Annotated in this window: 104 protein-coding genes, 3 tRNA genes and 3 pseudogenes (2 of these 110 only partly in view); 49 read left to right on the top strand and 61 right to left on the bottom strand. The window is 69.1% G+C overall.

The genetic code is table 11. The annotated features are described in order from the left end of the window. Nucleotides 1-728: the 5' portion of an OFA family MFS transporter gene (locus tag LY40_RS10755; protein WP_183783953.1), read on the bottom strand. It extends 640 nt beyond the left edge of the window; the window shows 728 of its 1,368 coding nt (coding positions 1-728); its start codon is at nt 726-728; the stop codon falls past the left edge of the window. 108 nt (nt 729-836) lie between these two features. Between LY40_RS10755 and fdhD the strand changes: the two genes are divergently transcribed. Together fdhD and LY40_RS10745 are read left to right on the top strand one after the other, a co-directional pair. After that, nucleotides 837-1,664: a formate dehydrogenase accessory sulfurtransferase FdhD gene (fdhD, locus tag LY40_RS10750; protein ID WP_258936691.1), complete on the top strand. Its 828-nt coding sequence runs from the start codon at nt 837-839 to the stop codon at nt 1,662-1,664. Then, nucleotides 1,651-2,517: an alpha/beta hydrolase gene (locus tag LY40_RS10745; protein ID WP_258936690.1), complete on the top strand. Its 867-nt coding sequence runs from the start codon at nt 1,651-1,653 to the stop codon at nt 2,515-2,517. Before fdhD ends, LY40_RS10745 begins: the two co-directional genes overlap by 14 nt. A gap of 4 nt (nt 2,518-2,521) precedes the next feature. Here LY40_RS10745 and LY40_RS10740 read toward each other — a convergent pair whose 3' ends face one another. The 7 genes from LY40_RS10740 to LY40_RS10710 all read right to left on the bottom strand — a co-directional run bounded on the left by LY40_RS10740 (nt 2,522) and on the right by LY40_RS10710 (nt 8,972). Further along, on the bottom strand, nt 2,522-3,454 hold the full coding sequence (locus tag LY40_RS10740; RefSeq protein ID WP_258936689.1) for an anti-sigma factor RsbA family regulatory protein: 933 nt from the start codon (nt 3,452-3,454) through the stop codon (nt 2,522-2,524). Nucleotides 3,455-3,574: 120 nt separating this feature from the next. Continuing rightward, the gene (locus LY40_RS10735; RefSeq protein ID WP_183783949.1) at nt 3,575-3,880 is read right to left on the bottom strand and encodes a hypothetical protein; all 306 of its coding nucleotides are present in this window, start codon (nt 3,878-3,880) and stop codon (nt 3,575-3,577) included. Between the two features lie 80 nt (nt 3,881-3,960). Next, nucleotides 3,961-5,256 carry an ATP-dependent Clp protease ATP-binding subunit ClpX gene (clpX, locus tag LY40_RS10730; protein ID WP_183783947.1) on the bottom strand — a complete coding sequence of 432 codons (1,296 nt, stop codon included), beginning with the start codon at nt 5,254-5,256 and terminating at the stop codon, nt 3,961-3,963. Nucleotides 5,257-5,499: 243 nt separating this feature from the next. Further along, nucleotides 5,500-6,129 (bottom strand): ATP-dependent Clp protease proteolytic subunit, encoded by a 630-nt coding sequence (locus LY40_RS10725; protein ID WP_183783945.1) that lies wholly within the window; start codon nt 6,127-6,129, stop codon nt 5,500-5,502. A gap of 25 nt (nt 6,130-6,154) precedes the next feature. Next, nucleotides 6,155-6,766 carry a ClpP family protease gene (locus LY40_RS10720; RefSeq protein WP_183783943.1) on the bottom strand — a complete coding sequence of 204 codons (612 nt, stop codon included), beginning with the start codon at nt 6,764-6,766 and terminating at the stop codon, nt 6,155-6,157. Nucleotides 6,767-6,874: 108 nt separating this feature from the next. Further along, a complete protein-coding gene (tig, locus tag LY40_RS10715; RefSeq protein ID WP_183783941.1) occupies nt 6,875-8,290 on the bottom strand; it encodes a trigger factor in 1,416 nt (471 codons plus the stop codon). Between the two features lie 223 nt (nt 8,291-8,513). Next, the gene (locus tag LY40_RS10710; protein ID WP_183783939.1) at nt 8,514-8,972 is read right to left on the bottom strand and encodes a DUF3040 domain-containing protein; all 459 of its coding nucleotides are present in this window, start codon (nt 8,970-8,972) and stop codon (nt 8,514-8,516) included. A 314-nt stretch (nt 8,973-9,286) separates the two neighbouring features. On the opposite strand from LY40_RS10710, the gene LY40_RS10705 reads away from it, so the two are divergent. The 8 genes from LY40_RS10705 to LY40_RS10670 all read left to right on the top strand — a co-directional run bounded on the left by LY40_RS10705 (nt 9,287) and on the right by LY40_RS10670 (nt 17,380). Then, the gene (locus LY40_RS10705) at nt 9,287-10,369 is read left to right on the top strand and encodes a sensor histidine kinase (protein WP_183783937.1); all 1,083 of its coding nucleotides are present in this window, start codon (nt 9,287-9,289) and stop codon (nt 10,367-10,369) included. Beyond that, nucleotides 10,366-11,181, top strand: a complete 816-nt coding sequence (locus LY40_RS10700; protein ID WP_258936688.1) for a LytR/AlgR family response regulator transcription factor — start codon at nt 10,366-10,368, stop codon at nt 11,179-11,181. The genes LY40_RS10705 and LY40_RS10700 overlap by 4 nt, the downstream gene beginning before the upstream one ends. Continuing rightward, on the top strand, nt 11,178-11,615 hold the full coding sequence (locus tag LY40_RS10695; RefSeq protein ID WP_258936687.1) for a hypothetical protein: 438 nt from the start codon (nt 11,178-11,180) through the stop codon (nt 11,613-11,615). The genes LY40_RS10700 and LY40_RS10695 overlap by 4 nt, the downstream gene beginning before the upstream one ends. Further along, nucleotides 11,612-13,396 (top strand): sodium/solute symporter, encoded by a 1,785-nt coding sequence (locus tag LY40_RS10690; protein ID WP_183783933.1) that lies wholly within the window; start codon nt 11,612-11,614, stop codon nt 13,394-13,396. Before LY40_RS10695 ends, LY40_RS10690 begins: the two co-directional genes overlap by 4 nt. Before the next feature lie 94 nt (nt 13,397-13,490). Further along, entirely contained in the window at nt 13,491-13,832 is a 342-nt protein-coding gene (locus LY40_RS10685; RefSeq protein WP_183783931.1) for a DUF485 domain-containing protein, read from the top strand. Then, the gene (locus LY40_RS10680; RefSeq protein WP_258936686.1) at nt 13,829-15,439 is read left to right on the top strand and encodes a monocarboxylic acid transporter; all 1,611 of its coding nucleotides are present in this window, start codon (nt 13,829-13,831) and stop codon (nt 15,437-15,439) included. Before LY40_RS10685 ends, LY40_RS10680 begins: the two co-directional genes overlap by 4 nt. 84 nt (nt 15,440-15,523) lie before the next feature. Continuing rightward, a complete protein-coding gene (locus tag LY40_RS10675; RefSeq protein WP_258936685.1) occupies nt 15,524-16,741 on the top strand; it encodes a cysteine desulfurase-like protein in 1,218 nt (405 codons plus the stop codon). Nucleotides 16,742-16,933: 192 nt separating this feature from the next. After that, complete coding sequence (locus LY40_RS10670; RefSeq protein WP_183783925.1) at nt 16,934-17,380, top strand: lamin tail domain-containing protein; 447 nt, start codon at nt 16,934-16,936, stop codon at nt 17,378-17,380. Between the two features lie 148 nt (nt 17,381-17,528). Here LY40_RS10670 and LY40_RS10665 read toward each other — a convergent pair. After that, a tRNA-Pro gene (locus LY40_RS10665) sits at nt 17,529-17,602 on the bottom strand. 75 nt (nt 17,603-17,677) lie between these two features. Between LY40_RS10665 and LY40_RS10660 the strand changes: the two genes are divergently transcribed. Further along, a tRNA-Gly gene (locus LY40_RS10660) sits at nt 17,678-17,748 on the top strand. A gap of 146 nt (nt 17,749-17,894) precedes the next feature. Here LY40_RS10660 and LY40_RS10655 read toward each other — a convergent pair. The 3 genes from LY40_RS10655 to LY40_RS10645 form a co-directional block, all read right to left on the bottom strand. Then, nucleotides 17,895-18,146 carry a hypothetical protein gene (locus tag LY40_RS10655; protein ID WP_258936684.1) on the bottom strand — a complete coding sequence of 84 codons (252 nt, stop codon included), beginning with the start codon at nt 18,144-18,146 and terminating at the stop codon, nt 17,895-17,897. Between the two features lie 128 nt (nt 18,147-18,274). Further along, nucleotides 18,275-19,588 (bottom strand): cytochrome P450, encoded by a 1,314-nt coding sequence (locus LY40_RS10650; RefSeq protein WP_258936683.1) that lies wholly within the window; start codon nt 19,586-19,588, stop codon nt 18,275-18,277. A gap of 57 nt (nt 19,589-19,645) precedes the next feature. Next, complete coding sequence (locus tag LY40_RS10645) at nt 19,646-20,251, bottom strand: TetR/AcrR family transcriptional regulator (RefSeq protein WP_258936682.1); 606 nt, start codon at nt 20,249-20,251, stop codon at nt 19,646-19,648. Between the two features lie 339 nt (nt 20,252-20,590). On the opposite strand from LY40_RS10645, the gene LY40_RS10640 reads away from it, so the two are divergent. The 3 genes from LY40_RS10640 to LY40_RS10630 all read left to right on the top strand — a co-directional run bounded on the left by LY40_RS10640 (nt 20,591) and on the right by LY40_RS10630 (nt 22,712). Further along, nucleotides 20,591-21,001, top strand: coding sequence for a hypothetical protein (locus LY40_RS10640; protein WP_258936681.1), 411 nt, complete (start codon nt 20,591-20,593; stop codon nt 20,999-21,001). Continuing rightward, a complete protein-coding gene (locus LY40_RS10635; RefSeq protein WP_258936680.1) occupies nt 20,998-21,942 on the top strand; it encodes an NAD-dependent epimerase/dehydratase family protein in 945 nt (314 codons plus the stop codon). Before LY40_RS10640 ends, LY40_RS10635 begins: the two co-directional genes overlap by 4 nt. Nucleotides 21,943-22,010: 68 nt before the next feature. Beyond that, nucleotides 22,011-22,712 (top strand): hypothetical protein, encoded by a 702-nt coding sequence (locus tag LY40_RS10630; RefSeq protein WP_258936679.1) that lies wholly within the window; start codon nt 22,011-22,013, stop codon nt 22,710-22,712. Nucleotides 22,713-22,748: 36 nt separating this feature from the next. Here LY40_RS10630 and LY40_RS10625 read toward each other — a convergent pair whose 3' ends face one another. Continuing rightward, the gene (locus tag LY40_RS10625) at nt 22,749-23,915 is read right to left on the bottom strand and encodes an aminotransferase class V-fold PLP-dependent enzyme (RefSeq protein ID WP_258936678.1); all 1,167 of its coding nucleotides are present in this window, start codon (nt 23,913-23,915) and stop codon (nt 22,749-22,751) included. Nucleotides 23,916-24,064: 149 nt separating this feature from the next. Between LY40_RS10625 and LY40_RS10620 the strand changes: the two genes are divergently transcribed. After that, nucleotides 24,065-24,580, top strand: coding sequence for an Lrp/AsnC family transcriptional regulator (locus LY40_RS10620; RefSeq protein ID WP_258936677.1), 516 nt, complete (start codon nt 24,065-24,067; stop codon nt 24,578-24,580). Nucleotides 24,581-24,649: 69 nt separating this feature from the next. Here the strand turns inward: LY40_RS10620 and LY40_RS10615 are convergent, their stop codons facing one another. From LY40_RS10615 to LY40_RS10600, 4 genes and pseudogenes are all read right to left on the bottom strand, one after another. Continuing rightward, nucleotides 24,650-25,117, bottom strand: coding sequence for a GNAT family N-acetyltransferase (locus LY40_RS10615; RefSeq protein WP_258936676.1), 468 nt, complete (start codon nt 25,115-25,117; stop codon nt 24,650-24,652). A 13-nt stretch (nt 25,118-25,130) separates the two neighbouring features. Then, a pseudogene (locus LY40_RS10610) lies at nt 25,131-25,795 on the bottom strand (methyltransferase domain-containing protein). Between the two features lie 166 nt (nt 25,796-25,961). After that, entirely contained in the window at nt 25,962-26,420 is a 459-nt protein-coding gene (locus tag LY40_RS10605; RefSeq protein ID WP_258936675.1) for a nuclear transport factor 2 family protein, read from the bottom strand. 13 nt (nt 26,421-26,433) lie between these two features. Further along, the gene (locus LY40_RS10600; RefSeq protein WP_183783921.1) at nt 26,434-27,303 is read right to left on the bottom strand and encodes a TIGR03619 family F420-dependent LLM class oxidoreductase; all 870 of its coding nucleotides are present in this window, start codon (nt 27,301-27,303) and stop codon (nt 26,434-26,436) included. Between the two features lie 231 nt (nt 27,304-27,534). Here LY40_RS10600 and LY40_RS10595 point away from each other — a divergent pair, with 231 nt between their 5' ends. After that, nucleotides 27,535-28,311, top strand: a complete 777-nt coding sequence (locus tag LY40_RS10595) for a C40 family peptidase (RefSeq protein WP_258936674.1) — start codon at nt 27,535-27,537, stop codon at nt 28,309-28,311. Nucleotides 28,312-28,431: 120 nt separating this feature from the next. Then, on the top strand, nt 28,432-29,226 hold the full coding sequence (locus tag LY40_RS10590; RefSeq protein ID WP_183783919.1) for a hypothetical protein: 795 nt from the start codon (nt 28,432-28,434) through the stop codon (nt 29,224-29,226). Nucleotides 29,227-29,244: 18 nt separating this feature from the next. Here LY40_RS10590 and LY40_RS10585 read toward each other — a convergent pair whose 3' ends face one another. Next, a complete protein-coding gene (locus tag LY40_RS10585; RefSeq protein WP_258936673.1) occupies nt 29,245-30,054 on the bottom strand; it encodes an Fpg/Nei family DNA glycosylase in 810 nt (269 codons plus the stop codon). Then, a complete protein-coding gene (locus LY40_RS10580) occupies nt 30,054-30,527 on the bottom strand; it encodes a ribose-5-phosphate isomerase (protein ID WP_183783915.1) in 474 nt (157 codons plus the stop codon). Before LY40_RS10580 ends, LY40_RS10585 begins: the two co-directional genes overlap by 1 nt. A gap of 59 nt (nt 30,528-30,586) precedes the next feature. Here LY40_RS10580 and LY40_RS10575 point away from each other — a divergent pair, with 59 nt between their 5' ends. Both LY40_RS10575 and LY40_RS10570 read left to right on the top strand, forming a co-directional pair. Next, the gene (locus tag LY40_RS10575; RefSeq protein ID WP_258936672.1) at nt 30,587-31,327 is read left to right on the top strand and encodes a 2-phosphosulfolactate phosphatase; all 741 of its coding nucleotides are present in this window, start codon (nt 30,587-30,589) and stop codon (nt 31,325-31,327) included. Next, the gene (locus tag LY40_RS10570; protein WP_183783913.1) at nt 31,320-32,117 is read left to right on the top strand and encodes an MBL fold metallo-hydrolase; all 798 of its coding nucleotides are present in this window, start codon (nt 31,320-31,322) and stop codon (nt 32,115-32,117) included. Before LY40_RS10575 ends, LY40_RS10570 begins: the two co-directional genes overlap by 8 nt. A 168-nt stretch (nt 32,118-32,285) precedes the next feature. On the opposite strand, the gene LY40_RS10565 is transcribed toward LY40_RS10570, so the two are convergent. Continuing rightward, on the bottom strand, nt 32,286-33,371 hold the full coding sequence (locus LY40_RS10565) for a fatty acid desaturase family protein (RefSeq protein ID WP_258936671.1): 1,086 nt from the start codon (nt 33,369-33,371) through the stop codon (nt 32,286-32,288). Between the two features lie 169 nt (nt 33,372-33,540). Beyond that, nucleotides 33,541-34,152 (bottom strand): mycothiol-dependent nitroreductase Rv2466c family protein, encoded by a 612-nt coding sequence (locus tag LY40_RS10560; RefSeq protein ID WP_258936670.1) that lies wholly within the window; start codon nt 34,150-34,152, stop codon nt 33,541-33,543. Nucleotides 34,153-34,442: 290 nt separating this feature from the next. Between LY40_RS10560 and pepN the strand changes: the two genes are divergently transcribed. After that, on the top strand, nt 34,443-37,004 hold the full coding sequence (gene pepN / locus LY40_RS10555) for an aminopeptidase N (RefSeq protein ID WP_258936766.1): 2,562 nt from the start codon (nt 34,443-34,445) through the stop codon (nt 37,002-37,004). Nucleotides 37,005-37,170: 166 nt separating this feature from the next. On the opposite strand, the gene LY40_RS10550 is transcribed toward pepN, so the two are convergent. Together LY40_RS10550 and ctaJ are read right to left on the bottom strand one after the other, a co-directional pair. Beyond that, complete coding sequence (locus LY40_RS10550; RefSeq protein WP_183783905.1) at nt 37,171-37,671, bottom strand: DUF5130 family protein; 501 nt, start codon at nt 37,669-37,671, stop codon at nt 37,171-37,173. Further along, a complete protein-coding gene (ctaJ, locus tag LY40_RS10545) occupies nt 37,658-37,879 on the bottom strand; it encodes an aa3-type cytochrome oxidase subunit CtaJ (RefSeq protein ID WP_258936669.1) in 222 nt (73 codons plus the stop codon). The genes LY40_RS10550 and ctaJ overlap by 14 nt, the downstream gene beginning before the upstream one ends. 510 nt (nt 37,880-38,389) lie before the next feature. Between ctaJ and LY40_RS26505 the strand changes: the two genes are divergently transcribed. Further along, the gene (locus LY40_RS26505) at nt 38,390-38,647 is read left to right on the top strand and encodes a hypothetical protein (RefSeq protein WP_258936668.1); all 258 of its coding nucleotides are present in this window, start codon (nt 38,390-38,392) and stop codon (nt 38,645-38,647) included. A gap of 494 nt (nt 38,648-39,141) precedes the next feature. Here LY40_RS26505 and LY40_RS10535 read toward each other — a convergent pair whose 3' ends face one another. Continuing rightward, nucleotides 39,142-39,876: an HNH endonuclease gene (locus tag LY40_RS10535; RefSeq protein WP_258936667.1), complete on the bottom strand. Its 735-nt coding sequence runs from the start codon at nt 39,874-39,876 to the stop codon at nt 39,142-39,144. A gap of 202 nt (nt 39,877-40,078) precedes the next feature. On the opposite strand from LY40_RS10535, the gene LY40_RS10530 reads away from it, so the two are divergent. Both LY40_RS10530 and LY40_RS10525 read left to right on the top strand, forming a co-directional pair. Further along, entirely contained in the window at nt 40,079-41,062 is a 984-nt protein-coding gene (locus LY40_RS10530) for a mechanosensitive ion channel family protein (RefSeq protein WP_258936666.1), read from the top strand. A gap of 59 nt (nt 41,063-41,121) precedes the next feature. Continuing rightward, nucleotides 41,122-41,526, top strand: a complete 405-nt coding sequence (locus LY40_RS10525; RefSeq protein ID WP_258936665.1) for a globin — start codon at nt 41,122-41,124, stop codon at nt 41,524-41,526. A 99-nt stretch (nt 41,527-41,625) separates the two neighbouring features. On the opposite strand, the gene LY40_RS10520 is transcribed toward LY40_RS10525, so the two are convergent. From LY40_RS10520 to LY40_RS10500, 5 genes are all read right to left on the bottom strand, one after another. Continuing rightward, the gene (locus tag LY40_RS10520) at nt 41,626-42,372 is read right to left on the bottom strand and encodes a Clp protease N-terminal domain-containing protein (protein WP_183783898.1); all 747 of its coding nucleotides are present in this window, start codon (nt 42,370-42,372) and stop codon (nt 41,626-41,628) included. Nucleotides 42,373-42,441: 69 nt separating this feature from the next. Continuing rightward, entirely contained in the window at nt 42,442-42,762 is a 321-nt protein-coding gene (locus tag LY40_RS10515; protein ID WP_183783896.1) for a hypothetical protein, read from the bottom strand. A gap of 79 nt (nt 42,763-42,841) precedes the next feature. Continuing rightward, entirely contained in the window at nt 42,842-43,480 is a 639-nt protein-coding gene (locus tag LY40_RS10510; RefSeq protein ID WP_258936664.1) for a DUF8010 domain-containing protein, read from the bottom strand. After that, on the bottom strand, nt 43,473-43,910 hold the full coding sequence (locus LY40_RS10505) for an acyl-CoA thioesterase (RefSeq protein ID WP_183783891.1): 438 nt from the start codon (nt 43,908-43,910) through the stop codon (nt 43,473-43,475). The genes LY40_RS10510 and LY40_RS10505 overlap by 8 nt, the downstream gene beginning before the upstream one ends. After that, entirely contained in the window at nt 43,907-48,844 is a 4,938-nt protein-coding gene (locus LY40_RS10500) for an NAD-glutamate dehydrogenase (RefSeq protein ID WP_183783889.1), read from the bottom strand. Before LY40_RS10500 ends, LY40_RS10505 begins: the two co-directional genes overlap by 4 nt. A gap of 1,743 nt (nt 48,845-50,587) precedes the next feature. On the opposite strand from LY40_RS10500, the pseudogene LY40_RS26500 reads away from it, so the two are divergent. Both LY40_RS26500 and LY40_RS26655 read left to right on the top strand, forming a co-directional pair. Beyond that, nucleotides 50,588-51,016 (top strand): annotated as a pseudogene (locus LY40_RS26500) (hypothetical protein); the annotation flags it as partial. 84 nt (nt 51,017-51,100) lie between these two features. Further along, nucleotides 51,101-51,559: pseudogene (locus LY40_RS26655) on the top strand (hypothetical protein); the annotation flags it as partial. Between the two features lie 1,530 nt (nt 51,560-53,089). On the opposite strand, the gene ettA reads toward LY40_RS26655, so the two are convergent. The 3 genes from ettA to LY40_RS10480 form a co-directional block, all read right to left on the bottom strand. Then, a complete protein-coding gene (ettA, locus tag LY40_RS10490) occupies nt 53,090-54,766 on the bottom strand; it encodes an energy-dependent translational throttle protein EttA (protein ID WP_183783885.1) in 1,677 nt (558 codons plus the stop codon). 95 nt (nt 54,767-54,861) lie between these two features. Further along, nucleotides 54,862-55,302 carry a single-stranded DNA-binding protein gene (gene ssb, locus LY40_RS10485; RefSeq protein ID WP_183783883.1) on the bottom strand — a complete coding sequence of 147 codons (441 nt, stop codon included), beginning with the start codon at nt 55,300-55,302 and terminating at the stop codon, nt 54,862-54,864. Nucleotides 55,303-55,456: 154 nt separating this feature from the next. Beyond that, entirely contained in the window at nt 55,457-57,418 is a 1,962-nt protein-coding gene (locus LY40_RS10480; RefSeq protein WP_258936764.1) for a bifunctional copper resistance protein CopD/cytochrome c oxidase assembly protein, read from the bottom strand. 336 nt (nt 57,419-57,754) lie between these two features. Here LY40_RS10480 and LY40_RS10475 point away from each other — a divergent pair, with 336 nt between their 5' ends. Together LY40_RS10475 and LY40_RS10470 are read left to right on the top strand one after the other, a co-directional pair. Next, nucleotides 57,755-58,231, top strand: coding sequence for a peptidase inhibitor family I36 protein (locus LY40_RS10475; RefSeq protein ID WP_258936663.1), 477 nt, complete (start codon nt 57,755-57,757; stop codon nt 58,229-58,231). A gap of 400 nt (nt 58,232-58,631) precedes the next feature. After that, nucleotides 58,632-58,705 (top strand) — tRNA-Arg (locus LY40_RS10470). A gap of 418 nt (nt 58,706-59,123) precedes the next feature. Here the strand turns inward: LY40_RS10470 and LY40_RS10465 are convergent. Together LY40_RS10465 and LY40_RS10460 are read right to left on the bottom strand one after the other, a co-directional pair. Next, nucleotides 59,124-59,627 (bottom strand): DUF1707 SHOCT-like domain-containing protein, encoded by a 504-nt coding sequence (locus tag LY40_RS10465; RefSeq protein WP_258936662.1) that lies wholly within the window; start codon nt 59,625-59,627, stop codon nt 59,124-59,126. Nucleotides 59,628-59,857: 230 nt separating this feature from the next. Beyond that, entirely contained in the window at nt 59,858-60,187 is a 330-nt protein-coding gene (locus LY40_RS10460) for a hypothetical protein (RefSeq protein WP_258936661.1), read from the bottom strand. A gap of 607 nt (nt 60,188-60,794) precedes the next feature. On the opposite strand from LY40_RS10460, the gene LY40_RS10455 reads away from it, so the two are divergent. Next, complete coding sequence (locus LY40_RS10455; RefSeq protein ID WP_258936660.1) at nt 60,795-61,349, top strand: glycerol-3-phosphate responsive antiterminator; 555 nt, start codon at nt 60,795-60,797, stop codon at nt 61,347-61,349. Nucleotides 61,350-61,352: 3 nt separating this feature from the next. Here LY40_RS10455 and LY40_RS10450 read toward each other — a convergent pair whose 3' ends face one another. From LY40_RS10450 to LY40_RS10430, 5 genes are all read right to left on the bottom strand, one after another. Further along, nucleotides 61,353-62,717, bottom strand: a complete 1,365-nt coding sequence (locus LY40_RS10450; RefSeq protein WP_183783876.1) for an FGGY-family carbohydrate kinase — start codon at nt 62,715-62,717, stop codon at nt 61,353-61,355. Continuing rightward, nucleotides 62,717-64,108, bottom strand: coding sequence for an FAD-binding oxidoreductase (locus LY40_RS10445; protein ID WP_258936659.1), 1,392 nt, complete (start codon nt 64,106-64,108; stop codon nt 62,717-62,719). The genes LY40_RS10450 and LY40_RS10445 overlap by 1 nt, the downstream gene beginning before the upstream one ends. An 83-nt stretch (nt 64,109-64,191) precedes the next feature. Beyond that, complete coding sequence (locus LY40_RS10440) at nt 64,192-64,983, bottom strand: SDR family oxidoreductase (RefSeq protein ID WP_258936658.1); 792 nt, start codon at nt 64,981-64,983, stop codon at nt 64,192-64,194. Between the two features lie 11 nt (nt 64,984-64,994). Then, nucleotides 64,995-66,407, bottom strand: coding sequence for an MFS transporter (locus LY40_RS10435; RefSeq protein ID WP_258936657.1), 1,413 nt, complete (start codon nt 66,405-66,407; stop codon nt 64,995-64,997). 436 nt (nt 66,408-66,843) lie between these two features. After that, on the bottom strand, nt 66,844-68,445 hold the full coding sequence (locus tag LY40_RS10430; RefSeq protein WP_183783870.1) for a BCCT family transporter: 1,602 nt from the start codon (nt 68,443-68,445) through the stop codon (nt 66,844-66,846). A 235-nt stretch (nt 68,446-68,680) separates the two neighbouring features. Between LY40_RS10430 and LY40_RS10425 the strand changes: the two genes are divergently transcribed. Genes LY40_RS10425 through LY40_RS26380 form a run of 8 tightly spaced genes read left to right on the top strand, consistent with a single transcriptional unit; the run spans nt 68,681 to nt 75,605 of the window. Beyond that, entirely contained in the window at nt 68,681-69,382 is a 702-nt protein-coding gene (locus tag LY40_RS10425; protein WP_183658693.1) for a GntR family transcriptional regulator, read from the top strand. Nucleotide 69,383: 1 nt separating this feature from the next. Beyond that, on the top strand, nt 69,384-70,517 hold the full coding sequence (locus LY40_RS10420; protein ID WP_258936656.1) for an LLM class flavin-dependent oxidoreductase: 1,134 nt from the start codon (nt 69,384-69,386) through the stop codon (nt 70,515-70,517). Beyond that, on the top strand, nt 70,514-71,137 hold the full coding sequence (locus tag LY40_RS10415) for an amino acid synthesis family protein (RefSeq protein ID WP_183783866.1): 624 nt from the start codon (nt 70,514-70,516) through the stop codon (nt 71,135-71,137). The genes LY40_RS10420 and LY40_RS10415 overlap by 4 nt, the downstream gene beginning before the upstream one ends. Continuing rightward, nucleotides 71,134-71,688 (top strand): amino acid synthesis family protein, encoded by a 555-nt coding sequence (locus LY40_RS10410; RefSeq protein ID WP_183783864.1) that lies wholly within the window; start codon nt 71,134-71,136, stop codon nt 71,686-71,688. Before LY40_RS10415 ends, LY40_RS10410 begins: the two co-directional genes overlap by 4 nt. 2 nt (nt 71,689-71,690) lie before the next feature. Further along, nucleotides 71,691-72,458 carry an alpha/beta fold hydrolase gene (locus LY40_RS10405; protein WP_258936655.1) on the top strand — a complete coding sequence of 256 codons (768 nt, stop codon included), beginning with the start codon at nt 71,691-71,693 and terminating at the stop codon, nt 72,456-72,458. Beyond that, nucleotides 72,455-73,981, top strand: coding sequence for an aldehyde dehydrogenase (locus LY40_RS10400; RefSeq protein WP_258936654.1), 1,527 nt, complete (start codon nt 72,455-72,457; stop codon nt 73,979-73,981). The genes LY40_RS10405 and LY40_RS10400 overlap by 4 nt, the downstream gene beginning before the upstream one ends. Nucleotides 73,982-73,992: 11 nt before the next feature. Continuing rightward, nucleotides 73,993-74,517 (top strand): flavin reductase family protein, encoded by a 525-nt coding sequence (locus LY40_RS10395; RefSeq protein ID WP_258936653.1) that lies wholly within the window; start codon nt 73,993-73,995, stop codon nt 74,515-74,517. Next, nucleotides 74,514-75,605 (top strand): 3,4-dihydroxy-2-butanone-4-phosphate synthase, encoded by a 1,092-nt coding sequence (locus LY40_RS26380; protein ID WP_183783856.1) that lies wholly within the window; start codon nt 74,514-74,516, stop codon nt 75,603-75,605. The genes LY40_RS10395 and LY40_RS26380 overlap by 4 nt, the downstream gene beginning before the upstream one ends. Nucleotides 75,606-75,785: 180 nt before the next feature. Here LY40_RS26380 and LY40_RS10385 read toward each other — a convergent pair whose 3' ends face one another. The 6 genes from LY40_RS10385 to LY40_RS10365 form a co-directional block, all read right to left on the bottom strand. Then, complete coding sequence (locus LY40_RS10385) at nt 75,786-76,367, bottom strand: peroxidase-related enzyme (RefSeq protein WP_258936652.1); 582 nt, start codon at nt 76,365-76,367, stop codon at nt 75,786-75,788. A gap of 406 nt (nt 76,368-76,773) precedes the next feature. Then, nucleotides 76,774-78,807 carry a CocE/NonD family hydrolase gene (locus LY40_RS10380; RefSeq protein ID WP_258936651.1) on the bottom strand — a complete coding sequence of 678 codons (2,034 nt, stop codon included), beginning with the start codon at nt 78,805-78,807 and terminating at the stop codon, nt 76,774-76,776. An 87-nt stretch (nt 78,808-78,894) separates the two neighbouring features. After that, the gene (locus tag LY40_RS10375; RefSeq protein ID WP_308216703.1) at nt 78,895-79,800 is read right to left on the bottom strand and encodes an ATP-grasp domain-containing protein; all 906 of its coding nucleotides are present in this window, start codon (nt 79,798-79,800) and stop codon (nt 78,895-78,897) included. Continuing rightward, on the bottom strand, nt 79,769-80,161 hold the full coding sequence (locus tag LY40_RS26110) for an ATP-grasp domain-containing protein (protein WP_307876693.1): 393 nt from the start codon (nt 80,159-80,161) through the stop codon (nt 79,769-79,771). Before LY40_RS26110 ends, LY40_RS10375 begins: the two co-directional genes overlap by 32 nt. Before the next feature lie 140 nt (nt 80,162-80,301). Next, a complete protein-coding gene (locus LY40_RS10370; RefSeq protein ID WP_372497754.1) occupies nt 80,302-81,450 on the bottom strand; it encodes a M20 family metallopeptidase in 1,149 nt (382 codons plus the stop codon). A gap of 17 nt (nt 81,451-81,467) precedes the next feature. Beyond that, on the bottom strand, nt 81,468-83,024 hold the full coding sequence (locus LY40_RS10365) for an AbgT family transporter (RefSeq protein WP_258936650.1): 1,557 nt from the start codon (nt 83,022-83,024) through the stop codon (nt 81,468-81,470). Between the two features lie 128 nt (nt 83,025-83,152). Here LY40_RS10365 and LY40_RS10360 point away from each other — a divergent pair, with 128 nt between their 5' ends. Next, nucleotides 83,153-84,154 carry an Lrp/AsnC family transcriptional regulator gene (locus tag LY40_RS10360; protein WP_258936649.1) on the top strand — a complete coding sequence of 334 codons (1,002 nt, stop codon included), beginning with the start codon at nt 83,153-83,155 and terminating at the stop codon, nt 84,152-84,154. An 84-nt stretch (nt 84,155-84,238) separates the two neighbouring features. On the opposite strand, the gene LY40_RS10355 is transcribed toward LY40_RS10360, so the two are convergent. Next, nucleotides 84,239-85,612 (bottom strand): sugar porter family MFS transporter, encoded by a 1,374-nt coding sequence (locus LY40_RS10355; RefSeq protein ID WP_258936648.1) that lies wholly within the window; start codon nt 85,610-85,612, stop codon nt 84,239-84,241. 237 nt (nt 85,613-85,849) lie between these two features. Next, nucleotides 85,850-86,611, bottom strand: coding sequence for a DeoR/GlpR family DNA-binding transcription regulator (locus LY40_RS10350; protein ID WP_258936647.1), 762 nt, complete (start codon nt 86,609-86,611; stop codon nt 85,850-85,852). Between the two features lie 763 nt (nt 86,612-87,374). On the opposite strand from LY40_RS10350, the gene LY40_RS10345 reads away from it, so the two are divergent. After that, a complete protein-coding gene (locus LY40_RS10345; RefSeq protein WP_183783844.1) occupies nt 87,375-88,964 on the top strand; it encodes a glycoside hydrolase family 32 protein in 1,590 nt (529 codons plus the stop codon). A gap of 145 nt (nt 88,965-89,109) precedes the next feature. Here LY40_RS10345 and LY40_RS10340 read toward each other — a convergent pair whose 3' ends face one another. The 7 genes from LY40_RS10340 to LY40_RS10310 all read right to left on the bottom strand — a co-directional run bounded on the left by LY40_RS10340 (nt 89,110) and on the right by LY40_RS10310 (nt 96,859). Next, the gene (locus LY40_RS10340; RefSeq protein ID WP_258936646.1) at nt 89,110-89,841 is read right to left on the bottom strand and encodes a cation:proton antiporter domain-containing protein; all 732 of its coding nucleotides are present in this window, start codon (nt 89,839-89,841) and stop codon (nt 89,110-89,112) included. A gap of 50 nt (nt 89,842-89,891) precedes the next feature. Continuing rightward, nucleotides 89,892-90,878 carry a sugar kinase gene (locus tag LY40_RS10335; protein ID WP_258936645.1) on the bottom strand — a complete coding sequence of 329 codons (987 nt, stop codon included), beginning with the start codon at nt 90,876-90,878 and terminating at the stop codon, nt 89,892-89,894. Beyond that, nucleotides 90,875-91,522, bottom strand: a complete 648-nt coding sequence (locus LY40_RS10330) for a bifunctional 4-hydroxy-2-oxoglutarate aldolase/2-dehydro-3-deoxy-phosphogluconate aldolase (RefSeq protein ID WP_183783838.1) — start codon at nt 91,520-91,522, stop codon at nt 90,875-90,877. Before LY40_RS10330 ends, LY40_RS10335 begins: the two co-directional genes overlap by 4 nt. 20 nt (nt 91,523-91,542) lie before the next feature. Next, nucleotides 91,543-92,787, bottom strand: coding sequence for a D-mannonate dehydratase ManD (gene manD / locus LY40_RS10325; RefSeq protein WP_183783836.1), 1,245 nt, complete (start codon nt 92,785-92,787; stop codon nt 91,543-91,545). A gap of 87 nt (nt 92,788-92,874) precedes the next feature. Then, entirely contained in the window at nt 92,875-94,275 is a 1,401-nt protein-coding gene (locus LY40_RS10320; RefSeq protein WP_183783835.1) for an MFS transporter, read from the bottom strand. 48 nt (nt 94,276-94,323) lie between these two features. Next, the gene (locus LY40_RS10315) at nt 94,324-95,328 is read right to left on the bottom strand and encodes an L-idonate 5-dehydrogenase (RefSeq protein WP_183783833.1); all 1,005 of its coding nucleotides are present in this window, start codon (nt 95,326-95,328) and stop codon (nt 94,324-94,326) included. A 52-nt stretch (nt 95,329-95,380) separates the two neighbouring features. Beyond that, nucleotides 95,381-96,859: a mannitol dehydrogenase family protein gene (locus LY40_RS10310; protein WP_258936644.1), complete on the bottom strand. Its 1,479-nt coding sequence runs from the start codon at nt 96,857-96,859 to the stop codon at nt 95,381-95,383. A 149-nt stretch (nt 96,860-97,008) separates the two neighbouring features. Between LY40_RS10310 and LY40_RS10305 the strand changes: the two genes are divergently transcribed. From LY40_RS10305 to LY40_RS10280, 6 genes are all read left to right on the top strand, one after another. After that, on the top strand, nt 97,009-97,800 hold the full coding sequence (locus LY40_RS10305; protein WP_183783829.1) for an IclR family transcriptional regulator: 792 nt from the start codon (nt 97,009-97,011) through the stop codon (nt 97,798-97,800). A 141-nt stretch (nt 97,801-97,941) separates the two neighbouring features. Next, on the top strand, nt 97,942-98,730 hold the full coding sequence (locus LY40_RS10300) for a DeoR/GlpR family DNA-binding transcription regulator (RefSeq protein WP_183783827.1): 789 nt from the start codon (nt 97,942-97,944) through the stop codon (nt 98,728-98,730). A 236-nt stretch (nt 98,731-98,966) separates the two neighbouring features. Then, nucleotides 98,967-99,866: a PfkB family carbohydrate kinase gene (locus LY40_RS10295; RefSeq protein ID WP_258936643.1), complete on the top strand. Its 900-nt coding sequence runs from the start codon at nt 98,967-98,969 to the stop codon at nt 99,864-99,866. Further along, complete coding sequence (locus LY40_RS10290; RefSeq protein WP_308216702.1) at nt 99,863-100,783, top strand: hypothetical protein; 921 nt, start codon at nt 99,863-99,865, stop codon at nt 100,781-100,783. Before LY40_RS10295 ends, LY40_RS10290 begins: the two co-directional genes overlap by 4 nt. An 8-nt stretch (nt 100,784-100,791) precedes the next feature. After that, nucleotides 100,792-101,802, top strand: a complete 1,011-nt coding sequence (locus LY40_RS10285) for a zinc-dependent alcohol dehydrogenase (protein WP_258936642.1) — start codon at nt 100,792-100,794, stop codon at nt 101,800-101,802. A 10-nt stretch (nt 101,803-101,812) separates the two neighbouring features. Further along, a complete protein-coding gene (locus tag LY40_RS10280; RefSeq protein WP_183783822.1) occupies nt 101,813-103,174 on the top strand; it encodes an MFS transporter in 1,362 nt (453 codons plus the stop codon). Nucleotides 103,175-103,238: 64 nt separating this feature from the next. On the opposite strand, the gene LY40_RS10275 is transcribed toward LY40_RS10280, so the two are convergent. From LY40_RS10275 to LY40_RS10260, 4 genes are read right to left on the bottom strand one after another with little or no spacing between them, the layout of a single operon-like run. After that, nucleotides 103,239-104,009: an SDR family NAD(P)-dependent oxidoreductase gene (locus LY40_RS10275; RefSeq protein ID WP_258936641.1), complete on the bottom strand. Its 771-nt coding sequence runs from the start codon at nt 104,007-104,009 to the stop codon at nt 103,239-103,241. 8 nt (nt 104,010-104,017) lie between these two features. Then, the gene (locus LY40_RS10270; RefSeq protein WP_183783820.1) at nt 104,018-105,412 is read right to left on the bottom strand and encodes a TRAP transporter large permease; all 1,395 of its coding nucleotides are present in this window, start codon (nt 105,410-105,412) and stop codon (nt 104,018-104,020) included. Then, complete coding sequence (locus LY40_RS10265) at nt 105,409-105,921, bottom strand: TRAP transporter small permease (RefSeq protein ID WP_183783818.1); 513 nt, start codon at nt 105,919-105,921, stop codon at nt 105,409-105,411. The genes LY40_RS10270 and LY40_RS10265 overlap by 4 nt, the downstream gene beginning before the upstream one ends. A 3-nt stretch (nt 105,922-105,924) precedes the next feature. Further along, on the bottom strand, nt 105,925-106,932 hold the full coding sequence (locus tag LY40_RS10260; protein WP_258936640.1) for a DctP family TRAP transporter solute-binding subunit: 1,008 nt from the start codon (nt 106,930-106,932) through the stop codon (nt 105,925-105,927). Nucleotides 106,933-107,060: 128 nt separating this feature from the next. On the opposite strand from LY40_RS10260, the gene LY40_RS10255 reads away from it, so the two are divergent. From LY40_RS10255 to LY40_RS10235, 5 genes are read left to right on the top strand one after another with little or no spacing between them, the layout of a single operon-like run. Next, complete coding sequence (locus tag LY40_RS10255; RefSeq protein WP_258936639.1) at nt 107,061-107,990, top strand: IclR family transcriptional regulator; 930 nt, start codon at nt 107,061-107,063, stop codon at nt 107,988-107,990. Beyond that, complete coding sequence (locus LY40_RS10250) at nt 107,987-109,159, top strand: acetyl-CoA acetyltransferase (RefSeq protein ID WP_183783812.1); 1,173 nt, start codon at nt 107,987-107,989, stop codon at nt 109,157-109,159. Before LY40_RS10255 ends, LY40_RS10250 begins: the two co-directional genes overlap by 4 nt. Beyond that, nucleotides 109,156-110,709 (top strand): acyl-CoA synthetase, encoded by a 1,554-nt coding sequence (locus LY40_RS10245; RefSeq protein ID WP_258936638.1) that lies wholly within the window; start codon nt 109,156-109,158, stop codon nt 110,707-110,709. Before LY40_RS10250 ends, LY40_RS10245 begins: the two co-directional genes overlap by 4 nt. Then, entirely contained in the window at nt 110,706-111,617 is a 912-nt protein-coding gene (locus tag LY40_RS10240) for a PCC domain-containing protein (RefSeq protein WP_258936637.1), read from the top strand. The genes LY40_RS10245 and LY40_RS10240 overlap by 4 nt, the downstream gene beginning before the upstream one ends. After that, nucleotides 111,614-112,420 carry an SDR family NAD(P)-dependent oxidoreductase gene (locus LY40_RS10235; RefSeq protein WP_183783806.1) on the top strand — a complete coding sequence of 269 codons (807 nt, stop codon included), beginning with the start codon at nt 111,614-111,616 and terminating at the stop codon, nt 112,418-112,420. The genes LY40_RS10240 and LY40_RS10235 overlap by 4 nt, the downstream gene beginning before the upstream one ends. Nucleotides 112,421-112,436: 16 nt before the next feature. On the opposite strand, the gene LY40_RS10230 is transcribed toward LY40_RS10235, so the two are convergent. The 3 genes from LY40_RS10230 to LY40_RS10220 form a co-directional block, all read right to left on the bottom strand. Beyond that, on the bottom strand, nt 112,437-113,969 hold the full coding sequence (locus tag LY40_RS10230; RefSeq protein ID WP_183783805.1) for an amidase: 1,533 nt from the start codon (nt 113,967-113,969) through the stop codon (nt 112,437-112,439). Nucleotides 113,970-114,212: 243 nt separating this feature from the next. Beyond that, a complete protein-coding gene (locus LY40_RS10225; RefSeq protein WP_372497753.1) occupies nt 114,213-114,947 on the bottom strand; it encodes a hypothetical protein in 735 nt (244 codons plus the stop codon). Next, a protein-coding gene (locus LY40_RS10220; protein WP_258936636.1) for a carbamoyltransferase family protein crosses the window boundary here: on the bottom strand, nt 114,944-115,343 show its 3' end. 1,418 nt of this gene lie beyond the right edge of the window; only the last 400 of its 1,818 coding nucleotides appear in the window; its start codon lies off the right edge, out of view; its stop codon occupies nt 114,944-114,946. The genes LY40_RS10225 and LY40_RS10220 overlap by 4 nt, the downstream gene beginning before the upstream one ends.

The raw sequence follows: 115,343 nt of genomic DNA, 5'->3' as shown, positions 1-115,343 counted from the left end.
AGCCAGAGCAGCCAGAACTGCGGCGTGCGCAGCGCGTTGTTGGCCGACACCGCGATCGTGCGGCCACCGGCCTGCTCCACCGGGGTCCCCGGTGGGGTCCAGTCCGGTGCCGGTACCCGCACCAGAACGACCCCGAGACCCATGAATCCGAAATAGACGACGCCGTGCACCAGCATCGTGGTCGCGATACCGCCGCTGCCCGTGCCGAACCATTCCAGCATCTGGGCCGACCACGGCGACGCGATCAGTGCGCCCCCGCCGAAGCCCATGATCGCGATGCCGGTCGCCATGCCCGGCCGGTCCGGGAACCACTTGATCAGAGTCGACACCGGCGAGATGTACCCGATACCCAGGCCGACACCACCGACGACGCCGTACCCCAGCACGACCAGCCAGAACTGCTCCGTGGCCACGCCGAGCGCCGAGATCAAAAAACCCGAGGAGAAGCACGTCATCGAGACGAACATCGCCCAGCGCGGCCCGTTGCGCTCGACGAGCGTGCCGCCGAACGCCGCCGACAGCCCCAGCATCACGATGGCCAGCTGGAACGGCAGCGCGCTCTGCGTGCCGCTCAGCCCCAGGGACCCCTCGAGCGGCGGCTTGAACACGCTCCACGCGTAGACTTGCCCGATCGCCAGATGCACCGCCAGGGCCGCGGGCGGGACGAGCCAGCGGCTCCAGTCCGGCGGTGCGACGGTCCGCGAACGGTCGAGAAAGCTGAGGGCCACTCGCTCACTCTCCTACTCTGGAGTCACGGTGCTCGCGTCACCGTAGGCCACCCGGCCGCGACGCGGCACCCCCGAACCACCGAAACCACGTCTGGAGTGGACGCACCGATGGGCCGAGTGACGGTACGCAGGCCGGTACGCATGCTCACCTCGAACGGCGAGCGCACGCGCCCGGACGCGCTCGCTGCCGAGGAACCCCTTGAACTGCGCGTGGCGGGCGCTCCCCTCGCCGTCACCATGCGCACGCCCGGCAACGACGTCGAACTGGCACACGGGTTCCTGCTGTCCGAAGGCGTCATCGGCGACCGTGAGGACGTCCTGACCGCCCGGTACTGCGCGGGAACCGACGACGACGGCCGCAACACCTACAACGTCCTCGACGTCGCGCTCTCCCCCGGTGTCCCCGGGCCCGACCCCGGTGTGGAGCGCAACTTCTACACGACGTCGTCGTGCGGGGTGTGCGGCAAGGCAGCGCTCGACGCCGTGCGACTCAGTACGCGGTTCTCCCCCGCCGAGGCCGATTTCCCCGTCACGCCGGAGATGCTGTCGGCACTGCCCGACGCGCTGCGGGAGCGGCAGAAGGTCTTCGCCAGCACCGGCGGGCTGCACGCCGCGGCGCTGTTCACCGCCGACGGGACGCTGCTTGACGTGCGGGAGGACGTCGGCAGGCACAACGCCGTCGACAAGGTCCTCGGCAAGGCGCTGCTCGACGGATCCATTCCCGCCGCCGACCGGGGCCTGCTCGTGTCCGGGCGTGCCTCGTTCGAGTTGGTGCAGAAGGCCGCGATGGCGGGTATCCCCCTGTTGGCCGCCGTCTCCGCTCCGTCCTCGCTGGCCGTGGAGCTGGCCGCCGAACAGGGCATGACACTCGTCGGCTTCCTGCGGGGATCCAGCATGAACGTCTACACCGGGGGCGATCGCGTTGCCGAGACCTGACCGCCGCTCGGTGGTGCTCGGCGGCACCGCGGTCCTGGCCACGGCAGGGCTCGCGGCGCTCACGGGGTCATCGACGGCCCGCCGGTCGGCGACCGCGACCGCCCCCGACATCCGCTCCGAAGTGGTGTTCTCCCGAGCCCGCGGGCAGCCGGTCAACCTCGTGCTCATGCTGCCGGGCCGGCTCCCTGACCGCGGGCTGCCGATGGTGGCGGTGCTGCATGCCCGGGGTGGCACGGCGCGCGCGGCCACCCCGAACGGGATGGTGCGGTACCTCGCGCAAGCCGTCGCGGTGGGCGACGTGCCCCCGTTCGGCCTGGCGGCGGTCGACGGCGGCCCGTACGCCTACTGGCACGAGTCCACCCCTGGCGACGACCCCATGACGATGCTGCTCGACGAGCTGCCCGTCTGGCTCGCCGCTCGCGGCCTCGGCGGCCCGTCCGGACGGCCGTTCGCGGCGGCCGGGACGTCGATGGGCGGGTTCGGCGCACTCGTGTACACCCGCAGGCGCCGCGAACGCGGTGACCCGCTCGCCGCGACCGGTGTGATCGCCCCGGCGCTGCTGACCGAGTGGGACGAGATGAGCGAACGCGAGGCGTTCCGCGACCGCCGGGCATGGGCGGCACTCGATCCGCTGCGGCACCCCGACTCGCTCGGTGACACACCGCTCGGTGTGTGGTGCGGCACGTCGGATCCGTTCGTGGCCGGGACCCGCCGGTTCGTGCGGCGTGTGCACCCCGAGGTCGCGCACTTCAGCGACGGCGGCCACACCGGGAACTTCTACACCTCGGCCGTGCCCGGGCTCGTCTCGTTCCTCGGCAGATACGCTCCCGGGCAGGCCGAGCCCCGCGTCTGAGGCGCTACCGGTCGAACCACACGCGCGTGGCGGTGTGGCCCGCGCCGCGGTAGGTCCGCACGAGATCGGCGAGCCGGTTCACCAGCAACAGCCCCCGCCCGCCGAGCTGCTCGGCAGGCACGGGGAGCCGGCCGGCGAACGGGTCGGTGTGGCTGCCCGCGTCGTCGACCTGGCACACGACCGCTCCGGTCGGGGCGTCCTGCCACACACCCAGCGTTCCCGAGCCGCCCCCGTGCTGCACGCTGTTCGCGGCGAGCTCGCCGATGACGAGCGCGATGTCGGGCAGCCGGTCGCGATCCACGCCGTGGCATTCCGCGTGCGCGACGGCGAAGCGCCGTGCTTCGGCGAGCGTGTGCACGTCGAATCGGAGCGCCGACACCGACGACGGCACAGGCAGCGGCCGATTGCAGTCATCGATCACGGCGTTCGGATCGTAGGCGTCACTCGCGTGCCTGCCCGTCTCATCGACCAGATCCGGATGGGTCGCCAGGACGTCGTCGAGCACCGTTCGCCCCAGCCGGGACGCGTCATAGGGACAGAGGATGACCGCCGGCGTGCCCGCGAAGGCCTCGTTGATCAGCGCCTCGTGTTCGACCGCGGCGGTGTACTCGGCCGCGGAACGCTCCGGCCAGATCGGTTCGCCCACGATCCGCACCCTTCCATGGTGACTGTCGGCGAATGAGTGGAGCACCCCACTGAGGACCGCCGCCGGATTGCGACCGGCTTCAGCCATGTCGATGAACACGACGTCGGCGGCGGTGTCACCGAGGGCCTGCTCCACCGTCGCCAGCTTGTCGGTGGGCAACGCGAGTGCGACCGGCTCCTCGTTGTGAATGCCATTCGCGACGAACGCCGTGATCGCCTTCACGTAGGCGTTCTCGTCGCGGTAGAGCAAAGCCTCGTGTGAGAACTCGCCGGTGGCGAGCTCGCCCATCATGGTCACAGCGTGGCGTCCTCTTCGCGTCGGCACACCCTACCGGGAGAGGTTAGCCACGACACGGATTCGCGAAACCTCCGCGTGGACGCATCGTCGCCCGGAGTTCACATCGCCCGGGGTTCACCAGACCCGGTTGATCATGCCGAGCAGCCAGAACCCGAGCGCCACCCCACCAGCCACGACCGTCGTCCACGCGACCGCGTGGCGGTCGTCCGCGGCGGTCCGCGCCCGCCACGCCGCGGCCGACGCCCCCGCGAACGACAGCAGCGGCAACAACGGCAGCAGCGACAGGCGCGTGATCGTCGCGATCACGCACACCACCATGAAAACGACCAGAAAGCCGGCGATCGCCACCTGCACCCGCGGCTGCCGCAGGCGCAGGGCCGCGACCAGACGTGCCGCCACGTCATCGGATTCGTTCACCATGTCCCCAGCTGTCCGCTGCAGCGTCGGCAACCCCCGAGTGGGCGAGCGGTGCGACGTCTTCATCAGCGGCGCCCGCCCGGTCAGGCGGACTTCTCCCCGCGCTCACCGTTACGCCGCCGGGACGGCTGCCGCGACACGATCGTCGGGTTCACGTTCTCGCGCACCGTCTGCTCGGTGATGACGACCTTCGCCACGTCCTCGCGGCTCGGGATGTCGTACATGACCGGCTGGAGCACCTCTTCCATGATCGCTCGCAGGCCCCGGGCGCCGGTTCCGCGCAGCAGTGCCTGGTCCGCGATCGCCTCGAGCGCCGTGTCGGTGAACTCGAGCTCCACGTTGTCCAGCTCGAACAGCTTCGTGTACTGCTTCGTGAGCGCGTTCCGCGGCTCGGTGAGGATCTGCACGAGCGCGGCCTTGTCCAGGTTCGTCACGCTGGCCATGACCGGAACGCGGCCAATGAACTCGGGGATCAACCCGAACTTGATCAGGTCCTCAGGCATCGTCTCGCTGAAGACGTCGCTCTGCTCGATCTCCTGCTTCGTGCGGATCTCCGCGCCGAATCCGAGCCCGCGCTTACCGACGCGTTCGTTGACGATCGCCTCGAGCCCCTGGAACGCACCGGCCACGATGAACAGCACGTTCGTCGTGTCGATCTGGATGAACTCCTGGTGCGGGTGCTTGCGGCCGCCCTGCGGCGGGACCGCCGCGGTCGTGCCCTCGAGGATCTTCAGCAGCGCCTGCTGCACGCCCTCCCCCGAGACGTCGCGGGTGATCGACGGATTCTCGGACTTGCGGGCGATCTTGTCGACCTCGTCGATGTAGATGATGCCCGTCTCGGCACGCTTGACGTCGTAGTCGGCGGCCTGGATCAGCTTGAGGAGGATGTTCTCGACGTCCTCGCCGACGTAGCCGGCCTCGGTGAGCGCCGTGGCGTCGGCGATCGCGAACGGCACGTTGAGCATTTTCGCGAGCGTCTGCGCGAGATAGGTCTTGCCGCAGCCCGTCGGGCCGAGCATGAGGATGTTCGACTTGGCGAGCTCGACCGGCTCGTCCTTCGAATCCTTGGGACCCGCCGAACCCTGCGACTGGATGCGCTTGTAGTGGTTGTACACCGCGACGGCCAGCGCGCGTTTCGCCTCGTCCTGGCCGATGATGTACTGCTCGAGGAAGTCGTGGATCTCCGCGGGCTTCGGCAGTTCGTCGAGCTTGACGTCGCCGGCCTCGGCCAGTTCCTCCTCGATGATCTCGTTGCAGAGATCGATGCACTCATCGCAGATGTAGACGCCTGGTCCGGCGATGAGCTTCTTCACCTGTTTTTGGCTCTTCCCACAGAACGAGCACTTGAGCAGGTCTCCGCCCTCGCCGATGCGTGCCATGGCCGCTGACCTCGTCCCCTCCGGTGCGTCAGGCGCACCTGACTCGTTCTCGGTGCCGCCTGGTGGACACAGTGAACAGGCGCCACGCGCTGTCTCTTGACGGTACCCGCCGGGCGGGACCGATGGGAGTCCGCCGGATCGTCCCCACTCACGTGAGGAACGCTCGACGGCCTTCCCGACACCATAGCCCGCCGGGCGGGAACCTGTCGGGTGACGACACGCTCCCGCCCGGCGGCGGGTCGATCAGTTCGAGCCGGTGCCCTTGCGGTACGGCAGCACCTCGTCGATGATCCCGTACTCCTTGGCCTCCGCGGCCGTCAGGATCTTGTCACGTTCGACGTCCCGGCGGACCTCTTCTTCGCTCTTGTCCGTGTGCTGGGCCAGCGTCGTCTCCATGAGCCGGCGGATCCGCTGGATCTCGGCGGCCTGGATCTCCAGGTCGGACACCTGGCCGTAGGTGCCCTCGGTGGCGGGCTGGTGGATCAGCACCCGGGCGTTCGGCAGTGCGTACCGCTTGCCCTTCGTGCCCGCCGCCAGCAGCACGGCCGCGGCCGAAGCAGCCTGGCCGAGGCACACCGTGGCGATGTCGGGGCGTACGAACTGCATCGTGTCGTAGATCGCCATCAACGCGGTGAACGAGCCACCCGGCGAGTTGATGTAGATCATGATGTCCCGGTCCGGGTCCTCGTGCTCGAGGTGGAGCAGCTGGGCCATCACGTCGTTGGCCGACGCGTCGTCCACCTGCACACCCAGCATGATCTGGCGCTCTTCGTAGAGCTTGTTGTACGGGTTCGACTCCTTGATCCCGTAGCTGGTGCGCTCCACGTAGGAGGGCATCACGTACCGGGACTGAGGAAGCTGGAAGTTGCTCATCGATGGTCTCCTTCTCGGGTCCCGGTCAGTTCGAGTTCGAGCCCGGCGCGGGGTTCTCACGCGTCAGCACCTGGTCGACGAAGCCGTAGTCCAGGGCTTCCTGTGCGGTGAACCAGCGGTCGCGGTCACCGTCGGCCAGGACCTGGTCGACCGTCTGGCCCGTCTGGTCGGCCGTGATGCGCGCCAGCTCCTGCTTCCACTTGCCGAAGACCTCGGCCTGGATGGCGATGTCCGACGCCGTACCGCCGACACCGGCCGACGGCTGGTGCATGAGGATGCGCGCGTGCTCCAGCGCGTAGCGCTTGCCGGGCGTACCCGACGACAGGAGGAACTGGCCCATCGAGGCGGCCATGCCCATCGCGTACGTCGCCACGTTCGGCTCGATGAGCTGCATCGTGTCGTAGATGGCGAAACCGGCCGTGACCGAGCCACCCGGCGAGTTGATGTAGAAGCGGATGTCGGACTGCGAGTCCTCCGCCGACAGCAGCAACAGCTGCGCCGTGATGCGGTTGGCGACCTCGTCATTGACCTCGGAGCCCAGCACCACGATGCGTTCCTGGAGCAGCCGCTCGTACACCGAGTCGGTCAGGTTCAGTCCCGCGGTGCTGGTGCGCCCCTCGGGCATGTGCTGCGTCACGTCTGCCTGCCTTTTTTCGAAGTCTCAGATCTTGCAACCGACCCTAACGAACTCGGGCGGCGCAGAAGTCCTGACACCGCCCGAGTTCGCTCAGAGCATGAAGAGAAATCACTTGTCCGAGGACGTGTCCTGCTCCCCGGCCTCGGTGTCCTCCTGCGCCTCGTCCGCACCGGTCGCCGCGTCGTCGGCCTCGGCCTCCGACTCGTCCTCACCGAACAGCTCGGCCAGGTCGAGCGCCTCACCCGACTCGTCGGTCACCGTGGCGCCGCGCACGACGACCGCCAGCGCCTTGCCACGGCGGACGTCGGCGAAGATCGCGCCCAGCTGGCCCGACTGCTGGGCGCGCTGGATGTACTCGTCCGGGCTGACGCCGAAACGCTGGGCCTGGTAGATGATCCGCTCGGTCAGCTCCTGGTCGCCGACCTGGACGTCCTTCTCGTCGGCAAGCGTGTCCAGCAGCAGCTGCGTGCGAACCGACTTCTCGGCCTCGGTGCGAACCTCGTTCTCCCACGCCTCCGGGTCGCCGCCCTGGGCTTCGAGGGCCTTCTTGTAGGCCTCCTCGTCGTGGTCGTACGGGTGGATCGCCTCGTGCTTGGCGTTGTCGATCTCGCCCTGCAGCACCTTCTCCGGCACGGGCACGTCGACGCGCTCGAGCAGCTGCTCGAGCACCTTGTCGCGCGCCTCGACGCCCTGCTGCATGCGCTTCGAACGTCCGAGACGCTCGCGCAGGTCGGCCTTCAGCTCGTCGATCGTGTCGAACTCGCTGGCCAGCTGGGCGAACTCGTCGTCGGCCTCCGGCAGCTCCCGCACCTTGACGCTGCCGAGCGTGACCGTGACCTCGGCCTCCTTGCCCGCGTACTCACCGGCGAGGAGATTCGTGGTGAACGTGGCCGACTCGCCCTCGGACAGGCCGACCAACGCGTCGTCGATGCCGTCGATGAGCTGCCCGGAGCCGATCTCGTACGACAGGCCGGACGTCGAGGCCTCGGAGACCTCCTGGCCGTCGACGGTCGCGGACAGGTCGATCGAGGTGAAGTCGCCGTGGGCGGCGGGCCGGTCGACACCGGCCAGCGTGCCGAACCGCGCGCGGAGATTGTCGAGCTCCTCGCCGACCTCCTCGTCGGTGACCTCCACGTCGGACACGGTCACCGACAGGTCGTCCAGGTCCGGGATCGTGATCTCGGGACGGACGTCGACCTCGGCCGTGAACTCGAGGACGTCGCGGTCCTCGAGTTTCGTGATCTCGAACTCGGGCTGGCCGAGCGTGCGGACGTCACCGGTCTGCACGGCCTCCATGTACTTCGCCGGAATGGCCTCGTTGACGACCTCGTCGAGCACGGGGGCACGGCCGATCCTGCTCTCGAGGACGGGCGCCGGTGCCTTGCCGGGGCGGAAGCCGGGGATCCGGACCTGCTGAGCGATCTTGCTGTAGGCGCGGTCGAAGTTCGGTTTGAGCTCGTCGAACGGCACCTCGACATTGATCTTCACGCGCGTCGGGCTCAGCTGCTCGACGGTGCTCTTCAACGTTTTCTCCTAGCCGGGACAGTGGTATCGGTCGGTATTTCGGACTCATGTCGCACGCGCAGGTCCACGCCGCGTGGGCGCGCAGGCGTGCGTATGGTTCACGGGCTCGCCCACGGGCACCGCAGGTGACGATGGGGAACCGATGTCCGAGTCTAAGTCAGCGGACCTCCGGAGGCGGGGCCGCCCCTCACGGACCGTACGCGGGCCGGCGCGCGACGGGTCGTCAGTCGGTGGAGCCGGAGCCGGCATCCGGGCCGTCACCGGTGCCGCCGGCGCCGCCCTTGCGCTTGCCGAACCCGAATCCGTGGCCGAATCCGTGGCCGTTGCCGTGGCCCTCGGCGGAACGTTTGCCGGACGCGCCGCCCTGCACGGAGCCGTCATCCTGTCCGTCACGGCCACCGGTGTCCAGTTTGCGCAGCCACACCCGCCAGATGACCGCGGTCGGCACCCCGGCGGCGATGATGACTCCGAGCGCCACCACGACGGGCGCGCCTGCGCCCGCACCGAGCGCGATCACGACGCCGCCGACGATGAAGAGGGCGACCAGGCCCGCGCCGATCCACAGCATCCGTGAGGTGCCGGGCCGCAGAGTGGCCAGGCGCTGGGCCAGACGTGGGTCGTCCTCGCCCAGGCGGCGTTCGATCTCGGCGAGCTGTCGCCGTTCCTCGTCACGCAGGCCCATACGGCATCACCACCTTCGATTATGGATCAGCGCGACCGTTACGGACAGTCCCAACCGGTATCGATTTCGATCCGGTCCGATACGGGTGTCCGCTCCGCCGCCGGTACTCACATGGGTCGCGGCCATTCGCTGGTCGCGGCCGCGCCTGCGGGTGCCGCTCCGCCTGGGGCACCCGGTCGGCCCGCCAGGTGCACGGGCCTTCACGCTGGGTACGCCGGGCGGCTAGATTCACGCTAGATTCACACCGTCGGTGACCCGCAACGGTGAACCGCCCAGGACGTAGGACGCAGTCGTCGGCGCTACCGGGAGTTCGCATGTCCGTGCCAGCGCAGCACGAGCCCGTGGGCGGGCTCGCGTGGCCGCGCAGGCTGCGCGACCCGGCGGCGATCCTGCGGACGGCCCGGCACATCGCCGACGACCTGGTCGACGGGCTCAGCGGGCCGCGTGTCCGATCCGCGGCCCGCGGCATCCGGCGGCTCCTCGCATCCGACGGCGTGGCTCTGTCGGACCTGTCCGGTGAGCTCACCGTCGCGGGGGCGCTCCCCCGGGACGTGGACGTCGCGGCGCTCGTCGACGACGTCCTGCACAGCGAACACCGCCGCCGCCGGGCCGAGGTCGTCGCCGAGCCGCTCGTCGTCCACGACGAGCTGGCCGGTGTGCTGGTCGTCGCGGGTACGACGCGGGTGTCGGCCTTGCGCGAGGTGAGCGGCGTCCTGGTCGCCGCCCTGGAGCGCGGCAGGCTGGAGGCGTCCGCGGAAGAGGCGGCCGAGGCCGAGCTACGGGCGTTGCGGGCAGAGATCTCGCCGCACTTCGTCTACAACGCGCTCACCGTCGTCGCCGGGCTGGTGCGCCCCGATCCGGCCCGCTCCCGCGAACTGCTGCTCGATTTCGCCGACTACATCCGCTACAGCCTCGCCGGCCACGGTGAGTACACGACCGTGGCGGACGAGTTCCACGCGATCGAGACGTATCTGGCGTTGCAGCGCGCAGTCCTCGGCGACCGGCTGAAGGTGCAGGTCCGGGTCGCACCGGAGGTACTGGCCGTCGCGATCCCGTACCTCGTGTTGCAACCGCTGGTCGAGAACGCCGTACGCCACGGCATCGAACGCCGCACCGGGGGTGGGGCCGTCCAGGTGTTGGGCGAGGCGGAAGGATCGGACTGCGTCATCACCGTCGAGGACGACGGCGCCGGCATGGACCCTCGCGACGCCGAACGTCTGCTGGCGGCGGGCGGCGCCGACACACGGGATACCGGAGGCATGGGACTGGCCAACGTGGACCGGAGACTGCGCAACGTGTACGGGCCGTGGTTCGGGCTCGTGGTGGAAACGGCCGAGGGCGAGGGCACCCGCGTCGTGGTGCGGGTGCCCCGGTTCCAACCGGGGGTCGTGCCGTGACGGTGCAGGAGACCCCGCAGCCGCTGCACACCTCGGCGCCCGGGCTCCGGGTGCTGGCGGTCGACGACGTACCCGCCGCACTGGACGACCTCTGCAGCCTGCTGCGGGAGGCACCCGAGGTCGCGTCGGTGACCGCAGCGGCCGATCCGCTCGACGCCCTGCGCTCCATCCGGGGCGGCGAGTACGACGCGGTGTTCCTGGACATCGCGATGCCCGGGCTCGACGGGATCGAGCTGGGCGAACTGCTGAGCAAGCTCGCGACGCCACCCGTGATCGTCTTCGTGACGGCCTACGACGAGCACGCGATCGCCGCGTTCGGCATCGGCGCGGTCGACTACCTGCTCAAGCCGGTGCGCGCGGAACGGCTCGCGGATGCGCTCGGCCGGGTCGCCCGGATGGCGGGCGCCGATGAGCAGCCGGCACGGCAGGCGGCGGACGCGCCGGTGCCCGACGCCATGGCCGCGCTGCCCGTCGAGGTCGCGGGCAGGACGCGGTACGTGCAGCGCAGCGAGGTGCGCTTCGCCGAGGCGCACGGTGACTACGTCCGACTGCACGCGCCGTCGGGCGTGCACCTGGTGCGCATGCCGATCTCGCGGTTGGAGGAGTACTGGGAGGGCGCCGGGTTCGTCCGGACGCACCGAGGGTTCCTCGTGGCGCTGTCGGCGGTGCGGGAGCTGCGGAGCGATTCGGTCGGCGGCGTACTGGCCCATACCGACCTGGGCGACGTTCCGGTCAGCAGGCGGCATGCCCGGCAGCTCAGGGAGCGGTTGCTCAAAGCCGCGCAGCAGGGCGAGTTCGAACGGCCGACATGACCGGTCGCCGTGTCGCCGTCACCAGTCCGCAGACCCGGCTCGCGCACGCCCGCAGGCGCTATCGCGGGCCGTGGCGGCCGACGACGCTCGATCCGGCCGAGATGCCGCGTGCGATCGCGCTGTACCGCGCCGGCCGCCGCCGTGCGATCGCTGCACTGGCGGCGCTCGGGGCGCTGATCTTCGGATTGCCGTTCGCACTGTCACTGTGGCCCGCGCTGGACGACATGCGCGTGGCGGGCGTGCCGGTGTCGTGGGCCGCGATCGTGCTGGTGCCGTTCCCGGCGATGGTCGCGATGGCGTTCTGGCAGTTGCGCCGCGCCGAGCGGGCGGAGCGCGACCTGCTCGACCCGGAGGCGCCCGCCGGCTCCGACGACGGCGGCCACGGTGACCCGAGCGCCGGCCCCGGACAACCGGCGCGCGAGGGCGCCTCGTGATCGTCGCCCTCGCGGTCGCGCCGGTCGTGCTGGTGACGATGCTGATCGGCCTGCGCGGTGTCGCAGCGATGCGCACCACCTCGGACTTCCTCGTCGCCTCCCGCCGCGTGTCGCCGTTGTTGAACTCCGCGGCGGTGTCCGGCGAGTACCTGTCGGCGGCCTCGTTCCTCGGTGTCGCGGGGCTGGTCGTCAAGGACGGCATCGGCTCCCTCTGGTATCCGGTCGGCTTCACGGCCGGATACATCGCGATGCTCGCCCTCGTGGCCGCCCCCATGCGCCGGTCGGGAGCGCTCACCGTGCCGGACTTCGCCGAGGCGCGGCTCGGCTCGGCCACGCTGCGCAGGCTCGCAGCGGTGGTCGTCCTCGTGATCGGTGTGCTGTACCTGGTGCCGCAGTTCCGCACGGCCGGACTCGTCCTCAGCGTCGTGACCGAGACGCCCTACTGGGTGGGCGTGGTCCTGGCGGGCGGGGTCGTCAGCGCCACCCTCGCGCTCGGCGGAATGCGGGCGGCGACGTACGTCCAGGCGTTCCAGTTCGTGTTCAAGCTGATGATGTTCATCGTGCCCGCGATGTGGCTGCTCATCCAGGCGGGACCGGACGTGCGCACCGAGGCGACACAACCGACCGAGTTCACGCACTTCCGCGACGACACGACGGTCTCCTTCCGCGTCGGCGCGACGCTCGACGTCCCGACCGGTGTCGAGGTCGTCGGCCGCGACGGCGGTCTGCGCGAACTGGAGCCGGGCCCGTGGGAGGTGCCGCCCGGAACGACCGTCACCTTCGCCGACGGCACCCCGGTACCCGAGGTCCGCGGTGAAGCCGTGCCCGGGGCCGACGGCTGGGAGCGGCCCCTGCTCGATTTCGACGACGAGGGGTATCCGCTACTGGGCACGTGGGCCGTGCTGATCGCGACGATGCTCGGCACGATGGGGCTGCCGCACGTGATCATGCGGTTCCACACCAGTCCCGACGGCCGCGCCGCACGCCGCACGGCCGCGTTCACCGTCGCCCTGCTGAGCGTGTTCTACCTGTTCCCCGGCATCTACGGCGTGCTCGGCCGGGTACTCGTGCCCCATCTGTACCTCACCGGTGCCACGGACAGTGCCGTCGTCGCATTGCCCGCACAGGTCGACGACGGCACGGCGGGAACGGTGTTCACCGGACTGCTCACCGCCGGCGCGTTCGCGGCGTTCCTCGCCACGTCGCTGGGACTGCTGCTCGTGGTGTCCGGGGCCATCTCCCACGACCTGGTCCCCGGCGGGCTGAGACAGCTGCGTCTGGCGGTCGTCGGCGCGGCGGCGGTGATCGTGCTGCTCGCCCTGCCCGCAGCCGCTTTCGACGCCGGAACACTGGTCACCTGGGGATTCACGGTCGCGGCTTCGACGTTCTGCCCGCTGCTGGTGCTGGGCATCTGGTGGCGCCGGCTCACGGCCGTAGGCGCGATCACCGGCGTCGCCGCAGGTCTGGTGTCCACGATCGGCTCGTTCCTGGTCAACGTCGGCGGGCCGGATCTGGACGGTTGGGTGGCGATCCTGGTCGCCCAGCCGGCACCGTGGACCGTCCCGCTCGCGTTCCTCACCATGATCGTCGTGTCGCGGCTGGGCCGGCCTGCCCCGTGGGCGACAGCCGCGATGCTGCGACTGCACCTGCACGAACACCGTCTCTCGCCGTTCGTGTCCCGCACTCAGAGCGACGGTGCCGCGCGTGACTTGGGCCACTCGTCGTGGCCCGCACGCCGCTCGTCGGCCGTTCGTCGCATCACACGCCGGTTGGGCCGCTGACCGGTTCACCCGGATCCGGCCCGCGCTTACGGTGTCGCGCACAGCACACTCCCCGTGCCTTTTCCGAGGCGTGCACCGTGACAAGGAGGTCACCGTGAATTCCACCGAGCCTCAGCCACCTGAGGCGGAAACGTGGGCGCGAGTCCACGCGAGCGAGGATTTCCAGCGGCTGCGCAGAAGGCTGCGGAACTTCGTGTTCCCCATGACCGCGCTGTTTCTGGTCTGGTACCTGACCTACGTACTGCTGGCCGACTACGCGCACGGCTTCATGTCGATCAAGGTCGTGGGCAACATCAACCTGGGCCTGATCCTCGGTCTGCTGCAGTTCGTGTCGACGTTCGTGATCACCGGGCTCTACGTGCGCTACGCGAACCGCAAGCTGGACCCGATCGCCGAGAGCATCCGGGCCGAGGTCGAAGGTGGTGACAAGCAGTGAGCACACTCGCTCAGGGCAGCGTCGAGGGCGGCAACCCGCTGGTCAACATCGGCATCTTCGCCCTCTTCGTGATCGTCACGCTGGTGATCGTCTTCCGCGCCTCCCGGAACACGAAGACCGCGTCCGACTACTACGCGGCGGGCCGGTCGTTCTCCGGACCGCAGAACGGCACCGCGATCGCCGGTGACTACCTGTCGGCGGCGTCGTTCCTCGGCATCGCCGGCGCCATCGCCGTCTACGGCTACGACGGCTTCCTGTATTCGATCGGCTTCCTCGTCGCCTGGCTGGTGGCGCTGTTGCTCGTCGCGGAGCTGCTGCGCAACACGGGCAAGTTCACGATGGGCGACGTACTGGCGTTCCGGATGCGGCAGCGTCCGGTGCGTGCGGCGGCCGCCACGTCGACGCTGGCCGTGTCGTTCTTCTACCTGCTCGCGCAGATGGCCGGTGCGGGCGGCCTGGTGTCGCTGCTGCTCGGCGTGGAGGGCGACGTCGGACAGGGCGTCGTCATCGCCGTCGTCGGCATCGTGATGATCATCTACGTGCTGGTCGGCGGTATGAAGGGCACGACCTGGGTGCAGATCATCAAGGCGGGCCTGCTGATCGCCGGTACGGCCGTGATGACCGTGTGGGTGCTCGGCAAGTACGGCCTGAACCTGTCGGAGCTGCTCGGCTCGGCGTCTCAGGCCGCAGGCGGCGGCGACGCGCTGCTGAACCCGGGTGAGCAGTACGGCGAGAGCGGCACGACGCAGCTCGACTTCCTGTCACTCGGTATCGCGCTGGTCCTCGGTACGGCGGGCCTGCCGCACGTGCTGATGCGCTTCTACACGGTGCCGACATCGAAGGAGGCGCGGCGCAGCGTGGTGTGGGCGATCTCGTGGATCGGCCTGTTCTACCTGTTCACGCTGGTGCTCGGCTACGGCGCCGCGGCGCTGGTCGGCACCGACACGATCACCAACGCACCGGGCGGCGAGAACGCGGCGGCTCCGCTGCTGGCACTCGAACTCGGCGGACCGGTACTGCTCGGCTTCATCGCCGCCGTGGCGTTCGCGACGATCCTCGCGGTCGTCGCCGGTCTGACGATCACCGCCTCGGCGTCGTTCGCACACGACGTCTACGCCAACGTGATCAAGAAGGGCAAGGTCGACAGCAAGACCACCGAGGTGAAGGTCGCCCGGATCACCGCGTGCGTGATCGGCGCCGTCGCGATCATCGGCGGCATCCTCGCGAAGGACCAGAACGTGGCGTTCCTGGTGGCGCTCGCGTTCGCCGTCGCGGCGTCGGCGAACCTGCCGACGATCCTGTACTCGCTGTTCTGGAAGCGGTTCAACACCCGCGGCGCGCTGTGGTCGATCTACGGCGGTCTGACGACCACACTCGTGCTGATCGTGTTCTCCCCCGCCGTGTCGGGCAGCGAGGACGCGATGATCCCGGGTGCGGACTTCGCGTGGTTCCCGCTGTCGAACCCGGGCATCGTCTCGATCCCGTTGTCGTTCCTGCTCGGCATCATCGGCACGCTCACGTCGAAGGAACACCTCGAGGAGAAGCACAAGGAGATGGAGGTCCGCTCGCTGACGGGCGCAGGCGCCGAGAAGGCGAGCGCGCACTAACGAGCAGTCCCGCACCGCATGAAGGGCCGCCCGGCGCGTGTTGCGCCGGGCGGCCCCTCGCGTGGACTGGTCCATACTCGGGGCATGGCCGGTTTCGACGTCACCCAGTTCCGTTCCCAGTTCCCCGCGCTCGCCGATGGCGCCGCGCACTTCGACGGGCCCGGCGGTTCCCAAGTGCCGCGGCCGGTCGCCTCGGCCGTGGCGGACACGCTCTGCTCTGCCGTGGCGAACCGCGGCGCGAACACGGCCGCCGAGCGGCGGGCCGACGCGATCGTGCTCGACGCGCGCCGCGCCGCGGCCGACCTCGTGGGCGCCGCGCCCGGCGGAATCGTGTTCGGGCGCAGCATGACGCAACTGACCTACGACCTCGCGCGCACGCTCGCGAAAGGATGGGGCCCCGGCGACGAGGTGGTCGTGACCACGCTCGACCATGACGCGAACATCCGGCCATGGGTGCAAGCGGCAGAGGCCCGCGGGGCGACCGTCCGATGGGCCGAGTTCGAGGCCGTCACCGGCGAGCTCGACGTCGCCGCGGTGACCGAGCTGCTGTCCGAGCGCACGCGGGTGGTCGCCGTGACCGCGGCGTCGAACCTGCTCGGCACGCGACCGGACATCTCCGCGATCACCGCCGCCGCCCGCGAGGCGGGTGCGCTGTCCTATGTGGATGGCGTGCATCTCACGCCGCATGCGCTGATCGACGTCGAGGCGCTCGGCGCGGACTTCTACGCGTGCTCGCCGTACAAGTTCTTCGGGCCGCACCTCGGGTTCGTCGCCGCGCGGCCGGAGCTGTTGGAGACGCTGACGCCGGACAAGCTCGCTCCCTCCACCGACGCCGTGCCGGAGCGATTCGAGCTCGGCACTCTGCCGTACGAGCTCCTGGCCGGCACGACGGCCGCGGTCGACTTCCTCGCCGGCATCGGGGCGGGCGGGCCCACGGTGTCGCGACGGGACGCGCTCGCGGCCGCGTTCGACGCCGTGGCGCGGCACGAGGACGCCCTCATGGCGAACCTGGAGGACGGCCTGGCTGCGACCGGCCGCGTCACGCTGCACGGCTCGCGGATGCGGCGGCGCACGCCGACGGTGCTGTTCTCGGTGGACGGCCTCGCCCCGGCGGACGTCTACGCCCGACTGGCCGAGCGCGGGGTGAACGCACCGGCGGGCACGTTCTACGCGCTGGAATGCTCCCGCCGCCTCGGCCTCGGCGACACGGGCGCCGTCCGCGCCGGGATCGCTCCGTACACCACCGAATCCGAGGTGCAGCAGCTCGTGACCGCGGTCGAGGACATCGCGACGGCGGACTGACCCGCCGGTGGCCGAGGAGCACCATCGCCGGCGCCACTCGGGGGTGTCTCGGTGAGCCACGGAGCACGGTCGACGACCGGCGCGTACTCCCGAACATCGGGGCCTGTAACGGCAGCGCCTCGTGGTCCGACGTCAAGGCACATCCATCGGCCGCTCGCGGTGCAGCCGGGCCGCGTTCCCGGAAGGTTCGCCATGCGAAGATCCCTCGCCACAGTCCTGCTCACCGTCGGCATGCTGACACTCGGCCTCGTCACCGCGCTTCCCGCGGAAGCCGCGGCGCGGATGCAGATCGCCGCCGTCCAATACGACTCCCCCGGCACGGACCGAGGCAGTAACAGCAGCCTCAACGCCGAGTGGGTCAAACTGCGGAACACGTCCCGGGTGCCCATCAACATCACTCGTTTCCGAGTGCACGACCGCCAAGGACACACGTACCGCTTCCCGCAGACGACCGTGATGCCCGGCAAGGAGATCACGGTGCACACCGGCCGAGGGAAGAACAATCCGTGGCACCGCTACTGGGGCCGCACGTCGTACGTCTGGAACAACACCGGCGACGGCGCCACGCTGCGCGACGCCCACGGCCGATGGCTCGACGGGTGCGGCTGGGGCAACGGCCGCGGCTGGGTCAGGTGCTGAGCTCGGTCCGCGACATACCTCGTGTCGACGACGGGCGGTGGCGCGGTCGCGCGCTGCATGCGACCGGACCGGGCGGCCCAGCCCCCAGTAACGACGAAGTCGCCTCTGACCCGCAGCGTTCCTGCAGGTCAGAGGCGACCTCCGACGGTCGGGGTGACAGGATTTGAACCTGCGACCCTTCGCTCCCAAAGCGAATGCGCTACCAAGCTGCGCCACACCCCGGCCACCACGCGGGGTGGTGTGAATACACCATAGCGCTACCGGTAGACTGCCCACGCAGCCGGTCACCGGCGGCATGCGGGCGTAGCTCAATGGTAGAGCCCCAGTCTTCCAAACTGGTGGTGCGGGTTCGATTCCCGTCGCCCGCTCAGAGCACGAAACCCCAGGCCAGGGCCCTGGCCTGGGGTTTCGTGTGTTCCGGCCGTGCGTATGTCCCGCCGGAACGAGCGCCCACTCCCGATCATGAGCGGCGCGCCGTTCGCCCTGCATGCCACGGCCGAGCAACTGGCCGTCATCAACGTCGCCCCTGGACGACCTTGTCGAGCCGCTCAGTGACGGCCCGGTCCCGCCCGATCGTCGCGGGCCGGTAGATCAACGCTGCAGGTATCGACCCGTGGCGCATGCGGTGCATACGTTCGGGTGTGCTCGTCGGGTAGTCCGGTCGAGCGGAGCATCCGACCTGCGCCAGCTGTGCTTCGTCGTCGGCGCGGTTGATCGCTTCGCGCATCCGGACGTTCTCGCCGTCGCCGCATCCGTCGTTGTCCATGGGCGCTTATGTCACGGGCGAGTGGGCAGGCTGGGCAGGAACGTTGCGAACGCCGGCCCGATGAGCGCAGATGGTTGCCGCACGGCCGCGGCCTGCGCAGCGTTTACCCGAAGCCCGATCAGCCGTACCTACTCGCGGATGTCGACGAGCAGACCGTGTTTCGGCCGCATGGCCGCGAAGCTGGTCGGTCGGATGTTTTGTTCGGGGAGGTGGAGGACCCTCCGGGCAAGAAGCCGGGCAAGCATCACGGTGAGCTCGGTCGTGGCCAGCGTCGCGCCGATGCACCGGTGGGGGCCTGCGGAGAACGGCAGGTACTCGTGCGGGGCCGGTTTCCGGTGGTCGGGTTCGGTCGCTATCCACCGTTCCGGTCGGAAACGCAGGGGCTCGGACCACAGTTCGGGAAGTCGGTGCGTCACGTACGGGCTGTAGAGCAGCATGCTTCCGGCCCGAACCTCCCGCCCCGCGAACTCGAACCCGTTCGCGACCTTGCGCGCGGAGACCACCGCCGGTGGGTACAGCCGCAACGTCTCGCGGACGACACCGTCCAGATAGGTGAGCCGTGCCAGATCCTGACGACCGGGCCGTCGGTCGCCGAGCACCTCACTCACCTCGGCGGCGGCGCAGTCCCACACCCCGGGCGTGGTGAGCATGGCGTAGACCGCCCAGGCCGCCGCCGCGCTAGTGGTCTCGAAGCCCGCAGCGATGAGCGTCACCACCTGATCGCGGACCTCCTCGTCACTCAGGCCGTCGCCGGTCTCGTCGCGACCGTGCACGAGCGAGGCCAGAACGTGGTCGTCGTCATCGATCGAGCCGCTGCGCGCTCGCGCGATCTCGCCGGCGATCCGGTCGTCGACCCGGGCACGGGCCCTCATCGCGCGCCGCCACTGCGGTGTGCGCAACCGACACTGCCAGGTCACGGCCTGCGGCAGATGGTCGACCAGGTCGAGCAGCACCTGTAGCTGCGTCCCGAAGAACACCGACTCCGCGGCCAGGCGTCTGCCGAACAACGACTCGATCGTGCTGCGCCGGATCGCAGAGCGGAACTGTTGGTAGAGATCGACGCGCTGCCCCGGCCGCCACTCATCGACGGTGGCGTCGGCGTTGTCGGCCATGATGTCCAGATAGTTCTCGATCTGCCGGTGGTGCAGCGCTGGTTGGACCAGCCGCCGTCGGCGCCGGTGCGCAGTGCCGTCGCTGACGATCAGCGACGTCGACCCGTCCACAGGGATCAAGCCCTCGAAGGCCTCGCGCCAACGAAACAACTCGGAGTACGCGAAGACGAACCGGTTGGCCTCGGGACCGAGCAGATACACGTAGCGGCCGATACCCGTCACCGGCCCTCGCCGTCGATACGCGGACAGCAGGACCTCACCAGGCAGGTACGACAACGTGTGGCCACGCCACTGCGGGACAGCACGCGCAGCATGGGAGCTCTCGGGCATGAAATCCATACACCCCCATCGACGACAACGGCAACGTACTACACCTGTAGCGATTCTTCAGGTCCGGGGAACGGCACCGTCCACCGCGGCCTGAACGGCCCGCCTCAGCCTGGCCGGGTGGTCACCGCCGAGAAACGGACGAGCGAGGGCGTCGTAGAGCACGCCGTCGAGCCCAGCGAGCAGCAACCGGGCCGTTTCTTCGGGTACGGGAACGCCGGAGGCGCCCATCGCCGCGCTCGCGCGATCAAGGAAGCGCCGGTTGGCCGCGTGGAGCGCGTCGGCCAGCTCCGGGCGCCGGGCCGCGTCCAAGTACAGCTCCAGCCGAGCGCGGGTACGTGAGCGCGCTGGCCCGAGCCAGTAGGTGAGCAGCTCAGCCAGCAGTTCGACCAGCCGCTCCCGATGTTCGATCGAACGGCTGTCCCAGCCGGTGGTCGGCAGCTGCTCGAGCACCGCTTCATCGAGTTCCACGAGCCGGTCGAGCACTCCACCGAGAAGTGCGAGCCGCGTCCGGAAGCAACTGCTGGTGCTTCCGGCGGGCAAACCCGCTTCCATATCCACCGCCCGATGGGTCAGCCCTCGCAAACCGTCCGTGGCGATGATCTCGATTGCTGCGTCCGTGACGCGCCGCTGTCTGGGAGTGCGGCCCCCTCCGACCATCTGCATGACGATCAACCTGCTGTGCCGGTGCGCAGGTGCGCAAGCCGGCACGCTTCCGGCCACCGGCGGTGGTCACTCCTGAGCAGCCGCGCTGTCGCTGATCGCAGCCAGGTGTCGCATACCAGACCCTCGGCACGAAAACGCTGCCGCACACGTCGGCTACCGCGCGGACAACCGGTTCTGTACTCGTCGACAACCGTCGGCCGGTCTACCCGACCTGGACCCACGCGCACAGGAGAAGGAGCACCACACCGATGTGACACATGTGACCGGCCACACAAGCTTGTCACACGCGTCGCTGCCGCCCCGTCGTAAGGACGCATCCGAGCGGGAGGGTGATGGACAGTGCGCAGTTCCTGGGTCGTCCGCGCGACCGTGGTCGTGACGGCGTCATCGATGTTGGCCTTCGGCATATGGGCACGTTGGGACCCCGTCGGGTTCGCCGATTTCGCCAGCTGGCCGCACCACGTGCACTTCCTGCACGATGCAGGGGTGTTCCAGATCGGCATCGGATTGACGATGCTGGCGGCGCTGTTCTGGCGGGACACGATCGCCGTCGTGCTGGCCGGATTCGTGGTGACCAACACCTTCCACGCCGTCAACCACGTGCTGGATCTGCATCGCGGAGGCAACGCCGCCGACCCCTGGCTGCTGTTGGCACTGTCCGCCGTGGGCGCGGTCGGATTCGTGCTGCGCGTCCGCCAACTCGGCCGGCGAGGTCGGATGCAGGAGACGACGGGAGGGGGCCGACAGTGAGGATTCTCCTTGCCGGTGCCACCGGCGCCATCGGCCGCCGCTTGGTACCCCAGCTACTCGCCGCGGGCCACAGCGTGCTCGGACTCACCCGTTGCGCGCACGGCGCCACACAGCTCGGAGCAGCCGGCGCCGACGCGGTACGCGCCGATGTACTCGACGGCGAAGGACTGCTGGCAGCGTTGGCGGGATGCCACGCCGACGCCGTGATCCATCAGGCCACAGCAATCGAGGGGGTACCGCTGCGGCACCGTGACCTTCACGCCACCGACAGGCTGCGCGATCGCGGCACGACGAACCTGCTGCGCGCCGCCGAGCTGGTCGGTGCCCACCGATTCCTCACCCAGTCGTTCTTCCTCGGCTACGGCTACCGCGACCACGGCGACGATCTGATCACTGAGGACAGCCCGTTCGCCGAAGCGACCGGGCACCGAGCATTCGACCAGCACATGGACTCGATGCGCTCGAACGAGCATCAGGCACTCAACACCGCCGGCATCGACGGCATTGCACTGCGCTACGGCATGTTCTACGGGCCGGAACCAGCCACTTGGCGGATGGCAACCCTCGTCGCTCGGCGAAGGCTGCCGGTACCCCTCCCCTCGGGCACCACCTCCCTGATCCACATCGACGACGCTGCATCGGCGACAGTCGCCGCGCTCGAACGCGGGCACGCCGGAGAGGCATACAACGTCGTCGACGATCGACCGGTGGACTTCGCCCACTACGTCGCCGCAATCGCCGACCACGTCCACGCGCCCGCGCCACCGCAGATCCCGGGGTGGCTGCTCATGCCAGTGCCCTACATGCGCGCGCTCATGGTCGCCACGCGAATCGGCCTGTCGAACGCCAAGGCCAAGCGCGAACTCGGCTGGACACCCCACTACCCGTCGTACCGGGAAGGACTAGGTGCGCTGCACTTCGACGACAGGGATCGGCGATGACCGCTCCGACAGCCGGTCAGGCGGGCCATGCGACCGACGCCGGTGACACGAGGCAGGGAGGATCACCCATGACGAACACACACAACGTCGTACTTGCACACAGCCCGTTTCTGGGGCCGGCGAGCCTGAAGCCGCTGGCCGACCAATTGAACGCCCGCGGCGTCACGGCACTCGTACCCGACCTACGCCGCGCGGTGACCGATCCACCAGTGCATCAACGGTTGGTCTCCGAGTTCGCCAGTGCCGTGCCCAGCGCACCCACGACAACCTCACTGGTGCTGGTCGGACACAGCGGCGCCGGACCACTGCTGCCGGCTTTCGCCGAGTCGGCCGATCATCCGGTGGCCGCACTGACCTATCTGGACGCTGAACTACCCACGCCTGGGCACAGCTGGGAGGAAACCGCACCCGCCGCGCTGGTCGATGAGCTGCGGTCACAGGTGCGGGACTCACGGTTGCCTCCGTGGCACCGATGGTTCGACGCCGACCTATTGGCCGGCCTGGTACCCGACGACGCACTACGCACAACCCTGATCGACGAGGAACCCGAGGTGGCGGCCGCGTTCCTGGCCGAGCCACGACCGGAAGCGGACTGGGCCGGGCCAGCCGACTACATCCAGCTCAGCCGACCCTACGCAACAGCCTCCGCACGAGCCGCGCAACGCGGCTGGCCGGTCCACCGGGTCGATACCCACCACCTGGCCCCCATGACCGAGCCGGCCACGATCGCCGACACGCTGCTCGACTCGATCGCCGCGGTGGCCCCGTAGGAACCGCCGTGCGCTGCGGTCATGGCACGGCTACCCTCATCGCACGATTCTCGCGAGAGCGTCGAGCAGCTGATCGATATCGGCGTCGGTGACGTGCAGGTGGGGCGCCAGCCGCAACGATCGGCCCCGGACCGAGGCGTAACAGTCGGCTGCGGCCAGCGCGGGCAAGACGTCAGCCAGGATCGTGTCGGGTAGCGCTACGCCGAGCATGTGCCCACCGCGCTGATCGGTCGACGACGGGTCCAGACCCAGTTTGCTGACCCGTGTGGCGATCTGGCCTGTGATCGCGGACAACGCTGCCACGACTTCGTCGATTCCCCATGCGTGGAGCTGCTCGAGGGCGGCGACAGCCATCGGCAGTAACTCGAACTTGGTCCGCTCGCCGACATCGAACCGGCGCGCCCCGGGCTGATACTCGTCACGGTAGTCGACCAGGCGCGCGAAATCCTCCGCACCATCGCGCAGGATCCAGTTGTGCTCGATCGGCCGGCCCGAGCGGTGCTCTTCCGCAACGTAGAGATACCCAACTCCGAACGGCCCGAGCAACCATTTGTAACCCACACTGACGACATAGTCGGGCCGGATGGCGGCGACATCGAACGGTAGCGCGCCGATCGACTGGCTACCGTCGATGACCAGGCAAGCGCCGACCTCGCGTGCCCGTGCGCCGACCGCGACCACATCCACCAGCGCACCATCAGTCCAATGCACCTGCGGAACCGAGACCACGGCGACTCGCTCGTCGAGACCGTCCAACACAGCCTCAGTCCAGCTCTGTCCAGGAGCTCGGTGCACGGTGAGCATCTCGGCGCCCGCCGCACGCGTTGCGGCCTGCCATGTGTACACGCCCGACGGGTAGTCCTCAGCCAGCACCAGCACGCGCTGTCCGGCTCGGAGGGCGATATTGTTCGCAGCCACCGCAAACCCGTAGCTGGTGGCGGGGATCAACGCGACGCCGTCCGCACAACTGCCGATCAAAGCGGCGAACAACGATCGGAGCCGTTCCACGTCCGCGAACCAATCCTGCGCCGTGATCGTCCACGGTCGCGCGCGGCGCTGCAGAGCCTCCTCGCCCGCGACACGCACCGAGTGCAGCAGCGGAGAGAGGTTCGCGGTGTTGAAGTAAGCCACCTCGCATGGCATCTCGAACGCTGCTCGCTGCCCTGACAGGCCCATGCCCGTTGATGCGCGCACGGTGTCCACGGGCGTATTAACGGGCGTTGCCACATCGCCCTCGCCAGGCTCCCGTGGGGCGCGGTTTGCCGTTCGGGCCACTGGGGATCCGTTCATGATTCCAGACTGCATCATTTCCACCGACCGGGCTTTACCAATCAGAGCGATCGGAGCCATAAATGTTTACGGATCCGAAGTCGGGAGCAGCGATCGAGAACATTTCGGCAAACAGCGTTGTCGACGATGTCGATCGCAGGCTCCTCGTCGCCCTCAACGAGGACCCGCGGCAATCGAAGTCTGCGCTGGCTCGTCGAGCTGGGTTATCCACCCCTACGGTCTCCAGCCGGATCGCCCGACTCGAACGCCTCGGAGTGATCCGCGGATACCGTCTTGATCTCGATCCTGCCGCTTTGGGCTACCTGATCTCCGCGTGGGTTCGGGTACGGCCTGGACCCGGGCAGCTTGCCAAGGTCGTCGAACTCGCCGAGCGCACTCCCGAGATCAGCGAGTGCCATCGCGTCACCGGCGACGACTGCTTCCTGCTCCACGTGCACGCACCGTCGCTGAGCAGCTTGGAGCACATACTCGACCGTTTCCTACTGCACGGCCAAACAACCAGCACGATCAGCGTCTCCAGCCCTATCCTCCCGCGTAATCCTCCCGTCCTTGAGTCAACCAAGGCACACGCACAATGAGCACCTCGCCTGAGCTTGTGCCCGAGCATCAAGGCACGATCCCGCGAGCGGCGTGGCCGGCCCGACCCGTCAGAGCGTCCTCGTCATGAAGACACTGTTCGGATCGGGCCGGTAGTCGGCGAACGGCTCGCAGTAGGAGAACCCGAACTTCTCGTACAGTCTCCGCGCCGGGAGGAAGAATTCGTCCGAACCGGTTTCCAGGCTCAGCCGCGTCAGCCCCATGCGCCGCGCCTCGGCCAGGATGTGCTCCAGCAGTCCGGACGCGATGCCACCGCGTGCGTGGTCGGGCGAGGTGCGCATCGACTTGAGCTCGCCGTGTTCGAGGTCGAGACGCTTGATCGCGCCGCAGCCGACGACGGACTCGCCGCTGCGCACCGACCAGAACGTCACGTCCGGCTTGCGCAGGTCCTCGAGATCGAGGGCGTGCTTGCTCTCGGGCGGCGACGTGGCCCGCAGCTGCCGCAGGTGCTCGGCCAGGAACTCCGCGATCCGCGGACCGGACAGATCGTCGACCACGATCTCCATGCGCGCCTCCATCCACTCACCCTCATCAACCGCGCGTCACGAGCCGGAAGCCGACATCCAGTTCGTCGCGGCCCAGCAGGTCGCGGTGCCGTTCATGCCAACGACCGGAGGCAAGATCCTCTCGTAACCGCTCGATGCCCCGCGACACCGCCGCCTCGTCGGTCTGGGCCAGAGCGGAACAGTTCCGCCGGACCCGGGCATCGAGATAGGCCTCAGGGCGCCGCCAGTGCGCCGGAAAGACCCCGTCGGCGAAGTCCCACGGGACGGGCGACGCTGTCACATCGTCGGCGCCGAGCTCGTCGGCGATGTCGGTTGCGGACGGACGCGAGGCCTCCAGTCGTGCGATCTCGGGGATGTATTCGCGCGTCAGCCAGAACTCGGCGTGCAGGCGGGTCTCATAGGCCACGATCACCTGACGGTGGGAAGTGCGCCGCAGTTCCGCGAGGCCACGGCGCCAGTCGCGCCAGTGATGCACCGTGAGCACGGCCAACGTAACGTCGGCAGCCCGGTCGCGCAGCGGCAGCTGCTCTGCCACAGCCTGCACGGCGGGGACCGCGCCGGCCCGTTGCGCGAGCATGCGACGTGACGGTTCCACCGCCAGCACGGTCGACCGGTCGGGCTCGTACGAGCCCGACCGGCACCGACATCGACGACGGCGCCGTCGTCCACGGCCCGGGAGATGCGCGACATCCACCGGCGATCGGTGCGCCGGCCACGGGCGTAATCGGTACCGATGCGGTCGTACACGTGCGGCGACACGAGACCTCCGAATGCCCGGCACCGGCCGCTCACGACCGGGGTGTATCCGGAAGGAGATCACTCCCGCGGCGGGCCGTCCAGCCCATGTCGGCGCGGGTCACAGGGACGTGTCGTCATCCACCTGCCGTGCCGTGGCCGCCGCACGGTCGGTCTCCCAGAACGCTCTGACCGACAGGAGCCGCCCGTCGGAGCCGGCCCGGTAGACGATCACGCAGTCGGTGTCGACACGGTAGCCGCCGTCGAAGAACGTGGTGATCGTGGCAACGTTCGCCACCTCGTCGCCTCCTGCGTGCGAATCGCGGACGACGAACTCGAACCGCTGCACGTGCGCGATCGTCAGGTCCCAGAACGCCGAGATGCCCTCCGCGCCGTGGTGGCCCTTGCCCTCCTCGTCGAACGGCGACGGCCCGACCGGATCCTCGATCACCGCCGCCGGGTCGAACAGGCTCAGCCAGCGCTGCTTGTTCCCCGCCGCGACGGCCTCCATGGACCGCAACGCCGCGACGCGCGCGGGCGGCTGTTCGGAGTCGACATCCCAGCACACCGTGACACCCATACGCCGGACCTCCTCAGAACCGCTCGATGATCTCGTCGGCGAACTTCTTGATCGAGTCCTTCTTCTGCTCGACCGGGGCGTCGAACCCGAGACCGTCGAACACCCAGGGCACGGTGATCACGTCGGTGACGCCGACGTCGGCCTGCTCGCGGTAGCCGTCGAGGCCGAACCGGTCGATGCACACCGCCTGGAACTCGAAGGGCTCGTCGGCGCGGCCGTACTCGGCGCGCAGCGTGTTCAGCCGGGCGATCGTGTCGCGCAGGTCGTCGAGTTTCATCATCGCCGACGACCAGCCGTCACCGACGCGGGCGGCGCGGCGTAGCGCCGGTTCGCTGTGCCCGCCGATGTAGAACGGCACGTGCCGCTTCGGCGCGGGACTCATGCACAGCTTGTCGAAGTCGAAGAACTCGCCGTGGTACTCCACCATCCCGCCACCGAGGATCAGCCGGAGCACGTCGATGGCCTCGTCGACCCGCTTGCCGCGCCGCCGGTACGGCACCCCGCACCATTCGAACTCCTCCGGAGCCCAACCCACACCGAGCCCCAATCCGAACCGGTCGCCCGTGAGGTTCGCGACCGAACCCACCTGACGGGCCAAGAGCACCGGATTCCGCGAACCGAGTTTCAGCACGGATGTGTAGAACGTGATCCTGTCCGTGGCCGCACCCATCGACGCCGCGGCGATCAGCGGGTCGACCCACGGCGTGTTCTCGTCCCAGAACCGACTTCCGTCCGGAGTGTACGGATAGTCCGCGGATACCTGCTCAGAATAGAAAAGCGAGTCGGGAAGGGCGATCGAGGAGAACCCGCACTCCTCCGCCGTGACGGCCAGTTCGGTCAGTTGATCCAGCGGGGTCAGGGCCACCGACAGTGTGAACCTCATGCCGCAAAACAGTAACGTGTTCTAGTTCGCTGCGCCAGAGTCGACGGCGATCCGGGGCCATACGCAGCTTCACCGGTGTGGGTGCTCTCGACTCGCGACCACCGCGGAACCCGTGTTTACGGTCGTCCCGGCCGGTGGTTCACCCCATCGGCCCAGCACGGTGCCGATGCCACGACGGCCTCGGCGAGGTCGGGGGACCATGACGTGTGACGTTCCTGTTGGAGGATCGGCGTGTCCACACCGTGGAAGCGCACAACGGTCATCGGACTGGTCGGTGGCACGGCTCTCGTCGCCTTCGCGGGCAACGCGGCAGCCGTCGTACCGAGCGAGCAGTCCCTGCACGACGTACCGAACACCGTGGAGAAGGGCACACGGGTGACGCTGTCGGGCACCCTGACCGGGCTGCGGGACCGCCCGGTCAGCGGTGAGCAGGTCGCCCTCGAACGCCGGGCCGCCGACGGCCGGTGGCAGGCCGTCGACACCACAACCACGGGCGACGACGGCAACGCCACGTTCCACCGCACCCCGGACCGCACCGCCGAGTGGCGGCTCACCTACGACGGCAGCACGTTCCTCGACCCGGCTGCCTCCTCACCCCAGCGGGTCGAGGTGCGCCTGCCTCCTCCGCCACCACCGGCACCGGAGCGGCCCACGAAACCGATCGGCAGACAGCTCGTGGACGTCGCGGCGGCCCAGGCCGGCAAACCGTACGCGTACGGTGCCGCGGGACCACAGCGGTTCGACTGTTCCGGGTTCGCCCAGTTCGTCCACGGGCAGGTCGGGATCCGGCTGCCTCGCACGTCGAGTGAGCAGCACCGGGCCGTGCGAGCCGTCGCCAACCACGCGAAGGTGCCGGGTGACCTGGTGTTCTTCCACGAGGGAGGCTCCGTCTACCACGTCGGCATCTACGCGGGCGGCAACCACGTCTGGGCCGCACCCGAGAGCGGTGACGTCATCCGCAAGCAGCGGATCTGGACGGACGCGTACTACACGGGCCGCGCCTGGTGATCACGTGGGAACTATCGAGGCGCCGCGGGCGTTGTCCGGTTCGAAGGAGTCTGTCCGGTCAGCCGGCAGCCTCCCCGCAACGCGTACGCCCCTGGAGCACCTCATGGAGCGGAGTACCTCATGGAGCTCGTCCTCGTCGTCCTCGTACTGATCATCGTCGGTGGCGGGTACTACCTGATCCAGTCGAACCAGCAGGCGAAACGCAGCCGGCTGGAGGATGCGAAAGCCGAGGCACGCCGCTGGCTGGAACGACTCGGCGGCCAGGTGCTCAACCTGACCGGCACCGACACGGCCTCACAGCAGGCGATCGCCGACGCGTCGGAGCGCTACAACGCGGCAGGCTCGCAGATGGAACAGGCCCAGACCGAAGAGCAGGCGAAACTCGTCAAGGAGACCGCGCTCGAAGGGCTCTACTACGTCCGCGCCGCGCGGGAGGCGATGGGCCTCGACCCGGGACCCGCACTGCCGGAGGACCGCGAGCGGCAGGCCGCGGGCAAGGTCACCGAGCACCGCTCGGTCGACGTCGAGGGCAAGCACTACGAGGCCTCGCCGCAGCCGAGCTCCGACACCCCGCACTACTACCCCGGCGGCCGTGTCGCAGGCAGGCCGGTGCCGCAGGGCTGGTACAGCGAGCCGTGGTGGAAACCCGCACTGGTCGCCGGCGCGTGGGGCCTGGGCTCGATGATGCTGTTCAGCACCATGTTCGCCGGCATGGCGGGTGTCCCCAGCGGCGAGGCCTGGGCCGACGGCTACAGCGCGGGCCAGGAGGACGCCATGAGCGAGGGCGGCGACGGCGGTGGCGGCGATGCCGGTGACGGCGGCGGCGACATGGGCGGAGACGCCGGCGGTGACATGGGCGGCGACTTCGGTGGCGGCGACATGGGTGACATGGGCGGGTTCGACTTCGGGTTCTGACCGCCCCGGTCCGTCACGTCACGCGGGCTGGCAGGACGGACACCAGTAGAGGTGTCTGCCCGCCAGTTCGGTGTGGGCGACCGGCGCGGCGCAGACCAGGCAGGGCTGCCCTGCCCGCCGGTAGACGTACACCTCGCCACCGTGCCGGTCCTGCCGCGGCGCGCGGCCCGTGATCTCGGGCAGGTGTTCGTCGGCGACCGTGTCGATCCGCCCGCTGCGCACCCCCGCGCGCATGAGCGTGACGAGGTCGTCCCACATCGCCTTCCACGCCGTCTCGTCGAGGTCGCGGCCGGCGAGCATCGGGGTGACGCCGTGGCGGAACAGCACCTCGGCGCGGTAGACGTTCCCGACCCCGGACAGCACCTTCTGGTCCATCAGCAGCGCCGCGATCGAGGTCCGCGACCGCGTGATGCGTTGCCAGGCGAGCTCCGGCCGGGCATCGCGGCGCAGCGGGTCGGGGCCGAGCCGCGCGACGATGGCGTCGGCCTCGGGCTCGGTGAGCAGTTCACACCGGGTCGGGCCACGCAGGTCAGTCCAATGTGTCCGGCCGGACAGTCGCATCCGCACCTGGCCGACGGGGTCCGCCTCGGGGAGCGCAGCCTCGGCGAACGCGCCGTACAGCCCGAGGTGGACGTGGACGACGCCGAGCGGACCGTAGTCGTGGAACAGGTGCTTGCCGTGTGCATCGGCCCGCACGAAGGTCGCACCGTCGAGCAGCGCGGCCTCGGCGGCGAACCTGCCCTGGGGGCTGCTCACCCGCACCGGCGCACCCGCGTAGCGCCGCTGATGCAGCCGGGCGAGCCGGTGCAGGGTGTGCCCTTCGGGCATCAGGCCTCCGGCAGAGCGGGGGCGTCGCCGGTCTGTTCGAAGTCGGTCAGCTGCTGCACCCGGCGCGTGTGCCGCGGGTCGTCGTCCACCCGCGTGTCCAGGAACGCCTCGACGATCCCGGTGGCCTCCTCGACGCTGTGCATCCGCGCGCCGACGCCGATGACCTGGGCGTGGTTGTGCTGCCGCGTGAGCTGGGCGGTCTCCACGCTCCAGCCCAGGCCGGCCCGGCAGCCCGGCACCTTGTTGGCGGCGATCTGCTCGCCGTTGCCGGACCCGCCGATGACGACACCGAGGCTGCCCTCGTCGGCGACGACGCGCCGCGCGGTCTCGATGCAGAACGGCGGGTAGTCGTCGGCGGCGTCGTAGACGTGCGGGCCGACGTCGGTGACGTCGTGGCCCTGCTTCTCCAGATGGGCGACGAGGTGATTCTTCAGCTCGAAGCCGGCATGGTCGGATCCCAGATAGACACGCACAGCGGCAGTGTGCCATCCCCGCTGCATATGGCCTCGGGCCACCCGGCAGGGTGTGAGCCATGACGGATGCGATGCCGGCGAACTCGACTCCGACGACACCCGGGACGAACCCCGCGACCACGCAGACCCCGGCGCTGCTGGCCCAGGACGGCCACGACGTGCGGCTCGACTGGGGCGCGTCCGGGCTGGCCGCACTGGGCGGCCGGTGCGCGGTACTGGTGATCGTGGACGTCCTGTCGTTCTCCACGCGGGTGGACCTGTTGCTCGCGGAGGGCACCGCGGTGCAGCCGGTGCGATGGACGGACACCGTTACCGAGGCGCCCGCCGTCGGGGCAGAGCCGGTGCAGTCGCCGAACGGGGCGACACTGACGGCCGACGCCGCCACGACGGGTGCGCACGTGCTCACGGCCTGTCTGCGCAACGCCGACGCAGTGGCGAAGCACGCCGCGGACCTGGCGGCGGGCGAACCGATCGGCGTGCTGGCCGCGGGAGAACGGTGGGGCGTGGCGGCCGGCGCGGCGCCGGGATCCGACGGACCGTTGCGGCCGTGCGTCGAGGACCAGCTCGGCGCAGGGGCCGTCGTCGCGGGCCTGCAGTCCTACGGCGACGTCTCCCCCGAGGCGGTCGTGGCGGCGCAGGCGTTCGCCGTGGCCGACGTGCCCGCGGCGGTGAGCGGCTCGGCCTCGGGCCGCGAACTGACCGCACACGGCGACGGCGAGATCGTCGAACGGGCCGTCGAGGTCGGCATGTCCGCGGGTGTGCCGATACTGGGCACCGACGGGGTGCTGACCGGTGCCTGACTGGTCCGAGCAGGAACCGGGCGTGTACTCGCGCCGCTACGCCGAACTGGACCTGACCGTCGGGCTCGTCGTCGGGTCCGAGCGGTGCCTGGTGATCGACACCCGCGGCTCCCGCGGGCAGGGCGAGGAGCTGGCGGCGGCGGTCCGCGAGGTGACGTCGGCGCCACCGGTGATCGTGCTGACGCACGCGCACTTCGACCATTCCTTCGGTGCCGCAGCGTTCGGCGACCGTCCGATATGGGCACACACCGGATGCCGGGGCGCACTGGCGGAACACGCCGAGACCGACCGTCGGGAATGGATGGATCGATACCGGGCCGAGGGCAGGCACGCGCTGGCTGACGACCTCGCGGCGACGCCGATCGCCGCACCGACGCGGACCTTCGACCGCGCAGCGCGGCTCGACCTCGGCGGCCGCACGGTCGAGCTCGTCCACCCGGGTCCCGGACACACCGACCACGACGTGATCGCCGTCGCCGGTGACGTCGTGTTCGCCGGCGATCTCGTCGAGCACGCACCGGGCGGATCGTTCACCGAGGAGTCCTTCGGGCCCGACACGCACCTCGCGGCGTGGCCCGCCGCCCTGGACCAGGTACTCGGACACCGGCCGCGGGTGGTCGTTCCCGGCCACGGCGAGCCCGTCGACGCCGCGTTCGTCGCACGGGCGCGGGCGGACCTGCACGCGCTGGCGGATCTGCGAACCGGAGTCCGCGCGGGCACGCTCACCGTCACCGCGGCCGTCGACGCCGCTCCCCTGCCGCCGGAGGTCTGCCGGGCCGCGCTGTCGTGAACCGCGCTCAGCGGGATCGGCGGCCACGTCCCACTGTGGCGCTGGCAGCGGTCCGGTCCCGCCGGGGCGCTGAGTGCTGTCTCGCCATGGCGCTGTGCTGTCCGGCCGCGACGCTGTGGTCTCCGGTCGCGACGCTGTGGTCTCCGGTCGCGACGGTGTGGCCTCCCGTCACGACCCTCGGCCGGTCTCACCATGGCGAAGCGGCTCGCCGACGCGGTGCAGATGGCCGAGCGCTTCGGCCCACGAGCTCAGCAGCCCCGTCTCGTGGTACGGCACACCGATCTCCGCGCAGTACCGCCGCACGATCGGCTGCGCCTTCCGCAGGTGCGGCATCGGCAGATGCGGGAACAGGTGGTGCTCGATCTGGTAGTTCAACCCGCCCATCAGGGTGTCGACCACCGGACCACCGCGGACGTTACGGGTCGTCAGTACCTGCTTGCGGAGGAAGTCGAGCTTCTCGCCCGCCTGCAGCGTCGGCATTCCCTTGTGTCCCGGCGCGAACACCGATCCCATGTAGACACCCCAGAGCGCCTGATGAACCAGCAGGAACGCGAGCGCCTTCCCCGGCGAGAGGACGAGCAGCAGCGCGCCGAGGTATCCGGCGATGTGGGCGGCGAGCAGCGCCGCCTCCACACCCCGACTCTTGATGCGCGGGTTCGCGTTCCGGCCGATCACCGCCCGCACGCTGGAAAAGTGCAGGTTGAAACCCTCCAGAGTGAGCAGGGGGAAGAACCACAGCGCCTGCCTGCGCCCGATGAGACGTGGCAGCCCCCTGCTGGCGAGCGCCTGCTGCCGGGACCACACCAGGATGTCCGGGATCACGTCCGGATCGTGTTCCTCGTGGTTCGGGTTGGCGTGATGCCGGGTGTGCTTGTCCATCCACCAGCCGTAGCTCATCCCGATACCGAGGTTGCCCGCGATGAGTCCCGCGATCTTGCCGGCCCGCCGGGTGCGCAGCACCTGCCGGTGTGCCAGATCGTGCGACACCAGTGCGACCTGTGCGAACACGACCGCGAAGAACGCGGCGACGAACAGCTGCCACCAGGTGTCGCCGAACCAGAGGAACGCGGCGATACCGGCGCCGTACAGAGCGGCGACGATGCCGATGCGAGCGGCGTAGTAACCGGGGCGGCGGGCGAACAGGCCTGCATCGGCGATGCGGCGGGACAGCACGGCGAAGTCGCTGCCCTGCCTGGTCTCGGACGGTTCGGATACGTCGGCTGCGGCGGCCGTGTCGGCCGGGGTGGGCGTCATGCCCTCAACCCTGTCCCGCACCACCCTCGCGCGGACATCCCGCGCGCCCCCGGATCCCGCTGGTGCAGCCCCCACCGGAAAAGAAGGCGCGGGTGGGAAGCGACGCGAGGGGAAGATTCGGGACGTGGAGTGCCCACAAGGTGCCCTCGGGGGCACTCCACGCCAGGTGTCAGTCGAAGTTCAGCTCACCGGTGCGGGTGCGCTTGAGTTCGTAGAAGTCCGGGTAGCTCGCCATCGCGACGGCGCCGTCGAACAGCTTCACCGCGTCCTCGCCACGCGGAATGGAGGAGAGCACCGGGCCGAAGAACGCGACGCCGTCCACGTGCAGCGTCGGCGTGCCGACATCCATGCCCACCGGGTCCATGCCCTCGTGATGACTCTTGCGCAACGCCTCGTCGTAGTCGGTCGACGTGGCCGCGTCCAGCAGCTCGGCCGGTGCCGACACCTCGGCGAGCGCCTCCTTCAGCACCAGGTCGATGTCCTTGTTGTCCTGGTTGTGGTAACGCGTGCCGAAGGCCGAGTAGTAGTCGCGCAGCACCTGTTCACCCTGCTGCTGGGCGAGTGCGACGGCAACGCGCACCGGGCCCCACGCCTTCTTCATCAGCTCGACGTACTCGTCGCCCAGCTCGCGCCCGGAGTTCAGCAGGGCCAGGCTCATCACGCGGAAGTTGAGGTCGATGTCCCGGTGCTTCTCGACCTCGAGAATCCAGCGCGAGGTGATCCACGCGAACGGGCAGATCGGGTCGAAGTAGAAGTCGACGCGGGTGCGGGACTCGGTCATGAACGTTGCTCCTCGCTCGGCCTGGTCGGATCTATCCCGGCCAACACCGCCGGCACGGATGTTGTTCCCCGGCCGGCGGATCGTTCCCACGGCCTGACCGAACCGTTCCGTACGGGCAGGTACGCGCGGCACAGGAGGCGGCCGCCGAGGCGCCGGTCCGCCGCGTCTCCCCGTGCGGGGACACCGCCCTGGGCGCCGAGTGAGGCGATTCCCCGTGCGGGCGGAGCAGTGGCCATGATTGGATCGGCGAACGTCCTGTTGTCCGCCCACGATCGATGACCGAGGTGTCCGTGCCCGCCCCCAACCTGACTCGGGACGCTGCCCAGCAGCGCGCCGACCTGCTCGACGTCCAGTCCTACGACATCCTTCTCGACCTCACCGACGGCCAGGGCCGCCCCGGCGAGAAGACGTTCGACTCCAGGACCACGATCACCTTCGCCGCCGCCACTCCCGGGGCGGAGTCCTGGGTGGACATCGTCGCCGAGGGTGTGCGTTCCGCGACGCTCAACGGCACGCCGCTCCCGGTCGACGGGTACGTCGAGGACGACGGCCTCGCCCTTCCGGACCTCGCGGAGACGAACGAGCTCACGATCGAGGCCGACTGCCGGTACATGAACACCGGTGAAGGGCTGCACCGCTTCGTCGACCCGGTGGACGAGTCGGTGTACCTGTACTCACAGTTCGAGACGGCCGACGCCAAGCGCATGTTCGCGTGCTTCGACCAGCCGGACCTCAAGGCGACGTACCGGCTCACCGTGATCGCCCCGAAGGGCTGGAAGGTCGTCTCCAACGCGCGCGTCGAATCCGAGTCGGAGACACCCGAGGGTGCGGTGCGGCTCGTGTTCGCCGAGTCCGAGCGCATCTCGACGTACCTGGTGGCGCTCGTGGCAGGCCCGTACGCCGAGTGGCGCGACGAGTACCGCGACGAGAACGGCACCATTCCGCTCGGCATCTACTGCCGCGCCTCGCTGGCCGAGTACATGGACGCCGACCGACTCTTCAGCGAGACGAAACAGGGCTTCGGCTTCTACCACCGCAACTTCGGTGTGGCCTACCCGTTCTCGAAGTACGACCAGCTGTTCGTGCCGGAGTTCAACGCGGGTGCGATGGAGAACGCGGGCGCGGTGACGTTCCGGGAGGACTACGTCTTCCGTAGCCGCGTCACCCGCTATTCCTACGAGCGTCGCGCCGAGACGCTGCTGCACGAGATGGCGCACATGTGGTTCGGCGATCTCGTCACCATGCGCTGGTGGGACGACCTGTGGCTGAACGAGTCGTTCGCGACGTTCGCCAGTGTCCTCGCACAGGCCGAAGCGACCGAGTACACCGGCGCGTGGACGAGCTTCGCCAACATCGAGAAGTCGTGGGCCTACCGGCAGGACCAGCTTCCCTCCACGCACCCGATCGCCGCCGACATGGTCGACCTGCAGGCGGTCGAGGTGAACTTCGACGGCATCACCTACGCCAAGGGCGCGAGCGTGCTCAAGCAGCTCGTCGCCTACGTCGGGCAGGACAACTTCTTGTCGGGGTTGAAGGTGTACTTCGACCGTCACGCGTGGGGCAACGCGACGCTGGCCGACCTGCTCGCCGCCCTCGAGGAGGCGTCCGGCCGCGACCTGTCGTGGTGGAGCGCCCAGTGGCTCGAGACAACGGGGCTGAACTCGCTCCGCCCGGCGTTCGAAACCGGCGCCGACGGCAGGTTCACCTCCTTCGCCGTCCTGCAGGGCGGAGCCAAACCGGGTGCAGGAGAGTTGCGGACCCACCGCGCCGCCGTCGGCATCTACGACGACGTCGACGGCAAGCTGGTGCGCACCAAGCGCGTCGAACTCGACATCGACGGCGACCGCACGGAGGTGCCCGACCTGGTGGGCGCCGACCGCGGCAAGCTCGTGCTGGTCAACGACGACGACCTCACCTACTGCACGATGCGGCTGGACAACGAGTCGCTGGTGACGCTGATCGACCGGATCGGCGAGATCACCGACCCGCTCCCCCGAACGCTGTGCTGGTCGGCCGCGTGGGAGATGACGCGGGAGGCCGAGCTCAAGGCCCGCGACTTCGTCACGCTCGTGCAGCGCGGTATCGGCGCGGAGACCGAGGTCGGCGTCGTCCAGCGACTGCTGATGCAGGCCCAGACGGCGCTGAACTCCTACGCCGAACCCACGTGGGCGCAGCAGGAGGGCTGGCCCGCGTTCACCGCACGGCTGCTCGAACTGGCACGCACCGCCGAGGCGGGGTCAGATCATCAGCTGGCGTTCGTCAACGCGCTGACCGCGGCCGTGCTCGACGAACAGACCCTGTCGGTACTGGCGGGCTGGTTCGACGGCTCGGCGACCCTGGAAGGCCTGGTCGTCGACACCGACCTGCGGTGGCGGCTGTTGCACGCGCTGGTCGCCCACGGCCGGGCGGACGAAGCGGAGATCGCGGCCGAACACGAGCGGGACGACACCGCGACGGGCCGCCGCCACGCCGAGCGTGCCCGTGCGCTGCGGCCGACGGCCGAGGCCAAGGCGGAGGCCTGGGAGCGCGCGGTCCACGACGACGAGCTGCCCAACGCGGTCAACGAGGCCATCATCACCGGCTTCTCCCACCCGGGACAGAAGCATCTGCTCGAGGGCTACGTCGACACGTATTTCGCCACGATCGACGACGTGTGGACGCGCCGTTCCAGTGAGGCCGCTCAGCCGACGGTGGTGGGCCTGTATCCGTCGTGGTCGGTCACGCGCGAGTGCATCGCCGCGGCCGACGCGTGGCTGGAGGGCGAGCACTCGCCCGCGCTGCGCAGGCTCGTCTCCGAGGGCCGCGCCGGGGTCGTGCGCGCGCTCGCGGCCCGGGAGTTCGACGAGAGCTGAGGCCGGCCCGACACCACGACGCCCCGACACCACGACGCGTCGGGCAACAGGACGCGGATCCTCCCAGCACAACGCCCCGGCACCGAACTGATCGGTGCCGGGGCGTTGGGTTTGGCTGTGCTGAGTGGTCAACACCGCGCGCGGTGTCGCCCTCCGGCGTCGGCCGTCAGTGGGTGGGGCGGCTACCCGCCTGGTCGGCCATCATGCGCAGGCCGCTGACGAAGCCGCCGGTCAGATCGCCTTCCTTGAACGAGGCGACCATGCTCATGACGGCCAGCTTCACGGCACGATCGGGCACGCGCTGCGTCGTGTTCGCGCCCGTGACGATCTCGACGACCCGTTCACCCGGCGACACGGCGATCAGCACGGCGTCGTCGCCCCGCGTGCCGAGCCGGTCGTGCAGCTGCTCGGCGGCCGCGCGCGAGTCCTCGGCGCCCAGTGAGCCGAGGTAGATGCTGAAGTCGATACCCGTGTCACGCGTCGCCAGCGCGAGCGCCTCGTCGATACGGCTCAGCTGTTGTGTCGTGAATGGGCCGTTCGGAGCAGCGGGTACGTACTCCTGGGCGCGCGAGATACGCCCGCTTTCCGTAACAGCGGCGCCGTACGGCAACTCGGCCGGGTCGACCGCGGCGGCGTCACGGTCGTGGACCAGTTCACCAGTTCCCACGGGCACCTCCTCGGTCCGTCGAGGGTTTGCCGGACGTACCGGCGCTGACCGGGTTGGCACTCCACCATGTCGCAGGGTGGTCCCATTCCTGCCCCGGGCGATACCGTGGCCGCCCTGCGAACTTCGAACGCAGGGTGACCAGGGCGAATACGCCGCAGATGGCGAGCGGGATCACCACGAAGACCAGGGTCGTCTCGAGGATGCTCACGAGCGCAGGGTATCCGACCGGCCCGCAGGTGCGACCACCTGGAGCCTCCGCCACGCCGCACTGACCTGTGCCGCTCGCCGCATCTCAACCACCGTCCGCCGCTTGCCGGAGACGTAATGGCACGTTGAGCCGAAGCGCCACTGGCAGACGGTTGCAACTCGACGTACACCCGGACTCACCGGGCGCATCGTGCTTGTCAGGGGTCAGGGACCCTCGTACGTTTTTCACACGTACGGGTTCTTGCGCCCCGACGTTCCCAACCCCACTGACTTCCGCCTGTCACAGGAGGCCCACATGCTTCACGTCCTGAGCCCCGCCGCGACGAGCGACAACGCGACGTCGTCCGACGCCGCCCGCCCCGCAGAGCTCGGAACGCGAGTCACGCGCGGTACCCGCGTCACCTGTGGCACCCGAGTGACGGCAGGCACGCGCGTCACGCGCGGTACACGAGTGACCCGCGGCACGCGCGTCACGATGGGCACGCGTGTGACTCGGGGTACTCGGGTCACGATGGACACCGACGCCACCATGGGCACCCGCGTCACCCGTGGCACCCGGGTCACCTCCGGCACCCGCGTCACCATGGGCACGCGCGTCACCCGCGGTACCCGGGTCACGATGGACACCGACGCCACCATGGGCACCCGCGTCACCCGTGGCACCCGGGTCACCTCCGGCACCCGCGTCACCATGGGCACGCGCGTCACCCGTGGCACCCGGGTGACGATGGACACCGACGCCACCATGGGCACCCGCGTCACCGTCTGATCGGTACGACCCGGAACACCGCCTCGGCGTTCCGTTTCCGGCGACGCTCCCGACGAAAGTTCCATCGGCTACCGACACCCGTGACCGTCCACGCCTCCGCGAGCGGCGTTCTCCTGGGCGACGTCTCAAGAGCGCCGTTCCGCGGGCGCTGTTTCCTCGGGGCTGTTCCGCAGGTAAGGACGTCACGTGCGGCCGGAAGGCTGGCATGCCTGCGCGGCGAGTTCGGTTCCGCCGGCGTGCGTTGTCCGGCGGGCACGACTCGGCAGTGAAGGTCGTCCCGGTGCCCACGGGTGCCCGAGGCCGGACGCCCGACAACACTCGGCCGGAGCATCACGGCTGCATGTCGCGCTCGGACACCGTCGTCCGCAGCGCTCCGCCGTGGTGGACCGGCCGCGAGAGTCGACCGACCTCGGAACGAGGGCCGGTGAGGTGCTGCCACGCGCGCCGTTGCAGACCGCGCCATTGCGGATGCGGACGCGTGGTGGCGGAACGCGCTAGGCTGCGGGCGCTCCGAGGTACTGCCGCCACAGCGGGTCGGTTTCCTTCGCGTGTGCGAGCAGCCGCCAGTGCGGCCCGTGCGGCGCGCGGGGAATGGTCCGCATGGTCCAGCCGAGTTCCGAGAGCAGCTTGTCGGCCTTGCGATGGTTGCACTTGGCGCAGCAGGCGACGCAGTTCTCCCACGAGTGTTCGCCGCCCCGGCTTCGCGGCTGGACGTGGTCGATCGTCTCGGCACGGCCGCCGCAGTAGGCGCAACGGAAGCGGTCTCGGTGCATCAGACCGGCACGCGTGAGCGGCACCTGCGCGCGATAGGGAACGCACACGTAGTTCGACAACCGGATCACCGACGGCACGTCCACGGTCATCGTCGCGGCATGCAGCGTGAGCCCCGACGGATCCTCGTGCACGACTTCGGCCTTGCCGCAGACGAGCAGGACGATCGCCCTGCGCAACGGCAGTGCCGTCAGCGGTTCGAACGTCGCGTTCAGCAGCAGGACCCGGCGCTTTCCCCAGCCGGGGCCTGACGAACCGGAGCCAGCCTCACGGGAGCGCCACGCCCCGGGCGTTCGGGGAACCCTGCCCGCGCGCGGCGGGCCGGTGGGATGCGGCCCCGTCGGAGCCGTTCCACCGCGGTTCACGCCGGATGCCGGCGCGCACAGCATGACCTCCGACGCCGTCCCGGCCGGCTGCCGGGGGTGAGCGCCGTGAGGGCTCGGTTGTCGGTCTGGCACGCGACCACCTCCACCGGTGCTGCCCTAGTCGACCACACATCGCCCCTGAAACGCACGTGTGTTAATGCACGTGTCCGCCCCGAGTACCGTGGCTGTGGAATTCGACGTGGTCAACATGCCTCACCTGCGCCCGGGCAGGATCAGTGAAGTGGGCGGCGTCACACATTCCCTCGATCATGCAACGGAAGGAAAAACACGCCCCGTGGACCAGTTGCTCAGCGAACCCCCGTCCTGCATTCAGGAGGCGGGCACCTGGTGCCAGCAGATCTGGCAACTCACCGGCAACGAATGGCTGGCCGGTTCGGCGAACTGGCTGATCGCCAAGCCGCTGACCATCCTGCTCATCGCCATCATCGCGTTCTTCGTGCGCCTGGTCATCCGCAGGCTCATCGAGCGAATGACCCGCACTCCCGAGGACGGCGCCAAGGACAAGGTCCCGGCGCTGCTGAAGCCGCTGAAGGAGAAGGCCCCCGACCTCATCGGCCCCGGCATCCTCGAACGCCGCAGGCAGCGGGCCAGGACCATCGGCTCGGTGCTGAAGTCGATCACGACGGTCGTCGTCTACACGATCGCCTTCGTGCTCATCCTCGGCGAGCTGGGCATCAACCTCGCCCCGATCATCGCCTCCGCGGGCATCGTCGGTGTGGCCGTCGGTTTCGGCGCACAGAACCTCGTCCGGGACTTCTTGTCCGGCATCTTCATGATGATGGAGGACCAGTACGGCGTGGGCGATGTCGTGGATGTCGGCGAGGCTGTCGGCACCGTCGAGGCCGTGGGGCTGCGCATCACGACGTTGCGCGACCTGAACGGGACCGTCTGGTACGTCCGCAACGGCGAGGTGCTCCGGGTCGGCAACTTCAGCCAGGGCTTCGCCGTCGGTGTCGTCGACATCCCGGTGGCCTACGACGCCGATCTGGACCGTGCCACATCGCTGCTCAAGGAGGTCCTGGCCACGTCGGCCGAACGTGAAGACCTCGCGCCCGACATCTTGGAGACCCCGACGGTGCTGGGCGTCGAGAGCGTGACCCCCGAGGCAGTACTCCTGCGTCTGACCGTGAAGGTGCGTCCCGGCAAGCAGTGGGCAATCCAGCGTGCGCTGCGCGCCGACGCGATGGCCGCGTTCGAGCGCGCAGGCTTCCAGCCGCCGTTGCGGCGGCTGTTCCAGAACGGCAACAACAACGCGTGACGTCACCGGGACAATGAAGACCAGCCCGACCATCGTTCGAGATATCCGAGGTGCCCGAAGTGTCTGAGGCCAGCGGCGGAACCGCCGACCCGCGCACGTTCTACGACGCGGTGGGCGGTGAGGAGACGTTCCGGAAACTCGTGGCGCGGTTCTACGCCGAGGTCGCCGACGACGAGGTGTTGCGACCGCTGTATCCCGAGGAGGACCTCGGCCCGGCCGAGGACCGGCTGCGACTGTTCCTCATGCAGTACTGGGGCGGTCCGCAGACCTATTCCGAGCAGCGCGGCCACCCGCGGCTGCGGATGCGGCACGCGCCGTACAAGATCGGCCCGATCGAACGGGACGCGTGGCTGCGGGCGATGCGCATCGCCGTCGACGAGACCGGTATTCCCGAGCCGTACCGGACGAAGCTGTGGGACTACCTCGAGATGGCGGCCCAGTCGATGATGAACAGCTGGGTCTGACGGTCGGCCGACGACTACGGGGAGGGCGCTGTGATCACGCGATCACAGCGCCCTCCCCGTAGCGGCCGTCCTCGGGCGGCCGAGTCACGCGCGGCCGAGTCACGCGCCGTCCCGCTGGCCGACGAGCACGGCCAGCGCGGCATGGACGAATGCTTCGACATCGGCTTTGGCGACGCCGGCAGTGGTCAGGACGCCGTCGTCGCCCTCGTGTTCGAGCAGTGCCAGCAGCACGTGCTCGGTTCCGATGTAGTTGTGCCCGAGGCGCAGCGCTTCCCGGTAGGTCAGCTCGAGCGCCTTCTTCGCCTCCGCCGAGAACGGCGGCAGGTCCGGAGCGTCATCGGATTCGCCGTCCTCTGGCAGCGCGGCGATGGCGGCCGCCCGCAAGGACCGGTCGGTCACCCCCTGATCGGCGATCGCCTTCGCGGCCAGCGCCTCCGGTTCGGTGAGCAGGCCGAGCACGAGATGGACGGGTGTGATCACGGAGTGGCGGTGCTCGCGGGCAACGTCACCGGCCGCCATGACGGCGTTCCTGGCACGCGGGGTGAATCGCGAGAAGCCTTCGTTGGGGTCGAGCACCTCGTCCCCCTTCGCGACGAATCGCTTCTGGGCGGCCTGTTTGCTGACACCCATGCTCTGGCCGATGTCGGTCCACGAGGCGCCTGCGCGACGGGCCTGGTCGACGAAGTGCCCGATCAGATGGTCGGCGATCTCGCCGAGGTGCTGTCCGGCGAGGACGGCGTCGGAGAGCTGGTCGAGCACGTCGGTGCGTGCGGTTTTGATGGCGTCGATCAGGTCGTCGAGCCTGACCGGGTGCGCGATGACGCGCGGTTGCGGTGTTTCGGTCATGCGTCAACCATAGGTTGACCTTCTCCAAGTCGTCAACACTGGGTTGACGGCAGTGTGGCGTGGGCGTGATCAGCCTTCGCCCATACCCATGTCTTCCATCCCGCCATGACCGCCGGCCTCGTCGGCGTACTCGTCGTAGGCCTGGGCGCTCACCCAGCCCGCCGCGCCGCCGGCAGCCAGATACGGCGCCGCGCCGCCGACAGCGCCGGCGACCCGTTGGAATCGGGTCCGCTCGTTGGCGTCGGGAATCGGTGACCCGGCTTGCTCGGCGGGCGGCCGTTCGGTCCGCCACGGTGTCTCCTCGGGACGGACGTCCGCCAGGAACTCGGCGGTCGGATCGGCAGGTTCGTCGGCCCGATCGTCGTCGGCGCGTCGCGACTCCTCGCTCATCGGCCAACTATGACACCCGCGACGGACCGCGGCCACTGATTCGCTGCGATCGCCGCAGGTCACCCGCAGCTGTGCGGTTTCAGAACAGCAGCGGCAGCAGCGCGTGCCTGCGGCGGACGACCGCGCCGTACCGGCCGTCGAGCCGCAGCCACGCGTCGGTGGCCGTGACCCGCACGACGTCATCGGCGACGGAGGAGTCGACGAACCCCATGCCGGACATCGCGAACAGGCACCGCATCGGCACCTCGAGCTCGGTGTTGTCGTCGCCGGACACGGTGAGCACGGTCTGATCCATGAGCGACGCGGGAGGCGTGCCCTGCGGTCCGACGTTCTCCCTGGCCACGGCGACCCCACGATCGGCGAGGTCGGCGACGATGGCCGCAGGCAGCGTGTCGACCTGTCGCCACCCCGCACCCGACGGTAGTTCGGAACGCCACAGCAGATCGCGCGACGGACCCGGGTCCATCCGCTCGCCCGGCGCGACGGTCAGTGCCGCGAGCAGCTCCGAGCCCGACACGGTCACGTCGCCCGGCTCGATCTCGCCCTCCACGGCACGCGTCACGAGCACCTCGAACGGGGTACTCGCCCATGCTTCCAGCACGCCGGGCCTGCGCATGCGCAGCCGCACGACCGCCTGCCCGTCGAGGCGGACCGCCCTGGCTATGAACGCACCCAGCGACTCGCGGTCGGCCGGGTCGGGGATTCGCAGCTCAGGCACGGTCCGCCTCCGGGATGTGGTCCGTCAGGAAGGCACGCTCCTGCGCGGCGAGCCTGCGGGGACGCGCGGCTCCGACGTCGTACGGCGCAAGCAGCGTCCACGCCGTCACGGCCACCGGGTCCGATTCGGACGGTCCGTTGTGGACACGATAGGCGAGTGTGAACGACGCCTGCTGCAATCGGGTCATGGTGATACCCACCCGCAGTTGTTTGCCGTCGACGATCACCGGCTCCTTGTAGTCGACCCCGAGCTTCACCACGACCGTACCCTTCGCGAACTCGCCGAGACCCTGAGCGGTCGCGTCGTCGAACAGCAGCGGCACCCGCGCCTCCTCCAGCAACGTCACCATGCGCGCATGGTTGACGTGGCCGAACGCGTCCATATCGGACCAGCGCGGCCGGACATGCGTGACGTACTCGCCGACACTCATCCGACCGTGCTCCGGATCTGCCGCGCGGCGACCGACAGCGTCGCGAGGTCGATCCGCCCGGACCGCGAGATCTCGTCGAGCGTCACCCGGGAACGGGCCAGCCGGGAAGCATTCGCCTGCTCCCACTTGGCGATCTTTTCGTCGACCGAGTCGCCCGGATCGCTGTGCCGCAGGGCGTCACGCGTGATGGCCCGCAGCGAACCGTACAGGTCGTCCCGCAACGCGAGCCTGGCCAGCGCGTGCCACCGGTTGTCACGCTCGAGCTGGTTCACCGACGCGAGCATGTGATCGAAACCCAGGTGGTCCGACAGCGCGAGATACAGTTCGGCGATGTCCACCGGGGTGCCCTCGCCGTCCGGCTCGGCCACCTCGGCGACCTCCGTGATGTCCAGCAGCGCATACCCGAGCAACAGCTCACTGACGCGCTCCGCGAGCTCCGTGGGCACGCCCGCCGCGGTCAGCCTGCCAACCTCGGCACGCACCTTCTCGGCCTCACGCCCGCGCACCAGCTTGCCCAGCCGGCCGGTCAGCGCCCGCACCGGCTCACCGAACCGGTTGATCTCGGCACCGACGGCCAGCGGCTGCGGACGGTTCGTCAGGAACCACCGGGACGCCCGGTCGAGGAGCCTGCGGGTCTCCAGCACCATCTCGTCGGCGATGTCGGTCGCCACAACGGTGTCCAGCTCCGCGATCGCCTGCCACACCTCGGAAAGGCCGTAGACGTTCGTGACGACCGAGTACGCCCGCACCGCATCGGTCGCCGTGGCGTTGAGCTCCTCGGAGAGGCGGAACGCGTACGTCAGGCCTGCACCGTCGACCACCTCGTTGACCAGCCAGGTCGTCGTGATCTGGCGCAGCAGCGGGTGCTTGGCCACCGACGCGCCGAATCGGTTGCGCAGCGGTGTCGGGAAGTACTCGGCGGCGCGACGGCTGAACACCTCGGCGTCGGGCAGTTCGCTGGCGAGGATCTCGTCCTTCAGGTCCAGCTTGACGTGCGCCAGCACAGTCGCCAGTTCGGGCGACGTCAATCCCTGACCGGCGTGCTCGAGCTCGCTGAACCCGGAGTCGACGGGCAGCGCCTCGAGGTGCCGGTCCAGCGCACCCTTGGCCTCGAGCGCGCCGACGAGCCTGCGGTGCACCGACACCATCGCGTCCGTGTGATGACGCGCGACGCCCAGCACCGCGTTCTGCGTGTAGTTGTCCCGCAGCACCAGCTCACCGACCTCGTCGGTCATCACCTCGAGCAGCTGGTTGCGCTCGGAGACCTCCAGCTCTGCCGTCTCGACGAGCTTGTCGAGCAGGATCTTGATGTTGACCTCGTGGTCGGAGCAGTCGACCCCCGCCGAGTTGTCGAGCGCGTCGGTGTTGACCTTGCCGCCGTGCCGGGCGAACTCGATCCGCCCGCGCTGGGTGAGACCGAGGTTGCCGCCTTCGCCGATGACCTTCGCACGCACCTGGCTGCCGTTGACGCGCACGGCGTCGTTGGCCTTGTCGCCCGCGTCGGCGTGCCGTTCGCCGGTGGCCTTCACGTAGGTGCCGATACCGCCGTTCCACAGCAGGTCGACCGGCGCCTGCAGGATCGCGTGGACCAGCTCGGCCGGCGACATGCTGTCGACCCCGTCGATGCCGAGCGCCTCGGCCACCTGCGGCGTGATCGGGATGGTCTTCGCGCTACGCGGGTAGATCCCGCCGCCCTCGCTGATGAGCGAGCGGTCGTAGTCGTCCCACGTCGAACGCGGCAACTCGAACAGCCGTGTGCGCTCGGCGAACGCACTCGCCGCGTCGGGGTTCGGGTCGAGGAAGATGTGCAGGTGGTTGAACGCGGCCACGAGACGGATGTGCTCCGACAGCAGCATGCCGTTGCCGAACACGTCGCCGCCCATGTCGCCGATGCCGACGACCGTGAAGTCCTGGCTCTGCGTGTCGACGCCGAGCTCGCGGAAATGCCGCTTGACGCTCTCCCACGCACCCTTCGCGGTGATGCCCATGTCCTTGTGGTCGTAGCCGACCGATCCGCCGGAGGCGAACGCATCACCCAGCCAGAAGCCGTAACTCTTGGCGACCTCGTTGGCGAGGTCGGAGAACGTCGCGGTGCCCTTGTCCGCGGCGACGACCAGGTAGTTGTCGTCACCGTCGTAGCGGACGACGTCGCGGGCGGGCACCGTGACACCGTCGACGAGGTTGTCGGTGAGATCCAGCAGGCCGGAAATGAACATGCGGTAGCAGGCGACGCCCTCGGCGTGCTGCGCCTCGCGGTCGATGCCCGGGTCGCCCGTGGCCGCCGGCGGACGCTTGACGACGAACCCGCCCTTGGCTCCGACCGGCACGATGACCGCGTTCTTGACCGCCTGCGCCTTCACCAGGCCCAGCACCTCGGTGCGGAAATCCTCGCGGCGGTCGGACCAACGCAGCCCGCCCCTGGCGACCGAGCCGAAACGCAGGTGGACACCTTCCACGCGCGGCGAGCACACGAAGATCTCGTAGGCCGGACGCGGCTCGGGCAGGTCGGGCACCTGCTGCGGATCGAGCTTGAACGCGAGGTACGGGCGAGGGTTGCCGTCGGTGTCGGTCACCCGGTAGTTGGTGCGCAACGTCGCCACGATGACCGACAGCAGCCTGCGCAGGATCCGGTCCTGGTCCAGGCTCGTGACCTCGTCGATCATCGAGCTGATCTCGTCGACCTGCTCGTTCGAACGGTCCTCGCGCTGCGCGTCGTCCGGGCCGAAGCGGGTTTCGAACAGCCGCACCAGCGCCGTCGCGATGTCGGTGTGCGCGAGCAGCGTCGTCTCGATGTAGTCCTGCGAGTACGGCGAGCCAGCCTGCCGCAGGTAGCGGGCGTACGCGCGCAGCACCGCCACCTGCCGCCAGTCGAGTCCGGCACGCAGTACGAGAGCGTTGAACCCGTCGACCTCGGCATCGCCCCGCCACTCGGCGGCGAAGGCGTCCTGGAAGCGCACCTGGAGGTCCTTCTCGGCCTCCACCGCGGCCATCACGCCCGGGTCGATACGCAGGCCGAAGTCGTAGATCCACAGGCGGGCACCGTCCTCCCGCGAGAGTTCGTACGGCCGCTCGTCGACCACCTCGACGCCCATACGCTGCAACAACGGCAGCATCGTCGACAGTGTCACGCCGTCGCCCTGGGTGTAGAGCTTGAACCGGCGCTCCCCCGGCGCCGCACCGTCAGGCAGGTAGAACGACATGCGCACGTCGGCTCGCCCCTCGAGGGATTCGAGCATGCGCAGGTCGCGCAACGCCGACTCGGCGTCGAAGTCCTCCTTGTAGGCCTCGGGGAACACCGTCGCGTAGCGCTGTGCCTGCTCGGTGGCCGATTCCTCGCCGGCGAACGTCACGGCCTTGCCGTCGCCCGCGCGCTCCCTCCGTTCGGCGAGGATCGCCTCCACCATCAGGTCGTCCCAGCTGCGCATGGCCTCGGCCAGCCGCTCCTGGATCCGCAACGTGTCGGGTTCGACGGTCGCACCGGGATCGGTGTGGACGGTGAAATGCACCTGAGCGAGCTGCGTCTCGCCCAGCCGCGTCGCGTACTCCAGGTGCGTGCCCTCGAGTTCGTCCAGCAGCACCTGCTGCATCGCCAGCCGCGACCGTGTCGTGTACCGGTCGCGCGGCAGGAACACCAGGCACGAGTAGAACCGGCCGTACGTGTCGCGGCGCAGGAACAGCCGCAACCTGCGCCGATCGGCCAGCGTGATCGCACCCGTGGCCGTGGCGTACAGCGAATCCGGATCGGCCGAGAACAGGTCAGCCCGCGGCCAGTTCTGCAGCACCTCCAGCATCCGCTGGCCGGAGTAGGACTGCATCGGGAACCCGGCGCGGTGGATGACCTCCCGCACGCGGCGTTCCACAACCGGGATGTCGAGTACGTCCTCGTGCAGGGCCGTCGTGGTGAACATGCCGAGGAACCGGTGCTCGCCGGTGACGTTGCCGTCGGCGTCGAAGGTCTTCACACCGACGTAGTACGGGTAGATCGGGCGGTGCACCGTCGACGGCGCACCCGCCTGCGTGAGCACCAACAGCTCCGGCTTCAGCGCCTGAGCTGTCGAATCCGGTCCGGCGGTGAGGTTGCGGGCGGCGAGGCTGTCTTGCCGCAGCACACCGAGCCCCGACGCCAGCACCGCACGCAGCGCGGCCTCGCCGCCGTCGTCGATCACCTCGTAGTGCCGGTAACCGAGGAACGTCAGGTGACCGTCCGCCAGCCAGCGCAGCAGCTCCGCACCGTCGCGGACCTCCTGCTCGGACAGCGGCGGCGGCGTGTTGTCGAGTTCGTCGGCCAGGGAGAGCGCGGCGGCGGCCATGCGGTCGGTGTCCTCGACGACCTCCCGGACGTCCTCGAGCACAGCCAGCAGCCGGTGGTCGCACTCGCGTGCGCGATCCACATCGGTGATCGAGTCGATCTCCAGGTACATCCACGACTCGACCGTCGCGCCCGCCGGCGGCTGTTCGACGTCCCCGCCCGGGTGGAGCTGCTGCAGACCGCCGGACATGTCCCGCGTGACCAGCATGATCGGGTGGACGATGCGCTGCACGTGCACACCACCGCGCGCCAGCTCTGCCACGACCGAGTCGACCAGATACGGCATGTCGTCGGTGACGACCTGGATGACGGTCGATTCGCTCGACCAGCCGTCCTCGGCGGTCGTCGGGTTGAACAGACGGAGTGCGGGCCTGCCCGGCACCCGGTTGCGTGCCAGCTCCAGGTGCGACCGCACGGCGCCGACGAGGTCGTCCGGGCTCTCACCGATGATCTCCTCGGCGGGGATCAGGCGGTAGTAGTGACCGATGAGGTCGGCGATGTCCGGGGCCTGTGCCGCCGCAGCGGCGATCAGGTCGTCCCGGAGTTGTTCCGGGCTCCGCCGGCTGGGCGTGGGGCCTTCCCGGTCCGCGTTCTGCGAACGGGACTGGACACCGGTCGAGCTCATGTCGGGCAACGCAACTCTCCAACTCTGGCGATGACAGCTCGGACGTGCCGTTCGGTCGTCGCCACTGTATCGGGACGCTGCCCTCCGGGTTGCCGGATGGCGCGGTCCTAACGATCGTGGCGGCCGCCTTGTCCCCGAGCGTGCGCGCTGCCGTTACGGCGACGGCCGTTCACGCCCGCCCCACTGCCGACGGCGTGGCCGTCACGGTCGTCGCCACCCGGCGTCGATGCAAGGGCCGCACCCGACGCGACCTGGTGCTCCGCGAGTGCACGCGCGAGCAGCTCCGCCAACCCGGCGTCCTCCGGCGGTTCGTCGAGCGGAAGCTCGTGGCGTGGCAGGTCGGGCACGCCGGTATCGGACACGGCCGGTTCGTCGACGCCCGATTCCGGGCGGGCGGATTCCGACGGTCCGGGCTCCGACGGTCCGGGCTCCGAGGTGCCAGAACCCGCGGTGTCGGAGGCCGACGTGCTGGGGTCCGCGGTGTCGGAGTTCGCGGTGTCGAAGTTCGGGGCGCTGGGGTCGGATGCCGTGGTTTGCCAAGAAGTGGCTTGCCAAGCAGCGGGTTGCCAAACAGTGGGTTCCGGAGCGGCGGGTTCGGGAACGGTGGATCCGGAAGCCTCATGCTCCGAGGGGACGGAATCCGAGGCGCTGGGCTCCGTCGCGGTCGTTCTGTCGTCCCTGGGGTCGTAGAACGCCGAATCCGGGAACGTGGCGGATTCGGTATGTCGTCCGGCATCGCTACTCGGCGCGATGTCGGTGGGCCTGGCCGGAGTAACGCTCGCCCCCGAAGCTCCTGTCGAGGAGTCGGCGACCGGTTCGTGACCGGACAGCGCGTGAGTGGCCGACAGGTGCGCACCCCCACCGCGTGTGGTCGTCCGGTCCGATTCGGCCCCCGCGGCGTCGCCCCCTGAGCCCGGTTCCCCTTCCGGCGCGAGCGCTTCCATCGGCAGCAACGGCGGCGGCAACTTGACCCGCGGCAGCCACGGGTCTGCCACCGACTCACTCGCAGCGCCGATGCCACTGCCGGAACTGCCGGTCTCGGTAATTCCGGGGTCGAACCCGCCGTCACCGACCTCTGCGCCCACACCGGCACTGTGATCGGCGGCAGGGCTGAAGTCGGTGGTGCCGAAGTCCGTGGTGCTGAAATCCGTGGTGCCGTGATCGACGGCGCCGCGGTCGCCGCTGTGATCGCCGGCGCCGTGGTCAACTGCCCAGCGAGCGTCCGCACCGAAGTCCGCAGTGTCGTTGCCGGTACCGGTGGTTCCGGTTTGTGTGGCCGCCGGGCCGATCGTGGGCTCGTCGGTGATCGCGGGAAGGATCGCCGTCGAGTCGTCGACCTGGGGCGCAGACGCCGTCGCTGCCGCGAGGATCGGCTCGACGCTGGCTCCCGCCGTCCCGGAGTCCAGCACGTCCGCCGCCGCCGACTCCGTGGAGCGGGACCTCGCAGGGTCGTCGGCCCCCGCCGGCCTGGTCGCCCCGGCACGGGTATCGACCGTCGACGGCGACGCGGACGACGAAGCCTCCGATGACGAGAACTCCGATGACGGCGACGCGGGCGACGACGAGCCCGCATCCGCGGCCCGGTGCGAGGACGCTGCCTCGCCACCGTTGTCGGCATCGGGAGAGTCGGATGAGGCTGCGTGGCGGCGGCCGCCGCGCGACGGCGAGATGCCCAGCCGGTCCAGCACCGAGCGTGCGGTGACCGAGCCGTGATCCACATCGCGGCGGCGGCGCTTCCGCGGCGTGGCCGGTTCGGACGAATGTTCGGACGAGGTATCGGCATCGCCGGCATTCGATCCGCCCGATGCGACCGCGTCTGCCACGGAATCGGTCTCTCCTGCCGACGTGTGGGCCCGCCTCGGCGCCGCCTGGTCGGACTCCGCGGCGTCAGCGGCCGGAGCGTCCACGGCCGGGGTGTCCGCGGCCGGGGTGTCCGAAATTCCTGAGGCGGCGGTCGTCCCCGTGCCATCGGCCGATGAGAAGGCTGTCCCGGCTGCGCCGATCACCCGAAGGTCCGCCGTCGAGGTTTCCGCGGCCCCGTGCGAGACGGCGGCGGCGTCCGACTCACGGTCGGCAGCCGGGTGGTCGGTGGCCCTGTGCACCGTGGCCGGTCGTACCGGGGCCCGTTGTTCCGGGGCCCGCTGTTCCGGGGCCCGCTGTTCCGGGGCCCGCTGTTCCGGGGCCCGCTGTTCCGGGGCCCGCTGTTCCGGGGCCCGCTGTTCCGACGCCCGCTGTTCCGGGGCCCGCTGTTCCGGGGCCCGCTGTTCCGGGGCCCGCTGTTCCGGGGCCCGCTGTTCCGGGGCCCGCTGTTCCGGGGCCCGCTGTTCCGACGCCCGCTGTTCCGCGGCCCGCTGGGCTGTTTCCGTCTGTTCCGGGGCCGCCTGTTCCGTGGCGCTCTGCTCGGTAGCGCTCCGTTCGGTGGCGCTCGGTGCGGTGTCCGCGTCGCCGGTGTCCGTGGTCGACACCGCGGTCGCCGGAGCGTTCGACTCCGCGGTCGTGGACCGGTCCGCCGGTGGACCGTCTGCGCGCGGTATCGCGGGCATCACCATGGTGGCTTCGGCTGCCGCCTCAGCCGGTTCGTTCGTGGAGGCCCGGTCGGCCGCAGCGGTAGTCGCATCGCTCGACCGGGACGTCTCACTGCCCGCTGCCGACGACGCGCCACCGGCGACGGTTGCTCCGTTCCGGGCCTGCGGGCCGTGGCCGTTGACCGGCTGATGCCCGTTCACGGCCGCACTGTCGGCGCGGGTGGAGACGTCGCTCTTCGGGGACCTGCCGCCCGCGGGGGCTCCGTTGACCGCTCCGGCACGCTGGGCATCGGCCGCGACCTGTGATGCGGCGGGATGCGCGGACGCCGGTCCGACGGCCGAGGGCACCCCCGCGGCCGGAGCCGGGACCGACTGCTGCGGACGCGCCGAGGTGACGATCTCGGCCAGATCCACCGGCGCCTGCTCACCCGAACCGAATTCACCGTGCAGGACGGCACGCGCCTGACTGCGAGCACGCGCGTACCGCTGCTCGGCTGCCCGGGCGTTGTGCAGACACGTGACGGCTTCGGCGGGATTGCCGATGCGTTCCTCGACGTTCGCCAGTTCCAGCCAGAGCCGCGCGACCACGGCGTCGAGGTCGTGGCGCACCACGCCGTACAGCGCGTCACGCAGCATCGTGGCGGCGGATTCGGCCGCGCCGTTGCTCAGCAGGACGCGCGTGGCCAGCGCGGCACGGAGCCACGCGGTCGGCGCGACGGCCGCGGCACGCTCCGGTTCGTCGAACAGTGACTGCGCCGCTTCCAACGCGGGCTCACCGTCCCCGCGGTCCAGCAGCGAGCACACGAGCTCCAGGACGAGTCGGACCCTGGCGACCCCGCCGTCCCGGGACGGGTCGGCCATCCGATCGAGGAAGCCGATGCCCGTGCGGGCTGCATCGGCGGCGCCCATCGTGTCGCCGTGGCGCCTGCGGTGCGCCGACACCCCGAGCCTGATCATGCCGCGCGCCATGAGCTTGTCGTCCTCGTCGAGTGTGGCGTCGGCGGCCACGAGACGGTCGCCTTCGAGGAGCACCCGATCGAGCTCGGCCTTGCGTCCCAGCGTGCCAAGGCAGCCCACGAGGTGACACAGCGCGGTCGCGCGCCGCACTGTCGACAGGCCGCTCACGGTGAGCACCGGCCGCAGGATGGCCAGTCCGGTGAGGGGCGCACCGACACTGCGCGCGCACACGGCCAGGTCGGTACGGACCTGCGCGGCGATCACCGGGAGTTCGGCGTCCTCCGCCGCGCGCAGGGCCGCGACCGCCCGCCCGACAGTGGAGGCCCGATGCCCGAGCAGGACGTGTGCGTGAACGACCGTGGCCTCGGCCCGCACCCACAGCGCGTTCGCGCCGGAGGCCTCCGCCAGGCTCGCCGCCCGTTCACCGAGAATCGCGGCGAGCTCGGGCGCCCGCCACTCCATCGTGTCGGCGCGATCCAGGAGCTGCTCCACTGCGGACAGGTCGCCGACGCCGCCCGCCGTGACGTCGTCTCGGTGCACACCACGAGGAACCGCGGTGTCGCGGCCGTTGACCGCGTGCGTACCGGCCGACTCAGTGGCAACCACGGGGACTCCGCTCTGTGAGGCCTTCCATTCCTGCAGATGGGCGTGCCGACGAGCCGGCGGTCCGGGGCCGGTTCCCGTGCTCGGGTTACCCGGCCCGGCCGCCGACTCGTGAGAGACCGACCCTATCCAACGTCGCAGCGGTCCCTGGTCCGGGTGATCAGTCCCGGGTGAGCTTGCGGTGGGTCACGCGGTGCGGCCGCGCCGCCTCCTGCCCCATGCGCTCGATCTTGTTCTTCTCGTAGCCCTCGAAGTTGCCCTCGAACCAGAACCACTTGGCCGGGTTCTCGTCGTCGCCCTCCCAAGCGAGGATGTGGGTGGCGATGCGGTCGAGGAACCAGCGGTCGTGGGAGATGACCACGGCGCAGCCCGGGAACTGTTCGAGCGCGTTCTCCAGCGAGCCCAGCGTCTCGACGTCCAGGTCGTTGGTCGGCTCGTCCAGCAGCAGCAGGTTGCCGCCCTGCTTGAGGGTCAGGGCGAGGTTCAGGCGGTTGCGCTCGCCGCCGGAGAGCACGCCCGCCTTCTTCTGCTGATCGGGTCCCTTGAACCCGAACGCACTCACGTAGGCACGGGACGGCATCTCGACCTGGCCGACGTTGATGTGATCGAGCCCGTCCGAGACGACCTCCCACACGGACTTGTTCGGGTCGATCCCGGCCCGCGTCTGGTCCACATAGGCCAGCTTCACGGTGTCGCCGATCTTGACGCTGCCCTCGTCCGGATCCTCGAGGCCGACGATCGTCTTGAACAGGGTCGTCTTACCGACGCCGTTCGGGCCGATGACGCCGACGATGCCGTTGCGCGGGAGCATGAACGACAGGTCGTCGATCAGCAGGCGGTCGTCGAAACCCTTCTTGAGGTGCTCGACCTCGACCACCGTGTTGCCCAGCCGCGGGCCCGGCGGGATCTGGATCTCCTCGAAGTCCAGCTTCTTGCTCTTCTCCGCCTCCTCGGCCATCTGCTCGTACCGTTCGAGACGCGACCGGGACTTGGTCTGCCGGGCCTTGGCGTTGGAGCGCACCCACTCCAGCTCGGACTTGAGTCGCTTGGCGAGCTTGGCGTCCTTCTTGCCCTGCACCTCGAGGCGTTCCCGCTTCTTCTCGAGGTACGTGGAGTAGTTGCCCTCGTAACCTTCGACACGGCCGCGGTCGAGTTCCATGATCCACTCGGCCACGTTGTCCAGGAAGTACCTGTCGTGCGTGACGGCGAGGACCGCGCCCGGGTAGTTCGCGAGAAACTGCTCGAGCCACAGCACGCTCTCGGCGTCCAGATGGTTGGTGGGCTCGTCGAGCAGCAGCAGGTCGGGCTTCGACAGGAGCAGCTTGCACAGTGCGACACGGCGCCGCTCACCGCCGGACAGGTGCTCCACGGGCTCGTCGCCGGGCGGGCAGCGGAGTGCGTCCATGGCCTGCTCGAGCTGCGAGTCCAGTTCCCACGCGTCGGCGTGGTCGAGGTCTTCCTGGAGCTTGCCCATCTCGGCCATGAGCTCGTCGGTGTAGTCGGTCGCCAGCTGTTCGGCGATCTCGTTGAACCGGTCGAGCTTGACCTTGATCTCGCCGAGGCCTTCCTCGACGTTGCCGCGCACGGTCTTCTCCTCGTTCAGCGGCGGCTCCTGCTGCAGGATGCCGACGCTGGCGCCGGGCTGGATGAACGCCTCGCCGTTGCTGGGCTGGTCGAGTCCCGCCATGATCTTCAGGACGGTCGACTTGCCCGCACCGTTCGGGCCCACGACGCCGATCTTCGCGCCCGGGAAGAACGCGGTGCTGACATCGTCGAGAATCACCTTGTCCCCGACGGTCTTGCGCACCTTCTTCATGGTGTAGATGAACTCGGCCATACCGCGATCGTAGAGCCGAGCCGCGAGCCGGCTGACGGCGCCTCGCCTTGTCGCCCTGAAGGTCCGCGGCTCGGCCCTCGACGGTCACGGACACGTCAGGCCGCCGAGGCGGTCGCCATCGCCGGCTCCGCCGTTTCCCCGACGCCGTGCCCAGGGTCGGGACGATTCCTACCCCGGGGGTTTCGCTGAACCCCACTGGTGCACCACGAAAGATTCGGGCCGACGGCCTGTGCCTCCAACTCGGTCACCGTGCGCGACTGCCCGTCCGTGACGAACTCGGTTGTGTACAACCGCCCGCTCACCACGACGGGATCGCCCTTCGACAGCGAGTCGCGCACGTTCTCCGCGAGCCGCCGCCAGCAGGAGACGCGCACCGCGAGGGACCGGCCGTTGCACCACTCCCCCGATTCCTTGTCGTAGCGCCGTTCGTTGCTGCGCAGCCAGAATCCGGCCACCGAGCCGCTGTGGGTGTCCTTCATGAACACCTCGCTGGAGATGTTGCCCACCACGGTCACCGTGGTCTCACCGATCGCCATTGCCATTCCTCTCGCCGGGTTGTTCGGTGTCTCCACCGTGCCCGGCGACGTGGGCCGGCAAGGCCGTCGCGGCGAATCTGTGGACAGCTGTCGGCGACGTGGACAACCCGGCCGGGACCGGGCCGGTCCCGGCCGAAATCGTCGGTGGGGCGTGCTACTCGCGCCGGGTGCCGCTCGCGAGCTCCTTGAGCATCGTGTTGTAGGCGGCCAGGTCCTGTTCACCAGTGGCGTCCTCCCGCCGGTCACGGCGGCGTGCCTCGCGGTCGTCGGCCCTGGCCCACTGGACGAGCAGCGCGACCATCACGATCACCACGGGAATCTCACCCGTCGCCCATGCGATGCCGCCGCCGGTCTGCTGGTCGAGCAGCAGGTCCTCGACCCAGGGCAACCCGAGCCCCCGGTAGAACGCCTCGCCGATCACCGTCTGCATGTTCATGAGCGTCACGCCGAAGAACGCGTGGAACGGCATCGACACGAACACCATGCCGAGCTTGACCAGGTGCGGCAGTCGCCGCGGTGACGGATCGATGCCGATCACGGGCCAGTAGAAGACGTACCCCGCCAGCAGGAAGTGGGCCTTCATCGCCAGATGCGCCCAGTGGTAGTTCAGCGCGGCGTCGAACATCCCCGAGTAGTAGAGGCCGTAGAAGGAACCGACGAACAGCGTCGTCGCCACCACCGGGTTGGTCAGCACCCGCGTCACGGGCGAGTGGACGAACGCCAGCAGCCACTCCCGCGGCCCCGGGGGCGCGTTCCTGCCCGCGGTCGGCAACGCACGCAGCGCCAACGTGACCGGGCCGCCGAGTACGAGGAGTACAGGCACGCCCATCGACAGGAACATGTGGCTGACCATGTGCATGCTGAACATCGACGGCGAGTAGCGCCCGATGCCGGACGAGGTCGCCACCAGCAACATGGCGCAGCCGAGCACCCACGCCCAGGTCCGGCCGACGGGCCACGGGTCACCTCGGCGGCGCAACCTGCGCACCCCGGCCAGGTAGAGCCCCGCAAGCACGATCGCCGCCGTGCCGTAGACGAGATCGAACCGCCATGCGGTGAGCAGCGTCCAGAACGTGGGAGCGCCGGAGAGTTCGTAGCCGAGCAGCAGCTCGGTCGTCGACGGCTGAGCGGCGATCTCCGAGGGCGGCGGGGTCCGTGCGAGCGCGGCCGCGAGCCCGATCGTGACGAGCATGATCAGCACTTCGACGCCGGCGAGGCGCAGCAGCTGCCCTCCGCCCGCACCGTCGCGCAGCCCCGCGATGCTGCGACTGCGCTGCTGGTGCCCGAACACGCCGAGCATCAGCAGCAGGACCACCTTCGCCAGCACGAGCAGGCCGTAGTCGGTGGTGAGCAGGTCTCCCGGCTCCACCCGCACGAGCGCGTTGACGACTCCGGACGCGGCCATGACGATCCAGGCGACCAGCGCGATCTTCGAGAACCGGGTGGCAGCGAGCGTCAGGTGCGCGCCGCGTCTGCGTCCGTGCGCGAGGAGCGCGATGAGCCCGCCGACCCACAGTGCGGCGCCGAGCAGGTGGAACAGCAGGCTGTTCGTGGCCAGGTCGTGGGATCCGCCGCTGGCGGAGTGACCGGTCATGGCGACGGGCAGCAGGCCCGCGACGGCGACGAAGAACAGCACCGTCGTCCAGCCCCACGTCAGCACCAGTCGGCAGCCGAGGACGAGCAGCAGTGCGATGCCCGACGTCATGAGCCAGGCCTTCGGCTGTTCGATGGCGCCGACGAAGTTGAGGAAGACTTCGGGCTCGAGCAGCTCGGTGACCGGGCGGCCGGCACCGTCGGCAGCGACGAAGAACACCGAGGTCAGCGCGAGGACGAACCAGGCCCACGCGGCGTGACCGGCGGTGCGGACTGCCGCGTAGCCGTCGGCGGCGAGCGTGCCGGACCGCTGGGGCGGCACGAGGAACGCGGCGAGCAAAAGCGATCCGATGCACACGGCCGATGCGAGGTCGGCGGCGACCCGGACGACCGTGATGCCGTAGGTGGTGAGCGGGCCGGGGTCGGAGATGCCGGCGACCTCGCCGAGTCCGCCCGTCAGCGCTACCAGGCCGACCGCGACGACGATGCCGAGGAGCGCGCCGACGGTCAGGAGGGGTGCAATGCCCGCCCCGCGTGGCACGCGGACGTCGGATTCGGGGTCGGCTTCGGTGGACACGGTTACGAGGGTAGGCCGCCGACCATCGGCCAGGGCCGCCGGTCGGCGCGTGACGCCGGGCACGCCGCGACCGCCTCGCCGTAGCAGCGTTCGACACCCGCCACAAGCGGTTCCCCGGAAAATGTGGACAACCGTCGAACGTGAGTAGGTACCCGTAACTCGAACGAGTCTTTCATCGCGAGTTGTCCACAGAATCGCGTTTCCGTGCTGACATTCCGGTCAACCTTCGCCATCGTTGGATCAGACCCGAACACGACGAATCGACCATGGGGGAGAAAACCGATGACCCGACGTCCCGTCACCTTCCGTACCGCCCTGCCCGCCGTTCTGCTCAGTGCCGTCGCAACGGTGGCCGGCTTCGCGGCGCCGGCCGCCGCGGGAACCGCCGACGGCGCGTCCCCGCACCGCACGACCTCGACCGCACCGTCGGGGTCGACCTCGGCATCGGGTTCGGCGGCGTCACCGCAGCCGCACCATCCGGAGTCGGCCTGCAACTCGGGAGAGTTCTGCGCCTGGCAGGAGGAGTTCTACGACGGAAAGCTCCAGCGGTTCGACCTCCGGAATACCCAGACGGAACAATGCGTGACACTCGACAATGAGATGGAGGCACACTCGTTCGCTACCAGAATGGAGCGGCACGTGACGGTCTATCAGGACGACAAATGCGCTACGCAGGCCGATTTCAGCACTTATCCGGGCCCGGGCACGTACGTTCCGCAGGCGCCGTACGTGGTGCGTGCGATCCAGGTCTGGGAGTGACAGCGCGTCATCCCACCGGCCAGGCCGGTACGTCGGGACGTCACGGCTGGGGAACCCGTGACGTCACGACGGCCGGTCAGGATGCGGTCACGGAGCCCCGACCGTGACCGCGCCGTGGGGGCGCCGTTCGAGGGAGCGTGCTCCCCGCGCTCCGTCCCGCGCCCGGCGCCCCCACGGCACCTCCTCACTCGCAGGCAGCATGCCGCGCCGTATCCTGGGGCCACTCCCGGTGACCCCAGGTTCGCCGGCCACCGCGATGCGGACACGGGCGGCCCGCCCGCGGTGCAAGTGTGATCCACGTAGCACCATGAGACACGAGTGAAACGAATCGGGCACATTGCACGATCACCCATACGGCGATGACTAAGCTGGCTCACCGCGGCCGGCACGGTCGCGCCGAGCCTCCGTAGCTCAGCTGGATAGAGCAAGAGCCTTCTAATCTCTAGGTCGCAGGTTCGAGTCCTGCCGGGGGCGCTACCAGCGGAAACGCTGGAATCGTTGCAAGTAGAGCAAGAAAGTGGCGAGCGACGATTCGGCGTATGTCCGCCGATGCCTCTCCCCTGCGCGACCTCGCCGACGACTGGGAACGCTCCCCGGCCGCCGGCAGGGCCAAGGGCACCGTGTAGCTGTACCTGGGCCACGTGCGTTACGTCGATACCTGGCTCGCCGAGACCGATCGGCCGCGCGACCCGGCCGGCCGACCGCCGAGACCTATTTCGCCGAGCCTGCCCAGCGCCGCACCCGCAGCAACGGGCGGGAGGGCGAACAGGCCAAGCCGCCTACGTCGCGGCCAACTACCGCAGCTTGCAACAGTGACCGTCGACGGGCTGTGGGATCCCACCCGCCACGCCTGAAACGGCGGTGGGAGTCAACAGCCTCCTGCCCGCACCAGCTAGTCATTGCCCCCGAGCTGCGGGGCGGAGTCGTCAGCGAGCCGCCGGCGCTCCTTCCTGTGTCTCACTGACTGCACGATCATGAGGGTCCCGCCCCAGCCCCCAGCGACCCAGATCCACCAGGGGTGGACGGCCTCGAAGCCCTGGTCGAGTCCGAGCACGATCCACACACCGAAGCTCAAGAAGCTCACGATGAACCAGGCGCGGACGGCGTCGAGCATCCACGGCGGTCCCATCGCGGTCTCGGCCCGTGCATTCTCGGGGAGTAGTTCTGTTTCCCCGGCCGGCGTTGGTGGCCTCTGGGGCAAGTCGGCGGTGAGCGTATGCAGCTCACCGTAGGTGGTGGCGCTGTACGCCTTCTGAAGTCGCGTGTCGAGCTCGTCCGTGCTCAGCCTGCCCTCCGCGTAACCGTCGCGGAGCTGCTGCGCGACCTGCTCACGATCCCGGTCGCCGGCACGAAGGAGGTCGCGCCGTTCGGATTCAGGCATCCTGATCACATCCACGAAGGGCTTGTCGCGACTTGACCAGCATCTTACCAAGATGTCAGGCAGCTGAGCGAGAGCGCGCCACCGGCTGCAGGTCGCTGAGCAGGCCGACGAATGGCGCCGCATCACACCATGTTGCCCCGCCACCCGGCCAGGGTGTTGAGCAGTGCGTCGAGGTCCGCCGCGCTCTCAGCGACTGCTGAGCCGCGGTGCTCGCACCACGCTGCCAGCGCTCGCATCGGTATCACTCAGCGCAGGGCTGCCGTTGCCCACACGTGGGGCGCTGACCGGTTGCGACAAACTCCCGGACCGCATCGAGCGCGGCCCTTGACGGCCACCTCGGCACCGACGGGCTGAACGAAGTGGTGACCGTGCCACGTGAAGTAGTCGACCTCGCTTTCGTTGGACCCGTTCGCGGGTACATACTCCGTACCGTCCTCGGCCTCCCACGTCAGGCACCCGACGGCGCCGTTCACACCCGCGACCAGACCAGCGGGCGACTCCGTACCGGGCAGCAGGTGCCGGACCACGCCGCCCGCGCGGTCCGGGGCCAGCCCGTCGTCGAGTCGGCGCATCATGAGCACGACGCCACGGCTTGACGTCGGCGAAACCGAAGTCGGGATTCTTTACATGTCCCCGAAAAAGTCCGACAAGAGGCTCATGAGCGGCTTGGAAACACGCGCGACGCACGCCGGAGAGCACCGCCACGACTCCGCGCCCTGGGGTTGCGGCAGGAACGACACCGCCACCACTTGCGGAGTATCCGTTTCGACTCAGGCGATCGTCATCGACTACCCGGCCCCGGTAACGGCCACTGGTTCGATCCCGGCATCGCGCACCACCTGTTTCAGGGAGGACGTCGCAGGAGATGACCTGGCCCTACCTGTAGTCGCCCACATGTGTTCACCGGAAACCAACGACTCCGGGCGGGTTCGTAACCATCACTGATACGGCGCCCGCGGGCTGCTGACGACTGCCACCCGCGTCGGGGTGGCGCCCCGGACCCTGGCGCAGTCGTGGGACAACGCCGTCGCTAGATCCTGCGCATCGGCCTCGCCTTTCCGCAGGTTCGGGCCCGTCGAAACGCTCACCGCTGCAGTGATACGCGCGCCGATATCGGGATCGAGTACGCGGATCGCCCTCCATCTCGTTCGGAGCATCGCGATCCTGTGTCATAGTTGAACCATGCACGAACTTTTGCTGGACCAGCCCGTCATTGCCAGCATTAAGGACGAGTCCGGACTTCAGGCTGTCGCCACGGCCGATCCGCAGGTCACTTTCCTGCTGTACGGGTCGGTTCTGACGCTGCCTGATCTGGTTGAGCAACTGCGCGCCACCGGTAAGACCGTGCTGGTCAACGTGGACTTGGTCGAGGGACTGGTGAATCGGGACGTCGCCGTCGACTTCGTCGCTGAGCGGACGCGGGCCGACGGCGTACTCAGCAGCAAGGCGAGCATCGTGCGGGCTGCCAAGGCACGCGGGCTACTTGCCGTTCACCGCTTCTTTCTTGTCGACTCGTTCTCCTACCACAACCTCGGCAAACAGCTGGCGATCTCTAAGCCCGATTACATCGAGATCCTTCCTGGCTGCGTACCGCGCGTGATTACTTGGATACGGGAAGAGACCGACGTCCCGATCATCGCGGGCGGGCTCGTGTGCGACAAGGATGACGTGGTTGCGGCACTGCGTGCGGGAGCCACTGCCATCGCGTCGTCCAATGTGGGCGTTTGGGCTATGTGACGCTCACCCTCCCGCCGACGCCAGCCAGTTGAACAGCGGATCGGTGTAGGTTGGCAGCTCACGGTAAACCTCCTGCAACCGCCGGTAGTGTTCGTGGGCCTCGCGGGAAGGCGTGAACTCCTCGCCCGGTCGCACCATCGCCGCCACCGCCTCGTCGAAGCCGCCGAATAGGCCCAAACCCACACCTGCGCAGATCGCCGATCCCAATGCCGCGCCGCCCTGCGCACGTCGCGCCGGCCGGTCGAACGCGTCGGCGATGATCTGCATGAGCACATCGGATCCGGCACCGCCACCGGACACCAGTAGCTGTTCGAACTCCGTGTCCAGCTCCGCAGCCATCGCATTCCCGTTGCCGCACATGGTCAACGCGATCGCTTCGAGCACGGCTCGGTACATGTGAAACGGGCCCTGCGTGCCGTCGAACCCGAGGAACGCTCCCCTGCGGAAAGGCGCTCCCACCGGAGCAAGCCAGTCGAGAACCGCGATGAGGCCGTCGCACCCGGGCGGCACGGTACCGGCTCCCTCGTTGAGCCAGGCTTCTTCTCCCAGCATGTCGCGCAACCAGCTGACCGTCCACATGCCGCGGCGGATGCCATGACTCTCGTAGAGGTACTTCTTCGGGCGGCATGCGAAGTTGGTCCAGAACGCGTCGGCGTCGTGGATGTTCCTCGTACCGGTGGTCATGCCCGCGATGTAGGTGCCGAGCGACAGCAGCAGCGTACGCTCGTCGCCGAGGCCACCGCCGAGCGCTTCCACCGCCTTGTCGTTGGCGGTGGCGAACACCGGCACCCCCTCCGGCAGGCCGGTGTGTGCCGCCGCCTCCGCCGTCACCGTCCCGAGCTCGTCGCCGGGGTGGACCAGCTCGAACAGCATCTCGCGCGGGATGTCGGGTTGGTCTTCCCACGCCCACGTGTCGGTGTCGATCGGCCACATTCCCTGGTAATTCGCGGCAGTGTCGCGGAACTGCCCGGTCATCCGGGCTGTGATGTAGCCCGAGGACGCGGTGACGTAGTGGACGTCGGGGTTCACGTGCACATACGGCCGAGAGACGCGCTCGTCCATCCAGCTCAGCACCGGCTGGGCGAGTGTAGCGTCGGGGCGCAGCAGTGCACGGCAGAACCTGATCGTGCACAGTCCGACGCCGATGATGTCTTCGGGCTCACCGTTGAAGGCCACCAGCGCCGCGCGCGTGGCCGCGCCGATCGAGTCCCACAGATCGTCATCGGGATGCTCGACTACGCCAGGCCGGGGTGTGTCGTTGGGGCGCAGCGGAACGCGGGCGCGCGAGTGCACCACGCCGCGTTCGTCGAACACGGTGACCTTGGTGCTTTGCGAACCGTTATCGATGCCGATCAGGTATCCGGTCATCAGCGGTTTCCAGCAGGGAAGATGGTGCCCGGATTCATGATGCCGTTGGGATCGTACACTTCTTTGAGCTTGCGCAGGATCGGATATGCGCTGCCGTGTTCTTCCTCGGTCCACTGCGCGCGGTACTTGCCGATGCCGTGGTGGTGCACCATCGATCCGCCGCGCGCCAGCGTCTCCTCAACGATGATCGCGTTGAGCGGGATGTGGTACTTCGTGATTTCCTCGCGCGGCTCGCAGTCGATGTCATAGTCGTAGACGAAGTACATGTTCGTACCGGTCTGATAGCTGTGCGAGGAATGCCCGCCCAGCATCGTGATGTCCTGGAAGTGGGGGTACTCCTTGGTGATACGGGCAATCACGGCCTCGTAGATGTCGCCGATCACAGACCAGTTCGCCGCCACCTCGGTGGTGTAACCGAGGTGGCGCTCAGCGAGCATCGTCTCGTGCTCGGCGCGGATCTTGTCCGGGCCCCAGTTCAGGTTGTCGAACCATTCGCGGATCAGCTCCGGCGCCACCCGCTCGTGCGGTTGCCTGCCCACCACTCGTTCGATCTCCGCGCTTGTCGCCTCCACCAGTCCGGCGGGCCCCTCTGCGAGGAACACTGCTACGCATTTGCCCCCGGCGAAGTGGGAGAAGTGCTGCGCGGCGTCCTGCTCGGAGTAGACCCGCGCGACCGAGGGGCGGAAGCCGTTCGTCACGATCTCACGCAGGATCTCGATGCCGGTGCGCACGTCATCGAGCAGGTAGCCGTGGAAGCGATTGTTCTCCGGCTGGTACTTGAACAACTTCACCGTGACTTCGGTGACGAAGCACAGCGCGCCCTCGTTGCCGATCACGACGTGCCGGATGTCCGGGCCGGCGGCACGGCGCGGCACGTTCTTGATGCGGCCGACGGTCCCGTCCGGGAACACTGCTTCCAAGCCGACGACCATGTCCTCGATGCCGCCGTAGAGCGTGGAGAACTGCCCGATCGAACGCGTGGCGACCAGCCCTCCCATCTGCGCGAGCGGCTTGGATTGCGGCGAATGGCCGGTGGTCAGACCCAGTTCCCGCACGCGTTCCTCCAGCAGTTCGAGCGACACCCCGCACTGCACGGTGACCTGCATGTCGACCGGGTCGACGTGCACAATCTCGTCCATTTCGGACCCATCGAGCACCACGGTGCGCTCGAAACTGGTCTCGAGTCCGCCCTCAGTGCCGGTACGTCCGGTACGCGGGACGATGTTGACACCGTGTTCGTTCGCGAAAGCCAGCACTGCGGCGACCTGCTCCGTGCTGCCGGCGCGCACGATGGCGATCGGGAACGGCCCGTCGTAGATGCCATGCACTGCCGTGTACTTCTTGAACCGGTCGACACTGGCCTCGCGCAGCAGCCGCTCGTCGGTGTCCACGCGCTCGGGCCCGGCGATCTCTCGCAGCCGTTCGATGATGGCGGTGGTGTCCATGGTTTCCTTCGCTCCGTTCCAATTGAGGTTCATCGGGTGAGGTAGCCGCCGTCGACGGTGAGGACGTGCCCGTTCACGTAGTCGGATGCCCGGCTCGCCAAGAAGACCAGTGCGCCCATCAAGTCTCCCAGCTCGCCCCAGCGCCCGGCCGGAATGTGGTCGAGCACGCGCTGGTTGGTGACCGGGTTCGCGCGGGTCTGCGCAGTGATCGGCGTGGCGAAATAACCGGGGGCGATGGCGTTGCACTGAATGTTGTGCGCGCCGAGCTCGTCACAGTAGGCCTTCGTGAAGCCGACGATGCCGTGTTTGGCCGCCGCGTACGCGGGCGACATCTGGCCGCCGAGGAAGGAGAACAGGGAGGCAACGTTGATGATCTTGCCGTGACCCTGCTCCACCATCTGCCGTGCAGCCACCCACCCGAGCTCGAACGGTGCGGTCAGATTGAGCGCCACCATCGGATCCCACTCGTCGCGGCCGAACTCCGCCACAGGTGCCAGCTTGGAGATGCCCGCGGAGTTCACCAGGATGTCGACCGATCCGAGAACGTCCACGCAGGACTTCACGACCCTACCGGGCGCACCTTGCTCGGTAAGGTCGATCTGCAGCGTCTCGAACCGGGAACCTGCGTCCTCCACCAGCCGTCTGGTCTCGCCGTCGTCATCGATCACGCTCGGCACGTACACGTTCGCACCTGCCTTGGCCAGGGCAACGGTGAACGCTTGCCCGAGACCGGTGTTGCCACCGGTGACGATCGCGTTCCACCCGCGCAGCGAGAAGAGATCGAGGGAGAAGTCTCGGATTTCCAACGAGAAGCCTTTCATCGCATGGTCGGTCAGGTCAGGGTTGGGGTGAGCCGATCCGGCTCGGCAACCGGTTCCCGCCGCTGCACCCACAGGGTGACCGAGGTCAGGACCAGGCCCAGCACGCCAACGACCGCTAGGAAGCCGAACAGCGCGGTGTAGCCCCCGTTCGGAGCCGTGCCGGCGGTCGGATCGCCGATCCAGCTGGCCACGAGACCGGGCAGGAACGCATCCGGCAGGTAGGCAAGCCCCGAAGCCAGACCGATCACGCCGCCGCGCTGATCCTCCGGGATGCGCGCCTCGGTGATGCTCGCCCAGTACACACCGCGACTGGCGAACACCATCAACGACAGCATGAACATCAGAGTCACCGCCGCCCACTGCAGCGCGGCCGAACTGGGCAGTATCAGCAGCACCACGACGCACAGCGTCGCGCCGGCGAAAGTGAACCGCAGGAACCGCGGCGTGGACCGCGTCACCTTGTCCACGCAGAATCCGCCGAGTGGACCGGCGACGAACTGGAAGACGTAGCTGCGCACCACACCGAGGATGCCGATCAGCCCGGCCGTGACGCCGAAGTCGTGTTGCAGCATGGGCGAGAAGTAGCCGAGCGTGGTGTAGAAGCAGTACATCAGCATGATCGTGCCGCCGAGCAGCCAGGTGTACTTGTTCCGCGCAGCCGAAATCAGCTGGCGAATCGACAGGGCCGAGCGTTCACCGTCCGAGACGCGGTCCGCCTGGCCGCGCAGTGCGAACCAGATCAATGCGGCGAGCACAAGGCACAGGCCGCCGTAGATCGCGATGAGCACGAGCACCCCGACGGTCGGGGCCAGTGCGACACCGACCAGGTACGCGCCAAACCCGCTGATCAGCGTCGACGTGACACCGCGGATCGCCTCCAGGAAACCGAACAACCTGCCTTGCTGTTCGGCGGGACCGCACGAGCCGATCACCTTCACCAGTGCGGGCCAGTAGAGCGCCATTCCGGCGAATGCCATCGCGACGTGCGCGAGCAGCACCGCGGCGTAGCCTGGGATGGTGGTCAGTGCCATGTCTGCGAGGCCGGTGATCACCAGCGCGGCGACAACCAGCGTGCGCGGGGCGAAGCGGTCGGCGAACCAACCTCCGACGAAGTACATGACCGCGGCCACGGCGCCGAACACGGACATGATGTCGCCGTATTCCTGCGCGGTGAGGCCGAGTGCGTGGTAAGTCGGCTCCAGGAAAACGAAACGAATGTAGGCGACCTGGAAAACAACACCACCAGAAATGCACAGCAGCAGATAGCTGAACCGCCTCCGCGCATCGTTCACCCGGACCACCTCACTGTGGGTATTAGGACACAAAAAAAGAGAACAGCATAGCCCGGGGTCAAAATCCGGGTTGCTGTTCTCTGCATCTTTAGCAACGTTTATTCGATTATGAGCGAGTAGGATTCTAACCATAGGAATCCGACCGCGTCAACACCCATCCACCTGCAGGTTTACCCGTGCCCACATCGATCCCGCAGTCGATGGGACGGTCGCCACAAGACGACGGATCGCCCTGGATGGCTTGCCGGCACGTATTGACACCCCGAAAAATACTCCCGTGCTCGGTACTCAGCCCGACAGGAACGCGTTCCAAGACCGGAACAAAAGGCCGTTGGGGGTGGCTGTCCGAATCTGCTCACGAGGGGTTGCCCGTTTGGGGGTTCTTGCCGCCGTTCTCGAGGAGGCCCGCGCTCCCCTACGGCTGCGCACTCGCACGCTCGACCAACCCGCAGCCGGCGAGGTAGCCGTGAGGATTGTCGCAACCGGCGTGTGCGCCAGCGATGCTCACCATCAGCGAGCGCATCCGCCCGCTCGGCATTCGTTTCGAACCACTCGAGCGGCCCACTCCTCATTCCCGGGATGCCGCCGCCTCGTTCAGCTCGAGTCCGGATCGCTCAGCTCGCACTGTGTGCTCATTGGCCGCCGCCGGCGGACCTGTCTGCGGTCGCTCCGACATCACGTCTTTCGCGAAGGCGACCGCGACGGCGATCACGATGACGAGGAACGGTGCCGAACTGACGATCACCATCTGCTGGAGCGACTCCAGCCCACCAGCCGCCAACAGGGCAATGGCCGCCGCGCCGGTCACGGCACCCCACAGCGCCAGCACCCCGCGCGACGGTTGCTCCGTACCGTGACTGGTGAGCATTCCCAGCACGTACGTGTTCGCGTCGGCGCCGGAGATGAAGAACAGGATCACCAGCACGATCGTCACGATCGATGTGATGGCGGTCAGCGGCAGCGAGTCGAGAGTCGCAAAGAATGCAGCGTTCGTGTCCTCCGCGGCTGCGGCCCCGATCGCCGTCTCGCCACCCATGTCGCGATTGATCGCCGTACCACCGAAGGCCGTGAACCACGCCGTGAACACCACAGTCGGCACGAGCAGCACCCCGGTAACGAACTCGCGCACTGTCCGTCCCCGCGAGATACGGGCCAGAAAGACCCCGACGAAGGCCGCCCACGACAGCCACCACGCGAGCATGAAGTACGTCCAGTTCTGCATGAAGCCCAGGTCTCCGCTCGCCGGCGTGATGAGGCTGGTCGCGACGAGCTCGCTGAGGTACCGGCCGACCGACTCCACGTACAGGTTCGCCAAGTAGATGGTCGGGCCGACGATGAGGACGAACACGAACAAGGCCCCACCGAGCCCCATGCTCGCCTCGGACAGATAGCGAATCCCCTTGGCGACACCGGTCAAGGCCGACGCGGTGAACAACAACGTGATGACCGCGATGATGGCGAACTGCACCGGCAGCGAGTTCGGGATGCCGAACAGACTCGTCAGCCCTCCGTTGATCTGCAGAGCCCCGAGGCCGAGGGAAGTCGTGGTGCCGAACAACGTCGCGATGACGGCGAACACGTCGACTCCTTTACCCGCAGCTCCCTCCACACGGCGCCCCAGTAACGGGCGCAACAGCGCGCTGACGAGCCCGGGCCGCCCCCGGCGGAACATCGACCACGCCATAGCCAGCCCGACGACGGCGAAGATGCCCCAGGCATGCAACCCCCAGTCGAAGAACGAGAACTGCATCGCCGTGACCGCCGCGCCGGAGGTCATCGGTGCTGCGAGCCCGTGAGGCGGGGCAGCGAGGTGGCTGATCGGTTCCGCCACCCCGTAGGAGACCAGGCCGATCCCCATGACGGCTGAGACGATCATCGCGTACCAGGTGACACGACGGAACGCCGGTCGATCGTCGTCCTTTCCCAAACGCAACCGGCCATACCGGCTGCATGCCAGCACGAGAAGGAACACGAGGAAGCCGAGCGACGCCGCCAAGTAGGCCCACCCGAGCCCGCGCGTGATCCCGTCGAGAGCCGTGGCACCCGCTACCGCAAGCGAGTCACTCGCGACAGCGCCCCAGACGACGATCGCCAGGGCCAGCGTGAGCGAGACGTACAGGACAGGTCCGGGACGCCGGCGAACCGGCGGCACGGTCAAGAAATCGGACATCGTTGTCTCCGTCGAGATTCTCCGTGGGACCGCGGGAAGGAGCGTCCGCGCCGCATCCCGGTTCCGGGAGTGCGCATGACGCGTCAATGTGGCATGCAAGAAGACGACTGGTCAATGCCAACCCGGAAAGTACGAAAGACCCTCATTACCCGGAAATTGGGAGTTTTCAGCGGTGACAAGCGTAGGAAGGTAGACGTCTTGACGCCGTACAGGGATCCGCCGTAGCTTCTCTTGCATGCAAGAACCTACCGAGGTTGTCGGGCGGAACGGGGCGCAGGCGCGGGTTCTGGCCGGTGTGCGGAGCGCGATCATCGAAGGTCGGCACGCTCCCGGCGAGCCACTCTCCGAACTCGCCCTCGCCGCCGAGTACGACGTGTCGCGGACTCCGGTTCGAGAAGCGCTCAAGCAGCTCCAGATCGAAGGACTGGTCGAGGTCCGCGCACGAGTCGGCACGTTCGTCCGTTCCCCGAGTCGGCGCGAAGTCGTGGAGCTGTTCGAGCTCAAGGAGATGCTCGAAGGCATGGCCGCACGACTGTTGGCCGCCCGCGGGCCGGTGCCCGTCCTGGACGAGATCGAGGACAACCTCGAGCGCTCCGGGCGGGCCGTGGCACAGGGCGACACCGAGGACTACGCGCGCCTCGTACACGGCTTCCACGAACTGCTCGTCGTCGGGGCCGACAACTCACAACTGGAATCGCACTACCGGACGCTCATGAACCAGCTCGCCTACCACCGGCTGGTATCCGCATCGCTGACCCGGCCCGGCCGACTCGGCGCATCGCTGGCAGAGCACCGGAACGTGCTGGAGCTGATTCAGGAGAAGGACGGCTTCGGAGCCGAATTCGCCATGCGTGACCACGTCCGTTCCAGTGAACGGGCGACCCTCGCCGCCGACGACCCTCTCGCCGGAGGCACGCCGCTGCGGAAGGAAGTGTGACATGCGGTTCTCGATCTTTCACAACATCGGAGCGCCGGGTCGGCTCGACGACGTCGCGACAGTCCTCGACGAGGTCCGAGAGGTCGCGACGTTCGCCGACAACGCGGGCTACCACTCCATCTGGTACACCGAGCACCACTTCGGACACGAGGGCTTCGAACTCGTCCCGAATCCGCTGATGGTCGGAGCCGACATCGCGGCGCGCACCTCCCGCATCCGCATCGGACAAGCGGCCAACATCGTCACGTTCTGGAATCCGATGCGCCTCGCCGAGGACATCGCGATGCTCGACGAGCTCTCCCGCGGCCGCGTCGAGGTCGGTGTCGGACGCGGTCTGTACGGCCGGGAGGCGATGAACCTCAACCCGCTCGCCGACCCTCGAGACCAGGAACAGAACCGCGAGCTGTTCGAGGAGACGATCGACATCCTCCGCAAGGCGTGGAGCGGCGACTTCTTCTCCCACAACGGACAGTTCCACCAGTACCCAGCGCCGGGTGTGTCCTGGGACCATCCACTCTCCCCAGCCTCCCCGGAATTCGTCGGCGACGACGGCACGATCTCCGCCATGAAGGTCGTGCCGAACACGTTCCAGGACCCTCACCCGCCGCTGTCCCAGGTCATCGACAGCCCTCGGTCGATCCAGAGTGCGGCCAGAGCCGGCATGAACGGCATGTTCTGGATGCCACCCGTCTCCGAGCTGAAGGGCCGGTTCGAGCTCTACCGCGACACGCTGTCGGAGGCCACCGGCGTCGAACAGGACCTGGGCACCGGGCTGTCGCTCGTCCGCGACGTCTACGTGGCGGACACGATGGAACAGGCCCGCGCGGACTTCGAGGAAGCGCTCCTCACCTCGTATCGTTGGGTGTGTCACTGGCGAGGGCTCGGCAATCTGCGTGAGGTCGGCGAGGACATCGCGGGTCGCGAGCTGGACTACGATTTCCTCGCCGAGCGCAACCTTCTCGTGGGCACGCCCGACTACGTGGCCGAGAAGGTTCACGAGCTGCAGCAGGAACTGAACCTGCAGGACCTGCTGTTGTGGACTACGCACCCCGGCATGGACCACGGCAAGGTGATGCGCAGTTTCGAGCTGTTCACCGAGAAGGTCATGCCCCAGTTCGCGGAGAACCCGGCGTGAGTAGGAGTATCCGCCGGATCGTCACGGTGACCGACGAACCGCTGCACGAGGCGGGAGAGCCGGTCCGAGTGCCGGTGCGCCGCGTCGCAGCCGTCGCCGTCGTTTCCAACCCATGGGTCGGCCGCGGGGTCCTGAACGACCTGTCCGCAGAGGTGTCGGCGCTCGCCCCGGAGATCGCACACGCCCTGTCGGACCGACTGGTCTCGGCGCTGGGCGGCGCCGAACACGTCGAGGCGTTCGGGAAGGCCGCCCTGGTCGGTGTGAACGGAGAAATCGAGCATGCCGGCGCACTGATCCACACACCGTACTTCGGCGACGTGCTGCGGAGGCGCACGGACGGCGAATCGATCATCGTCTTCGCCGATCAACGAGCCGGGGCCGGAACTTCCCTGCCGGTGCCGATCTGGCACAAGAACCACGCGTCCACCCGGTCGCACTACCAGACCGTTCCGGTGCGGGTTCCCGATGCGCCGCGGCCCGACGAGATCGCGGTGATCGCCGCGGCGTCGGACGGACCTCGTCCGAACGCGCGCATCGGCGACCGGCGCACCGACACCGCGCTCGCCGATCACATCCTGACCGGTCATCCCGTCGCTGCTGAGAAGGAGCCACTGCCATGAGCACCGTCCGCGCCATCCACACGATCGTCGACGAAACCCACATCGAAGGGGGCAAGCAGGTCGACCCGCCCGCCAGGGTCGCGGTCGTGCTCGCCGCCGTCGAGAATCCCTGGGCCGGTAAGGGCTTCGTCCAGGATCTCCAGCCCCTCATCGACGAAGTCGCACCACAGCTGGGCAAACTGCTGAGCGACCGCGTGGTCGGCGCTCTCGGCGCTCCGGTCGAAGCCTACGGAAAGGCCGCGATCGTCGGGTTGGACGGCGAGATCGAGCACGGCTCCGGTCTGATCCACACACTCAAGTTCGGCAACCACTTCCGCGACGCCGCACAGGCGACGACGCTGCTGCCCGCGGTGGAAAAGCGTGCCGCCGCAGGCTCGACGTTCGACATCCCCCTCAAGCACGTCACCGATGCGACGATCCGCTCGCACCACCAGACGGTCGAGGCACGGATGCCGGACGGGCCCCGTGCGAACGAGATCGTCATCGGGCTCGCCGCCGCCGCGCAGGGCCGTCCGCAGGCCCGGCTTGCCCCGCTGACCTCGGAGCAGTGAGCATGCCGGCCGATGTCGTCCTGCTGCACGGTGTGGGGCTCGACCACACGATGTGGCGGCGTGTCGCCGGCCCCCTGTCAGCCTCCGCGCAGCGAGTGCACACTCCGGACCTGCTGGGGCACGGAACCGCGTCCGACGCCGACGACGGCACCACGCTCGCGGATCTCGCCGCACCGATCACGGGCCTAGTCGGCTCGCTGCCTAGTCCGGCCCACCTGGTCGGATTCTCACTGGGCGCACTCGTGGCCACCCGCGTGGCACTCGACCGCCCGGACGAGGTGGCGTCGTTGACACTCGTCAGCGGGGTCGCCGACCGACGCCCCGAGGAACGCGCCGCCGTGGACCGACGCCTGGCCGCCGCCGAATCCGACCTGGCCGCGACGTTCGACGCCGCGATCGATCGCTGGTTCTCGCCGCGGTGGCGCCGAGCCGAACCGCGGTTGGCGGCGGAGACCCGTGCGGTACTCGCGGCCAACCGGCCGGCGAGCTACCTCGCCTGCTACCGGATTTTCGCCGAAGCGGACGCCGAGGTGTGGCCGGAGTTACCGGACCTGGTTCCGCCGGTGCTGGCCATCACCGGAGCCGACGATCCGGGATCGACACCTCGCATGTCCGCAGCCGTGGCCTCTCGCGTACCGAACGGCCGCTCCGCGACCGTTCCGGGAGCGCGCCACCTCCTGCCGTTGGAACGTCCGGACATGGTCACCGCAGCCGTCCTCGCCCAGATCGAAACCCGAACCTTCGCCGTTGCTGGAGAGACAACATCATGAGCACCACAGCTGCTGCCCAGTCGTCGTCCACCGGTTCCGCGCGCCTGCCACGGTGGGAGCACCATATTGCGGGAAAGGAAACCGCACCGGCCGACGGCCGCTACTTCACCAGCGACAACCCCACTACCGGCGAGGCCTGGTACGAGGCCGCGCGCGGCACAGCCGCCGACGTTGACCGTGCCGTAGCAGCCGCGCGGAGTGCATTCGAGTCGCCGCACTGGCGCAGAATGTCGCAGACGACGCGCGGCGCCCTGCTGCGCCGCGTCGGTGAGCTGGTCGGCCAACACGCCGATCGTCTCGCGCGCATGGAGTCGACCGACAACGGCAAGCTGCTCCGCGAGATGACGGCGCAGCTGGCGGGCTTGCCCGAGTATTTCCATTACTACGCCGGTCTCGCGGACAAGATTCACGGCGAAACGATTCCCGCGAGCAACGTCGACGTCCTCAATTACACGAGCCGGGAACCGGTGGGCGTCGTCGGCGCGATCACGCCGTGGAACTCACCGCTGACGCTGACGGTGGCGAAACTCGCCCCACTGCTGGCCGCGGGCAACACGGCCGTGGTGAAACCGTCGGAACACACCAGTGCCTCGATGCTGGCGCTTGCGCCACTGTTCGAGGAGGCGGGCTTTCCACCGGGCGTCGTCAACGTCGTGACCGGCATGGGTGACGAGGCGGGAGCGCGGCTGGTGGATCACCCCGACGTCGCGAAGCTGTCCTTCACCGGCAGCACCGCGACCGGAGCGTGGATCGCCGAACGCGCCGGCAGGCGGTTGATCCGTGCGGGTCTGGAGCTGGGAGGCAAATCGCCGCAGCTGGTGTTCGGCGACGCCGATGTGGCGAGTGCCGCGAACGGGGTGATCGCGGGGATCTTCGCCGCGGCCGGTCAGACCTGCATTGCCGGTAGCCGGGTGTTCGCCCACCGCAGTGTCTACGACGAACTCGTCGAACGGGTCGTCGGCAGAGCACGGACCATCCGGATCGGCGACCCCTTGGCGCCCGAGACCGAGCTGGGACCACTCGCCATGCGTGCGCAACTGGCCAAGGTGGAGGATTACGTCGCTGCAGGGCGCGCCGAGGGTGGTCAGGTCGCGCACGGCGGCAGGCGTCCCGAGATCGGGCTCGGCGGCTGGTTCCACGAGCCCACCGTGTTCACCGACCTGCCGAACGACGCCCGAATGTGCCGGGAAGAGATCTTCGGCCCGGTCGTCGCGATCATGCCTTTCGACGACGACGCAGAGGCTCTGCAGCTCGCGAACGACACGGCCTACGGCCTGGCCGCGGGTGTCTGGACCACGGATCTCTCACGCGCACACCGTGCCGCAGCCGCACTCGACGCAGGGACCGTCTGGGTCAACATGTACCGCGCCATGTCGCCGATGTCGCCGCGGTCCGGGTTCAAGGCTTCCGGACTCGGCGTCGAGCACGGCACCGAGGTGATTCGGGAGTACACACGGTTGAAGAGCGTCTGGATCAACACCAGCGACGAACCCGCCGGCGACCCGTTCGTCCTGCGCTCCTGAAGGGAGGACTCATGAGTCTGAGCACGACCGTCGCACCGAACGGAACGGTCGACACCGATGCCGTGCGCGCCACGTTCGCCCGGTTTCCCAGCGGTGTGACAGCCGTCTGTGCGCTTGACGCCGACGGAACTCCGACCGGGTTGGCTGCCAGTTCGTTCGTGGGTGTCTCGCTTGATCCGCCACTGGTCGGCGTGTGCGTGCAGTACACGTCCACGACGTGGCCGCGGCTGGCGCACAGGCCTCGGTTGGGACTGTCGGTGCTCGCCGCTTCACAGGACCGGACGTGCCGCCAACTCGCCGCAAAAACCGGCGACCGATTCGCAGGACTGGACTGGCATGCCACCGACGACGGCGCGCTCCTGCTGCAGGGCGCGACCGCATGGCTGGACTGCTCGATCGAACGAACCGTTCCCGCCGGAGATCACGAGTTCGTGCTTTTCCGGGTGCACGAACATGGCAGCCAGCCGCAGCGCGGCCCACTCGTGTTCCACGCAAGCGGATTCCACACCCTGTCCCGACTGGAACACGCATCGTGACCACACAGATCGACCGGGTGACTCAAGCGCCCGACGCATCCGACGTTCCGTCCGCGCTCTCCGCGTTGCGCTCAGGCAGCCCCGTGCTGCTGGTGAGCCGCGAACGGCCCGAGGTAGCCGACGTCCTGCTGCCTGCCGCGCTGGCCGAAGCCGACCAGGTCGCGTGGATCGTCAGGCACACGTCCGGGCTGCTGAGCACCCCGATGCCCGCCGACCGTGCCGACGCGCTCCACCTTCCCCCGATGGTCGGGTCCGTTCAGGCGCCGGATACGGCGGCATACGCGGTATCCGTGGACGCGGCGGACGGGATCGGCACCGGGATCAGCGCTCGCGACCGCGCTCGCACAGCACGGGTGCTCGCCGACCCTGATTCCAGCCCGGATGCGCTGTGCCGTCCCGGACACGTGCTCCCCGTCCGCGTGGGAACTGCCGCGTCGTCCACCCCGCATGGAGCGGCGGTCGCACTGTGCCGGGAGGCCGGGCTTCCCCCGGTTGCCGTGACCGCGGGACTGGTCGCCGGAGAGGACAACGCTGTGACCACCAACGGGCCGGGACAGTGGGAGGTCGTCGCGCTGGCAGACCGGCACGGTCTGCCCCTTGTCGACGTCGACGACGTGTGGTTCACCAGCCACGGTGCCGAAGCCGCACCTGGCGCATCGCTCACAGCCCGACCATGCGGGACGCTCACCACGGCGCACGGAGCCGTGTCGGTCGTGGAGTACCGGGACGAGTTAGTCGGCGTCGAGCACCTCGCGATCCACCGCGACCTCGCGGCCGCACCGCCCCGCTTGGCGGTACACATCGGATGCGCGGTCGGGGACCTTTTCGGCAGCAGCGCGTGTGCGTGCCGCGCGCGTCTCGACGACGCAGTCGCCGCGACCGCTCGATACGGCGGCCTGCTGGTGTACCTGCGCGCCGGAACCGACCCTGGACTCTGCGGCCGCGCCTCTGGTGCTGCCAGCGCTCCTACCCCGCTCGTCGCGACTGTCCTGGCCGATCTCGGGGTATCCCGGATCCAGCTGGACCGCGATGCCCCGATCTCTCCGCGGTATCTGATGACGCGGGGCATCGAGGTCGTGGCCGCCTGACCCGGCCAGCCGTTCGGTCCGAGCTACTCGAACACGGCCGCCAGCCCGGCAGAGCCGATCAGGGACGTGGTCTCCACGGGGGGGGTGGCCGATACGGCTGGTCCGGGGCGCCGCCCGGCGGCTGCGGCGGCTCTGCCATCGAGCCCGCCGTCGTACCGAGCGGACGGCGCGCACCTGTTGTCAGTCGCGGCCCATACCGTAGAACTCGGGGTTCGGCCGCATGTCGGTGACATTCGCGATGCGGTTGGAAAGACTGAAGAAGGCGGATATGGCGGCGATATCCCAGACGTCCTCCTCGGTGAAGCCGTGCGAAGCCAAGGTAGCGAAATCTGCTTCGGACACCGCGTAGGCCTCAGCCGAAACCTTGATCGCGAAGTCGAGCATGGCCAGTTGCCGCTCGGTGATGTCGGCCTTGCGGTAGTTGGCAGCCACTTGGTCGGCGATGAGGGGATCCTTGGCTCGGATCCGAAGTATCGCGCCGTGAGCGACCACGCAGTACTGGCACTGGTTGAGGCTGGACGTGGCGACAACGATCATCTCGCGTTCCGCCTTCGTCAGGTTCCCTTCCTTCTCCATCAGCGCATCGTGATATCTGAAGAATGCGCGGAACTCCTCCGGCCGGCGCGCCAGCACGAGGAAGACGTTGGGGACGAAGCCGGACTTCTCCTGCACCTCGAGGATTCGCGCCCGAACGTCGTCGGGCAGGGTATCGAGCTCAGGGACAGGAAACCGGCTTACAGCGGTCTGCTCGGTGCCAGTCATGATTCGGGCTCCCTCAGCTCGTTGGGGTTGTTCCACGACCCTGCCCACGTCGCCATCCTGGCCCGTTGACACGCTGCGCACCACCGCCATCCGTCCGACGACGGCCGGCACGTCCCCGCGGCTCGAAGTCAACCTGCCACCCGAACTGTCACATCTCCCTCGTCCCACCGCCCGACGGGAGCGCGATGGCCGGCAGCTCGGAGACCGCGCAGCTGCACAGCTCGGCCAACCATATCGGATACGCAGTCCGCGCACCCGGCTGCCGACCACATGCCTGCCAGTGTCATCGCCGGCGAGCTGCCGGGTACACCGTGAGCGATGACAGCGACAAGCTCGTACTCATCTCGCCGTGGCTCGACCTCACCATGACGCCCTGCCGTGGCGGCGCAGCGACAGGATGGCACGCTCACACGTGGTCTCGTGGAATAGTCGAGCTCCAGTTCAGCGACGTGACACGTTCACCGTTGTGATACGCGTCGAGCTGGGCGTGCAGCACGAAATGCTCCGGAGTGGAGGTCAGGATCGTGCGCGTGTCCGTACGCACGTGCCAGCCGCCCCTGGCGAAGGCGACCCGCCAGACGGTTTCGCCGCGCACCGTGGTGAAGTCGTCGCCGACCCACCGGTAGCGTTCCTCGCCGCGTTGCGACACCTCCAGGTCGATGTCCTCGAACCGCTCGGTACCGGAATCCTTGACGACCTCGAGCTGCGACGCGTAGTCGACGAGATCCCGCGACACCTGCCACCGGTGCTCGCCAGGCCGCAGGGCCGTCGTGCCGCGACGCGGCGCCCCTTCCGGCGGGTCGAACGGCCGGAGCGTGACCTCATCGGATTCCTCGACCGGCCGCGTCGGCAGGATCAGCGTGCTCGTGTCGGGGTACACGGTCAGCTGCACCGGTTTCGGTGGTGGCCACGCCAACGGCCAGTACGATGTGGACAGTGACAGCCGGATGCGGTGTCCCGTGGGGAAGGTCTGGGCCACTCCGTTGAGCGCCAGCGACAGCCGGTACCGCTTGCCGGGTTCGAGCTTCTCCGGCCGCGCGTGCGAATCACGGTGTGTCAGGTTCAGCAGTCCGTAGGTCACCCGGGTCGCCCTGCCGTCCTCGGCCACATCGGACAACCGCGCCGCGAGCATCGCCACGGGACGGTCCACGGAGATCTCCAGCTCCACCTCGGCGGCGCCGAGGATCTCCCACGGTTCGGTCAGAGTCTCGGTGTCGAACACCAGCGAACCGCCGTCCTCCTCGCGCTGGTCGTAGGGCAGGTCCGGCGGCGCGCTGTAGGAGCACCACTTCCCGGCGAACTGGCCGACCGACAGCGGCGACTGCAGGACCAGACCGTCCGGTGAGGTCGGCCCACCGCTGTCGTCGTCGGTGAGGATCCCGTGGCGGCGCAGTGGAAGCCGTTGCGGTTGCACGTGCGTCGACGGCCACGAAGGCTCGCCGACCCACCGGCCGGGCCGCTCCTCGTACGCGGTGGACGGCGGCACGCTGTCTTGCATCCACACGCGCAGCATCGGCTCGTCCATCACCGCGTTGTCCTCACCTTTGAGCCAGTGGTCCCACCAGCGCACCAGCTCCTGCAGGAAGCCGATGGCCGGGCCGGGATCACCCAGGTGCGGATACTTGTGCGACCAGGGTCCGATCAGTCCTTTGCGGGGAACTTCGAGGTGCTCCATCAGCCGGAACACCGCGTTCGAATAGCCGTCGGCCCAACCGCTGACGGCGAGGACCGGACACCGCAGTGAACCGGGGTCCTCGCAGATCGAGCCATGACGCCAGAACTCGTCCCGCCGCTGGTGACGCATCCAGTCCTCGAGCCACAGGCCGCTGCCGTGCAGGCGCTGCTGCCACATGTCGAACCAGCGATCCCCCACCAGCTCCGGATCCGGCGGCGTAGAGGTCTGGGCGAACATGGTCGAGGCCCACGACAGGTTGTCCCCGAGCAGACACCCGCCCATGTAGTGCACGTCGTCGGCGTAGCGGTCGTCGGTCGAACACACCGTGACGACGGCGCCGAGACTCTCCGGTCTGCGCGCGGCGACCTGCAGCGCGTTGAAGCCTCCCCAGGAGATGCCCATCATGCCGGTGTTGCCGTCGCACCAGGGCTGCGCCGCCAGCCAGGCCAGCACGTCCTCCGCGTCCACGAGTTCCTGTTCCAGGTACTCGCCGGTGAGCACGCCCTCGGAGTCGCCGCTGCCGCGCAGGTCCACCCGCACGGCCGCGTAACCGTGGCCCGCCAGGTAGGGATGGTGGATCGAATCGCGTTTGGCCGTTCCGTCCCTCTTGCGATACGGAATGAACTCCAGAATCGCGGGGACCGGGTCGTCGTTCGAGGACAACGGCCGCCACAGTCGTCCTGCCAGCCGTGTCCCGTCCGAGACCGGGATCCAGAAGTGCTTTTCCTCGGTCACCGTGTGGGGAAGACTGGTCACTTCGTGCATCGCAAGGCACTCCCCTTCGGTCGGGTGCGATGTCGCTTCGGCGGGCCGGTCTTCGCGGACGCTGGTCACTTCCCGTGCATGCCGCTGTCAATCGTCGAATTCGAACGGGAGGAGCTCGAGGCAGCGCTCGTACTTATCCTTCAGCTCCCGTTCGTCGGCGGCACCGACGTGGACGGTGGCGTAGGCGTAGCTGTAGCTGTCCTGCTCGCGCAGCTCGGAGAGCCGTTCGCCTTCATCGACCATGAGCTCGGCCCTGCAGCCGGGCAGCGCGCGCTCCACGTTCGCCAGTTCCTCCGCCGTCGGCACCCGCCGTGCGAGTCCGTCCGAGAACCGCCGGACGAACCACTTCGCCGCAACCCGGTACGGACCCTGCCGGTACGGCAGGTCGGGGTCGGCGCCGACCGCGAGACGCAGCACGCACTGGTGATTCGGTACGCCGTCGACCAGGTCGAAGAGGATGGCGTGCGACTGCGAGTGCCGCGGGTTGATCTCCAGTAGGGTGATCGCACCGGTGTCGGGGTCCCAGAAGTACTCGATGTTGAACGGCACCGAACGCAGCCCGATGTGCTCGACCACGCGCCGCGAGAGGTCGGCCAGGTGGGTCTGCACCTGCTCCGGCAGTGACGACGGGTACTGATAGCGCTGGAAGCTGGGCGTCCCGGGATAGTCGTGCGAATCGACGATGCCGTAGACGTGCACGCCGTCGCCCGCGTCGTAGCCCTCGACGGTGACCTGCCTGCCCCCGACGGCCTCCTCCGCCAGACATGTCTGCCCACCGAGCCGTGCGATCTGTTCGGGCAGCTCGGCGTGATCGAGGACGACGTCGAACGGCTTACCGACGCGGTCGATGCCCTCACGGATGCGGGCCAGCGCATCCGTGAAGCCGGCCGTGTCCTCGATCCGGAAAGCCAGCTCCGACGAGAACGCCTTCACAGGTTTGAGCCAGAACGGGAACCCGACGTCAGCGGGCAGCTCGGCCGCGTCCAGCGGCACGGCGGCGAACCGGATACTCGTCGATCACCTCGGACTGGACCACGCGGCTCCAGTACTTGTGTTCGCACTTGAGTACCGACTCCAGCGTCGCCGCCCGCAACCCGCGCTCCCGGCACAGGATGGGCACCATCGAACTCACCGGGAAGTCCCAGTACCCCACGATCGCGTCCACGCTGCCGTCGAACTCGGACAGCTGCCGCCGCGCCTTGTCGAGCAACGACTGCATCGGCAGCCGATCAGCCTCCACCAATTCCTCGGCCGACAACAGCGGCCGGAACCGATAGTCGGCGAAGCCCGCGACATCGTGCAATGTGCTCAGGTTCTGCTCGTCGAGTCCGAGCACGAAGATGTTTCCGGCCATGCTCGCCGGATACCCGGCACCGGGCGCAGCACACTCCCGCCGCCGCGCCGGGCACCAGCGCATCGCACACGCACCTCGTAGCCATCGTCGAGTGGAACGGCGCCGCGGACGGCGGAGGTGACTGGTCCGGTCCTACCCGATCACCGGTCGGCCAGTGCCATGAGCAGTTCTGCGATCAACGCGGTGCGGCCCGGGACGTGGTCGAGCAGCACGTGCTCGTGCCGCGCATGGGCGCCGCCGCCCACCGCGCCGAGCCCGTCCAGCACCGGCCTGCCAAGAGCCGACACGAAGTTACCGTCACTCGCACCACCGACACCGACCTGCCCGAGCTGCCAGCCGGCCTCGGCCGCGATGCTCTCCGCGATCTCGAACAGTTCGTCGGAACCCGGATTGCGCACCATCGGCGGCCGGTTCCATTCACCCTCGACCGTCACGCTCGCCCGGCCGTCGGACGTCCGCAGCGCCGCGAACGCCGCGTCGATCCTCGCCATCTCGTCGGGCTCCGACACTCGCACGTCGATGCCGCACGTCGCGGACCCCGCGACGACATTGCAGCCGGTGCCGCCCTCGATGAGACCGACGTTCACGGTGGTGCCCCGCTCCCGGTCCCCGAACGTCGCGATCTGCCCGACCAGCCGCGCGAGCTCGTGGATCGCACTGACGCCGGCGTCGGGATCGAGCCCCGCATGCGATTCCACACCGGTGACCGTGACCTCGAACAGCCCGACCCCCTTGCGCACGGTCTTCAGGTCGCCGTCCGCCGACGCCTCGCACACCAGCGTCGCACGCGCGTCCTCACTGAGCCGTTCGATGAGCGGCCGTGCGACCGGACTGCCGATCTCCTCGTCACCGTTCAGCAACAGCCGCACCGTCGGACGCGGCATGCCGAGCTCACTGAGGCACCGCAACGCCCACACCGCCTGCACGAGACCGAGCTTCATGTCGAACGCACCGGGCCCGCTCACCCGGTCGCCCTCCACCGTGAACGGCCACTCGGTCAGCGTCCCCACCGGCCAGACGGTGTCGTAGTGGCACAGCACGAGCACGGTCCCCGGTGCGGTTCCGGGATAGGCGACCTCCAGTGCGTCCCCGTACTTGCCGCCGTCGTGCAGCCGCCGCTCGCCCGGCTCGCCGAGCCGTTCGGCGAGCCACCGCTCGATCGCCGCGATCCCTGCGCCCAGCAACGTCTTGTCGTCGCTGGGCGTCTCCAGCTCGACGAGCGTGCGCAGGTCGGCGGTCATGTCGGCCAGCGCGCGCTCCGTCCAGCCCTGAATGGTCAACTCCGACACGGTCTCTCCCCTCCTCGTCAGCGCACGGGTGCGCCGGGTCCGAGCGGGATGCCGATCCCCCACCAGACCAGGAACAACAACGTCCACGCCGTCAGCACGCTCAGCGCGATCGGCAACGTCAGTGACATCAGCGTCCCGATGCCCGCCTGCTTGCGGTACCGCTGCAGGAATCCGAGCGCCATGGCGAAGTACGGGCTCATCGGGCTGATCAGGTTCGTGCCCGAGTCGGCGATGCGGTACAGCGCGAGCGTCGTCTCGGCCGGGACGTTCAGCAGCAGGAACATCGGCACGAACACGGGCGCGATCAGCGTCCACAATGCGGACCCGCTGGTCAGCAGCACGCCCATGACGCACGCCGCGACCAGCATGCCGAGGAACATCACGACCGTCGGCACGTCGGCGTGGTCGAGCAGCTCCGCCCCGCGGATCGCGACGACCTCGCCCATGTTCGTCCAGTTGAAGTAGGCGATGAACTGGCTCGCCGCGAAGAACAGCACGATCACCGGCGCCAGGTCCCGCACGCCCTGCGCCATGGCGACGGGGATCTCGCGAGCCCTCGTCAGGCTGCCGGTCGTGCGGCCGTAGACGTACCCCGTGAGCAGGAACGTCAGCCCGAGCACGACGGCGATACCGGTGACCACGGCGGAGTCGAGCACCCCGCCGTCCTCGCCGCGCGCCGGCGAGGACGGCGGGATCAGCGCGGCCGCCACCACGACGACGATGCCCAGCAGCACCCAGCCCGCGTTGCGCAGCCCCTTGCGCTCCGCGTCGGACAGCGTCATCGAGCCGAGTTCCTCGTCGACCCCGTCACCGTCGACCTCGATGCTCTGCGCTCGCCGCGTGAGCACGAACTCGGTCACGGCGGTGATCACCAGCGCGAGCACGATCGCCGAGGACGCGGTGAAGAAGTAGTTCGCCAGCGGGCTGACGACGTGACCCGGCTGGACGAGCTCGGCGGCACTGGTCGTGATTCCGGCGAAGAGCACGTCGCCCGCCGTGATGAACACCGATGCGTCGTAGCCCGCGGCGATCGACGCGTACGCGACGACGAGACCGAGGATCGGGCTGCGCCCCGCCGCTTTGAACACGAGCGCACCCAGCGGCACGAGTACGACGTAGGCGGCGTCCGAGGCCACGCTCGCCGAGATCCCGGCGAGCGACAGCGCGAAGGTCAGGTACTTCGGCTGCACCCGCGTCACCGTGCGCCGCAGCAACGCCGTAAGCATGCCGCTGCGTTCGGCGACCGCGACGCCGAGCATCACCGCGACGATCAGCGCCAGCGGCGGGAACGACGCGAAGTTGTCGACGGCCTCGCCGAGCATCATGTGCAGGCCGTCCCGGGACAACAGGCTGGTGATCTCGACCCGCTCGCCGTCGGCGGGCGACACGGCGAACACGCCGAGGGCATCCAGGATGCCGCTGAGCACGATGACGACACCCGCCATCAACACGAACAGCCAGAACGGGTGCGGCAGCTTGTTGCCGACGCGCTCGATGACACCGAGCAGTCGCAACAGCCACCGCAGCGGCCGCGAGGTCTCCGGCGGCCCCGCGTTCGTCTCCGTGGAAGTCAACGAGGGCCCCCGATCGCCGTAGGTGGGAAGTTGCCTGATTAGAGAACCTAACGAACGGTCTAGTCAAGTTACGAGTTGGTGTCGCATGTTTCACGCGCAGCAACCCGCTTGAGTGCTAGTTTCATTCGGTGAGCACTGGGGAGTTGGCGAGCGCCGGAAAGCTGGAGTCCGGGGATCTCGATCTCGTCGCCGCGCTGCAGGTCGCGCCGCGTGCACCGCTGGCCGCGATCGCCTCGACACTCGGTGTCTCGTCCAGCACCGTCAGCAGGCGGATGGCACGGCTGGAGGCCGACGGTGTGCTCCGTGTCATCGGGCAGCTCGACTGGTCGGTGACCGGGCACGGCAACCCGTGGCACGTGTGGGTCAACGCGGGTGCGGGCAGTGCCAGGAAGGTGGCCGCCACCATCGCGGAGCTGCCGGAATCGCAGCTCGTGGCCACCACCGCGGGCCGTGCCGACGTCTACTGTGCGGTGCAGGCCGCGAGCCAGGACGCCGTGCAGGACCTGCTCGGTGAGCGGATCGCCGCTATCCCCGGAGTCGACTCGGCGCACAGCGAACTGGTGCTGCGCGGGGTCGCACTGGCCGACTCGTGGCGGCTGCCGAGGCTTTCCGACGATCAGCTCGCCGCGCTGCGCGCGCACGCGGAGGCCGACGACGTCAGGACCGAGCCGCCCGGCGAGCTCACCGAGGACGCACTGCGCGTGGCGAGGCTGCTGCGCGAACACGGCAGAATCACCGCCGCACAGCTGGCCAGGGAACTCGGCAGCACCCAGTCCACCGCCTACCGCCTGCTGCACACCCTGCTGGACCGCGGGATCGTGCGGCCGCGCGTCGAGATCGAGCCCCGGCTACTCGGCTACGGCCTGGAAGCGGTGATCGCGCTGACCGTCGCACCGGGATCCATCCGCACCGTCAGCGAATCCCTCGCCCGTCACACCTCGGCGCGTTACGTCTCCATCGTCGCCGGCAACTCGTCGGTGATCCACCAGGGAGTGTTCCGCGACGAGGACGGGCTCGCGGAGTTCCTCACCAGCGATCTCGGCGCGCTGCCCGGAGTGTTGTCGTTCGACGTGTCGGTACTGCTGGATGTCCGCAAGCGCTACTGGCGGGATCGGACGACCGTGCGCTGAGGACGGGTCGGGCGGCGGGAGCACGAATACGGGCACGGCTTCCCGGCACCGCATCGGCGCCGGAAAGCCGTGCCCGCCGGGCCGCTACCGGCCCGAGTCCGAACGAACCTGCCGGTTGTCGCCGACGCCGAGCACGCTTTGCAGCTTCTCCAGCGGGACGCCCTTGGTCTCCGGCATCAACACCAGCACCCAGACGAGCTGGGCGACCATGCACACGAAGAAGAACGCGAACGCCGTACCCCCGCCGACGACCTCGGCCAGCAGCGGGAAGACCCAGGAGATGGCGGCCGCGAACCCCCAGTGGACCAGCGAGCCGAACGCCTGCCCGCGGGCCCGGACCGAGATCGGGAAGATCTCCGAGATGAAGACCCAGATGACCGCGCCCTGACCGAACGCGTGCGCCGCGACGAACAGCATCACCAGGACGACGACGAACATGCTGGCCGTGCCGGAGAAATCCTGCCCCTGGCCGAAGAAGATCGCCGAGAGGAGGCCCAGCGTGATCAGGTATCCGATCGACCCGATGAGCATCAGCTTGCGCCGCCCGAGCCGGTCGATCACGAACAGGGCGAGCATCGTCGAGATCAGGTTGATCAGCCCGACACCACCGCTGCTGAGGAACGACGCGCTCTCGCCCATCCCCGCCGAGGCGAAGATCGACGGGGCGTAATAGAGCACCGCGTTGATCCCGGAAAGTTGGTTGAACGCGGCGATCGCGAACGCGAGGAAGATGACCTTCCGGTGGCGGCGTGTGAAGAACGTGCCGCGCTGCTGCGCGCCGTCGGTCTCGAGTGCCTCGGTGATCTCCTGGTGGGCGAGGCGTGCCTCGTCCGGATCGGATGCGAGAGCTTCGATCACGCGGTCGGCCTCGTTCACCCGGCCCACCTTCATCAGCCAGCGCGGGCTCTCCGGCACCAGGAAGAGCAGGAGCACGAACGCGAGCGCCGGCAACGCCTCGACGCCGAACATCCACCGCCACGCCGTCGCTTCCGGCGCCAGTTGCAGCATGACGTAGTTCGACAGATACGCCAGCAGAATGCCGAGCACGATGTTGAACTGGAACAGTCCCACCATGCGACCGCGGAGCTTCGGCGGTGCCACCTCGGCGTTGTAGATCGGCGCGACCGCGGCCGCCGCGCCGACCCCGATGCCTCCGACGAACCGGAACACCATGAACGTCATCCAGTCCGGCGCGAGGGCCGAACCGACGGCGGATACGAAGTAGAGAATGCCGATCGCGTAGAGGACTTTCTTGCGCCCGAACAGATCGGCCGGCTTCCAGAGACCGGTCACGGCGGCACCCACGATGGTGCCGATCAGCGCGGTCGCGACGGTGAACCCCAGCCCGCCTGCGCTCAGCGAGAACACGTCCTGCAGCGCGTCGGTGGTACCGGAGATCACGGCGGTATCGAAACCGAACAGCAGCCCGCCGAGCGCGGCGATGACAGCGCTCCGCATGGCCAGTCGGCTCCCGGACGTACCTGCCCGGGTCGGTGCGTTCTGCATGGCGGGGAACCTTCCTCGTTGAAGGAGACGGAAAACGGGGATCGTGGTGCGGCGCCGGAGGGTCGTCCGGGTTCGTTACGCCGCCCCCGGCGGACCTGCTGCGCTGCTAACGGGTCGCCGCACAGCGGAGCGGTTCGAAGGAACCCGCCCTCCTGATGGGCGTCGCTGCCGGACCGGCGCGTGTCGCGGTCATGCGATCACCACCTCGATCGCGGCCTCGTTGAGTTCGGCCACGGCCTGTTCGTCGAGACCGGAGTCGGTCACCACGACGTCGATCTCGCCGAGCGTGGCGAACCGGGCGAACTGATCGTCGCCGTACTTGCTGTGATCGCTGAGCAGCACGCGACGACGGCAGGCCCCGACCATCGCCGCCTTCACCGCGGATTCGGCGGTGTCCGGTGTCGTACACCCGCGCGCGGCGGAGAATCCGTTCGTCCCGAAGAAGCCGATGTCCACGGTCAACCCGGCCAGGACGGCGAGCGCCCAGGACTCGACCGTCGCCAACGTCGCAGGCCGAATCCGGCCGCCCAGCATGTGCACGGTGACGTCGGTGCGGGTGGCGAGCTGGGAGGCGACGGGCAGCGAGTTCGTGACGATCGTCAGGTCCCGCCCCTGTGGCAGCAGTGCCGCAAGGCGGCTGCTGGTGGTACCGGCGTCGAAGAGCACGGTTCCGCGCTGCGGCACCAGATCGAGCGCGGCGCGCGCGATCCGGTCCTTCTCGGCCGAACGTGTCCGATCGCGTTCGTTGACCGCGGGTTCGAAATCCAGCCGTTCCAGCAGGATCGCGCCGCCGTAGACCCGGCGGACGAGGCCCTGGCGTTCCAGGGCTGCGAGGTCTCGCCGGATGGTTTCGGGCGCGACCCCCAACTGCTCGGACGTGGCGGTGACGTCGATCCGCCCGTCCGTGCGCACCTGCTGTGCCAGCAGCTGTTGGCGCTCCGCACCATACATGCCCGTTTCCCTCCGGTGCGTTTTGGTATTGCCTGATTCTGACGGTTGTTGCGTTCTTGTCAACCCTCGCAGCCCTAACCGCAGGACGGACCGCCACCCGGCGTGGCGCCCGTCTACACCCCGGACGCGGACATCGTCGGGGAATCACACCGAACACCGAGGACCGTCGGCCGCATCTGCACTTCCGGCCGACGGCCACGACCTCGGACAGCGCACGGAAGGTTCGAACCCCGCACGGCGCCGCACCCCGAGCCGCACGAGCCCCGCCCAGCCGAGTCCGCCGATTCCGAGGATTGACAACCCCGCAACAACAAGCACAATCAGTCGGCACCAGAGAGAAACCGGACCCAATCGGGCACCGGATCAATCGGACACCGCGAGACGGTCGGTCGCCGAAAGTCCCGGCGCGTGGACCGGGGACGCGGAGCTCCCTCCGGCAGCTCCGAACCCCTCGCCGAACTCGCCGGAGGACTGCGGAGCGGCCGCTCTCCGCAGCGTCGTCACTTCCCGATCAAGGAGGATCGCGTGACCCCAGGCTCGCCGCCATCGACCCCGCCCGTTCCCGCTCCGGCAACCGAGCGATTCCCCATGTCCGGAGCTCGAGCACGGCGACCCGGCCCCCGCTCCGGTTCCGGTCCTGGCCCCCGCTCCGTCCCCTGCTCCGGTTCGTGAACACCGGTACCGCCCCGTTTCGACATCCGCAGAACCCCACCATGCACTGCCGCGTGCCCACCGGGCGGCAGGAACAGACGAGGAGGCAACGATGGAAAACTCCGCTGACGGCACCGCCGCTTCCCGGCATCCACTGACACGGGGATTCGGACGCCGCAACTTCCTGGCCGGGGCCGGCGCGCTGGCCGGGCTGGGGTTGACGGCGACGCTGCCCGGTTCACCGACCGCCCGTGCCGGAACGACCGGCTCCGCCTCGGAAACGTCGCAGTGGCGTCCCTCGGTGTGCTTCACCCCGGAACGCAACTGGATGAACGATCCGAACGGGATGGTCTACTTCAAGGGCGAGTACCACCTGTTCTTCCAGCACAACCCGTACGGCGACCAGTGGGGCAACATGTCCTGGGGGCACGCGGTGAGCACCGACCTCGTGCACTGGAAGCAGCTGCCGGTGGCACTCGAACCCGACGAGCTGGGCGACATCTTCTCCGGCTGCGCAGTCGTGGACCAACACGACACCAGTGGTCTCTTCGGCGGCGGGCCCGGCCTGGTCGCGCTCTACACCAGCGCGGGCGACACACAGCAGCAGAGCCTGGCCTACAGCAGCGACCGCGGTCGCAGCTGGACCAAATACTCCGGCAATCCGGTGATCCCCAACTCCGGCGAGGCCGATTTCCGTGATCCCAAGGTCTTCTGGCACGCAGCGACGAACCGGTGGGTGATGTCGATAGCCGTGGGCGACCGGATCCGCTTCTACGGCTCGCCGAACCTGCTGCAGTGGGAACAGCTCAGCGAGTTCGGCGCGAACCACGGCGCACACGGCGGCGTGTGGGAGTGTCCCGACCTGTTCCGGCTGCCCGTGGATGGCGACGACCGCCGTGGCAAGTGGGTCCTCATCGTGAGCATCAATCCGGGTGGACCGGCAGGTGGCTCGGGAATGCAGTACTTCCTGGGCGACTTCGACGGCACCACGTTCACCCCCGACGCAGCTCCCGACGACGTCCTGTGGGCCGATGAGGGCTCGGACTTCTACGCCGCGGTGTCCTGGTCGGATGTTCCCGACGGCCGCCGACTGTGGCTGGGCTGGATGAGCAACTGGTCGTATGCGGCCGACGTCCCCACCTCGCCGTGGCGAGGTGGCATGTCCGTCCCGCGCGAACTGGAACTGGTCTCCACCGCAGCCGGAACGCGGCTCGCGCAGCAGCCGGTCAGGGAGCTGGAGCGAGTACGCCGCAACCGGCGAGCCTGGAGCGGAACCGTCTCCGAGCAGGGCGGAGCTCCGGACACCGCGGGAACGGCGCTCGACATCGTCGCCGAGTTCCGGCTCGCCGGTGCGACGGCGACCTCGTTCGGATTCGACGTCTTCGCGGGTGGCTCCTACCGCACCCGCATCGGGTACGACGTCACGACGCAGGAACTGTTCGTCGACCGGCGCAGTTCGGGCCGGACGACCGTCCACTCGAGCTTCCCGGCACGCCACACCGTCGCGCTGCCACCGACCGACGGCGTCCTCCGGCTCCGCATCGTGCTCGACCGGGCCAACGTGCAGGTGTTCGGCGACCGGGGTCAGGCCGTGATCACCGACCTCGTCTTCCCGGACGAGGGCAGCACCAGGGCGAGCACGTTCGCCACCGGTGGTGAGGTCACCGTGCAGTCGCTCGAAGTCTTCGACCTGGACGCGTGAGGTCCGGTGCCGCCCCGCACCGGGCAGCGGGGCGGCACCGGCGACCTCCCACATCACGACTTCCGGTCGGCGGCCCCGTTCCTGCGACGGCGAGTACCGGGCCGGCGGGCACGCGCCGTGCCGCCCGTCTCAGGAGCCACGGCGTTCATCGCGAGCGGCGTGCCGTCCTCGAAGACCCGGCCTTCCCGCCGGCGACGATCCTGTTCGCCGCCAGCGGGAAGGCCAGCACCGTGACGGCACCGGCCGTCACCATCACCGAGGCGGTGGCCGCAGTGATCAGCTGCGACGAGGCCGCGATCTGCGTGACCGCCACGATGATGGGCAACCCGGTCGCCGCGTAGAGGCCGAGCGCGAGCCGGTCGCGGGTCGTCGTGACGCCCGAATGGGTGCTCGTCCACATCTCGCGGGCGAACACCGGGAATCCGCGCACGACGAGGATCGCCCCGACGAACGCGAGCAGCAGCGGCCACTTCGACGCGACGGCACCAAGGTCGATGGTCATTCCGCTCGTCACGAAGAACACGGGGATGAGCAGGCTGAATCCGACGATCTCCAGTTTGTGCGCGATCTCCTCCGCGTGATCGGCCGCGACCGCCCGCAGCACCGCGTTCGACAGCAGGCCCGCGGAGAACGCCCCGAGCGCGACGTCCAGCTCCAGGACGGCCGTCAGCAGCATCAACGTCACCAGCACCAGGACGGTGATCCGCGCCGTGGTCTGCATCGTCGTGTTCGACGCCCGCATCACCGCACGTCCCAGCAGCGGCACCCGGCGCAGAATCCTGGCGGGCAGTGCCACCACGACCACCGCGGCCGCGGCGAACGCCAGCAGCACCGCCGCCGCCTGCCACGTCGCCCGCGTCGACAACAGCACCCACACCGGCGACTACCGGCGCCGCGCCGGTCGGCACCCACCCGCCCACCGGCTGCTCAACGCTGGACCGGATCGCCTCCCGACGCCAGGAACGCGTCGAGTTCGGCAGGGGTGGGCGCCGCCTCCCAGTCGCCGGGCATCGTGCACATCACCGCACCGCAGGCGTTCGCGCGGGCGAGCTTCTTCTCGACGCTCCATCCGTGCACGTCACCACTGAGATAGCCGGCCACGAACGCGTCCCCCGCACCGACGGTGTCGACCACGTCGACCCGGTGACCGGGGGCGTCGACGAGGACGCCGTCGCGGTAGACCGTCGCTCCGTCGGCACCGCGCTTGACGACGATCTCGCGCGTCCCGCCGGGATCGAGCGCGCGTACCAGCGCGCCGATGTCCGCAGCGGCCGCCCGGTCGTCGGTGGGGGCAGTACCGCCGGGGGCGACATGGGCGAGCTCGTCGGGTGAGCCGAACATGAGGTCGGCCTGCCCGGCCAGTTCGCCGAGCACCTCGGCGGCCACGTGCGCCGGCGCGAGCGTCGACCGGTAGTTCACGTCGACGCTCAAGCGCACGCCCGCAGCCCGCGCGCGCCCCACCACCGACCGGCACGTCTCCCGAGCCGAGTCCGACAGCAGCGGCGTGATGCCCGTCAGATGCACGAGCGCGGCGTTCTCGACCAGACCCGCAGGAACGTCCGCCGCGGCCAGCCGGGAACCGGCCGAGCCCGCACGGTAGTAATACACCCGCGCGGTCCCCTGGCCCGTGAGTTCCTTGAGCATGAGTCCCGTTGCCGCGTCGACGTCGACCTGCGCACGCACGTCGACGCCCTCACCGCGGACCTCACGCACGATCCGCCTGCCGAGCGAGTCGTCGCCGACCCGCCCGATCCACGTGACGGGCACGCCGAGCCTGCTCAGGCTCACGGCGACGTTCGTCTCGGAGCCGCCGATGCCCACGTGCGCGTCGGACACGTGCGCGAGCGATCCGATGCGGCCGCCCGTGATCAGGCCCATCGTCTCGCCCAGAGTCAGAACCGGGGAGTCGGTCATGCCGCTCCACTCCCCGCACACACCTCGACGAATCGCCGCGCCCGCGCGGCGAGCGCAGTCAGCTCGCCGCCTGCGAGCGCGTCGCCGAGGAGCGGTCCGCCGACGCTGACGGCCGCGGCGCCGGCCGCGAGCCACGCCCCCGCCGCATCGAGATCGACGCCTCCGGACGGAACCACGGCAAGCTCGGGGAACGGACCGCGCAGGTCCTTCAGATACCCCGGCCCCACCTGGCCCGCCGGGAACACCTTCACCGCAGGCACTCCCCTGCTCCAGGTGGACCACACCTCCGTCGGGGTGAGCCCGCCGGGGACGACGGGGACGTCGCGAGCCAGGGCCCGATCGACGACCGTGACGTCCGAGATCGGGGTGACCAGGTAGCGCGCTCCCCCGTCGGCGGCGGCGTCGACCTCGCCGGGACGGGTCACGGTGCCGACGCCGATGTCCGCGGTGTCGCCGTACCGTTCGACGAGTCCGGGCAGTGCGGCGGCCGTACCGGGCGTGGTGAGCGTGAGCTCGAAACTGCGCACTCCCGCTTCGACCATGGTGTCGATCACCGGCACGTAGTCGTCGGCGTGTTCACCGCGGATGACGACGACGAGCCGCGTTTCGGCGGTCCACCGAGGCAAAGCCTGTCGCTGGCTCATGACGTGTGTCCTCTCCCGACTCACCAGTCGTGCACGGTGCCGTCGAGCAGGCGGTTCACCGGTAGATAGGCAGCCGTGTAGGGGTGGCGCGCCGCGACCTCCTCGTCGAGTTCCACGCCGAGACCCGGGGTCTCGCCCGGGTGCAGGAAGCCGCGGTCGAACGTGTACGAGGTGCGGAACGCCTCGAGGGTCAGCTCGCTGTGCGGCATGTACTCCTGGATACCGAAGTTGTGGATCGCCAGGTCGAGGTGCAGCGCGGCGGCCATACCGACCGGCGAGACGTCGGTCGGGCCGTGGATGCCGGAGCGGATGCCGTAGATCGCCGCGAAGTCGAGCAGCTTCTTCATCCCGGTGACACCGCCGGTGTGGGTGGGCGCCGATCGCACGTAGTCGATAAGCCGCTCGGTGATCAGCGTCCGGTAGTCATGCACGGAGTTGAACACCTCGCCGGTGGCCAGCGGTGTCGTGCTGTGCTGCCGGACCAGCCGGAACGCCTCCTGGTCCTCGCCGGGCGTCACGTCCTCGAGCCAGAACAGGTCGTAGGGTTCGAGCGACTTGGCAAGCCGCGCCGCCTCGATCGGCGACATCCGGTGATGCGCGTCGTGGAGCAGCCGCAGCTCGGGGCCGAACTCCTCCCGCACCTTCTCGAAGATCGCGGGTACGTGCCGCAGGTAGGCGGGCGTGTCCCAGTCCTCTTCCTCGGGACGCGTCGCGGCGCCGCCGTCGGCACCGCGGTGTGCGGGTTCGTAGTCGTAGCGCTGTCCCGGCTCCGCGGTGTCGGACACGCCGTACACCCGCTCGAGACCGGGAACGCCCGTCTGGATGCGCACCGCCGTGTAGCCCTCGTCGACATATCCACGGATCGCGCGCGCCAGCGCCGGGTAGTCGTTGCCCGAGGCGTGGGCGTACACGCGGAGCTTGTCCCGGCTCGCCCCGCCGAGCAGCTGGTACAGCGGAACGCCCGCCTTCTTGGCCTTGATGTCCCACAGCGCCATGTCGACGGCGGCGATCGCGGCCATCGTCACGGGTCCGCGCCGCCAGTAGGCCCCGCGGTAGAGGTACTGCCACGTGTCCTCGATGCGGTCCTCGTCGCGGCCGATGAGCGTGCTCGCCAGGTGGTCCCGCAGGTACGAGGCCACGGCCAGTTCCCGCCCGTTGAGCGTCGCGTCGCCCCAGCCGACGACCCCGTCGGAGGTGACGACCTTGAGGGTGACGAAGTTGCGTCCGGGGCTGGTGACGATGACCTCGGCGGTCGAGATGCTCACGGCGGGTGTTTCCTTCCGGGCTGATGTGTCGATGGTGGACGGTGGGGCGGTCCCGGGTGCGGCGCGGCGGCCGCACCCGGGACCGGTTCAGACCGCGTTGCGCGGATCCCTCAGGTCGCGGCCCGCGACCTCCGGCATGAACAGCGTCCCGATGAGCGGGCACAGGGTGAAGAACCCGAGCAGGACCGCGACCGGGATCCACGAGCCGGTGGTGGCGGCGACCCAGGCGGCGGCGACCACAGGGCCGATGCCGGTGGCGATCATCGCGGCGATCTCCCGGATGACACCGGTCGCGGCGTAGCGGTGCCGGGAGCCGAAGATCTCCGGCAGCGTGAGGTTCTCGAGCGAGGCCAGCGCCATCACCGACACGTTGTGCATGACGATGTAGCCGACGAACACCTTCGGCACGTCCGCTCCCGCGATCAGCATCATGGTCGGCACGATGAGCACGAGCGAGATCACGCTCATCACCTGGTACATGCGGCGCCTGCCGAACCTGTCGCCGAGCGCACCCACGACGGGCACCGTGACGAACGCGCACAACGACGAGACGATCACGACGGTCGTACCCACCGACGCCGACATCGCCAGCGTCACCGTGATGAACGAGACCATGTAGGTCTGCAGGATGCCCGAGTTGCCTGCCTGCCCGAAGCGGAGCAGGAACGCCGGCACGAGTGCGCGCCACTTCTTCTGCTCGAGCGCCTCGAGCATCTGCGTGTCGTTCTCCCGCTCGGCCTTCGCCCTGACCTCGGCGGTCGACAGCGCCACCCCGTCGGAGACGTGGGAGCTCTCCTCGAACACCGGGCTCTCCTTGAGCCGGAACCGGATCCACACGGCCACCAGCAGGATCACGGCGCTGCCGAGGAACGGAATGCGCCAGCCCCACGAGAGCAGCTGCTCCTCGGACATGACCGCCACGAGAATGCCCCAGATGGCGGACGCACCGAGCGTGCCGCAGTTGGTGCCCAGCGCCACGAGCGAGGCGATCACGCCGCGCCGCCGCCTCGGCGCGTACTCGGCGAGCATGACACCGGCACCGGAGATCTCCGCACCGGCGCCGAAGCCCTGCCCGAGCCGCAACACCACGAGCAGGATCGGCGCGAGGATGCCGATGTCGTGGGCCGTGGGCAGCGCGCCGATGAGCGTCGTCGAACCGCCCATCAGCGCGATCGTGATGAACAGGACCTTCGTGCGTCCCACCCGGTCGCCGAGGCGTCCGAAGTACCAGGCACCCACGGGGCGGGCGACGTAACCGACGGCGTACGTGGCCATCGCGGCGACGACGGCGAGCGCGGCGCTGTCGCCCACGAAGAAGAGCTGGCCGAAGACGAGCCCGGCCGCGAGCGAGTACAGCTGGAAGTCCATGAACTCGAGCGCGGTGCCCAGCCAGCCGGACATCGCGGCGCGTGTGAGGTCACTGGTGCTGCGTTCGGCCTGGCCTGCTTCGGCGGTGCCCGTGTCGGGCGGCGGTGCTGAAGTGGACATCGTTGTTCCTTCTGCGGTGTCGGATGGGGACGTGAGGGCGGGTGGGGGTCAGAACTCGATGAGGACCTTGCCGGAGGCGGCGGAGTCCTTCGCCGTCGCGAACGCCTCGACCGCGTCGGCCGCGGGCAGGACGTGCGTGACGACCCGGGCGATGGTGGGGTGGGCGGCGAGCAACTCGACGGCCTCGTCGATCTCCGTCGAGAAGCGGAAGGTGCCGCGCAGCTGCAGTTCCTTCGACACGAGCGGCGCGAGGTTCACACCGATCGCGGCGTCGGCGAGCATGCCGACCTGGACCACGACGCCTGCCCTGGCCGCGGATGCGACCGACTGGGTCAGCGAGGCCGGCGCTCCGGAGCATTCGAACACGACGGGATACGAGGTCGCGGGCACCTCGTCGCGTCCGATGAGGAACGTCTCGTGGGCTCCGAGGTCGCGGGCACGGTCGAGGGCGGACTGCTGGACGTCGCCGACCGCCACGTGACCGACGCCCCGCGCGGCGAGCGCCGCGACGGTCAGCAGGCCGACGGGCCCCGCACCCAGCACGAGGGCGCGGTCGCCCAGGTCGCCACCTGCGACCGTGAGAGCGTGCAACGCCACGCCGAGCGGTTCGGCGAGCGCGGCGTCCCGCAGCGACAACCCGTCGGGCAGCCTGCGGAGCATGGGTTTCTCGACGAGCACGTACTCCGCCGCCGCGCCCTGCCGGTGGGGGAAGTCCGCGGCGCTGCCGAGGTAGTCGCCGCCGGGCCAGAGGTGCGGCCGGTCGTCGAGGCCCGTCACCGGGCAGCCGTACCGAGCGGGGTGCACGGTCACCGGCGTGCCGGTAGCCCATTCGCCGGACGGATCGGACTCGACGGTCGCCGAGAACTCGTGGCCGGGAGCGAACGGCTCGCGGACGAGGTTCTCACCGTTCTTGCCGTGGAAGTAGTAGTGCAGGTCCGAACCGCAGATGCCGACGTAGCGCACGCGCAGCAGCACCTCGCCCTCGCCGGGTTCGGGCACGGCGACGTCGTCGAGGCGCATGTCCTCGGCGCCGTGGATGAACAGACCTTTCATCGGTGATCAGCTCCAGGGGTCGGGGCGGGGCTCCGGGGAGGGCGGGGCGGGCTCAACGGGAGGCTGCGGCCACGTCGGCGGCCGCGGTGCGCACCCCGTCTCGGGTGATGAGCGTCAGCAGCTCGGCGACACGGGCGGTGAAGACGTCCTGGTCGGCGAGCGCCGCGGGGAAGAAGCCGCCGGTCATGATCCGGCGCACGTGGTCACTCACGGTCACGGCGCCGTCGACCGTCTCGGCGAGCCGTTCCCGGGCGGGTTCGGCGATGCGCTCCGCCAGCGGGTCCGGGTCGAAGCCCGCGGGCGGGGCGACGCACGCGATCCACGCGGCGGTGCACAGCGCGAGACGGTGCGGTATGCGGCCGCGCCGGAGGTGGAACAACGCCGCGTCGGGGATGCGCTGGAGCAACTTGACCGAACCGTCGGAGCCGACCTGCGTGGTGGCGTGGCCGATCAGCGGGTTGCGCCACCGGGCGTCCAGTTCGGACACGTACCCGTCGGCATCGAACCCGGTGGGCGGGGTGAACGTGGGCAGGTAGTCCTCGGCGATCCCGCCGAGGACCGCTTCGCGCACGAAGTCCAGCCCCCATGCGGTGTCGATCGTGGGTGCACCGGCGAGGACGCCGAGGTAGGCGATGAGCGAGTGCGACCCGTTGAGCAGGCGCAACTTGACCATCTCGTAGGCCTCGAGCTCGGTCGAGAACGTCGCACCCGCAAGATCCCATGCGGGACGGCCGCCCGCGAAGTCGTCCTCGAGCACCCACATGCTGAAGTCCTCGGCCGGCACGGGACACCGGTCGGTCACCCCGAGCAGGTCCTCGACACGCTGCGAGTGCTCGGCCGTCGTCTTCGGCACGATGCGGTCGACCATCGCGTTCGGGAACGACACCGACGAGGACACAAAGGACAGTACGTCGTCGTTCACGCCCGCCGCGTTGAGGAACTCCTCGACCACGGCGCGCGTGACGTCGCCGTTGGACTGGAGGTTGTCGCACGAGAGCACGGCGACCGGCGCACCGGAGGCGGCCCGCAGTTCGAGGCCCCGCGCGATCATGCCCATCGCGGTGCGCGGCGTCGAGCCGGCGACGAGGTCCGCGGCGACCTCGGGGTGGTCGAGAGCCAGGCGGCCGGTCGCCGGATCGCGCGTGTAACCGACCTCGGACACCGTGAGCGAGACGATGCGATGCGCCGGATCCGCGATCGCGGCCACGACGGCCGCGGGGTCGTGCGCCGCTACGCCGGTGTCGCGGTGGACGTCGACGACACCGGCCTTGGTGCCGCCCTCGGTCAGCTGCAGGATCGAATACAGGTTGTCCTGGGCGCGCATCGGCGCGACGACACGGTCCGACGAGTGAGCGAAGCCGCGGATGCCCCAGTCGCCTCCGGCCGCGGCCATCGCCTGCGCCGTGTAGACGGCACCGTGCGCGCGGTGGAAGTTGCCCAGACCGAGGTGCACGATGCCGGTCCGGTCGGGCGCTGATGCTCCGATGAGCGTTCCCGCGGGCACGCTACTGCGCCCGAGTCCCTGTGTCATGACGTCCTTGTCCTTCCGCGACGCGCGGCGGGCGCTGCCGGCACCAACCGTGTGCGTTTCATATCGCGAACCGGTCGTTTTGTATGTCGGACCATAAGTTAAACTCGCACTGAACGCGACGCAATACCGACCCCGGCGACAATGGAGCCATGGAGACCGAACCCACATCGGAAACGCCACCCGTGACGAGCCTCGATCGTGCGCTCGTCGTGCTCGAGACGGTCGCCGCCGCCGGCCCGGAGGGCATGGCACTCGGCGAGATCGCGGCGCACACCGGGATCAACAAGGGATCGGTCCACCGGCTGCTCCGCGGGCTTGCGCACCGCGAGTACGTGACGCGCGACGATGACGACCGCAACTACATCCTCGGCGAGGCACTCCGGCGGATCGTGCGCACGTTCGGCGCCGAGGAGAACCTGCCGCTGCTGTTCCGCCCACTGCTGCTCGAACTGTCCCGCCGCACGGAGGAACTCGTCCACCTCGGCATGCTCGACGGACGCCGCGTCGTCTACCTCGACAAGATCGAGCCCGAACGTTCCGTCCGCGTGTGGTCACGCGTCGGCAGGCGTGCGCACATCGCGAGCACGGCGCTGGGGCGCGCGCTCATCGCAACCGCTCCCCCGAGCGACGCTCTGCTGACCGGCTACGCCGACGAGGCCGACCCCGACGGGCAGCACCCGACACTCGCGGACCGGTTCCGCCACGCCGTCGAGTCGGCGCGCACGCTCGGCTGGGCGGTCGAGAACGAGGAGAACGAGCCCGGAATCGCATGTGTCGGTGTCGCCCTCACCTCGGGGACCGGACAGGACGTCGCGATCAGCGTCACCGGCCCCGCGGACCGCATGACCACCGACCGGCTGGCCGACGTCGGCGCACTGATGCGGGAGCTCGCAGGCAAACTCGCACCGGAGGAGTACACGCTGGCGCCGGCCACCGGGTGAGCGTCTCGGCAACACGGAGGCTCGCACCGCCGGACAGCGACCACCGCGACGATGTTGGATTTCCAACATAATCGTCCTCGCCCCCGACCCGGCGACGCCGCCCGTGTATCATTTCGAACAACTACGAGGGGAGGACGTGGCGTGGACAGTGCATCTGCCGGACTGCTGCGCTACGACGACGCCCCCGCGCGCCGCGGTGTGATCCTCGAACAACTCCACACCGCGGGATTCCTCGCGATCAGCGACCTCAGCAAACAGCTCGGCGTGTCGGACATGACCGTGCGCCGCGACGTGCGCCGGCTCGAACGGGACGGCAAGGTGCGGGTCGTGCACGGCGGCGTCAGCCTCCCCCCTGCCGACCAGCCACCGGCGTTCGAGGGCCGAGTTCGCGCCCGGCACGAGGCCAAACAGCGAATCGGCGCCCACGCGGCCGGCCTGCTCGCCGGATCCGACACGATCGCCGTCGACGCCGGTACGACGCCGTACGAACTCGCACTCGCCCTCCCCGACGACTTCGCCGGTTCCGTCGTCTCGCACTCGGTGCCCGTGCTGCAACGCATGCTGAGCCTGCCGGCCGCACGAACGGTCGCACTCGGCGGCGACCTCAACCACGACAGCCAGGCCTTCGTCGGGCCCATCACCGTGGACACCGCGGCCCAGCTGCGGGTGAAGACGTTCTTCCTCGGCGCCGCGGCCGTCGACGAGCGCGGCGTGTACGTCGCCACCGACCGGGAACGTCCGACCAAGCTCGCGCTGATGGACATCGCCGACCGCGTGGTGCTGCTCGCCGACCACAGCAAGTTCGACGCCGCCGCGGCGGTCCTGCTGTGCCCGCTGAGCCGACTCGACACCGTGGTCACTGATCGCAGACCCGCACTCGCCGACCTCTTCGACGGCGCCGGCGTCCAGCTCGATCTCGCCACCTCCTGACTCGGTCCGCACCGGCCTCGGGGCACCGGTGTGTCCACCGAACCGCCCCGCTGAGTCCTCCCAACGCTGAGCCCTCCCAACGCTGAGCCCTCCCCACTGAGCCCTCTCAGTTCAATCTTTTCCGCTGAATCTTCTCCGCTGAATCTTCTCCGCTCAATGTTCTATTTTCGACAGCGAATGTTGACTTATGAACATCCCCGGCCGACACTATGGGCGCCATCGGGCGAGGAGGAACCGTGGAAACCGTTGTCTTCGTTGGTGCGGCGACCGAGGACGCCATCGCCGTCACCGCGCATCACCCATCCCCTGACGAACGCGTCGTCGTCGACGACCTGGTCCGCAGCGGCGGTGGCCCCGCCGCCACCGCGGCCGTCACAGCCGCGCGCCTCGGAGTACCCGCCCAGGTCATCGCGGCCGTGGGAGACGACCGGCCCGGGCACGACGTCATCGACGGCCTCGACGCCGCAGGAGTCGACACGCGCCACGTGCGGGTGACCCCGCACGCCGGCACCCAGTCGGTCGTCGTCATCTGCAGCCGCAGCGACGCCACCCGCGCGATCTGTACCACCGCGGCACCACCCGTCGAACTCGACGAGGCCGCCGCGGAAGCCGTGCGTTCCGCCGACTGGGTCCACGTCGACCACCATGGGTGGCCACCGGTCGCCCGCCTGCTCGCGGACATACCGCCATCGGACCGTCCCCGACTGTCGGTCGATGCGGGCTACGCGGTCGATGATCTCCGATGCCGTCCCGACGAGGTCACCCTCTACGTGCCCACTGCGGACCGATTGCGAGCCGAGTACGGATCGACCGATCTCGACGCGGCACTCGCTGCCTGCACGGCCCACACCGTGGTGGCCACCGACGGCGCGAACGGTTCGATCGGCCGCGACCACCGCGGCCGACTACGCCGCGTGCCCGGACTGCCGATCGAGCCGGTCAGCACTCTGGGCGCAGGCGATGTCTTCCACGGCGCCCTGCTCACCGCCGTCGTTCGCGAACGTCCGCTGCACGAGGCGATGGCATACGCGGGTATCGCGGCGGCTCTCTCGTGCCGGGCCGTCGACGGCCGTTCCGCCATCCCCACCGACCACGAGATCGAGACCCACCTGAGCGAACTGAAGGAGTACGCGTGACCTCCCCTACGCCATACGACCTGACCGACCTGGCACGACCGTCGGGCGGCTTCGCGATGCTGGCGGTGGACCAGCGCGAGGCTCTGCGACTGATGTTCGCGGGAGCGGAGCCCGCCGCGGACGGCACGACGCCCGACGAGGTGCTTCGCCGCGTCGACGACGCGACCCTCACGGAGTTCAAGCTCGCCGCCACCCGCGCCCTCACTCCGCATGCCTCCGGTGTTCTGCTGGACAAGCAGTTCGTCTTCGACACCGCTGTCGACTCGGGAGCGGTCGCCCCCGGCTGCGGGCTCATCGCCGCCGCCGACCGGTTCGTGCCCGGGAACGGCGAGGCCGTCACCGACTCGGTGCTGGACGACACCGTCGACCCGCACACGGTGCGAACCCAGGGCGCCGTGGCGATGAAACTCCTCGTCGTGTGGCGGCCCGATGAGGACGCACACCGCCGAGTCGCCATGGTCGAACGCTTCGTTGCCAGGTGCCGCGCCGCCGGCCTCGTCAGCATCATCGAACCGGTGTCGAAAGCCCCTCGCCGCGGAGGCCACTGGGACTGGAACGCCGGCGTCCACGCGGCGGCCGACGAGCTCGGCGGACTCGGCGCCGACCTGTACAAGTCCGAGGTTCCCTTGCGCGGCAAGGCCGACGCCGACGTCCTGCACCGCGAATGCACCCGGCTCGGCGCACGGATCGCGTCACCGTGGGTGGTGCTGTCCTCCGGGGTGGATGCCGACGATTTTCCCCGCGCGGTCGAGGTCGCCTGCGCGGCAGGAGCGTCCGGGTTCCTCGCCGGCCGTGCGGTATGGCGGGCCTGCGTCGGAGCCGCGAACCTGCCCGACGCGCTCGAGGCGGACGCCGTCCCGCGGTTGCAGCGGCTGGCGGATCTGGTCGATCGCGCCGTGAGCGCCCCCACTCGCTGAAGGAGGACATGGTGTTGGTCAAGGAGATCCGCTTCCCCGGCGTCGGCGAGGTCGAAGTGGGCGAGGTCGCCGACAATCCTCGTCCCGGGCCGGGAGAAGCACTGGTGGCGCCCTCGTATGTCGGCATATGCGGCTCGGATCTGCACGTTTATGCCGGACGGCATCCGTTCGTCCGTCCTCCCGTGGTGACCGGGCACGAGAGCATCGGCGAAGTACTCGCGATCGGCGACGGCGTCACCGGGATCGACCGCGGCGAGCGGGTGCTGATCAATCCGCTGGTCCATTGCGGACAGTGTGCGGCGTGTGCGGCCGGTGCCCTCAACACGTGCGAGTCCGCGCGGGTTCTCGGGTTCAAACTGCCCGGCACGGCGCGCACCCGAACCGTCCAGGACGCGTCCCGCCTGCATCGCGTTCCCGACGCGGTGGCCACGGATGTCGCCTGCCTGGCCGAGCCACTGGCCACCGCAGTCCATGCGGTGGGCCGCACCCACGGGCCGCCGGCCCTGGAGAACGTGTTGGTGATCGGCGGCGGCTGCATCGGCCTGGCCGTACTGCTGGCCGCTCGCGCCCACGGTGCCGGCAGGATCACTCTCGTCGAACCCGTCGCGGCGAAACGTGACCTGGCTTCCCGACTGGGCGCCGACCGGGTGGTGGAACCCGAGCGCCTCGGCGAGCTCGCCGGATTCACGACGGCATTCGACTGCGTGGCCGGTGCGGACACGCTCCGCGCTGCCGTGGCCGGCACTCGCGGTGGCGGACGGGTCGTGGTCGTCGGCGTGCCGTCACGGACCGAGCTCGACCTGCCGTTGCCACGGATGCAGCGCTTCGAGGTCGACCTCGTCGGCAGCGGTATGTACCTGCCCGCCGACATCGACTCCGCGCTGTCGCTCATCGCCGACGGATCCATCGACCCACGGCCCCTCATCTCCCGATGTTTCCCGCTCGCCGACGCCTCGTCCGCCTACCCGGCGGCGGCCGACCCGGACACCGTGAAGGTTCTCGTTCGACTCTCCGACTGAAGGAGCACACATGACCCCCGTCTCGCAGCGTGGCGAGCGGAAACGCATGCGCACCGTCGCCATCGCCAGTTTCATCGGCGCTCTCATGGAGTGGTACGACTTCTTCCTCTTCGGTACAGCCTCGGCGCTGGTGTTCGGCCCCGTGTTCTTCCCCGATGCGGAACCCACCGTCGGCACACTGGCCGCGTTCGCGACGTTCGGCGTCGGGTTCGTCGCACGTCCGCTCGGCGGTGTCGTGTTCGGACACTTCGGCGACCGGGTGGGACGCAAATCGATGCTCGTGATCACGCTGATGATCATGGGCGTCGGTACGTTCGCGATCGGGTGTCTGCCCGACTACGAACAGATCGGCATCGCCGCTCCGATCCTGCTGGTCGTGTTCCGCCTCGCGCAGGGACTCGGGCTCGGGGGCGAGTACGCGGGCGCGGCCCTGATGACCATCGAACACGCACCCGAGGCCCGGCGCGGGTTCTGGGGCAGTCTCCCCCAGGCTGCCGCGTCCGGGGGCATCCTGTTGTCCACCGGCGCTTTCGCACTGGTCAGCCAACTGGACAGGGCGGAGCTGCTGTCCTGGGGTTGGCGGCTGCCGTTCCTCGTCAGCATCATGCTGCTCGGGGTCGGTCTGGTCATCCGGCTGAAGGTGAGCGAAAGTCCCGAGTTCGAGCGAACCGCGGCGGAACGGAAGCGGAACAACAGCGGCAAGCAGCCGATCCCGCTGTTGCAGGTGTTCCGCAAGCATCCCCGTAACCTGCTGCTCGCCTTCGGCGCTCGGCTCGGCGAGACGGTCACCTCGAACGCGATCAACGCCTTCGGTATCTACTACGTCTCGACCCACGTCGGCGTCGCGGAGTCGACGGCGCTGAACGGCATGCTGTTGGCCTCGGTCATCGGGCTGGTGACCGTGCCGATCATCGGAGCGCTGTCCGACCGGATCGGCAGACGCAGGATCTATCTCGCGGGCTCGGTGTTCGGCGTCGTGTTCGCCGTCCCGTTCTTCCTGATGCTCGACTCGGGGTCGATACCGATAATCACGCTCGCGTTCGTGATCGCATACGTGTTCGTACCGACCATGATGTTCGCCGTGCAGTCGACGTTCTTCTCGGAGCTGTTCGGTGCCGACGTCCGCTACACCGGACTGTCGCTGGCCTATCAGGTGTCGGCGATCGCGGGCGGGTACGTCCCTGCCGTCGCCACCTCCCTGCTGGTCGCGGGCGGTGGTGAACCGTGGCTGGTGGCCGCGGTGTTCGCAGTGGTGTGCCTGGTGACGACGGCCTGTGTGCTGCTGGTGGCACATCGCCCCGCGGGCGCCGCCGCCGACTCCGCCGCCGAGACCGCCGACCGGCCGGAGACGACCGGCGAGCGCATCTCCTAGCACCCGCGGCGACGGCCCGGCTGCTGCCCACGTATCGGTGCGTGGCAGCGGCCGGGCCACGGTTTCAGCCGATGGCAGCACCGCCGCAGACCTTGAGCACCTGACCCGTCACGTATCCCGCGCCCGGTCCTGCCAGATAGCCCACGGCCGCGGCCACCTCCTCCGGCGTGCCCATACGTTTGATCACCTGGTCGTCCAGTGCGTAGGCGACGTCGGCGGTCAGCGCCGTCGCGATCGGGCCGGGAGCTACCGAATTACAGGTGATCCCGTCCGCGCCGAGCTCCTTGGCGAGCCACTTCGTCAACGCGATCACGCCGCCCTTCGACGCCGCGTACGCGGGACCGGACCGACCGCCGCCGGCACCTCCCGACCGCGGGCCGCCCATGATCCCGGAGATCGAGCTGACGTTGATGATCCGCCCGTCTCCCCGTTCCTTCATGTGGGGTTCGGCGGCGCGGCAGTACAGGAACATCCCGCGCAGGTTGGTGTCCAGGTCGCGGTACCACTCGTCGTCGGTGAGCGTGTCCAGGCCGTTCCTGCTGGCCGTGCCCGCGTTGTTGACCAGGACGTCGAGCGAACCGAGTTCGTCGACCGTGGCATCGACCGAGGCGCGCACGGCCTCCTCGTCACGCACATCCACTTTCCGGTACCGCACGTGCTGCTCCGGGAAGTCCGCGGCGAGAGACGTCACCTCGGCCGACTCGTCGGCCAGGTCGACGGCCACCACGTGCGCGCCCTGTCCCGCCAGGCCCCGTGCGACGGCCAGTCCGATACCGCGCGCGGCGCCGGTGACCAGGGCGACCCGGCCGGTGAGGTCGAACGGATTCACTTCCACGTTCCCTTCTAGAAGCCCAGCAGATCGGGAAGCCAGTTGGACAGCGCCGGTACGTACGCGACGAGCAGCAGCACGACCAGGCCGGCGGCGAAGAACGGCCGGATGCCCTTGACGACTTCGGCAAGCGGAACCTTCGCGATACCCGCGGCCACGAACAGGTTGACGCCGACCGGCGGGGTGACCAGCCCGAGCGCCAGGTTCACGACCATCATCACGCCGATGGTCGTCACGTCGACGCCCGCTTCGAGCAGCACCGGCGCGATGATCGGCACGAAGAGGTACAGCGCGGACACCGCGTCGATGAACGCGCCGACGATCAACAGCACCACGATGGCCATCAGCACGATCAGCACCGTGTTGCCGGTCAGCCCCAGCAGTGCCTCCGAGATGTTCTCCGCGATCTCGTTGACGGTGACCACGTAGGCGAACACCGAGGCCGAACCCACGATCAACATCACCACGGCCGACTGCGCCGAAGCGGTCACGAGGATGCGGTACAGCTGCCGCGGGCTGATCTCCCGGTATACGAACAGGCCGACCAGCAGCGCGTAGACCGCCGCGACCACGGCCGACTCGGTCGGTGTGACGATGCCGCCGTAGATGCCGCCGAGGATGATCAACGGGACCAGCAGACCCGGGATCGCCTTGCCGAAGGAGGCGGCGAACCCGTGCGACGCGATCACCTCGGCACCGTCGCCGGCAGCAGGCGCATCCGCGTCGCCGCCGCTGCGACCGCCGTTACCACCACTGCCACCATTGCCGCCGCTGCCACCTGCGGCGCCCGCCGCGACCGTGACGGGTTGGGTCCGCGGCAGCAGCAGGCTGGCCACCACGAGCGCGGCGGCCAACAGAATGCCGGGCACGATGCCCGCCACGAACAGCCGCACGATCGACACACCGGCGTAATCGCTCACGACCACCGCGAAGATGATGAACGCGACGCTGGGCGGCACGATGATGCCCATCGAACCGGCACTGGCGAGCAGGGACGTCGCGTGCCGGGCTGCGTAACCCTGGCGGATCAGCGCCGGAATGAGGATCGACCCGATGGCCGCCACCGTGGCGGGGCCCGATCCCGAGATGGCCGAGAAGAAGAACGCGGCGATGATGACGACGATCGCCAAGCCGTGCTTGCGCCTGCCCACACAGGCGTGTGCGAAGTCCACGAGCCTGCGCGAGATACCGGCGTACTCCATGATCACGCCGGCGAGGATGAAGAACGGGATCGCCAGCAACGTCTCCGACGCGACGGAGGCGGTGAAGACGTTCGGCACGATCGACAGTTCCCCGAAACCGCCCATGGCCACCAGCGAGACGCAGGCCGCCACCCCGAGCGAGAACGCCACGGGAACACCCATCAGCAGCAACACGAAGAAGCTGCCGAACAGCACGAAACCGATCACCGGTCGGCCTCCTCACTCGGCTGAGAATCCACTGTGGACCTGCGGAAGCCGATCCGACTCGCCTGCAACGTGCGGTACACACCGAAGATCGCGCCCACTGGGAGAGCGGCGGTGAACAACCACTGCGGAACCCGGATCGACGGTGTCGCCCTGCCACTGCCGAGCTGAGCGATCGCCATGTCGATACCGAAGTACAGCAGTACGGCCAGGAACGTCAGGATGGCGATGGTGATCAGAACCGTCATGGCCTGCCGCACCACCCCGGTGGCCTTCTCGTGCAGTGCACTGAAGCCCAGGTGGGCGCCTTCCCTGAGCCCGATCACCGCGCCCATCATCACCATCCACACCGCGAGGTTGACGGTGAGTTCCGAGGTGAAGGCCAGTGAGGCGTTGAGGAAGTACCGGCTGATGACGTTGACGAACGCGACCACAGCCACCACCGCGAACGGGACGGCTGCCAGCACGTTCTCCGCGGCTGTGAGCACGCGTTCCGAAGTCGACTTCTGCATGGCTCAGCGCTCCGGGCTCACGGCGCGGACCATCGCGGGCCCCCACACCGGTTCGTAGGATTCGTACAGCGGCCGTACCGTCGCGCGGAAGCGGGCGAGCTGCGCATCGGTGAGCTCGGTCGTCTTCATCAGCTTCGACTGCTCGTCGATCTGCTGCTGTTCGAGCCCCCGGTTGGTCTCGATCTGGAAGGAGTTCGCGTCGGCCGCGGCCTTCTCCACGATCTTCCGGTCGGCGGGGCTCAGTGATCGGAACAGGTCCTGGTTCATCCCGAGGATCAGCGGGTCGTAGACGTAGTTCCACACCGTCAGATGCGGCTGCACCTCGGCGAGCCCGGCCGACGAGATGACGTCCATCGGGTTCTCCTGGCCCTCGATCGTGCCCTGCTGGAGCGAGGTGAACACCTCGGAGAAGTTCATCGTCGTCGGGTTGGCGCCGAGCCCGCGGAAGATGTCGGTGAACATGCCGATCCCCGGGATGCGCACCTTGATGCCGGCCAGGTCGGCGGGCTTGCTCACCGGGCGGACGTTGTTGGTCAGCTGCCGGAAGCCGCTCTCGCCGAACCCGAGCATCTTCACGCCGATCTCGGAGGACAGCTTCTCGTAGGCGGCGGTCGCACCGCCCTGCAGTGCGCGGTCGGCCTCGTCGTAATCGCGGTACAGGAACGGGGCGTTGATCGCGCCGAACCGCGGGTCGATGCCCGCGTAGATGATCGTGGAGTTGTAGGAGAAGTCCTTGTCGCCGTTCATCAGCTGTTCGACCCCGGCAGCAGGATCGCCCGCCGACAGCTGTTCGCCGGTGAAGATCCGGAGTTTCATCCGGCCACCGGACTCGCGTGACAGGGTTTCGGCGAACCTCTCCGCCGCTTGATACCAGGTGGAGGACTCGCCGACCGTGACGGTCATGTCCCAGGTGTAGACCGGTCTGTCCGGTGTGGCCGTCACCGAGCCGCATGCACCGAGCATCAGGCAGGCCAGCAGCGCGACGGCGCCCCGAAGGCGCTTCGACATCATTGTCCGTTTCTCCTCGTCCGCCCCGGAAGGGCACACCGATATTGAGAGAAGCCGATCAGCGATGTCAATGCACATTCGCGATCCATGGTCCACAATATGGACCATTGCGGTCCGGCTCGAATCGACCCATGATGGCTGATGTGAGCGCCGATGCCGACGCGCCGCGACCCGCCGCGCCCCCTCCTGAGCTTGGAAAAGCAGCACGTAGGTCCGCATCATGGACCATCGCTCACACCGCCGACGACGGCGCCGACCGGCCGTCCGGATCGCAGAGCATCCAGCGGGCACTCGTGCTGCTGAATCTCGTCGGTGTGCTGGCTCGTGACCGCCCGGACGGCGCGTCACTCGCCGAGCTCACGCGCGTCAGCGGCCGCCCGAAGGCGAGTGTGCACCGGATCCTCGTCGCGCTGGTCGCCGAGGGATACGTCGAACAGGATCCCGACACGGCGTGCTACCGCCTCGGGCTGCAGGCGGGTGTGCTCGGCGAGCTGGCGGGCCACCGGGCCGACGACCTCGGCGAGGCGAGCACCGACAGCCTCATCCGGATCGCGGACTCCTCGACGGACACGACGTTCCTGACCGTGCGCCACGGCAGCTACGGCGTGTGCACGCGCAGACAGGAGGGTCCCGGTCCGATCCGCAACTACGCCCTGGCCGTCGGCGACCGGCACCCGCTGGGCATCGGCGCGGGCAGTCTCGCCATTCTCAGCGCACTGTCCGACGACGACGTCGAAGACGTGCTGGCCTCGACGGCCACGACCCGCGACCACTACCCCGGATTCGACGACGACACGCTGCACGACCTCGTGCACCGGTCCCGTCAGAACGGGTACGCGCTGAACGACGGCCGCGTCATCGCCGGGTCCTGGGCACTCGGCGTCGCGGTGCGCGACCCCGCCGACCGGCCGGTCGCCGCGCTGAGCGTCGCCAGTATCGCCGAACGCTTCGACGGCGCCCGGCGCGACGAACTCGCCGCACTGCTGCACGCGGAGGCACGGTCCATCCGTGCCGCACTGACCGATTCTCAGAAGTCCCGATCCGCGAGAGGACGATCATGACAACCACCCCCGCGATCATCGGCTGGGCGCATTCCCGGTTCGGTAAGGCGTCCGAACCGGACGTGGAAGCGCTGCTGGCCGGTGTCACCGGCGCCGCCCTCGACCACGCGGGCACCGAACCCGGAGACGTCGACGGGATCTTCGTCGGCGTGTTCAACGGCGGGTTCTCCCGGCAGGGTTTCGAAGCGGGCCTGGTCGGTGCGGGCAGGCCCGAGCTGGCGACCGTGCCCGCGGTGCACACCGAGAACGCCTGCGCGACCGGATCGTCGGCACTGTTCACGGCGCTGGACTTCGTGCAGTCGGGCCGCGGCCGGATCGCACTGGTCGCCGGTGCGGAAAAGATGACGGCGGCCGAGCCCGAGGTCGTGGGCGACGCGCTGCTCACCGCCTCCTACCGCAAGGAGGAGGAGCAGGCGGGCAGTTTCGCGGGCGTGTTCGCCGGGATCGCCCGTGACTACTTCGAGCGATACGGCGACCATCGCGACACGCTCGCCCGCATCGCCGCGAAGAACCACCGCAACGGTGTCGGCAATCCGTACGCGCACCTGCGCAAGGACCTCGGCTTCGAGTTCTGCGCCGAGGCGTCGGACCGCAACCCGCTCGTGGCCGATCCGCTCCGCCGCACGGACTGCTCACTGGTCTCCGACGGCGCCGCCGCACTCGTCGTGGCCTCCCCGGACGTCGCCGCGAGCGCACCGCGCGCCGTGGGCTGGCGCGGCAGGGCCCACGCCAACGATCACCTGCCGCTGAGCCGCCGCGACGACGTGCTCGCCTTCGCGGGCGCGAAGTCGGCGTTCACCCGGGCCACGGCCGAGGCCGGTGCCGGACTGTCCGACCTGGACCTCATCGAGACGCACGACTGCTTCACCGTGGCCGAGCTGCTGCAGTACGAGGCGTTCGGCCTGGCCGAGCCGGGCAAGGGTGCCACCGTCATCGACTCCGGACGCACCGAACGCGACGGCGAGCTACCGGTGAACCCGTCGGGCGGGCTCAAGTCGAAGGGGCATCCCATCGGCGCAACCGGGGTGTCGCAACACATCATGGCAGCCCTTCAGCTGACCGGCGACGCAGGCGAGATGCAGGTCCCCGGAGCCGAACTCGCCGCGGTGTTCAACATGGGCGGCGTCGCGGTCGCCAACTACTGCTCGGTGCTGGAGCGGGTGCGATGACCCTGCGTGCCGTCAACCTGGCCCATCTGCTGACCGCGACGGCCACCCGGCTGTCCGGCCGCGACGCCGTCGTGTCCGGCTCGACGCGGCTGACGTGGCGGGACCTGGACACGCGTGCGTCCGCGGTCGCCGTCGAGCTGCGCCGCCGGGGCATCGGCCGTGGTGACGCGGTGCTCGTGCACTCGCCCAACCACGTCGAATTCATCGCGGCGATGTTCGGGGTGTGGCGCGCGGGCGCAGTGTTCGCCCCCGCCAACTTCCGCCTCACCCCGTCCGAGGTCGCCGGGCTGGCCGAACTGACCACGCCCGCTGCGCTCATCTGCCACACCGACTACGCCGACCATGCCGATGCCGTCGCCGCGGCCTCGGAGCTCACCGGCGGCACGCTGTGGATCGGCGCCGCGTCCGGTGCCGACGGTGCGATCGCCGGCCTGCCCATCCCGCAGGCCGGCGAACCGGACGAGCCCGTGTGGAACGGTGACCACGCCTGGTACTTCTTCACGTCCGGCACCAGTGGCAGACCCAAGGCCGTCGTGCTGACCCACGACCAGCTGGGCTTCGTCGTCAACAACCATCTCTGCGACCTGATGCCCGGCCTCGGCGCCGACGACGCGCAGATCGTGGTCGCGCCGCTGTCCCACGGCGCCGGGATCCACCTGCTGCCGCAGGTCGCACGGGGCGCGAAGACCGTGCTGCCCACGTCGACCCGGCTGGAGCCCGCGGAGGTCTGGCGGCTCGTCGAGGCCGAGCGGGTGACCAACGCCTTCACCGTGCCGACGATCCTCACGACGCTCGCCCAGGCGCCGGAGGCGGCCCACCACGACCTCGGCTCGCTGCGCTACGTGATCTATGCAGGCGCACCCATGTACCGCGCCGATCAGCAACGCGCCCGCGCGGTGCTCGGCGACGTGCTCGTGCAGTACTACGGACTGGGCGAGGTCACCGGCAACATCACGGTGCTGCCACCGGACGAGCACGACCGCAGGCCGCCGGACGGCGTCGAGTACGGCACCTGTGGTCATCCGCGCACCGGAATGCAGGTCAGCATCCAGGACTCCGACGGTACGGAACTGGCCACGGGAGAGCAGGGCGAGATCTGTGTGGCGGGCCCCGCGGTGTTCGCCGGCTACCTGCGCAACGACGAGGCCAACGCCGAGTCCTTCCGCGACGGATGGTTCCGCACCGGGGATCTCGGCATGGTCGACGACGAGGGATATGTCTACGTCACGGGCAGGGCTTCCGACATGTTCATCTCGGGTGGGTCCAATGTGTACCCACGGGAGATCGAAGAACGCCTGTTGCACCATCCGGCCGTGGCCGAGGCGGCGGTTGTGGGTGTACCGGACCCGAAATGGGGCGAGATCGGCGTGGCGGTCTGTGTCGCCGCCGACGGCACCATCGCCGACGACGAGGAGTTGCGGTCGTGGCTCGGGGACTCGCTCGCGCGGTACAAGATCCCGAAACGCTTCGTGTGGTGGGACGAGATCCCGAAGTCGGGATACGGCAAGGTGGTCAAACGCACCATCAAGCAGCGATTGGCGGAGTCGTGACCGCGCACCGGGCCGGGTTCCCACTGCAGCACCCCGGGCCCCGCTCGGCGGAGCGGATCGTGTCGGTGCCCACCGGCGTGACGGTCGTGCGGACGGAGCTGCCGCCCGGCGCGCGCGTCGCAGCGGAGCTGTGGCGGATCACCGAGTCCGCAGGTCACCGTGCGGCGTGCGTCGAACTGGTGCACGGCAGCTTCGGCACGCTGCGCTACGTGCACCCGGCCGTCGGCGCCGAGCGTCCCGCCTACTTCAGTGAGACCTACGAACCCGCCGGTCCGTGTTTCGTACTGGGCGGTTCCGCGACCGTGGGGAGCCGTGAGGGTTCGGGGTTCGCACACGTGCACGCCACCTGGCTCGACGAGCACGGACGTGTCCGCGGCGGCCATCTGCTGCCGGACACGACGGTCGGCGCGGTGCCGATCGAAGCGACGATGCGGTTGCTGCACGACGTCGCGTACGTCAGCGACACCTGCCCGGAGACGGCGATGCCCGCGTTCAGCCCGCACCCGCGCTGGGAGGCGGCGGCCACGCAGGCCGTCGCGGCGCGCATCCGCCCCGGCGAAGACCTGCACACCGCGGTCACGGACGTGGCGGCACGGGCGGGTTTCCGTTCCGCGGTGGTCCGCGCCAGCCTGGGCAGCACCGTCGGCGCGCGGCTGCGCACCGGTCCCGGCCGGATCGCGGAGGCAGACTGGCCCGCCACCGAGTTCACCTCGCTCACCGGCACCGTCGCCGACGGCGAGGCCGTGCTCACCGCGTCGCTCGTGGACCGCAACGGTGACGTGCACTCGGGCCTCGTACTGCCGGGGCAGAACCCGGTGGCGGTGACGTTCGAGCTGTACGTCGAGCGCGCCGATTCCGGTGCGATATCCCGCGACATCGACAACACCGCCGAGGAGGCGCCAGCATGACCGACACTCCACGACTTGCCGGCCGGACGGCACTCGTGTTCGGCGGCGGTGGCGGGCCGGACGGAGCGACCAACGGCCAGGCCGCCGCGATGACCTACGCCCGGCACGGGGCGTCGGTCGCCGTCGTGGACGTCAGCGCGGAGGCGGCGGACCACACCGTCGATGCGATCCGCGCCGAGGGCGGTTCGGCGACGGCGATCACCGCGGACGTCACCGACGCGGGCCAGGTCGCCGACGCCGTCGGCCGTGCGGCCGAGGCGTTCGGGCCTGCGGACATCCTGCACAACAACGTGGGTGTCACGGTGTTGGGCGGTCCGATGGAGCTGAGCCTGGAGGAATGGCGCCGCGCATTCGCGCTCAATGTGGACGGTGTGTTCCTGGCGTGCAAGCACGTGCTGCCGGCCATGCTGGACCGCGGCAGCGGGGCCATCGTCAACGTCTCGTCGCTCGCGGCGCTGCGCCACGTCGGTTACGAGTACCCGGCGTACATGTCGGCGAAGGCCGCGGTGAACCAGGCGACGGTGTCGCTGGCGCTGACGTACGCCGCCCGCGGTATCCGCGCCAACGCCGTGGCACCCGGTTTCATCGAGACGCCCCTCGTGCGCCAACAGCTGGCGTCGCAGGCGGGGTCGATCGACGAGCTCATGGCCGACCGCCACGCGGCGAGCCCCACGGGGCGGATGGGCACCCCGTGGGATGTCGCCAACGCGAGCCTGTTCCTGGCCTCCGACGAGGCCGCCTACGTCAACGGGGTGTGCCTGCCGGTCGACGGCGGCCTGGCCATGACCTGCGCACCCGGCTGAGCCGGCCGGTCACCGGTCACCTGTCGCCGGCAGGCGGGGCCGGGAAGCCGCCGACGGCCTGTTCGAACGTCCGTGCCACCCGCAGCACCGCCGCGTCCTCGAAGTGCCTGCCGACGATCATCATTCCCGTGGGCAGGCCGTCCACCGGTGCGGTGGGCACGCTGCACGCCGGGTGGCCGGTCGTGTTGAACGGCGCGGTGTTGCCGATCATCGACAGCGCGGTGTCCAGGTACTGCCCCAGCGGGACGTCGGCGGCGGGCAGCGGGCGCGCGGGGTAGGGCACGGTCGGCATGACGAGGACGTCGCAGCGGGTCAACGCGGCGTCGTAAGCGGCCCGCGCCTGGTGCGCCAGGTGACGCGCCATCGCGTAGTACCGGCCACCGCCTTCCTCGAACGTGTAGCGCCCGGACAGGCCGACGAGTTTGACCGTCTTGGACAGTTCGGCGCCGTGTTCCAGCCGGTTCCTGCCGTAGTGCGCGATGAGCTCGGGATCGTAGAAGTCCTCGACGTTCATGCCGAAGGCGTTGCCGTCGAGCATCTGGTACGCGGCGCCTTCGGTGGCGATCACGTTCCAGGCGTGCATCACGTCGACGTGCCACGGGATCGACACGTCCTCGGTCTCCAGCCCCGCCGCGCGCAACACGTCCACACCTGCGCGGACCGCCTGGTCCACGGCGGGGTCGGACACCGGGGTGTCGAAGCCCTGCGTCACGACACCCACACGCATGCCCGCCGCGGACCGGCCGAGCGCCGACACGTAGTCGACGGCGGAGATCTCCGTGGGCTGGCGCGGATCGGCCCCGTCCACGCCGGCGAGCACGGTCAGCATGCGGGCCGCGTCCTCGACGGTGCGGGTCATGGGGCCCAGGTGGTCGATCGTCCGCTCGATCGGGAACGCACCGGTGTAGGGCACGAGCCCGTGGGTGGGCTTGTGCCCGACGATCCCGCAGAAAGCGCTCGGCATACGCACCGAACCGCCCTGGTCCCCGCCGAGCGCGAGGTCCACTTCGCCGCCGGCGACGAGCGCGGCGCTCCCGCTGGAGGAGCCGCCCGCGTTGCGTGTCCCGTCCCACGGGTTGCGCACCGGTCCCGGTTTCGAGGTGAAACTCCCGCCGGAGAAGCACAGGTCCTCGCACACCGACTTGCCCGCGATCGTCGCGCCCGCAGCGAGCAGCCGGGTGACGACCGTTGCGTCGCGAATCGGGACGAAGCCCTCGACGGCGCGCGAACCGTTCATCATCGGCACCCCGGACACGGCGACGTTGTCCTTGATCGCCACGGTCCGTCCGGCGAGCGGCCCCTGCTCCGACTCCCTGACGGACGTCGTCACGTGCCAGGCGCCCCACGGGTTGTCCTCCGGATAGGACCACTGCCGCTGTTTCGGAGCCGGCGCAGTGCGCCGGTACAGTTCCTCGACGGCCTCCGGATGTTCGAGGGTGCCGGCCACTGCCGGGCCGAACTCGTCGAGTTCGGCCTCGGACAGTCCGAACCGGAAATGCTCGTCGAGCGACGCCAACCGGGACCGGTCGGGCGGAGGCAACGGGGACATCGACAACACCGTCCTTTCGCCGCGGAAGCGACCCGGCACCACGAGGCCGGGGCGGATCGCGGACGGCGGCCTGGCAGGCCGGTCGGGATGTGCGAACGTCCACGACCTTAAGCGGCTCCGCGACCTGGAGCAACGCGGCGAACAAGAGCATCGGACTCCCGCGCCGCCCACTCACCGCCGCCGCTCGCCGCCACTGCTCGCCGGTGAGCAGGCCGGCGAGGAGGCCGGCAGCAGGGCGGATCGTCAGCCGCGCGCCGGTTCGACTCCCAGCGCCCGGTCGACCCAGCGGCCCACCGGAAGCGCGATGACGACGGCGGCCAGCACGACGTGGACGACCATGAACACGACCGCAGTGGCGACGCTCGGCACGCCGGTGAACACGATGATGTGCGAGGCCCACGGCAGTTCCGACGGCCGCGATCCCGCCGCCCACACGTCGTTGAGCGCCCAGAACGTCAGGTCGTTGAGCCCCGACACCACGACCAGGATCGCCGCCACACCGGTCTTGAGCACGTTCGCGGTTCTGGCCCCGCCCAGCCGGTAGGCCAGCAGCATGAACAGCACGATGAAGGTCGTGATGAACAGCTCGAACTGGTACACCGGTTCGAAGGAGCCGTCCTGCTCGGCGTTGCGCCCGAACTCCTGGATGCGCATGACCATCTCGGTGTCGATGTAGGCCATGTACCCGATCACGCCGAGCAACAGCAGTCCCGGGGCGGCGCGCCATTTCGGCAACAGGGCTACAGCCACTACGGCGAACGCGAACGGGCTCAGTTTGAACGCCCATTCCGCCACGTTGTCCAGCGTCTGGTCGGGCGGCAGCACCACCATGATCAGCAGCGCCAGTACCGCCGCGGGAACCGTGGGCACCACCCACAGCCACCCGCGCGCGCGATACAGCGCGGCCACCCAGCCCGTGCCCTGGTCGCCACCCGGCCTCCCGGCCGCGGCATCCGCTCCCGGCATCGTCGCGGTCATGCGTCGTCGTCCTCCAAGCGCGGCTTCTCGACCCAGAACGGGCCGAGCGCGAGTGCGTCCACATCGGTCTTGAGGTAGCACGCCACGGCGTCGGCCGGCGTCATGACGATCGGTTCCTCGTTGTCGTTGAACGAGGTGTTGACGACCATCGGGACACCGGTCAGCCGCTCGAAGTGCTGGATCATGCGGTAGTAGAGGGGATTGTCCTCCTCCGACACCGTCTGCACCCGGGCGGTGCCGTCGACGTGGGTGATCGCCGGCACCACCTCACGCTGGTGCTCCAGCACGTCGAACACCAGCAGCATCACCGGCGACGGATAACCGCTGGCGAAGAACTCCCCCGCACGTTCGGCGAGACAGGACGGTGCGAACGGCCGGAACGCCTCGCGATGCTTG

Origin of the sequence: Prauserella salsuginis (genome assembly GCF_024648885.1) — a bacterium.
GTDB classification, from domain to species: Bacteria; Actinomycetota; Actinomycetes; order Mycobacteriales; family Pseudonocardiaceae; genus Prauserella; species Prauserella salsuginis.
This window is presented reverse-complemented; position numbering and strand designations above follow the sequence as displayed.

What these genes read in the sequence shown, in the direction of transcription:
- LY40_RS10450 (WP_183783876.1), bottom strand. Translation starts at nt 62,717, where the DNA reads ATGACCGGATACCTGATCGGCATCGATAACGGTTCGCAAAGCACCAAG.
- LY40_RS10345 (WP_183783844.1), top strand. Translation starts at nt 87,375, where the DNA reads ATGGAAAACTCCGCTGACGGCACCGCCGCTTCCCGGCATCCACTGACA.
- LY40_RS10565 (WP_258936671.1), bottom strand. Translation starts at nt 33,371, where the DNA reads ATGACGCCCACCCCGGCCGACACGGCCGCCGCAGCCGACGTATCCGAA.
- LY40_RS10355 (WP_258936648.1), bottom strand. Translation starts at nt 85,612, where the DNA reads ATGCGGAGCGCTGTCATCGCCGCGCTCGGCGGGCTGCTGTTCGGTTTC.
- LY40_RS10735 (WP_183783949.1), bottom strand. Translation starts at nt 3,880, where the DNA reads ATGGTGAACGAATCCGATGACGTGGCGGCACGTCTGGTCGCGGCCCTG.
- LY40_RS10405 (WP_258936655.1), top strand. Translation starts at nt 71,691, where the DNA reads ATGCCGGCCGATGTCGTCCTGCTGCACGGTGTGGGGCTCGACCACACG.
- LY40_RS10260 (WP_258936640.1), bottom strand. Translation starts at nt 106,932, where the DNA reads ATGATGTCGAAGCGCCTTCGGGGCGCCGTCGCGCTGCTGGCCTGCCTG.
- LY40_RS10520 (WP_183783898.1), bottom strand. Translation starts at nt 42,372, where the DNA reads ATGACCGAAACACCGCAACCGCGCGTCATCGCGCACCCGGTCAGGCTC.
- LY40_RS10710 (WP_183783939.1), bottom strand. Translation starts at nt 8,972, where the DNA reads ATGGGCCTGCGTGACGAGGAACGGCGACAGCTCGCCGAGATCGAACGC.
- LY40_RS10420 (WP_258936656.1), top strand. Translation starts at nt 69,384, where the DNA reads ATGCGGTTCTCGATCTTTCACAACATCGGAGCGCCGGGTCGGCTCGAC.
- LY40_RS10425 (WP_183658693.1), top strand. Translation starts at nt 68,681, where the DNA reads ATGCAAGAACCTACCGAGGTTGTCGGGCGGAACGGGGCGCAGGCGCGG.
- LY40_RS10235 (WP_183783806.1), top strand. Translation starts at nt 111,614, where the DNA reads ATGACCGACACTCCACGACTTGCCGGCCGGACGGCACTCGTGTTCGGC.
- LY40_RS10670 (WP_183783925.1), top strand. Translation starts at nt 16,934, where the DNA reads ATGCGAAGATCCCTCGCCACAGTCCTGCTCACCGTCGGCATGCTGACA.
- LY40_RS10305 (WP_183783829.1), top strand. Translation starts at nt 97,009, where the DNA reads ATGGAGACCGAACCCACATCGGAAACGCCACCCGTGACGAGCCTCGAT.
- LY40_RS10585 (WP_258936673.1), bottom strand. Translation starts at nt 30,054, where the DNA reads ATGCCCGAAGGGCACACCCTGCACCGGCTCGCCCGGCTGCATCAGCGG.
- ssb (WP_183783883.1), bottom strand. Translation starts at nt 55,302, where the DNA reads ATGGCGATCGGTGAGACCACGGTGACCGTGGTGGGCAACATCTCCAGC.
- LY40_RS10590 (WP_183783919.1), top strand. Translation starts at nt 28,432, where the DNA reads ATGGAGCTCGTCCTCGTCGTCCTCGTACTGATCATCGTCGGTGGCGGG.
- LY40_RS10435 (WP_258936657.1), bottom strand. Translation starts at nt 66,407, where the DNA reads ATGGTTAGAATCCTACTCGCTCATAATCGAATAAACGTTGCTAAAGAT.
- LY40_RS10650 (WP_258936683.1), bottom strand. Translation starts at nt 19,588, where the DNA reads ATGCCCGAGAGCTCCCATGCTGCGCGTGCTGTCCCGCAGTGGCGTGGC.
- LY40_RS10255 (WP_258936639.1), top strand. Translation starts at nt 107,061, where the DNA reads ATGATGGCTGATGTGAGCGCCGATGCCGACGCGCCGCGACCCGCCGCG.
- LY40_RS10645 (WP_258936682.1), bottom strand. Translation starts at nt 20,251, where the DNA reads ATGCAGATGGTCGGAGGGGGCCGCACTCCCAGACAGCGGCGCGTCACG.
- LY40_RS10600 (WP_183783921.1), bottom strand. Translation starts at nt 27,303, where the DNA reads ATGAGGTTCACACTGTCGGTGGCCCTGACCCCGCTGGATCAACTGACC.
- LY40_RS10395 (WP_258936653.1), top strand. Translation starts at nt 73,993, where the DNA reads ATGAGTCTGAGCACGACCGTCGCACCGAACGGAACGGTCGACACCGAT.
- LY40_RS10475 (WP_258936663.1), top strand. Translation starts at nt 57,755, where the DNA reads ATGACCCGACGTCCCGTCACCTTCCGTACCGCCCTGCCCGCCGTTCTG.
- LY40_RS10620 (WP_258936677.1), top strand. Translation starts at nt 24,065, where the DNA reads ATGTTTACGGATCCGAAGTCGGGAGCAGCGATCGAGAACATTTCGGCA.
- LY40_RS10455 (WP_258936660.1), top strand. Translation starts at nt 60,795, where the DNA reads ATGCACGAACTTTTGCTGGACCAGCCCGTCATTGCCAGCATTAAGGAC.
- LY40_RS10430 (WP_183783870.1), bottom strand. Translation starts at nt 68,445, where the DNA reads ATGTCCGATTTCTTGACCGTGCCGCCGGTTCGCCGGCGTCCCGGACCT.
- LY40_RS10320 (WP_183783835.1), bottom strand. Translation starts at nt 94,275, where the DNA reads ATGTCCACTTCAGCACCGCCGCCCGACACGGGCACCGCCGAAGCAGGC.
- LY40_RS10280 (WP_183783822.1), top strand. Translation starts at nt 101,813, where the DNA reads ATGACCCCCGTCTCGCAGCGTGGCGAGCGGAAACGCATGCGCACCGTC.
- LY40_RS10515 (WP_183783896.1), bottom strand. Translation starts at nt 42,762, where the DNA reads ATGAGCGAGGAGTCGCGACGCGCCGACGACGATCGGGCCGACGAACCT.
- LY40_RS10705 (WP_183783937.1), top strand. Translation starts at nt 9,287, where the DNA reads ATGTCCGTGCCAGCGCAGCACGAGCCCGTGGGCGGGCTCGCGTGGCCG.
- LY40_RS10615 (WP_258936676.1), bottom strand. Translation starts at nt 25,117, where the DNA reads ATGGAGGCGCGCATGGAGATCGTGGTCGACGATCTGTCCGGTCCGCGG.
- LY40_RS10245 (WP_258936638.1), top strand. Translation starts at nt 109,156, where the DNA reads ATGACCCTGCGTGCCGTCAACCTGGCCCATCTGCTGACCGCGACGGCC.
- LY40_RS10460 (WP_258936661.1), bottom strand. Translation starts at nt 60,187, where the DNA reads ATGATGCGCCGACTCGACGACGGGCTGGCCCCGGACCGCGCGGGCGGC.
- ettA (WP_183783885.1), bottom strand. Translation starts at nt 54,766, where the DNA reads ATGGCCGAGTTCATCTACACCATGAAGAAGGTGCGCAAGACCGTCGGG.
- LY40_RS10230 (WP_183783805.1), bottom strand. Translation starts at nt 113,969, where the DNA reads ATGTCCCCGTTGCCTCCGCCCGACCGGTCCCGGTTGGCGTCGCTCGAC.
- LY40_RS26505 (WP_258936668.1), top strand. Translation starts at nt 38,390, where the DNA reads ATGGACACCGACGCCACCATGGGCACCCGCGTCACCCGTGGCACCCGG.
- LY40_RS10695 (WP_258936687.1), top strand. Translation starts at nt 11,178, where the DNA reads ATGACCGGTCGCCGTGTCGCCGTCACCAGTCCGCAGACCCGGCTCGCG.
- fdhD (WP_258936691.1), top strand. Translation starts at nt 837, where the DNA reads ATGGGCCGAGTGACGGTACGCAGGCCGGTACGCATGCTCACCTCGAAC.
- LY40_RS10400 (WP_258936654.1), top strand. Translation starts at nt 72,455, where the DNA reads ATGAGCACCACAGCTGCTGCCCAGTCGTCGTCCACCGGTTCCGCGCGC.
- LY40_RS10655 (WP_258936684.1), bottom strand. Translation starts at nt 18,146, where the DNA reads ATGGACAACGACGGATGCGGCGACGGCGAGAACGTCCGGATGCGCGAA.
- LY40_RS10330 (WP_183783838.1), bottom strand. Translation starts at nt 91,522, where the DNA reads ATGAGCCAGCGACAGGCTTTGCCTCGGTGGACCGCCGAAACGCGGCTC.
- LY40_RS10505 (WP_183783891.1), bottom strand. Translation starts at nt 43,910, where the DNA reads ATGAGTGTCGGCGAGTACGTCACGCATGTCCGGCCGCGCTGGTCCGAT.
- LY40_RS10310 (WP_258936644.1), bottom strand. Translation starts at nt 96,859, where the DNA reads ATGACACAGGGACTCGGGCGCAGTAGCGTGCCCGCGGGAACGCTCATC.
- LY40_RS10605 (WP_258936675.1), bottom strand. Translation starts at nt 26,420, where the DNA reads ATGGGTGTCACGGTGTGCTGGGATGTCGACTCCGAACAGCCGCCCGCG.
- LY40_RS10440 (WP_258936658.1), bottom strand. Translation starts at nt 64,983, where the DNA reads ATGAAAGGCTTCTCGTTGGAAATCCGAGACTTCTCCCTCGATCTCTTC.
- LY40_RS10335 (WP_258936645.1), bottom strand. Translation starts at nt 90,878, where the DNA reads ATGACCGACTCCCCGGTTCTGACTCTGGGCGAGACGATGGGCCTGATC.
- LY40_RS10285 (WP_258936642.1), top strand. Translation starts at nt 100,792, where the DNA reads ATGGTGTTGGTCAAGGAGATCCGCTTCCCCGGCGTCGGCGAGGTCGAA.
- LY40_RS10265 (WP_183783818.1), bottom strand. Translation starts at nt 105,921, where the DNA reads ATGCAGAAGTCGACTTCGGAACGCGTGCTCACAGCCGCGGAGAACGTG.
- LY40_RS10225 (WP_372497753.1), bottom strand. Translation starts at nt 114,947, where the DNA reads ATGACCGCGACGATGCCGGGAGCGGATGCCGCGGCCGGGAGGCCGGGT.
- LY40_RS26110 (WP_307876693.1), bottom strand. Translation starts at nt 80,161, where the DNA reads ATGGCCGGAAACATCTTCGTGCTCGGACTCGACGAGCAGAACCTGAGC.
- LY40_RS10410 (WP_183783864.1), top strand. Translation starts at nt 71,134, where the DNA reads ATGAGCACCGTCCGCGCCATCCACACGATCGTCGACGAAACCCACATC.
- LY40_RS10630 (WP_258936679.1), top strand. Translation starts at nt 22,011, where the DNA reads ATGACGAACACACACAACGTCGTACTTGCACACAGCCCGTTTCTGGGG.
- LY40_RS10675 (WP_258936685.1), top strand. Translation starts at nt 15,524, where the DNA reads ATGGCCGGTTTCGACGTCACCCAGTTCCGTTCCCAGTTCCCCGCGCTC.
- LY40_RS10725 (WP_183783945.1), bottom strand. Translation starts at nt 6,129, where the DNA reads ATGAGCAACTTCCAGCTTCCTCAGTCCCGGTACGTGATGCCCTCCTAC.
- LY40_RS10350 (WP_258936647.1), bottom strand. Translation starts at nt 86,611, where the DNA reads ATGTATGGTGCGGAGCGCCAACAGCTGCTGGCACAGCAGGTGCGCACG.
- LY40_RS10500 (WP_183783889.1), bottom strand. Translation starts at nt 48,844, where the DNA reads ATGAGCTCGACCGGTGTCCAGTCCCGTTCGCAGAACGCGGACCGGGAA.
- LY40_RS10380 (WP_258936651.1), bottom strand. Translation starts at nt 78,807, where the DNA reads ATGCACGAAGTGACCAGTCTTCCCCACACGGTGACCGAGGAAAAGCAC.
- LY40_RS10575 (WP_258936672.1), top strand. Translation starts at nt 30,587, where the DNA reads ATGACGGATGCGATGCCGGCGAACTCGACTCCGACGACACCCGGGACG.
- LY40_RS10250 (WP_183783812.1), top strand. Translation starts at nt 107,987, where the DNA reads ATGACAACCACCCCCGCGATCATCGGCTGGGCGCATTCCCGGTTCGGT.
- LY40_RS10560 (WP_258936670.1), bottom strand. Translation starts at nt 34,152, where the DNA reads ATGACCGAGTCCCGCACCCGCGTCGACTTCTACTTCGACCCGATCTGC.
- clpX (WP_183783947.1), bottom strand. Translation starts at nt 5,256, where the DNA reads ATGGCACGCATCGGCGAGGGCGGAGACCTGCTCAAGTGCTCGTTCTGT.
- LY40_RS10315 (WP_183783833.1), bottom strand. Translation starts at nt 95,328, where the DNA reads ATGAAAGGTCTGTTCATCCACGGCGCCGAGGACATGCGCCTCGACGAC.
- LY40_RS10385 (WP_258936652.1), bottom strand. Translation starts at nt 76,367, where the DNA reads ATGACTGGCACCGAGCAGACCGCTGTAAGCCGGTTTCCTGTCCCTGAG.
- LY40_RS10740 (WP_258936689.1), bottom strand. Translation starts at nt 3,454, where the DNA reads ATGATGGGCGAGCTCGCCACCGGCGAGTTCTCACACGAGGCTTTGCTC.